General features: G+C 39.0%; 133 protein-coding genes and 4 tRNA genes (2 of these 137 cut by a window edge). 98 read left to right on the plus strand and 39 right to left on the minus strand.

Going from position 1 to position 112513, the window contains the following annotated elements; all coding sequences use genetic code 11:
* The 5 genes from M2419_RS06850 to panB all read right to left on the minus strand — a co-directional run.
* Positions 1-2785 carry the 5' portion of an efflux RND transporter permease subunit gene (locus M2419_RS06850; protein ID WP_120334078.1) on the minus strand. Its footprint begins 299 nt before the window's first position, so 2785 of the gene's 3084 nt are visible here — the first part of the coding sequence; its start codon is at positions 2783-2785; the stop codon falls past the left edge of the window.
* A 6-nt stretch (positions 2786-2791) separates the two neighbouring features.
* Positions 2792-3853 carry an efflux RND transporter periplasmic adaptor subunit gene (locus M2419_RS06855; RefSeq protein WP_153844720.1) on the minus strand — a complete coding sequence of 354 codons (1062 nt, stop codon included), beginning with the start codon at positions 3851-3853 and terminating at the stop codon, positions 2792-2794.
* Positions 3854-4040: 187 nt separating this feature from the next.
* The gene (locus M2419_RS06860; RefSeq protein WP_153844719.1) at positions 4041-4193 is read right to left on the minus strand and encodes a 30S ribosomal protein THX; all 153 of its coding nucleotides are present in this window, start codon (positions 4191-4193) and stop codon (positions 4041-4043) included.
* A gap of 83 nt (positions 4194-4276) precedes the next feature.
* Entirely contained in the window at positions 4277-4879 is a 603-nt protein-coding gene (locus M2419_RS06865; RefSeq protein WP_145326891.1) for a hypothetical protein, read from the minus strand.
* Positions 4880-4888: 9 nt separating this feature from the next.
* Positions 4889-5704 carry a 3-methyl-2-oxobutanoate hydroxymethyltransferase gene (panB, locus tag M2419_RS06870; RefSeq protein ID WP_088161770.1) on the minus strand — a complete coding sequence of 272 codons (816 nt, stop codon included), beginning with the start codon at positions 5702-5704 and terminating at the stop codon, positions 4889-4891.
* An 83-nt stretch (positions 5705-5787) separates the two neighbouring features.
* On the opposite strand from panB, the gene M2419_RS06875 reads away from it, so the two are divergent.
* From M2419_RS06875 to M2419_RS06900, 6 genes are read left to right on the plus strand one after another with little or no spacing between them, the layout of a single operon-like run.
* Positions 5788-6531 (plus strand): RluA family pseudouridine synthase, encoded by a 744-nt coding sequence (locus M2419_RS06875; protein ID WP_159726405.1) that lies wholly within the window; start codon positions 5788-5790, stop codon positions 6529-6531.
* 14 nt (positions 6532-6545) lie between these two features.
* Positions 6546-7139 (plus strand): TlpA disulfide reductase family protein, encoded by a 594-nt coding sequence (locus M2419_RS06880; RefSeq protein WP_159726407.1) that lies wholly within the window; start codon positions 6546-6548, stop codon positions 7137-7139.
* 23 nt (positions 7140-7162) lie between these two features.
* On the plus strand, positions 7163-7999 hold the full coding sequence (gene pyrF / locus M2419_RS06885; RefSeq protein WP_153844715.1) for an orotidine-5'-phosphate decarboxylase: 837 nt from the start codon (positions 7163-7165) through the stop codon (positions 7997-7999).
* Between the two features lie 42 nt (positions 8000-8041).
* Positions 8042-9592, plus strand: a complete 1551-nt coding sequence (gene guaA, locus M2419_RS06890) for a glutamine-hydrolyzing GMP synthase (RefSeq protein ID WP_159726411.1) — start codon at positions 8042-8044, stop codon at positions 9590-9592.
* Positions 9549-10832 carry an ABC transporter substrate-binding protein gene (locus tag M2419_RS06895; RefSeq protein ID WP_159726413.1) on the plus strand — a complete coding sequence of 428 codons (1284 nt, stop codon included), beginning with the start codon at positions 9549-9551 and terminating at the stop codon, positions 10830-10832. Before guaA ends, M2419_RS06895 begins: the two co-directional genes overlap by 44 nt.
* A gap of 7 nt (positions 10833-10839) precedes the next feature.
* Entirely contained in the window at positions 10840-12015 is a 1176-nt protein-coding gene (locus tag M2419_RS06900) for an RsmB/NOP family class I SAM-dependent RNA methyltransferase (protein ID WP_259254602.1), read from the plus strand.
* A gap of 81 nt (positions 12016-12096) precedes the next feature.
* Here M2419_RS06900 and M2419_RS06905 read toward each other — a convergent pair whose 3' ends face one another.
* Positions 12097-12570, minus strand: coding sequence for a universal stress protein (locus tag M2419_RS06905; RefSeq protein WP_120334088.1), 474 nt, complete (start codon positions 12568-12570; stop codon positions 12097-12099).
* A gap of 73 nt (positions 12571-12643) precedes the next feature.
* On the opposite strand from M2419_RS06905, the gene M2419_RS06910 reads away from it, so the two are divergent.
* Positions 12644-13417, plus strand: coding sequence for a C40 family peptidase (locus tag M2419_RS06910; RefSeq protein ID WP_259254603.1), 774 nt, complete (start codon positions 12644-12646; stop codon positions 13415-13417).
* A 73-nt stretch (positions 13418-13490) separates the two neighbouring features.
* Here M2419_RS06910 and M2419_RS06915 read toward each other — a convergent pair whose 3' ends face one another.
* From M2419_RS06915 to M2419_RS06940, 6 genes are all read right to left on the minus strand, one after another.
* Complete coding sequence (locus M2419_RS06915) at positions 13491-14078, minus strand: outer membrane beta-barrel protein (RefSeq protein WP_153844710.1); 588 nt, start codon at positions 14076-14078, stop codon at positions 13491-13493.
* A gap of 311 nt (positions 14079-14389) precedes the next feature.
* Positions 14390-15544, minus strand: a complete 1155-nt coding sequence (dnaJ, locus tag M2419_RS06920) for a molecular chaperone DnaJ (protein WP_046672894.1) — start codon at positions 15542-15544, stop codon at positions 14390-14392.
* Positions 15545-15554: 10 nt separating this feature from the next.
* Positions 15555-16106, minus strand: a complete 552-nt coding sequence (locus tag M2419_RS06925; protein WP_046672893.1) for a nucleotide exchange factor GrpE — start codon at positions 16104-16106, stop codon at positions 15555-15557.
* A 152-nt stretch (positions 16107-16258) separates the two neighbouring features.
* Positions 16259-16939 (minus strand): cell division ATP-binding protein FtsE, encoded by a 681-nt coding sequence (locus M2419_RS06930; RefSeq protein WP_046672892.1) that lies wholly within the window; start codon positions 16937-16939, stop codon positions 16259-16261.
* 5 nt (positions 16940-16944) lie between these two features.
* Positions 16945-17148 carry a fructose-6-phosphate aldolase gene (locus M2419_RS06935; RefSeq protein WP_070561119.1) on the minus strand — a complete coding sequence of 68 codons (204 nt, stop codon included), beginning with the start codon at positions 17146-17148 and terminating at the stop codon, positions 16945-16947.
* Positions 17149-17203: 55 nt separating this feature from the next.
* Positions 17204-18217 carry an acyl-CoA reductase gene (locus M2419_RS06940; RefSeq protein ID WP_259254604.1) on the minus strand — a complete coding sequence of 338 codons (1014 nt, stop codon included), beginning with the start codon at positions 18215-18217 and terminating at the stop codon, positions 17204-17206.
* A 156-nt stretch (positions 18218-18373) separates the two neighbouring features.
* On the opposite strand from M2419_RS06940, the gene M2419_RS06945 reads away from it, so the two are divergent.
* From M2419_RS06945 to M2419_RS06960, 4 genes are all read left to right on the plus strand, one after another.
* Entirely contained in the window at positions 18374-18724 is a 351-nt protein-coding gene (locus tag M2419_RS06945; protein WP_046672889.1) for a 4Fe-4S dicluster domain-containing protein, read from the plus strand.
* A 175-nt stretch (positions 18725-18899) separates the two neighbouring features.
* Complete coding sequence (locus tag M2419_RS06950) at positions 18900-20336, plus strand: dicarboxylate/amino acid:cation symporter (protein WP_075992868.1); 1437 nt, start codon at positions 18900-18902, stop codon at positions 20334-20336.
* A gap of 209 nt (positions 20337-20545) precedes the next feature.
* Complete coding sequence (locus tag M2419_RS06955; protein WP_182331852.1) at positions 20546-20704, plus strand: hypothetical protein; 159 nt, start codon at positions 20546-20548, stop codon at positions 20702-20704.
* Between the two features lie 51 nt (positions 20705-20755).
* Positions 20756-21184 (plus strand): alpha/beta fold hydrolase, encoded by a 429-nt coding sequence (locus M2419_RS06960; RefSeq protein WP_182331854.1) that lies wholly within the window; start codon positions 20756-20758, stop codon positions 21182-21184.
* Positions 21185-21373: 189 nt separating this feature from the next.
* Here the strand turns inward: M2419_RS06960 and M2419_RS06965 are convergent, their stop codons facing one another.
* The 9 genes from M2419_RS06965 to M2419_RS07005 form a co-directional block, all read right to left on the minus strand.
* Positions 21374-21793 carry a YchJ family protein gene (locus M2419_RS06965; RefSeq protein ID WP_259254605.1) on the minus strand — a complete coding sequence of 140 codons (420 nt, stop codon included), beginning with the start codon at positions 21791-21793 and terminating at the stop codon, positions 21374-21376.
* Positions 21771-22583 (minus strand): methionine ABC transporter substrate-binding lipoprotein MetQ, encoded by an 813-nt coding sequence (metQ, locus tag M2419_RS06970; protein ID WP_088161762.1) that lies wholly within the window; start codon positions 22581-22583, stop codon positions 21771-21773. Before metQ ends, M2419_RS06965 begins: the two co-directional genes overlap by 23 nt.
* Before the next feature lie 15 nt (positions 22584-22598).
* The gene (metI, locus tag M2419_RS06975; protein ID WP_159726428.1) at positions 22599-23252 is read right to left on the minus strand and encodes a methionine ABC transporter permease MetI; all 654 of its coding nucleotides are present in this window, start codon (positions 23250-23252) and stop codon (positions 22599-22601) included.
* Entirely contained in the window at positions 23245-24264 is a 1020-nt protein-coding gene (locus M2419_RS06980; protein WP_259254606.1) for a methionine ABC transporter ATP-binding protein, read from the minus strand. Before M2419_RS06980 ends, metI begins: the two co-directional genes overlap by 8 nt.
* Before the next feature lie 149 nt (positions 24265-24413).
* Positions 24414-25274 (minus strand): fumarylacetoacetate hydrolase family protein, encoded by an 861-nt coding sequence (locus M2419_RS06985; protein WP_075992861.1) that lies wholly within the window; start codon positions 25272-25274, stop codon positions 24414-24416.
* A gap of 58 nt (positions 25275-25332) precedes the next feature.
* Entirely contained in the window at positions 25333-26265 is a 933-nt protein-coding gene (locus M2419_RS06990; protein ID WP_182331858.1) for a TIGR01777 family oxidoreductase, read from the minus strand.
* A 177-nt stretch (positions 26266-26442) separates the two neighbouring features.
* On the minus strand, positions 26443-27276 hold the full coding sequence (locus tag M2419_RS06995; RefSeq protein ID WP_182331859.1) for a DUF3347 domain-containing protein: 834 nt from the start codon (positions 27274-27276) through the stop codon (positions 26443-26445).
* Positions 27277-27873: 597 nt separating this feature from the next.
* Entirely contained in the window at positions 27874-30252 is a 2379-nt protein-coding gene (locus M2419_RS07000; RefSeq protein ID WP_182331863.1) for a hypothetical protein, read from the minus strand.
* Positions 30253-30299: 47 nt separating this feature from the next.
* A complete protein-coding gene (locus M2419_RS07005; RefSeq protein WP_259254607.1) occupies positions 30300-31160 on the minus strand; it encodes an SH3 domain-containing protein in 861 nt (286 codons plus the stop codon).
* Positions 31161-31441: 281 nt separating this feature from the next.
* Here M2419_RS07005 and M2419_RS07010 point away from each other — a divergent pair, with 281 nt between their 5' ends.
* The 4 genes from M2419_RS07010 (at position 31442) to M2419_RS07025 (ending at position 35439) form a co-directional block, all read left to right on the plus strand.
* Positions 31442-32254, plus strand: coding sequence for an AraC family transcriptional regulator (locus tag M2419_RS07010; protein WP_227550082.1), 813 nt, complete (start codon positions 31442-31444; stop codon positions 32252-32254).
* Between the two features lie 110 nt (positions 32255-32364).
* The gene (locus M2419_RS07015; protein WP_159726442.1) at positions 32365-34149 is read left to right on the plus strand and encodes a DUF885 family protein; all 1785 of its coding nucleotides are present in this window, start codon (positions 32365-32367) and stop codon (positions 34147-34149) included.
* 422 nt (positions 34150-34571) lie between these two features.
* A complete protein-coding gene (locus M2419_RS07020; protein WP_182331868.1) occupies positions 34572-34769 on the plus strand; it encodes a hypothetical protein in 198 nt (65 codons plus the stop codon).
* 238 nt (positions 34770-35007) lie between these two features.
* Positions 35008-35439 (plus strand): helix-turn-helix domain-containing protein, encoded by a 432-nt coding sequence (locus M2419_RS07025; RefSeq protein WP_159726446.1) that lies wholly within the window; start codon positions 35008-35010, stop codon positions 35437-35439.
* A gap of 143 nt (positions 35440-35582) precedes the next feature.
* Here M2419_RS07025 and M2419_RS07030 read toward each other — a convergent pair whose 3' ends face one another.
* Positions 35583-36470 carry an MBL fold metallo-hydrolase gene (locus tag M2419_RS07030; RefSeq protein ID WP_259254609.1) on the minus strand — a complete coding sequence of 296 codons (888 nt, stop codon included), beginning with the start codon at positions 36468-36470 and terminating at the stop codon, positions 35583-35585.
* A gap of 685 nt (positions 36471-37155) precedes the next feature.
* Between M2419_RS07030 and M2419_RS07035 the strand changes: the two genes are divergently transcribed.
* Both M2419_RS07035 and M2419_RS07040 read left to right on the plus strand, forming a co-directional pair.
* The gene (locus M2419_RS07035) at positions 37156-37734 is read left to right on the plus strand and encodes a Crp/Fnr family transcriptional regulator (RefSeq protein ID WP_159726450.1); all 579 of its coding nucleotides are present in this window, start codon (positions 37156-37158) and stop codon (positions 37732-37734) included.
* A 63-nt stretch (positions 37735-37797) separates the two neighbouring features.
* Positions 37798-38772 carry a zinc-binding dehydrogenase gene (locus M2419_RS07040; protein WP_259254611.1) on the plus strand — a complete coding sequence of 325 codons (975 nt, stop codon included), beginning with the start codon at positions 37798-37800 and terminating at the stop codon, positions 38770-38772.
* A gap of 151 nt (positions 38773-38923) precedes the next feature.
* Here M2419_RS07040 and M2419_RS07045 read toward each other — a convergent pair whose 3' ends face one another.
* Positions 38924-40411, minus strand: coding sequence for a RagB/SusD family nutrient uptake outer membrane protein (locus M2419_RS07045; protein WP_259254612.1), 1488 nt, complete (start codon positions 40409-40411; stop codon positions 38924-38926).
* 12 nt (positions 40412-40423) lie between these two features.
* Between M2419_RS07045 and M2419_RS07050 the strand changes: the two genes are divergently transcribed.
* Entirely contained in the window at positions 40424-40732 is a 309-nt protein-coding gene (locus tag M2419_RS07050; RefSeq protein WP_182331875.1) for a hypothetical protein, read from the plus strand.
* 583 nt (positions 40733-41315) lie between these two features.
* Here M2419_RS07050 and M2419_RS07055 read toward each other — a convergent pair.
* Positions 41316-41684 (minus strand): helix-turn-helix domain-containing protein, encoded by a 369-nt coding sequence (locus M2419_RS07055; protein WP_201638587.1) that lies wholly within the window; start codon positions 41682-41684, stop codon positions 41316-41318.
* A gap of 145 nt (positions 41685-41829) precedes the next feature.
* Positions 41830-42618, minus strand: a complete 789-nt coding sequence (locus M2419_RS07060) for an XRE family transcriptional regulator (RefSeq protein ID WP_259254616.1) — start codon at positions 42616-42618, stop codon at positions 41830-41832.
* Between the two features lie 109 nt (positions 42619-42727).
* On the opposite strand from M2419_RS07060, the gene M2419_RS07065 reads away from it, so the two are divergent.
* From M2419_RS07065 to M2419_RS07200, 28 genes are all read left to right on the plus strand, one after another.
* Positions 42728-42943: a hypothetical protein gene (locus M2419_RS07065; RefSeq protein ID WP_259254617.1), complete on the plus strand. Its 216-nt coding sequence runs from the start codon at positions 42728-42730 to the stop codon at positions 42941-42943.
* 52 nt (positions 42944-42995) lie between these two features.
* Positions 42996-43298: a hypothetical protein gene (locus M2419_RS07070; RefSeq protein ID WP_259254618.1), complete on the plus strand. Its 303-nt coding sequence runs from the start codon at positions 42996-42998 to the stop codon at positions 43296-43298.
* Positions 43295-43447 (plus strand): hypothetical protein, encoded by a 153-nt coding sequence (locus tag M2419_RS07075; protein ID WP_259254619.1) that lies wholly within the window; start codon positions 43295-43297, stop codon positions 43445-43447. The genes M2419_RS07070 and M2419_RS07075 overlap by 4 nt, the downstream gene beginning before the upstream one ends.
* Complete coding sequence (locus tag M2419_RS07080; RefSeq protein WP_259254620.1) at positions 43434-43703, plus strand: hypothetical protein; 270 nt, start codon at positions 43434-43436, stop codon at positions 43701-43703. Before M2419_RS07075 ends, M2419_RS07080 begins: the two co-directional genes overlap by 14 nt.
* Positions 43704-43714: 11 nt before the next feature.
* Positions 43715-44731: a recombinase RecT gene (locus tag M2419_RS07085; protein ID WP_259254621.1), complete on the plus strand. Its 1017-nt coding sequence runs from the start codon at positions 43715-43717 to the stop codon at positions 44729-44731.
* Between the two features lie 72 nt (positions 44732-44803).
* Complete coding sequence (locus M2419_RS07090; protein ID WP_259254623.1) at positions 44804-45076, plus strand: hypothetical protein; 273 nt, start codon at positions 44804-44806, stop codon at positions 45074-45076.
* The gene (locus M2419_RS07095; protein ID WP_259254624.1) at positions 45076-46290 is read left to right on the plus strand and encodes a hypothetical protein; all 1215 of its coding nucleotides are present in this window, start codon (positions 45076-45078) and stop codon (positions 46288-46290) included. The genes M2419_RS07090 and M2419_RS07095 overlap by 1 nt, the downstream gene beginning before the upstream one ends.
* 31 nt (positions 46291-46321) lie before the next feature.
* Positions 46322-46558 (plus strand): hypothetical protein, encoded by a 237-nt coding sequence (locus M2419_RS07100; protein ID WP_201638597.1) that lies wholly within the window; start codon positions 46322-46324, stop codon positions 46556-46558.
* 3 nt (positions 46559-46561) lie between these two features.
* Positions 46562-47032 carry an RNase H family protein gene (locus M2419_RS07105; RefSeq protein WP_259254625.1) on the plus strand — a complete coding sequence of 157 codons (471 nt, stop codon included), beginning with the start codon at positions 46562-46564 and terminating at the stop codon, positions 47030-47032.
* Positions 47029-47697 (plus strand): hypothetical protein, encoded by a 669-nt coding sequence (locus tag M2419_RS07110; RefSeq protein WP_259254626.1) that lies wholly within the window; start codon positions 47029-47031, stop codon positions 47695-47697. The genes M2419_RS07105 and M2419_RS07110 overlap by 4 nt, the downstream gene beginning before the upstream one ends.
* Positions 47698-47778: 81 nt before the next feature.
* Positions 47779-47913 (plus strand): hypothetical protein, encoded by a 135-nt coding sequence (locus tag M2419_RS07115; protein ID WP_259254627.1) that lies wholly within the window; start codon positions 47779-47781, stop codon positions 47911-47913.
* 19 nt (positions 47914-47932) lie between these two features.
* Complete coding sequence (locus tag M2419_RS07120) at positions 47933-48544, plus strand: hypothetical protein (RefSeq protein WP_259254628.1); 612 nt, start codon at positions 47933-47935, stop codon at positions 48542-48544.
* A 461-nt stretch (positions 48545-49005) separates the two neighbouring features.
* A complete protein-coding gene (locus M2419_RS07125; protein ID WP_259254629.1) occupies positions 49006-49293 on the plus strand; it encodes a hypothetical protein in 288 nt (95 codons plus the stop codon).
* A 17-nt stretch (positions 49294-49310) separates the two neighbouring features.
* The gene (locus tag M2419_RS07130) at positions 49311-49553 is read left to right on the plus strand and encodes a hypothetical protein (RefSeq protein WP_259254630.1); all 243 of its coding nucleotides are present in this window, start codon (positions 49311-49313) and stop codon (positions 49551-49553) included.
* Positions 49554-49575: 22 nt separating this feature from the next.
* A complete protein-coding gene (locus M2419_RS07135; protein ID WP_259254631.1) occupies positions 49576-49887 on the plus strand; it encodes a KTSC domain-containing protein in 312 nt (103 codons plus the stop codon).
* 253 nt (positions 49888-50140) lie between these two features.
* The gene (locus M2419_RS07140; RefSeq protein ID WP_259254632.1) at positions 50141-50557 is read left to right on the plus strand and encodes a hypothetical protein; all 417 of its coding nucleotides are present in this window, start codon (positions 50141-50143) and stop codon (positions 50555-50557) included.
* A complete protein-coding gene (locus M2419_RS07145) occupies positions 50557-52263 on the plus strand; it encodes a DEAD/DEAH box helicase (RefSeq protein WP_259254633.1) in 1707 nt (568 codons plus the stop codon). The genes M2419_RS07140 and M2419_RS07145 overlap by 1 nt, the downstream gene beginning before the upstream one ends.
* Before the next feature lie 35 nt (positions 52264-52298).
* On the plus strand, positions 52299-52892 hold the full coding sequence (locus M2419_RS07150) for a hypothetical protein (RefSeq protein ID WP_259254634.1): 594 nt from the start codon (positions 52299-52301) through the stop codon (positions 52890-52892).
* Position 52893: 1 nt separating this feature from the next.
* Positions 52894-53136: a hypothetical protein gene (locus M2419_RS07155; protein WP_259254635.1), complete on the plus strand. Its 243-nt coding sequence runs from the start codon at positions 52894-52896 to the stop codon at positions 53134-53136.
* 10 nt (positions 53137-53146) lie between these two features.
* The gene (locus tag M2419_RS07160) at positions 53147-53572 is read left to right on the plus strand and encodes a hypothetical protein (protein ID WP_259254636.1); all 426 of its coding nucleotides are present in this window, start codon (positions 53147-53149) and stop codon (positions 53570-53572) included.
* Complete coding sequence (locus M2419_RS07165; protein WP_259254637.1) at positions 53573-54148, plus strand: hypothetical protein; 576 nt, start codon at positions 53573-53575, stop codon at positions 54146-54148.
* Positions 54141-54677: a DUF1643 domain-containing protein gene (locus M2419_RS07170; protein ID WP_259254638.1), complete on the plus strand. Its 537-nt coding sequence runs from the start codon at positions 54141-54143 to the stop codon at positions 54675-54677. The genes M2419_RS07165 and M2419_RS07170 overlap by 8 nt, the downstream gene beginning before the upstream one ends.
* Positions 54674-54955: a hypothetical protein gene (locus tag M2419_RS07175; protein ID WP_259254639.1), complete on the plus strand. Its 282-nt coding sequence runs from the start codon at positions 54674-54676 to the stop codon at positions 54953-54955. Before M2419_RS07170 ends, M2419_RS07175 begins: the two co-directional genes overlap by 4 nt.
* Positions 54945-57764 carry a DNA methyltransferase gene (locus M2419_RS07180; RefSeq protein ID WP_259254640.1) on the plus strand — a complete coding sequence of 940 codons (2820 nt, stop codon included), beginning with the start codon at positions 54945-54947 and terminating at the stop codon, positions 57762-57764. Before M2419_RS07175 ends, M2419_RS07180 begins: the two co-directional genes overlap by 11 nt.
* Before the next feature lie 50 nt (positions 57765-57814).
* A complete protein-coding gene (locus M2419_RS07185; protein WP_259254641.1) occupies positions 57815-58018 on the plus strand; it encodes a hypothetical protein in 204 nt (67 codons plus the stop codon).
* Positions 58019-58020: 2 nt separating this feature from the next.
* Positions 58021-58878, plus strand: a complete 858-nt coding sequence (locus tag M2419_RS07190; protein ID WP_259254642.1) for a DUF4373 domain-containing protein — start codon at positions 58021-58023, stop codon at positions 58876-58878.
* Positions 58802-59626, plus strand: coding sequence for a EutP/PduV family microcompartment system protein (locus M2419_RS07195; RefSeq protein WP_259254643.1), 825 nt, complete (start codon positions 58802-58804; stop codon positions 59624-59626). Before M2419_RS07190 ends, M2419_RS07195 begins: the two co-directional genes overlap by 77 nt.
* Before the next feature lie 30 nt (positions 59627-59656).
* Complete coding sequence (locus M2419_RS07200; protein WP_259254644.1) at positions 59657-60220, plus strand: hypothetical protein; 564 nt, start codon at positions 59657-59659, stop codon at positions 60218-60220.
* Here M2419_RS07200 and M2419_RS07205 read toward each other — a convergent pair.
* Complete coding sequence (locus tag M2419_RS07205; protein ID WP_259254645.1) at positions 60217-60447, minus strand: hypothetical protein; 231 nt, start codon at positions 60445-60447, stop codon at positions 60217-60219. The genes M2419_RS07200 and M2419_RS07205 overlap by 4 nt on opposite strands.
* Before the next feature lie 22 nt (positions 60448-60469).
* On the opposite strand from M2419_RS07205, the gene M2419_RS07210 reads away from it, so the two are divergent.
* From M2419_RS07210 to M2419_RS07220, 3 genes are read left to right on the plus strand one after another with little or no spacing between them, the layout of a single operon-like run.
* A complete protein-coding gene (locus M2419_RS07210; RefSeq protein WP_259254646.1) occupies positions 60470-61012 on the plus strand; it encodes a hypothetical protein in 543 nt (180 codons plus the stop codon).
* 40 nt (positions 61013-61052) lie between these two features.
* Positions 61053-61538, plus strand: a complete 486-nt coding sequence (locus M2419_RS07215) for a hypothetical protein (protein WP_259254647.1) — start codon at positions 61053-61055, stop codon at positions 61536-61538.
* Positions 61498-61689: a hypothetical protein gene (locus tag M2419_RS07220; protein WP_259254648.1), complete on the plus strand. Its 192-nt coding sequence runs from the start codon at positions 61498-61500 to the stop codon at positions 61687-61689. Before M2419_RS07215 ends, M2419_RS07220 begins: the two co-directional genes overlap by 41 nt.
* On the opposite strand, the gene M2419_RS07225 is transcribed toward M2419_RS07220, so the two are convergent.
* Positions 61686-61901: a hypothetical protein gene (locus M2419_RS07225; RefSeq protein ID WP_259254649.1), complete on the minus strand. Its 216-nt coding sequence runs from the start codon at positions 61899-61901 to the stop codon at positions 61686-61688. The genes M2419_RS07220 and M2419_RS07225 overlap by 4 nt on opposite strands.
* Before the next feature lie 108 nt (positions 61902-62009).
* On the opposite strand from M2419_RS07225, the gene M2419_RS07230 reads away from it, so the two are divergent.
* The 21 genes from M2419_RS07230 to M2419_RS07330 all read left to right on the plus strand — a co-directional run bounded on the left by M2419_RS07230 (position 62010) and on the right by M2419_RS07330 (position 72294).
* Complete coding sequence (locus M2419_RS07230) at positions 62010-62273, plus strand: hypothetical protein (protein WP_259254650.1); 264 nt, start codon at positions 62010-62012, stop codon at positions 62271-62273.
* Between the two features lies 1 nt (position 62274).
* Entirely contained in the window at positions 62275-62454 is a 180-nt protein-coding gene (locus M2419_RS07235) for a hypothetical protein (protein ID WP_259254651.1), read from the plus strand.
* A 21-nt stretch (positions 62455-62475) separates the two neighbouring features.
* Entirely contained in the window at positions 62476-63165 is a 690-nt protein-coding gene (locus tag M2419_RS07240; protein WP_259254652.1) for a hypothetical protein, read from the plus strand.
* Positions 63152-63577 (plus strand): hypothetical protein, encoded by a 426-nt coding sequence (locus M2419_RS07245; RefSeq protein WP_259254653.1) that lies wholly within the window; start codon positions 63152-63154, stop codon positions 63575-63577. The genes M2419_RS07240 and M2419_RS07245 overlap by 14 nt, the downstream gene beginning before the upstream one ends.
* 3 nt (positions 63578-63580) lie before the next feature.
* Positions 63581-63862 carry a hypothetical protein gene (locus M2419_RS07250; protein WP_259254654.1) on the plus strand — a complete coding sequence of 94 codons (282 nt, stop codon included), beginning with the start codon at positions 63581-63583 and terminating at the stop codon, positions 63860-63862.
* Complete coding sequence (locus M2419_RS07255; RefSeq protein WP_259254655.1) at positions 63859-64083, plus strand: hypothetical protein; 225 nt, start codon at positions 63859-63861, stop codon at positions 64081-64083. Before M2419_RS07250 ends, M2419_RS07255 begins: the two co-directional genes overlap by 4 nt.
* Positions 64084-64348: 265 nt before the next feature.
* Positions 64349-64813: a hypothetical protein gene (locus M2419_RS07260; RefSeq protein WP_259254656.1), complete on the plus strand. Its 465-nt coding sequence runs from the start codon at positions 64349-64351 to the stop codon at positions 64811-64813.
* Positions 64788-66419, plus strand: coding sequence for a hypothetical protein (locus M2419_RS07265; protein WP_259254657.1), 1632 nt, complete (start codon positions 64788-64790; stop codon positions 66417-66419). Before M2419_RS07260 ends, M2419_RS07265 begins: the two co-directional genes overlap by 26 nt.
* 10 nt (positions 66420-66429) lie before the next feature.
* The gene (locus M2419_RS07270; protein ID WP_259254658.1) at positions 66430-67785 is read left to right on the plus strand and encodes a phage portal protein; all 1356 of its coding nucleotides are present in this window, start codon (positions 66430-66432) and stop codon (positions 67783-67785) included.
* 173 nt (positions 67786-67958) lie between these two features.
* Positions 67959-68017 (plus strand) — tRNA-OTHER (locus M2419_RS07275).
* A 95-nt stretch (positions 68018-68112) separates the two neighbouring features.
* A tRNA-Asp gene (locus M2419_RS07280) sits at positions 68113-68184 on the plus strand.
* A 50-nt stretch (positions 68185-68234) separates the two neighbouring features.
* The gene (locus M2419_RS07285; protein ID WP_259254659.1) at positions 68235-68507 is read left to right on the plus strand and encodes a hypothetical protein; all 273 of its coding nucleotides are present in this window, start codon (positions 68235-68237) and stop codon (positions 68505-68507) included.
* 60 nt (positions 68508-68567) lie between these two features.
* Positions 68568-68662 (plus strand) — tRNA-OTHER (locus M2419_RS07290).
* A 115-nt stretch (positions 68663-68777) separates the two neighbouring features.
* The gene (locus tag M2419_RS07295) at positions 68778-69014 is read left to right on the plus strand and encodes a hypothetical protein (RefSeq protein ID WP_259254660.1); all 237 of its coding nucleotides are present in this window, start codon (positions 68778-68780) and stop codon (positions 69012-69014) included.
* Positions 69015-69016: 2 nt separating this feature from the next.
* Positions 69017-69313: a hypothetical protein gene (locus tag M2419_RS07300; protein ID WP_259254662.1), complete on the plus strand. Its 297-nt coding sequence runs from the start codon at positions 69017-69019 to the stop codon at positions 69311-69313.
* Entirely contained in the window at positions 69285-69740 is a 456-nt protein-coding gene (locus M2419_RS07305) for a hypothetical protein (RefSeq protein WP_259254664.1), read from the plus strand. The genes M2419_RS07300 and M2419_RS07305 overlap by 29 nt, the downstream gene beginning before the upstream one ends.
* Before the next feature lie 2 nt (positions 69741-69742).
* A complete protein-coding gene (locus tag M2419_RS07310) occupies positions 69743-69955 on the plus strand; it encodes a hypothetical protein (protein WP_259254665.1) in 213 nt (70 codons plus the stop codon).
* 30 nt (positions 69956-69985) lie between these two features.
* Positions 69986-70237, plus strand: coding sequence for a hypothetical protein (locus tag M2419_RS07315; RefSeq protein WP_259254666.1), 252 nt, complete (start codon positions 69986-69988; stop codon positions 70235-70237).
* Positions 70238-70248: 11 nt separating this feature from the next.
* Positions 70249-70638, plus strand: coding sequence for a hypothetical protein (locus M2419_RS07320; protein WP_259254668.1), 390 nt, complete (start codon positions 70249-70251; stop codon positions 70636-70638).
* 7 nt (positions 70639-70645) lie between these two features.
* The gene (locus M2419_RS07325) at positions 70646-71251 is read left to right on the plus strand and encodes a hypothetical protein (RefSeq protein WP_259254669.1); all 606 of its coding nucleotides are present in this window, start codon (positions 70646-70648) and stop codon (positions 71249-71251) included.
* Positions 71251-72294 (plus strand): hypothetical protein, encoded by a 1044-nt coding sequence (locus M2419_RS07330; protein ID WP_259254670.1) that lies wholly within the window; start codon positions 71251-71253, stop codon positions 72292-72294. The genes M2419_RS07325 and M2419_RS07330 overlap by 1 nt, the downstream gene beginning before the upstream one ends.
* 3 nt (positions 72295-72297) lie before the next feature.
* Here M2419_RS07330 and M2419_RS07335 read toward each other — a convergent pair whose 3' ends face one another.
* From M2419_RS07335 to M2419_RS07350, 4 genes are all read right to left on the minus strand, one after another.
* The gene (locus tag M2419_RS07335) at positions 72298-72909 is read right to left on the minus strand and encodes a hypothetical protein (protein ID WP_259254672.1); all 612 of its coding nucleotides are present in this window, start codon (positions 72907-72909) and stop codon (positions 72298-72300) included.
* 68 nt (positions 72910-72977) lie between these two features.
* The gene (locus M2419_RS07340; RefSeq protein ID WP_259254675.1) at positions 72978-73211 is read right to left on the minus strand and encodes a hypothetical protein; all 234 of its coding nucleotides are present in this window, start codon (positions 73209-73211) and stop codon (positions 72978-72980) included.
* A 237-nt stretch (positions 73212-73448) separates the two neighbouring features.
* A complete protein-coding gene (locus tag M2419_RS07345) occupies positions 73449-73694 on the minus strand; it encodes a hypothetical protein (RefSeq protein WP_201638637.1) in 246 nt (81 codons plus the stop codon).
* 87 nt (positions 73695-73781) lie between these two features.
* A complete protein-coding gene (locus tag M2419_RS07350; protein ID WP_259254677.1) occupies positions 73782-74183 on the minus strand; it encodes a hypothetical protein in 402 nt (133 codons plus the stop codon).
* Between the two features lie 215 nt (positions 74184-74398).
* On the opposite strand from M2419_RS07350, the gene M2419_RS07355 reads away from it, so the two are divergent.
* The 18 genes from M2419_RS07355 (at position 74399) to M2419_RS07440 (ending at position 91310) form a co-directional block, all read left to right on the plus strand.
* Complete coding sequence (locus M2419_RS07355; RefSeq protein WP_259254678.1) at positions 74399-75040, plus strand: hypothetical protein; 642 nt, start codon at positions 74399-74401, stop codon at positions 75038-75040.
* A gap of 22 nt (positions 75041-75062) precedes the next feature.
* Positions 75063-75650: a hypothetical protein gene (locus M2419_RS07360; RefSeq protein WP_201638640.1), complete on the plus strand. Its 588-nt coding sequence runs from the start codon at positions 75063-75065 to the stop codon at positions 75648-75650.
* 3 nt (positions 75651-75653) lie between these two features.
* Positions 75654-76769 carry a major capsid protein gene (locus M2419_RS07365; RefSeq protein WP_259254679.1) on the plus strand — a complete coding sequence of 372 codons (1116 nt, stop codon included), beginning with the start codon at positions 75654-75656 and terminating at the stop codon, positions 76767-76769.
* The gene (locus tag M2419_RS07370) at positions 76769-77266 is read left to right on the plus strand and encodes a hypothetical protein (RefSeq protein ID WP_259254680.1); all 498 of its coding nucleotides are present in this window, start codon (positions 76769-76771) and stop codon (positions 77264-77266) included. The genes M2419_RS07365 and M2419_RS07370 overlap by 1 nt, the downstream gene beginning before the upstream one ends.
* 2 nt (positions 77267-77268) lie before the next feature.
* Positions 77269-77592, plus strand: a complete 324-nt coding sequence (locus tag M2419_RS07375) for a DUF6706 family protein (protein ID WP_201638643.1) — start codon at positions 77269-77271, stop codon at positions 77590-77592.
* Positions 77589-77915 (plus strand): hypothetical protein, encoded by a 327-nt coding sequence (locus M2419_RS07380; RefSeq protein WP_259254681.1) that lies wholly within the window; start codon positions 77589-77591, stop codon positions 77913-77915. Before M2419_RS07375 ends, M2419_RS07380 begins: the two co-directional genes overlap by 4 nt.
* Positions 77906-78367 (plus strand): hypothetical protein, encoded by a 462-nt coding sequence (locus M2419_RS07385; protein ID WP_259254682.1) that lies wholly within the window; start codon positions 77906-77908, stop codon positions 78365-78367. The genes M2419_RS07380 and M2419_RS07385 overlap by 10 nt, the downstream gene beginning before the upstream one ends.
* Positions 78364-78810: a hypothetical protein gene (locus M2419_RS07390; RefSeq protein WP_259254683.1), complete on the plus strand. Its 447-nt coding sequence runs from the start codon at positions 78364-78366 to the stop codon at positions 78808-78810. The genes M2419_RS07385 and M2419_RS07390 overlap by 4 nt, the downstream gene beginning before the upstream one ends.
* A gap of 7 nt (positions 78811-78817) precedes the next feature.
* On the plus strand, positions 78818-79342 hold the full coding sequence (locus tag M2419_RS07395; RefSeq protein WP_259254684.1) for a hypothetical protein: 525 nt from the start codon (positions 78818-78820) through the stop codon (positions 79340-79342).
* A gap of 55 nt (positions 79343-79397) precedes the next feature.
* Complete coding sequence (locus tag M2419_RS07400; protein WP_259254685.1) at positions 79398-79922, plus strand: hypothetical protein; 525 nt, start codon at positions 79398-79400, stop codon at positions 79920-79922.
* Positions 79923-80094: 172 nt separating this feature from the next.
* Positions 80095-84243 carry a tape measure protein gene (locus M2419_RS07405; RefSeq protein ID WP_259254686.1) on the plus strand — a complete coding sequence of 1383 codons (4149 nt, stop codon included), beginning with the start codon at positions 80095-80097 and terminating at the stop codon, positions 84241-84243.
* The gene (locus tag M2419_RS07410; RefSeq protein WP_259254687.1) at positions 84244-84756 is read left to right on the plus strand and encodes a hypothetical protein; all 513 of its coding nucleotides are present in this window, start codon (positions 84244-84246) and stop codon (positions 84754-84756) included. It begins immediately after the preceding gene.
* The gene (locus tag M2419_RS07415; protein ID WP_259254688.1) at positions 84756-87530 is read left to right on the plus strand and encodes a phage tail protein; all 2775 of its coding nucleotides are present in this window, start codon (positions 84756-84758) and stop codon (positions 87528-87530) included. Before M2419_RS07410 ends, M2419_RS07415 begins: the two co-directional genes overlap by 1 nt.
* A gap of 27 nt (positions 87531-87557) precedes the next feature.
* The gene (locus M2419_RS07420) at positions 87558-89411 is read left to right on the plus strand and encodes a hypothetical protein (protein WP_259254689.1); all 1854 of its coding nucleotides are present in this window, start codon (positions 87558-87560) and stop codon (positions 89409-89411) included.
* Positions 89412-89544: 133 nt separating this feature from the next.
* On the plus strand, positions 89545-90207 hold the full coding sequence (locus M2419_RS07425; protein ID WP_259254690.1) for a hypothetical protein: 663 nt from the start codon (positions 89545-89547) through the stop codon (positions 90205-90207).
* Positions 90207-90539 carry a hypothetical protein gene (locus tag M2419_RS07430; protein WP_259254691.1) on the plus strand — a complete coding sequence of 111 codons (333 nt, stop codon included), beginning with the start codon at positions 90207-90209 and terminating at the stop codon, positions 90537-90539. Before M2419_RS07425 ends, M2419_RS07430 begins: the two co-directional genes overlap by 1 nt.
* A 5-nt stretch (positions 90540-90544) precedes the next feature.
* On the plus strand, positions 90545-90700 hold the full coding sequence (locus tag M2419_RS07435) for a hypothetical protein (protein ID WP_259254692.1): 156 nt from the start codon (positions 90545-90547) through the stop codon (positions 90698-90700).
* On the plus strand, positions 90684-91310 hold the full coding sequence (locus M2419_RS07440) for a hypothetical protein (protein WP_259254693.1): 627 nt from the start codon (positions 90684-90686) through the stop codon (positions 91308-91310). Before M2419_RS07435 ends, M2419_RS07440 begins: the two co-directional genes overlap by 17 nt.
* 214 nt (positions 91311-91524) lie before the next feature.
* Here M2419_RS07440 and M2419_RS07445 read toward each other — a convergent pair whose 3' ends face one another.
* Positions 91525-91998 (minus strand): hypothetical protein, encoded by a 474-nt coding sequence (locus tag M2419_RS07445; RefSeq protein WP_259254694.1) that lies wholly within the window; start codon positions 91996-91998, stop codon positions 91525-91527.
* A gap of 57 nt (positions 91999-92055) precedes the next feature.
* Here M2419_RS07445 and M2419_RS07450 point away from each other — a divergent pair, with 57 nt between their 5' ends.
* Positions 92056-92265, plus strand: coding sequence for a hypothetical protein (locus tag M2419_RS07450; protein ID WP_259254695.1), 210 nt, complete (start codon positions 92056-92058; stop codon positions 92263-92265).
* On the opposite strand, the gene M2419_RS07455 is transcribed toward M2419_RS07450, so the two are convergent.
* Positions 92234-92920, minus strand: coding sequence for an SOS response-associated peptidase (locus tag M2419_RS07455; protein ID WP_259254696.1), 687 nt, complete (start codon positions 92918-92920; stop codon positions 92234-92236). The two genes, M2419_RS07450 and M2419_RS07455, sit on opposite strands and share 32 nt — an antisense overlap.
* A gap of 34 nt (positions 92921-92954) precedes the next feature.
* Between M2419_RS07455 and M2419_RS07460 the strand changes: the two genes are divergently transcribed.
* The 3 genes from M2419_RS07460 (at position 92955) to M2419_RS07470 (ending at position 93954) form a co-directional block, all read left to right on the plus strand.
* A complete protein-coding gene (locus M2419_RS07460) occupies positions 92955-93224 on the plus strand; it encodes a hypothetical protein (RefSeq protein WP_259254697.1) in 270 nt (89 codons plus the stop codon).
* A 3-nt stretch (positions 93225-93227) separates the two neighbouring features.
* Complete coding sequence (locus tag M2419_RS07465) at positions 93228-93650, plus strand: hypothetical protein (protein WP_259254698.1); 423 nt, start codon at positions 93228-93230, stop codon at positions 93648-93650.
* A 118-nt stretch (positions 93651-93768) separates the two neighbouring features.
* Positions 93769-93954, plus strand: a complete 186-nt coding sequence (locus tag M2419_RS07470) for a hypothetical protein (protein ID WP_259254699.1) — start codon at positions 93769-93771, stop codon at positions 93952-93954.
* Positions 93955-93992: 38 nt separating this feature from the next.
* Here the strand turns inward: M2419_RS07470 and M2419_RS07475 are convergent, their stop codons facing one another.
* The 3 genes from M2419_RS07475 to M2419_RS07485 form a co-directional block, all read right to left on the minus strand.
* The gene (locus tag M2419_RS07475) at positions 93993-95135 is read right to left on the minus strand and encodes a site-specific integrase (RefSeq protein ID WP_259254700.1); all 1143 of its coding nucleotides are present in this window, start codon (positions 95133-95135) and stop codon (positions 93993-93995) included.
* 82 nt (positions 95136-95217) lie between these two features.
* Positions 95218-95304 (minus strand) — tRNA-Ser (locus M2419_RS07480).
* Positions 95305-95431: 127 nt separating this feature from the next.
* Entirely contained in the window at positions 95432-97549 is a 2118-nt protein-coding gene (locus M2419_RS07485) for an HD family phosphohydrolase (protein ID WP_153844683.1), read from the minus strand.
* Between the two features lie 149 nt (positions 97550-97698).
* On the opposite strand from M2419_RS07485, the gene rpe reads away from it, so the two are divergent.
* From rpe to M2419_RS07505, 4 genes are all read left to right on the plus strand, one after another.
* The gene (rpe, locus tag M2419_RS07490) at positions 97699-98379 is read left to right on the plus strand and encodes a ribulose-phosphate 3-epimerase (protein ID WP_153844682.1); all 681 of its coding nucleotides are present in this window, start codon (positions 97699-97701) and stop codon (positions 98377-98379) included.
* A gap of 361 nt (positions 98380-98740) precedes the next feature.
* Complete coding sequence (locus tag M2419_RS07495) at positions 98741-101503, plus strand: bifunctional aconitate hydratase 2/2-methylisocitrate dehydratase (protein ID WP_259254701.1); 2763 nt, start codon at positions 98741-98743, stop codon at positions 101501-101503.
* A gap of 50 nt (positions 101504-101553) precedes the next feature.
* On the plus strand, positions 101554-103818 hold the full coding sequence (locus M2419_RS07500) for an aconitate hydratase (protein ID WP_153844680.1): 2265 nt from the start codon (positions 101554-101556) through the stop codon (positions 103816-103818).
* Positions 103819-103992: 174 nt separating this feature from the next.
* Positions 103993-104865: a hypothetical protein gene (locus M2419_RS07505; RefSeq protein ID WP_153844679.1), complete on the plus strand. Its 873-nt coding sequence runs from the start codon at positions 103993-103995 to the stop codon at positions 104863-104865.
* A 95-nt stretch (positions 104866-104960) separates the two neighbouring features.
* Here the strand turns inward: M2419_RS07505 and M2419_RS07510 are convergent, their stop codons facing one another.
* A complete protein-coding gene (locus M2419_RS07510) occupies positions 104961-105797 on the minus strand; it encodes an MBL fold metallo-hydrolase (protein ID WP_153844678.1) in 837 nt (278 codons plus the stop codon).
* A gap of 473 nt (positions 105798-106270) precedes the next feature.
* On the opposite strand from M2419_RS07510, the gene pckA reads away from it, so the two are divergent.
* Complete coding sequence (pckA, locus tag M2419_RS07515; protein ID WP_153844677.1) at positions 106271-107890, plus strand: phosphoenolpyruvate carboxykinase (ATP); 1620 nt, start codon at positions 106271-106273, stop codon at positions 107888-107890.
* An 82-nt stretch (positions 107891-107972) separates the two neighbouring features.
* Here the strand turns inward: pckA and ppk2 are convergent, their stop codons facing one another.
* Positions 107973-108782 carry a polyphosphate kinase 2 gene (ppk2, locus tag M2419_RS07520; RefSeq protein ID WP_153844676.1) on the minus strand — a complete coding sequence of 270 codons (810 nt, stop codon included), beginning with the start codon at positions 108780-108782 and terminating at the stop codon, positions 107973-107975.
* 555 nt (positions 108783-109337) lie between these two features.
* On the opposite strand from ppk2, the gene M2419_RS07525 reads away from it, so the two are divergent.
* The gene (locus M2419_RS07525) at positions 109338-109508 is read left to right on the plus strand and encodes a hypothetical protein (protein WP_259254702.1); all 171 of its coding nucleotides are present in this window, start codon (positions 109338-109340) and stop codon (positions 109506-109508) included.
* A gap of 420 nt (positions 109509-109928) precedes the next feature.
* On the opposite strand, the gene smc is transcribed toward M2419_RS07525, so the two are convergent.
* On the minus strand, positions 109929-112513 hold the 3' portion of the coding sequence (gene smc, locus M2419_RS07530; protein WP_259254703.1) for a chromosome segregation protein SMC. It continues 958 nt past the right edge of the window; only the last 2585 of its 3543 coding nucleotides appear in the window; its start codon lies beyond the right edge, outside the window; the stop codon is at positions 109929-109931.

The following is a 112513-nucleotide window of genomic DNA, read 5'->3' on the forward strand; positions in this document are numbered from 1 at the left end:
CAACAATCAAGATACCATTTTTGGTCACGAGACCGATGAGCATAATCGTTCCAATTTGGCTGAATATATTCCAGGTTTGATCAAATAACCATAGACTTATCAGTGCACCGGCAACGGCCATGGGCACGGTAAGGATAATGATAAATGGGTCGAGGAAGCTCTCAAATTGGGCAGCTAAGATTAGGTAGATAAGCAACAAAGCAAGGCCAAAGGCAAATAAGGTATTGGAGCTACTTTCAACGAAGTCACGTGATTCGCCACTGAGGTCGGTGGTGAAGCTTTGATCAAGTACCTTTTCTTTAATACGATCCATTGCTGCAATGCCGTCGCTCATACTCATGCCCGGCGCCAAACCGGCTGAAACTGTAGCCGACATGTAACGGTTATTGTGGTAGAGTTGGGGTGGACTGCTCTCTTCCTTAACGCTTACAACGTTGTCTAACTGGATAAGCTGTCCGAGGTTATTACGCACGTAAATTGACGCAAGATCTGTTGGCGTGGCTCTACGGTCGTTTTCAACCTGGCCTATGACCTGATATTGTTTGCCATCACGCATAAAATAGGCGAAACGTTGACCGCTTAGCAATAATTGGAGGGACTGCGAAACGTCAAGTACGGAAACGCCCAGACTGAGTGCTTTCAGACGATCAATTTCGACATGCAGTTCGGGTTTGTTGAACTTCAGGTTGATGTCCGTTGTGGAGAATGCCGGATCGCTGTTGACCTCATTCATAAATTCGGGTATCTTTTCCTGAAGTTTTTCAAAATTTTGTGCCTGGATAATGTACTGAACAGGTAATCCACCTCTGCGATTCATGGATATCGTTGGCGTTTGCGAAACATTGACGCGGACACCATCGTATTTTTTTGTCCATTTGGTCAGTTCTTTTGCAATATCATCCTGAGACTTTTTACGTTCTTCAGGATCTACCAGTGTCATCCGTATACGTCCGGAGTTGACCGAACTCGCTCCGAAGCCAGGAGAGGTAATGTTTAAACTGATTTTGTTTTCGGGAATGGAGTCATAGACTAATTTATCCAGATCTTGCATGTATCGGTCCATGTATTCATAAGTGGCACCTTCAGGGCCCGTCACATTGACAGAGATGCTGCTTCTGTCATCATAAGGCGCCGTTTCTTTTTTAATGGAGGAGAAAAGGATGCCAATAATCACAAAACATAGGATCAGAATTGGAAAGCTTATCCATTTGAATTTCATGAATTTTTCCAGCGCATTGGCATAACCTTTATTCATTTTGACGAACATGGGTTCTGTCCAATCGTAAAATTTTGTCTTCTTGTGTCCACCGCCTTTGATCAGATAGGCGTTGAGCATCGGCGTGAGTGTGAGGGAAACAAATGCGGAAACCAATACGGCCGAGGCGATGACGACACCAAACTCCCGGAAAAGCCGTCCCACAAAGCCCTGAAGAAATATAACGGGTAAGAATACGGCTGCAAGTGTGATTGAAATGGAAATAACAGCGAAGAATATTTCCTTCGACCCTTTCAGGGCCGCCTCAATAGGCGACATTCCCTCTTCAACTTTCTTGAAGATATTTTCGGTAACAACGATACCGTCGTCGACGACAAGCCCCGTCGCGAGTACAATAGCGAGCAGCGTCAGTACATTGATGGAAAATCCGAAAATATACATAATAAAGAATGTCGCGATCAAGGATACGGGAATGTCTAATAGAGGACGTAGTGCGATACCCCAGTCGCGGAAGAAAAAATAGATAATCAGGGTGACCAGAATGATCGAAATAAGGAGTGTCTCGGCGACTTCCTCAACAGACTTTTTAATAAATGTTGTATTGTCAGAAGCGATGTTGAGTATAATATCTTGCGGCAGATCTTCTTTGATCTGATCGAGCATTTTATAGAAATTGTTGGCAATATCGAGGTAATTTGTTCCCGGCTGCGGAATAATGGCAATACCGACCAGCTGTTTACCGTTACTGACCATTTTTGTTTCGAGATTTTCAGCATCTATTTCTGCTCGGCCAATATCGATAAACTTGACGATACGGCTGCTATCGGCCTTTAAAATGATGTTATTGAATTGCTCGGGGGTAGACAGGTTGCCGACGGTTTTTACGGTGAGTTCGGTTGTGTTTCCGACAATTTTCCCCGAAGGTAACTCAACATTCTGGCTATTCAATGCCGTACGAATATCCGAAGCCGTGATACCATAGGCAGCCATACGGTCGGGGTTGAGCCATAGACGCATGGCGTAACGTTTTTGACCATAGATCTGTGTGCTGCTGACACCGGGGATGGTTTGCAACCTTTCGGAAATCACATTTTCGGCGTAGTCGCTTAGCGAAAGTTTATCGCGCGTCTCACTTTGCAATGTCAATGTAATAATAGGATCGGAGTCCGCATCGGCTTTGGATACCACCGGTGGGGCATCAATATCCTGTGGCAGGCTTCGCACGGCTTGGGATACTTTATCCCGGACATCATTTGCGGCTTCCTCAAGGTTCTTTTTTAAATCAAACTCAATGGTGATATTACTGGATCCCTGATTGCTCGAAGAAGAGATGTTGCGGATACCATCGATCGAGTTTATGGCCTTTTCTAGAGGCTCGGTAATCTGAGATTCAATGATATCTGGATTGGCACCGGCATAGTTTGTTCTGACGGAAACAATCGCTGGGTCAATAGAGGGGTATTCGCGTACGCCCAGAAAACTAAAACCAATATAGCCAAACAATATGATGGTAATATTGACGACAATAGTTAAAACAGGGCGTTTAATAAAAACTGCAGATAAATTCATGTACAACTAGTTAGCTAATGATACCTTAACTTTTGCTCCATCTTTTAACGACAGAACGCCCGTGGTTAAAACGGTGTCACCGGCACTGATGCCAGATAGAATGACGATGTCTTTGTCGGTACGCGCACCTGTTTCAACCTTCACTTCCTTGGCAAGGCCATGCTGTAATACAAAGACCTTTTTTCCGTCCTGTACTGGAACAATGGCTTCTGTTGGAATGGATATCGCATCGTTTTCCACTTCGATCGGCACAATCACATTGACAAAGGATCCGACTTTCAATTTGCCCTGATCGTTCGTTGCTCTGGCGCGGACGGTGAGTGTTCTGGTGTTAAGTGATACTTGTGGTTCAACGGCGTAAATGTTTGCTTTTATGACGGTTGGGTCGTTGGCTACGCTGAACTCAATGGGCATGTTTATTTTAATAATATTGCTGTATTTTTCGGGAACTGCAAAAGTAATTTTGACAAGATTGTCCTTCACTAAGTTCGTAATCAGGGTACTGGATGAGACAATGGCACCTACGGAAATATTCCGAAGTCCAATCATGCCACTAAAAGGGGCGCGGATGGTTGTTTTGGATATTTGTGCCTGAATCAACTGGATCTGTGCTAAGGAGGTTTTTAAGGCTGCACTGGCTATATCAAACTCTTCCTGACTGATTGCTCCTTTTTGCAGCAATAGTTTGGCCCGACGTTCATTTTCGGCATTCAGCTGGTTTGTTGTTTGTGCTTGTCTTAATTGTGCCTGAAGTTCAATATCATCAATCTTGATCAAGGGTTCGCCCTGTTTGATGCGCTGCCCTTCGGAGAAATAGATTTTGGTGATTCGACCACTTACTTCACTTCTGATTTCAACCTGCTCTTCTGCGTCAATGCTTCCCGAGAGATTAATGGATCTATCGGCGACGGAAGATTTGGCAATGATAGCCTGTGCGGGGACTGGCATATCTTTTTTCCCATTGGGCTTATCAGCTTCTTTTTTGTCTTTTTTAGCAGTTATCAGAAAGTATCCACCTCCAAACACAGCACAAGCCAAAAGGAGGTAAATGATCGATTTTTTATTCATACGGATATAGTCTCTTATGTACTTTTTACATTTAACGGGTAAATATAGGTTTATTATTATGAGGATATCAGTTGTCAAAAGGATTTTACAATACGACCAAAACTTTGCAAATGGACATCGAAATGGGCGTATTGGGAACGATTTGAAATAAAAAAAGCCAGAAATAAGTTTCTAGCTTTATTGATTACTATTTTTTTGATTTTGCTTTTTGTTCCAGTTCTTTTGAAGCCCCATTTTTTAATTTTGGCTTGATGGTAGCTTTCGATACATGTGGTCTTCTTTTTCCAAAAGAACCATTTGATATTTTTCCTCTTCTGGTCTTGATATCACCTTTTCCCATAGTGTAAAATATTTTGGTTTTAACAAATTATATTGATTACCTAAATATAACACTTTCTTTTCGGATGTTCAACCTGTTCATTTTTAAATAATTGGAAAAATACGTTTTTGAATAGCTACGTTGAAGTTTTGGTTAATCGTGTCGAAAAATAAATTATTAACGGGCCTGTTTTCAGCGACTAAATAGGGGATTTCCAATATTTTGTTCTTTAACTTGATACGGTAGTAGCCGTATAATAAACCTTTGGTTGTTTGAATTGATTCGATTTTCTGAACAGCTTCTATGTCCTTAAAAATGTTAAAAGCATAATTTTCTCCTTTTAGCTGTTCAATAAAAACCTCATTGGTTTTCGCATTGTACCATATTTGTTGGCTTTTGAGCTTACTAAAGTGGTTGTTGAACAGAAAGAGATAGCCCAACAAGAAAAAGGCAATCGGAAGCAGGAACAGGACAATTTTTATCTTCATGAACAGCAACACGGTGATCAAAATGAGGATAATCCCCATAACGGCATTGGAAACACTCTTCTTTAGATTTGCCTGGATGACTGGAGATGAAGCTTCAATCAACTGAAAACCTGATTTTAAATTTCTGGACATATCCTCGGTAAACCCAAATAGATTGAATTTTTTGCGTATCATCAGATAAGCAATAAGAACAATAAGCCCAATGATCAAAAATCGCATATTTTTCTTCTAGTATTGTTCGTCTTCGTTCGGGTATTGTACTGCTTTTACTTCGGCCACATAATTTGCTACTGCTGTTGTGATTTGTTCGTGCAAATTAGCGAAATGACGCATAAATTTTGGTTTGAAGTCGGCATTCATTCCAAGCATGTCGTTAATCACAAGGACTTGTCCATCGCAATCCGGCCCAGCCCCAATACCAACTGTTGGAATCGCTAGTTTTTCGGTTACTGTTTTAGCTAATTTTGCCGGTATCTTTTCCAGAACAATTGCAAAACAGCCCGCCTCCTGCAAAGCGAGTGCATCTTCTATTAATTTAGCGGCTTCTTGTTCTTCTTTTGCCCGCACACCAAAATTTCCAAATTTATTGATGGATTGGGGAGTCAAGCCCAAGTGTCCACATACAGGGATTCCTCCGGCAATGATTTTTTTGATGTTTTCGATGATTTCAAGTCCTCCCTCGAGTTTTAATGCGTGCGCACCTGATTCTTTCATCATGCGTACAGCTGCATTGTAAGCTTCATTGGCAGAGCCCTGATAAGATCCAAATGGCAAATCTGCTAATACCATGGCACGCTCGGTACCCCGAGCAACGGCAGCGGCATGGTAGATCATATTATCTAGGGTGATAGGCAAGGTAGTTTCGTAGCCAGCAAATACGTTGGCAGCGGAATCTCCAATCAAAATAACGTCAACACCAGCTTGATCTACCATTTTGGCCATGGAGTAATCATAGCTTGTAAGCATAGAAATCTTTTCCTGACGTTCTTTCATGGCTTGCAGCATTGCTGTGCTTACTCGTTTCATTTCTTTGTTTACAGACATCTTAACTTATATTGTGTGTTCAAAAGTAAGCTTTTTATCATACATTGACCAATATTCTGCCTTGTGTTTTGTATTTTTGCAAAATGATACAAAATGAGAATCGTCTATTTAAATTTCCCAAATTTTCAGAATTAATCATCCATGAGGATGAAAATTTGATTGTTATCAATAAACCGCCGTTTATCGCTTCTTTAGATGAACGTGAGGGTGGGGAGGTCAATATTCTTCGTTTGGCGAAGAAATATCATCCTGATGCACAGGTGTGCCACCGCCTGGATAAAGAGACCTCGGGTATTTTATTAATTGCAAAAAATCCAGAAACATACCGTACAATCTCCATTGCATTTGAAAAAAGAAAGGTGAATAAGATTTATCATGCAATCATAGGAGGTACACATACTTTTCAGGATTTGCTTGTCGATTTGCCCATCTTGAACCAAGGTAATAAAAATGTATCTATTGATCGTGCAAACGGCAAACCAGCAGAGACCATCTTCAATTCGATCAAATACTACAAGAACTATACCTTAGTGGAATGTAAACCCATTACAGGACGTATGCACCAAATCCGTATTCACCTAGCGACACAACATGCCGCTATTGTGGGGGATGACATGTATCGCGGTAAACCTGTGTATTTGTCCCAAATTAAGAAAAGAGGATATACATTGTCCAAAGATGAAGAGGAACAGCCTATTATGAAGCGTTTTGCACTACATTCAAAACATGTTGAGTTTGAATTGAACGGAGTTAAGATGGCTTTTGAGGCACCTTATCCAAAGGATTTCGCGACGTTGTTGAAACTATTGGATAAGTTTGATTCTTAATAGCGGGATTACCTATGAGTCCGAAGACAAAAAAGATAATCGGAAACGTTGTATTTGTACTGCTCATCGGTTTGTTGATTTGGCCAACAAGTAGAAGTTATTTCCAGCAATTTTTAATGAAAATAGGCTTTTTCAAGCCGAAGTTGGAGGTTCCGTCGACTTCTAAAGAGTTCGTTGTGACGACTCCGCCCGATGTATTCGCGCATGTGTCGTTTGTTAACCAGCTTGGGGACACCGTAAAAGTAGCGGATTTGAAGGGCAAAGTGGTTTTTATTAATTTTTGGGCAACGTGGTGTGCACCTTGTCGCGCAGAAATGCCTTCGATCAATGTGTTATATGATCGTTATAAAGATAATCCCAATATGGTGTTTTTGATTGTGGAGATTGAGGGCGACAAAGCAAAGGCCGAGACCTTCGTGAAAGGACAGCAGCTGACTTTGCCAATCAGTTTTCCAAACAGCGATATTCCAAAAGAATGGCTCTCGGGATCTATTCCTTCAACGGTGATATTGGACAAAGCAGGAAAGGTGGCCACACGGCATGAAGGTATGGCGGATTATTCGAGCCCTGATGTAGGTAAATTTATTCAAGATTTAATCAATAAATAATTTTTAAGATCTCTAAATATAGCATGACAAGAGCAGAACTTATTCATCAAATAAAAGCGAAACGCTCATTTTTATGTGTCGGATTAGACACAGACCTCACCAAAATCCCGGAGCATCTTTTAGATGATGAGGATCCCATCTATAGCTTCAATAAGGCTATCATAGATGCAACAGCTGATTTATGCGTTGCCTATAAGCCCAATATTGCGTTTTATGAATGTTATGGAATCAAAGGCTGGCAATCGCTTCAAAAAACCTGGGCTGCATTACCAAAGGATTGTTTCAGTATTGCTGACGCAAAAAGGGGGGATATTGGCAATACGTCGGGACGTTACGCAATGGCATTTTTTGATGAAAAGACGTCTGGTCTTGGATTTGACAGTATTACAATCGCACCTTACATGGGGAAGGACTCGGTGACACCATTTTTGGATTTTAACGATAAATGGGCAATCGTACTTGCTTTGACATCGAATGAGGGTAGCTTGGACTTTCAAAATTTTGAAAACAAAGAAGGGCTGCAATTGTTCGAACAGGTGATCGATAAAGTTAATACCTGGGGGACACCTGACAATTTGATGTATGTTGTCGGAGCAACACGCGGAGAGGGGTTTATCAAAATTAGGGAACATGCACCAGATCATTTTTTATTGGTGCCGGGAGTGGGGGCGCAAGGAGGTTCGCTTGAAGATGTTTGTAAATTTGGTATGAACAAAGATTGTGGACTTTTAGTAAACAGCACAAGGGGAATTATCTATGCTTCAAAAGGACGTGATTTCGCTGAAAGAGCGCGGGAGGAAGCCCTAATTCTACAGAAAGAAATGGAAGTAGAACTGTTAAAAGCAGGCATTATTTCCTGATTTGACATTTAATAATTCATTCGTAATACTTACCTTTGCAGCATGCCAGAAAAAATTATAATTCTAGACTTCGGGTCTCAATACACACAGTTGATCGCTAGACGTGTCAGAGAACTAAATGTGTATTGTGAGATACACCCGTTCAATAAATTGCCGGATTTTGATGACTCCGTAAAAGGTGTTATCCTTTCAGGAAGTCCTTATTCTGTTAGACAAGAAGATGCACCGCAAATTGATTTTGTCGCTATTCAGGATCGTTTCCCACTTTTAGGAGTTTGTTACGGAGCACAATACATTGCTCAAAAATCAGGTGGTGAAGTATTACCTTCTGAAATCCGTGAATATGGTCGTGCAAATCTGCAGTTTGTCAATAGTGAGAATGAATTATTGGCAGGAGTACCAACTCAATCGCAGGTATGGATGTCACATGGAGACACCATCAAAGAAGTTCCTGCAAATTTTGACATTATAGCAAGTACGGATAAAGTTCGTGTTGCTGCTTATCAAGTAAAAGGTACCCGCACCTATGGTATACAATTCCACCCGGAAGTAACACATAGTACTGATGGGGCTATCTTATTGAAAAACTTCGTTGTAAACATTTGTGGTTGTGCACAGGATTGGACACCAGACGCATTTGTTGAAACAACAGTATCCTCTTTGAAAGCGCAATTGGGTGACGATCACGTTATCATGGCTTTGTCAGGAGGAGTAGATTCAACAGTAGCAGCAGTATTGTTGCACCAAGCAATCGGAAAAAAATTACATTGTATTTTCGTAGATCATGGTCTGCTTCGTAAAGATGAATACGAGCAGGTGTTGGATTCTTACAAAAATATGGGGTTAAATATTAAAGGAATAAATGCCAAGGATTTATTTTATGGTAGATTAGCTGGGGTTTCTGAACCAGAAGAGAAACGCAAAATCATTGGTAATTCATTTATTGATGTTTTTGATGAAGCTGCAAAAGAAATCCAAAAGGAATTACCTGAAGGAATTGAAGCGAAATGGTTGGGACAAGGAACAATTTACCCAGATATTATCGAGTCGGTTTCAGTGAAAGGACCTTCAGCAACAATCAAATCACACCATAACGTTGGTGGTTTACCTGATTTCATGAAATTGAAAGTCGTAGAACCACTTAAAACGTTGTTTAAAGATGAAGTAAGAAGAGTAGGAAAAGCTTTAGAAGTGGATCAGGCAATTTTAGGCAGACATCCCTTCCCTGGACCAGGTTTGGCAATTCGTATTTTAGGTGATATTACACCTGAGCGTGTACGTATTGTACAAGAGGCTGATGCGATCTTTATCAATAATCTGAAGGAAGCTGGCTGGTACGATAAAGTATGGCAAGCTGGTACAATTTTCTTGCCAGTGCGTTCTGTAGGCGTAATGGGTGACGAGCGTACTTACGAGCATGTTGTTAGCTTACGTGCAGTTGGTTCTCTTGATGGAATGACTGCGGATTGGATACATTTACCATATGACCTGTTGGCAAAAATTTCAAATGAAATTATCAACCATGTGAAAGGAATAAACAGAGTTGTATATGATATCAGTTCAAAACCGCCCGCTACAATTGAGTGGGAATAAAATATGGGTTGCGGCACTTGTAGCATTATGTCTTGCAAGCTGCACAACCAAAAAAAGCACAGTATTGCGTTCGCCTTCCTCTGGTCAAGGCGAACAGCAAACTGCTGTGACTAAACCAGCAGTTGACAAAGATAAGACCATTGCCAAAGTGGGGGATATCCAGGATGTCAACGGCCATGCTGTGAAAAATAATCGCATCGCCTTGCTATTACCATTCGAGTTAAGTGGTATTGCCGGGACGATTACAAAAGAAGATGTGGAGCGATCTTCCTTGGCACTTGATTTTTATCAGGGATTTCAGTTGGGCCTTGACAAAATTGCCAAAGAGGGGGCTTTATTTGATCTACAAGTAATTGATTCTCGAGACAATGTTGCTTATAATGCGACCTTAGGGACTTCGGCGAATGTCAAAGATGCCGTACTTGTGGTTGGTCCGGTATATCCTCGTGAGATAAAAAGCTTTGGGCAAACATTTGCAAACAAGAATGTGTTACAAGTTTCTCCGTTGGCGGCGACTATGGCTTCTGAATTTAGCCTACCCAATTTGGTTTCCATCACACCTTCTATTCGTACACACGCAGAAACATTAGCAAAATATGTTGCTGACCAGTACTATACAGGTGATCAGATCGTCGTATATGATGCCGGTGACGATGAAAGTAAGCAGTTTCTAGTCAGTTTTGTTAGCGAAGTTTCAAAGGCTAATGCACAGGCAAAAGTAAAAACGGTTTATAATCTTGCCGAACTGGATAACAGTCTTGTATTGACCGGTTCAAATCATATTGTAAGTGGTACCGCCAATAAGAATCTTGTGAAAGCCCTATTGGATAATATGGACGAACGCTTTTTGAATCCTGGTAATCAATTTAAGTTATACGGACATCCAAATATGGCTAAGCTTTCGTTTGAGAATTTCGAAAATATGGATTTTTATGGACTTACTATTACCTCTTCCAACTTAGTGAATGAGAGTGATAGTGATACCCGAAAATTTATTGGAAATTATAAATCGGCTTATAAAGTGGATCCATCCGAGTTTTCTTATAAAGGTTATGATGCGGCATTGTATTTCGGTCGATTGATCCACAAATACGGCGTGGATTATGTTAGCCGAATGACGCAAGATAAGTTTTCGGGATTGAATAGCGATTACAAATTTGAGTTTTATCCAAAATGGGGCTATGCTAATAGAGCTTTGGGTATAATGGTTTATCACAACAAAAAATTTGAAAGAAAATAATCTTTGAATGGCTGAATTCAGTGAAAGACGTGTTCATCAACAAATACGTAATTTTGAGCGGGCAATGGATGGTTTTGAAGCTGACCAACCATTTTCGCGTTATTTGACTACTTTTTTTAAGTTGAACAAGCAAATGGGATCTTCCGACCGGAAGTCTACCTCCCGTTTATGTTATAATTATTTTCGTCTGGGAATGGCGGCTTCGCAGTTGTCACAACAGCGTAGATTGGTGCTTGCGGAATTTCTATGTGAACAGGAAAGTCCTTTGGTGGCCCTTTTTGAGCCTTCCTATAGTGATAAACTCCATCTGCCGCTGAAAGACAAAATCGCATTTCTAACGTCTGAAGGTGTTTTTAAACTGAATGATCTCTTTCCATTTGCGGATTATATTTCTGAAGAGGTTGACTTGGTGCAATTTTTAGAGAGCCAGTTGATCCAGCCCAACTTATATATTCGGGTGAAACGCGGGAAGACAAAGATCGTGTGGGCTATTTTGGATAACAATCAGATTCCTTATTCCATGATTGGCGATCAGACTATCGCTTTGAATAATGGAACATCCTTGCAACGATTTGACACATTGGAAGGGATGATAGAAGTGCAGGATCTTTCTTCGCAACGCACTTTGGATTATATGGAGCCCGCTGAAAGAGAATCATGGTGGGATGCATGTGCTGCTTCGGGTGGCAAATCGCTCTTATTGATGGATGCTTGTCCAACTGTTAATCTTTTAGTATCCGATGTTCGCATGAGTATTCTCCGAAATCTCGATGAACGTTTTGACCGTGCCGGAATAAAGCATTACCGAAAAAAAATACTCGATCTTACCAAGGATAGCTTCGCAATTCTTGGGAGCGAACGATTTGACGGGGTGTTATTGGATGCGCCTTGTACTGGATCAGGAACCTGGGGGCGTACACCAGAAATGGTTAGACAGTTTCGGGCCGCTAAGATTGCCGAATTCAATGCACTACAAAAGAATATTGCAAGTAATGTGGTGGGGCATGTTAAAGCGGGCAAGCCTTTGATTTATATAACCTGCTCTATTTTTAAAGCAGAAAACGAAGATGTTGTCAATTACATTGTAGATAATTTTGGTTTTGAAATAGAACGTATGGACTATTTGAAAGGTTATGAAGAGAAAGCGGATAGTATGTTTGTGGCGCGATTGATTAAAAAGTAATTTATATATATAATACAAGCAAAAAGGCTATTTTTTCATTGGAAAAAATAGCCTTTTTTTATAAATATGGATCGTTTAATATCAGTCACATTTACTTGGAACAACGAGCACAGGGCAGGTAGATTTACGAATGACTGATTCGGATACTGAGCCGGAAATAAAGTGATCAAAGCCCGTCCGTCCATTGGTCCCCATAATAATAAGATCTGCAGACCACTCATGGGACGCAGCCAGAATTTCTTCTTTAATGGATCCGATTCGATTAAAAAGATATACTTCGCCTGCACCTGTAAATTCGCGGCTTATTTTCTCAAGATATTTTTGTGCATTATCCTGTTCCATTTCCGATACTTCTGGAACGATGATGGGTTGCTGACCTAATAGCGGGTCCGCACCAAAGCTGGCCGGAGAAGTAGGGGGAACAACAGTGACAAGCGCTATGGAGGCTCCAAATACCGCGGCCATTTCTTTGGCATATAGTATAGCCTTTTCTGAGCATGGTTCGTCGTCAACAGCGACGAGTATCCTTTTGAATTTTGAATTTGTATTCTCCATTTCTACTATAATTAATTTATCTTCGTCATATAATATATAATCACATTTTTGACGATTTTGTTTTGTTTAGCACATGAAATATGGTATTTGTACACTAGCTCTCGTTCCGTTACGTTTAGAACAGGCACACCGTAGTGAGATGGTTTCTCAGGTATTGTTTGGTGAACATTTTGAGATCCTTGATGAACAGGCCGATTGGACATCAATACGTCTGTTGGAAACGGACTATTTAGGCTGGATTCAAAACGGGCAGTTTCAGGAACTAAACGACTTGGATATGCAACATTATCTGACCGGAACACCAATTATCGTTGGAAGGGAAGGGGGAATTCTGTTTACTGATACCGCACAATTTCAGCTCTGTCATGGAACCAAGCTTTACCTAGATGCAGAGAATACTGTCAATTTATCTCCATTGAGATTAACTTATCAAGGTAGTATCAATCCGTTTACTAGAAATCAATTTGAGACTGAGGTGTCGCGATTGGCTTTGAGTTATAAGGACACCCCTTATTTATGGGGCGGGCGTTCGCAATGGGGGATTGATTGTTCCGGTTTCTCCCAATTGATTTATAGTTGTTTTGATCTTTCCTTGCCTCGTGATGCTTATCAGCAAGCTGAAAAAGGGGAGACTGTAGATTTTATTTCAGAAATAAAAGTAGGCGATTTGGCCTTTTTTGACAATGCCGAAGGAAGGATTACCCATGTAGGGATTATGCTGGATCGCGATACGATTATCCATGCCTCAGCGAAAGTCCGTGTTGATCGGATGGATTCAGAGGGTATTTTTAATGCAGAACTCGGTCGTTATACACACAAACTCCGGATTGTTAAGCGTTATGTATGATGTATGGTTATTAGGGATATAAAAAAGGCTATAAGTAAATTATAGCCTTTTCTATTGATAAACTCCTTATCGACTAGAAGTGAAATTGTACACCTAAAGTTGGCGCTAGTGAGTTTACATTCAAACCAAATGTATTTACTGCAACGTCATGAGTTTTATCTTTATTATAGTTGTAGTATAAACCTCTAACTTTTAATTCGATGCCGATTTTGCTTGTTGGGAAGTAAGCTAAACCTGGAGCCAATTCAACACCATATGATTCGAATTTATTCTTTGACTCTACGTTACTTACTTCAGTGGTTGTTGTACCCCATGCCATCGGAACTGACAATTGAGCAAAGAATCTTACTGGGCCGTTTGCAGTGTATTTTCTGGCAAAAGGAGAAACTTGAAAAGCATCGTTTTTAACGCTATTATTTTTGTCTGATTCAGTTTTGCCCCAATTGTAACCGATTCCAGTACCAATTGCCAAGTTGTCACTTACAAAGTAACCAACTGTTGGGTTGATAGAGAATGAATTGTTTTTATAGTCTGTATCTTTCACTTTAGAAGTTTCGAATCCTATTTGACCACCAACCATAATTTTTCCTTGTTCAGTTTGAGCTTTTGCTGCTATTGTTAAACCTGCAATGGCAGTTAATGTTAGTAAAACTTTTTTCATGTCTTTTTATTTAATAGTTTGTTTTAATGCGCCAGTAATTACTTCCTGACTTTTTAAATTTGTTAGTCAAATATCGAAATCTTATTTTGATTTTTTGTCACTAGATTGTCTAGATGTTTTGTCATTATTGTAAATAATAGTGGTTCAATTAATTAAAATTTGATGTATTTTTATTTTTATCGTTTCTATTTAACAATAATGATATTAAGCTGACTTTTTGTTTTCAATTGTCAATTTCAAGTAAGAAGATAAAAAAAAGCCATTTGTCAACAGCGGACAAATGGCTTTTTTTTGTATTTGAAAGACCGATTTTAATCGAAATATTCTTTGATTCGCTCGAAGAATGATTTTTCACTTTTACCTGGTTGAGGTTTAAAGTTTGGCGATTCTTTCAGTTTGTTCAATAATTCTTTTTCTTCGTTAGATACGGCTTTTGGTGTCCAGATATTAACGTATACAAGTTGGTCCCCTTTGTGATAAGAGTTGACTTCAGGAATACCTTTTCCTTTTAACCGTAAAATTTTACCACCTTGTGTACCGGGCTCAATTTTGATTTTCGCTTTTCCATCTATTGTAGGAACTTCAACGCTTGTGCCTAAGGTCGCATCTACGAAATTAATGTATAGGTCATAGATCACATTTAGTCCGTCACGTTTTAAACTTTCGTGTGGTACTTCTTCTATCAGGATAATTAAATCTCCTGGAACACCACCACGCGGAGCAGCATTTCCTTTTCCACTCATGGAAAGTTGCATGCCTTCACTTACTCCTGCAGGGATATTGATTGCGATAGTTTCCTCACCGCGTTCGAGCCCTTCACCTCTACAAGTTGTACATTTTGCCGTAATTTCAACGCCTTCACCATTACAAGTAGGGCAAGTGCTTGTTGTTTGCATTTGTCCTAAGATGGTATTTGTTACTCTTCTAACAGATCCGGATCCCCCACAGGTTTTACAGGTATGGAAAGAAGATTTATCTTTAGCACCAGATCCGTCACAAGAATGACAGACCACTTGTTTGTTAACCTTTACCTTTTTCTCGACGCCTTTGGCAATTTCTTCGAGTGTTAATTTAACTTTTATGCGTAAGTTGCTTCCACGAGCTACCCGACGGCCACCACGCTGGCCACCTCCGCCGCCAAAGAAACTTTCAAATGGATGTCCTCCACCAAAGATATCACCAAATTGGCTGAATATGTCTTCCATATTCATACCGCCGCCACCGCCAAAGCCACCACTTGCCGAATTACCGGCATGGCCAAATTGGTCATAACGTTGACGTTTTTGTGGATTGCTCAAGATATCGTATGCCTCAGCAGCTTCCTTAAACTGTTCCTCAGCTTCATGATCACCAGGATTTTTATCCGGGTGGTATTTTATCGCCAATTTGCGATATGCTGATTTAATCTCCTTCTCGTCCGCTGATCGCGAGACACCAAGTATATCGTAATAATCTCTTTTTGACATCGTCTTAATATTATTGACCTATAACTACCTTTGCGTGACGGATCACTTTGTCACCTAAGTAGTACCCCTTTTCGATCACGTCCACTACTTTATTCTTTAATTCTGCTGTGGGTGCAGGAATTGCCGTGATAGCTTCTTGTAATTCAGGATCGAAGGCTTGGCCTGTAGCTTCCATTTCCTTTAACCCCAATTGCGACAACGTTTGTCTGAATTTGTTGTTAACAATATCCATTCCTGTTTTTACAGATTCAACATCTGTCGCTGTTTCCATGGCTGTTAATGCTCTGTCAAAATCATCTAGTGTAGGTAATAGCTTACTGATGACATCTTTTCCCGCTGATTGAATCAATTCAACACGTTCTTTGCTTGTACGTTTTCTATAATTGTCAAATTCAGCAGAAAGACGAATGTATTTATCCTTTGCCTCTGCCAATTCTGCAGCCAATTTCTCTTCAGTAGACAGTTCTTCTGCTATATTATCCGCAGGCTGTTCTTGTTGTTCAGAAGAATTTGTTTCTACTGGATCTTGACCTTCATCGTAATAATTATCTTGCTCATTCATATCTTCAATGCTAAAATTAGATTCAAAAATTTACTCTATGCTTCGTTTGTCAAAGTTTTTGCCAAACAATAAAATTCCGACAGCTTGTCAGATTTTATTAAAAAAGCCTAACAATTTGTCGGAATCTCATTTTTTATATGTCAGTTTTCCGTCTAGATACTGACATTGTCCTGTAATACCCCATCGGCGGTTTTGATGATGCGGGATGGCATATTACGGATAATAGTATAATCGTGGGTTGCCATTAAAATAGCTGTTCCCGAATTGGCAATGTCACGTAATAATAAGACGATTTCTTCTGATGTAGCAGGATCTAAGTTGCCGGTAGGCTCATCTGCCAGAATAATTTCGGGGTTATTTAGCAATGCGCGGGCAATTACAATACGCTGTTGTTCACCGCCAGAAAGTTCATGCGGCATTTTCTTAAGTTTGGAACGAAGTCCAACTTTTTCCAGTACATCCAATATACGGCTATCGATCATTTTCTTATCTTTCCAGCCTGTTGCTTTCAGTGCAAATTCGAGGTTTTTCTCGATGCTTCTATCGGATAAAAGATGAAAATCCTGGAATACAATACCCAATTTTCTACGCAGGTAGGGAACATCATTTTCGTGCAGCTTTTTAAGATCAAAGCCCGCAATCATTCCCTCACCATTGCCGATGTATAAATCGCCGTAAATGATTTTTAGTAAACTACTTTTTCCACTACCGGACTGACCGATAAGATAAATAAACTCTCCTTTACCAATGTTTAAATTGACATTGGACAATACCAAATGTTTTTGTTGGAAGATATCAACGTTTTTTAATGTAATTACTTTATTTTCAATCATGGAAGCTAAAATTCTAATTTTTTAATTTGCCCAAAAGGCATTTCTTTAACCAGTTGCATGATATATTCTGCCTTTTCTCCTAATCCAATCTTATCGAGTGATTTATCTGGGCGGTCGACTCTAAAATATGCCAGCAAGGTGAAGGCATCATCTCTTAATTGAACATAATCAGGGATTTTGGCGACACCTTTTACTTTAATGATATACATGATTTCAAAGTTAGTATTTTTAATGCAATTTATTTACTATGAATTTAAAGGAAGCTTATTGGTTTGCGAATAAAAAATCCAGTGTATTCACGCCATCAGCAAAATCATCTAAAGCAGGGCATTGGCTTTCTCCAAAATGAAATACCGGCGACGGCACATTTAATGCTATTTCTGAAACAATACATTGGATGTTTTCTTGCGCTAGTTTGAGCTTATTTTCAACTTCAGCCAGTGTTTCGTATGTTTCGTAATAAACCACAGCAAGGGGAGAAGCCGTGCGCTCATCTTCTTTGAGCAATAAAAATCCATTATCAAAATGCTTGTCGCCATTGATCAGGTAGATGGATTTGTTATAGTCGTAATTGTTATTGTATTTAAAATGCTCTGTTATGCTGTTAAAAGCAGCGATACCTTCAAAGAAGTGTGCTATTGGGTAATCTTTTGGAATAAATAGCTTTGATACAGAGCGACAGCCCAACCCAAAATAATCAAAGATGTCGTGTCCCAGTGATTCCAACTGGTTGGGAGATTCTTGGCCACCGATAACGGCAATACTATTTCTATTGCGACGAATAATATGTGGTTTGGTGCCAAAATAGTAATCAAAGTATCGGGAGCTATTGTTAGAGCCTGTTGCAATAACCAGATCGAAATCTTTTAGTATGTCAACAATTTCACAGGCATCATTAAAGTATGGGTCAATTTGTTTAAGAAGGTTGAGCACATAGCTTGTCAATCCTGCATCGTCCGATGAGACTTTGATTTTTGCGGTAAAGCCGCTGATCAGTACCGATAGGATATCATGGAAGCCAACCAATGGAATATTGCCGGCCAGAATTAAACCTACAATTTTCGTTGAATGAAGATCTGGATAAGGCGCCAACCAGTGATTCAGCTTTTCTATTGTCAAATTGGCAGCAATGGCTTGAATGGCGCGTTCAACATTTTGAGGGGTATACCAAGGGTTTTTATGTTGGGCGAATTGAATGATTTGAATCAAATCTTCAGGGCGCTTTTGCAGCTGTTCGCCTAATTTTACAAATGCATTTATTCGTTGTTGCTTTGTCAAAATATTAAAATTTTAAAAGATGAATACACAAATTTGTATTATATTTGTGCTGTTAACATTAATCAACGTGAATCAACTAGCCTTATTGTTCAATCAGACTTTGTTTCATATTGATAATGCAAAAATAGTTTATTTATCATAATTGTGAGGTTATAAATGGCGATTAAAATTACAGACGAATGCATTAACTGTGGTGCTTGCGAACCGGAATGCCCAAATAATGCAATATACGATGCTGGTGTAACTTGGAAATTCTCAGACGGGACGGCTTTGGATGGGGTTATCGATTTTGGCGATGGTGTTACACTAGATGCCAACGAGTCTCAAGAAGCAATCTCTAATGAAGTCTATTATATTGTTTCAGATAAATGTACAGAATGTGTAGGTTTCCACGATGAGCCTCAATGTGCAGCGGTTTGCCCTGTGGATTGTTGTGTGGATGACGAAGATGTACGTGAATCGAACGATGAGCTATTAGCGAAAAAAGCTTGGTTACACGCGGAATAAATTTAGTACTCCGTTAAAATATAAGGCAGGATAAGAAATTTTCCTGCCTTTTTTGTGTCTTTCTATTTTGGCGAAATCGATATTTTGTTGCGAAACTTGGCTATTTGGAATAATAATATTTGCAAAAGCATAGTATTTTTTTATTTTTGTTCTTTTGACCATTAAAATCTTTTAAATGTTAAAAACCAAAATAGGGTTGATTACCCTGATCACAGTTACATTAGCTTGTATCATTGCTGTATTATACGAATTTGATGTTGTAGGCTTTTCGCATGAATTTCTAATGGCTGTCCGTTGGATAGTTGCTACCGTTTTGGTTGTAAATGCGCTCTTTAAGAAAAATTTGACGACCTGGATTTTGACCTGTATGATTATGGGGATATTTGTCGGGTTGGATTTTCCAAATTTAGCGATTTCCCTGCAACCTTTGAGTAAAGGTTTTATCAAGTTAGTCAAGACGATTGTGGGACCGATTCTTTTTTCTACGCTTGTTTATGGAATTGCAGGCCATTCTGATTTGAAACAGGTGGGACGTATGGCATGGAAATCTATGCTTTATTTCTTTTGCGCAACGACATGTGCTATTTTTATTGGTTTAGGTGCTATAAATCTGACTCGGGCAGGAGTGGGCGTTGATGTTGCACATATGCCACATGAAGAACTCCCTGTAGCAAAGGAAAGTATGGATGAGCATATCCTCAAAACACTTCCGGACCATGTGCATCCTGTATATAAGTTCACTTCTTTTATACGCGACTTGTTTCCTGAAAATATCGTCAAATCTGTAGCCGATAATCAAGTTTTACAGATTGTTGTATTTTCAATTTTGTTTGGGATTGGATTGGCAATGGTAGATGAGAAAAAGCGTAAACCCTTGGTTGATTTTACCGAGAGTATGTCTGAAACGATGTTTAAGTTTACGAACATGATTATGTACTTTGCGCCTATTGGGGTTGGTGCCGCTATGGCCTACACGGTGGGGCATCTCGGTGTCGATATCCTAAAGAATCTTTTCATGCTTTTGGCGACGCTGTATTTTGCTTTAGTGTGCTTTTTATGTCTGGTTCTTCTTCCGGTAGCACTTTATCTAAAAATACCTGTGAAACGTTTTATTAATGCGATTAAGGAACCTGTTTCGATTGCATTTGCCACTACAAGCTCAGATGCGGCATTACCGAAAGCAATGAGCGCGATGGAGAAATTTGGTGTACCACGTAAGATTGTTTCGTTTGTAATTCCGACAGGATATAGTTTTAACTTGGATGGTACTTCACTTTATTTATCATTGGCTGCGATTTTTGTCGCTCAGGCGGCTGGTATCCATTTGTCGTTTGGACATCAATTAATGATTGCATTTACATTGATGATCACCTCTAAAGGTGTTGCTGCTGTCCCAAGGGCTTCATTAATTATTTTGATTGCAACAGCGGATCAGTTTGGCTTACCAACATTTGTCATTGCTGCAATTTTAGGTATCGATGAACTCATGGATATGGCGCGTACTTCTGTCAATGTAATCGGAAATTGTTTGGCAACCGTTGTTGTTGCTAAATGGGAGGGCGAGTTTGATGAAGAAGCTCCTTACCGCGAAGATACTGAAGAGGCAATCTAATAGAAATAACTGACGAATATTCGTTGAAGAAAAGCAGTCTTGACATCCCGTTGAGACTGCTTTTTTTATTGTCTTTAGCTCATGTTGATGATTTTGCTATGCCTATTTATTATATTTAGCGCAATAACTACCGTTCTTTAAACCAAATAGAAGTTTAAACCAAATCCGTACAGGGAAATGAGACAATCTATATTTTATTTTTTTGTGTAATGATTACGATCAATATGGCATTCGCTCAAACAAAGACGACTGCTGTCGATCGGGATTCATCTGCTTATATTGAAACCCAGGATGGGGTCAAGCTTTTTGCGAAGTCTGCTGGCAATGGTCCGGTCTGTATCTTCGTACATGGAGGGCCAAGAGCCTAGAGTAAGTCGTTTGAGGAGATGGGAGGTCGTGGTTTTGAAAAGTGGCTAAAGATGGTGTATTTGGACCAGCGAGGTTGTGGAAGGTCTGAGGTGTCGACTAGTGGAAATTATTCGTTAGAACGCATGGTAGAAGACATTGAAGCTATTCGTCATGCTCTAGGGGTTGAAAGAATCTATCTATTGGCGCATTCCTTTGGTGGGGTAATCGCTGTAAATTATGCGAAAAAATATCCAGATCATTTGTTTGGTTTAATATTGGCAAATTCGACTTTGGACCTCAATAGTTCATTGGAAGATCAGATAGGGCATGTTAACCAATTAATCCACAGCAACTTCAAGGTTGTGGCCAGGGATTCCATCTTGGCAACTTTTTCATTGGCAAGGCGAGCACTTTCAGCGAAGATTTTAGGCCAGAAGCAAAAGAGATTAAAGTGCCAGTTTTGGTCATTGTGGGTAAAAAGGATTATGCTATTGGGGTGAATCACTACCGAAAATTTCAATTTCCGCACCAAAGAAATGTGCTCATCGAAGGTGGGCATGTCTTGTATTACGAGCAAAAATAAAGCCTTTGTTGATGCTATATTTTTTTTATAAAATAAAAAGCTGCTTGCAAGCTGTTGTTGACGGCCTGGGATCCTTTACAATAGCTTGCAAGCGAAATATTTTATATCAACGTCCATCAACGTAGTACCATAAATCACCTTGTTTTTTGAAAGTAGACTTTTCATGATGAATTTGAACTTCCAGCTGTGGATCCAGGTAATGTGCTTCAAACTCGACAGTGTGGAATGTAGATTTAAGGATAGAGAGTTGCATCCATTTATTCTCCCGCGCCCATTGTCCGATTGCCTGTTTATTTTGGAACCGTCGTGTTGAGGGATGGAACGTATCGTATAGGAAATCGATCTGTTGTGTCACAAAGGCGCTATAACGTGCGCGCATCAATGCCTCTGCTGTGGTTGCTTTGGCATGGAAACGATGAATTTGCTGGCAGCATTCCCCATAGGTATTGCCAGAGCCACAAGGGCATAATTGACCTGATTCTATCACTTGAATGTTTAAAATTTTACCAGCCTTTAATAGCGCCATTTTTGAAGACTTTTTTTGCGGTCGCTTCGACTTCCGGTGACTGATACGCCTGAATAAACTGCTGCACCTTCTCATCGTTTTTATTATCTGAGCGGGCAACAATCAGATTAACATAAGGCGATTCCTTATCTTCTGTGAATAAGCCTTGTTTTTCGGGATCTAACCCAGCCTGAGAGGCGAAACTATTGTTGATGATGGCAATTGTAACCTGAGGATCATCAAGAACACGAGGTAGCTGAGGAGCCTCCATCTCTATGATCTTAACCTGTTTAGGATTGCTTACTATATCTGTTACTTTAGGTTGGATACCTACATTTTCTTTTAGACCGATAATTCCCTCGCGTTGGAGAAGTAAAAGAGAGCGTCCACCATTGGTAGGGTCATTAGGGATGGCAATAACGGCTCCCGGTTGTAACTCTGTAATTGTTTTTATTTTCTTTGAATAGGCAACAATGGGAAATACAAACGTATTTCCGACAATGGTTAATTTCGTGAAACCGCGTTGTTTGGATTGCTCTTGTAGATAGGGCTGATGCTGAAATACGTTTACATCGATATCACCCTGATTTAAGGCTTCATTAGGTACGACATAGTCGTTGAAAGCCACTAACTCAACATCAAGATTGAACTTTTCTTTTGCAACTTTCTTAGCCGTCTCCGCAAGCTCCTTTTCTGGGCCGGAAACAACACCGACTTTGAGGATATTCTCTTTCTTTTCTCTGTTATTGCATGCCACAATCGATACGAGACTGAAGGCTAAGATTGCAAATGCATAGTTCAATTTTTTCATATGATATAATTTATGTTAACGATGGTTTACTTTTTTTGAGATGTAATCTCCTGTATATTGTAGCAGGAATACTATTAAAATTAATAAAATTAGAACAGAATTCATGATAAAAGTATCATATCCGACATATCCATACTGATAGCCAATCTGTCCAAGTCCACCGGCACCTACAGCACCGCCCATCGCGGAGTAACCAACAAGTGTTATTAAGGTAATTGTCGCATTGTTTACTAGTGAGGGAAGAGCCTCCGGAAGCAAAACTTTGAAAATTACCTGTTGTGCATTTGCACCCATTGCTCTTGCGGCTTCAATCAGGCCATTTGGAATTTCCAGAAGACTATTTTCCACAAGTCTTGCTATAAATGGGGCCGCGCCTATACTCAGGGGAACCAATGCTGCGGCCATACCGATTGATGTTCCGACAACGTTGCGTGTAAACGGAATCATCCATACGATAAGTATGATAAAGGGGATAGACCTAAACACATTCACCAGCAATGAAACAAGTTGGTGCATGGCTTTGTTTTCGAGCAGTTGATGTTTTCGGGTCAAGAACAGGTATATCCCGAGTGGGAGACCTAGGACAAAACCAAAGAAGCCTGATAGGAAAGTCATGGTTAGGGTTTCTAAAGTACCCGATAGCAGAAGATTAAATACCTGATCAGACATAGCCTAATATTTTAGTTTGTGAATGCTTTTCTTTTAAGAAAGATAGACTACGCGTTACATTTTCTTTTTCACCCGATAGTTCGGCCAATATAACACCAAATTTCATTTCGCCGATATAATCTATTTGAGCGGTAATGATATTTGTCTTGACTTGATATTGTTGTTCCAAATGCTGTATAAATGGGATGGATTCTTCATTTGAAGTTAGATAGATCTCTACGAGTGGGTTTCCAGCGCTTTTTAAGCGTTCCTGAAAACTTAGTGGAATTTCAACTTCAAGTGAAGACTGAATAAAGTTTTTAGTTGTTGTTTCCTGAGGATTGGCGAATATTGATTCTACCGGGCCGGTTTCAATCAATTCTCCGTGGTCTAATACGGCAACCTGATCGCAAATACTTTTTATAACATCCATCTCATGAGTAATCAACAATATCGTGAGATCAAGCTGCTTATTGATTTTTTTTAGCAGTTTGAGGATGGATTTTGTAGTTGCGGGGTCTAAGGCACTTGTGGCCTCATCGCAAAGTAGAATGTAAGGATCATTGGCTAATGCACGCGCGATAGCAACACGTTGTTTTTGGCCTCCGGAGAGATTTGCAGGGTACACGTCGGCTTTGTCTTCCAACCCGACCAAACGCAATAGTTCCAACACTTTTTGGCTGATAAATTCTGTCGATTTACCTTCAAGTTCGAGCGGGAAGGATATATTTCCATACACTGTTCGTGATGATAGTAAGTTGAAGTGCTGGAAAATCATACCAATTTTTCTTCTTTTCAACATAAGACCAGTGGAAGATAGTGACATCAAGTCGTCATTTTCTATAATTACTTGACCACTGTCTGGTCTTTCCAAAAGGTTGACGCAACGGATCAAAGTACTTTTCCCGGCTCCGGAAGCGCCTATTACACCAAAAATTTCACCTTTTTCGATAGACAGTGAGATGTCTTTTAAGGCATCAATACGTGTCGCTTTTACCTCAAAAGATTTGGATATGTTGTTTAGTTGAATCATTGACCCTGTAGGGATTTAGCAATTTTAGTTGGACAAATGGATGATGTTGATATAAATGTACACAAATGCCAGGGATAAAATAAAATCAAGTGAAAGAAAATGGGTTCTTTCAGACCGAAAAAGAATGAAAGAACCCAGATATATGTTTTTTACAACGCTTGATAAGCTGAAATCACTTGTTTTGCAGATCCGAGTCCATCGATGCCATATTCGATGATATCGCCATCTTTCAGGAATCTTTGTGGGGATTTGCCCATGCCAGATCCTGCAGGTGATCCTGTGGAAATGATGTCGCCTGGAAGTAAGCTCATAAAATGGCTTAAATAAGAAATCAGTTTGGGCACACGATAGATAAAATCACTTGTATTGCCATCTTGCATAAGCTCACCATTGAGTTTAAGCCATATTTTTAAATTATCAATATCTGTGAATTCATCTTTGGTTGCTATAAATGGGCCAATAGGAGCGAAAGTGTCACATCCTTTACCTTTATCCCAAGTTCCGCCACGCTCGATCTGAAATTCACGCTCTGTAACGTCATTGTGTAGCACATAGCCAAACACATGGTCCAAAGCTTCTTCTTCAGTAACATAAGAAGCTTTTTTCCCAATTACAATGGCAAATTCGGTTTCCCAATCAGATTTTACAGAGAACTTCGGAAGGGTGATTCCATCAAAAGGGCCATTGAATGCAGATACAGATTTCATAAATACGATAGGCTCTGAAGCTTGTTGCAATTTGGTTTCTTTGACGTGATCATCGAAATTAAGCCCTACACAAAGTATTTTGGACGGAGCTTCCAATGGTGTACCGATACGCTCGTCGTCGGCTATCTCTTTAAGCGTGTCGCCTTTTTCATTTATATATGTTTGAAGTCTTTCCAAATTTGCAATATCCGCAAAGAAATCGCGGTTGTATTGAAAATTTCCCTCTGAAACATCATATTTCTTTTCGTTTAAAATGACTCCCGCTTTTTCGGAGCCCTTTGCGCCATATCTAAAAATCTTCATAAGCCGCAAATATACGGATTTTGTCCCAAAAAGGGCAGAAATTAACGCGAATTAACAATTAATCAATATGTAAATTATCTATACAATTATTGTCCAAAAGGGGATATTTAAAAGGGAATTTTTCATGTACTATCTTTTTGTTGCTTACCCAAGTGCCATTGAGCACCATTTCCTGTCCTTTTTTTCCAAGCATAAATTTGATCAAAAAAGAGGGGACGGGTAGGGGAATATAGAATGGACCGTATTTACGTTTGGCTATTCTTTTTGCAAACTCCGCGAGGGGAAGCGGTTCGGATGAACAGGCATTATAAATTCCGGCTATGGTATCATTTTGTATGCCAAAGAGCAGCATCCGACAGAGATCATCCATATGGATCCAACTGAGTATCTGTTTTCCAGAGCCTAATACCGGAATTGAACGAAAGGGTAGGAAACGGTTAATTTCTTTGAGTAAACCTTGATCCTTGCTGATAACTACTCCAAAACGGAAGACAATGAGTCTTTTTCCCAATGTTTCGATAGGTTTCACGCTTCCTTCCCAGAGGTTACATACCCAGGCGAGGAAATTTCCGCCTTGTGGATCACCTTCTTCAAAAGGTTTCTTTTGGTATTGATCGTCTGTTCCATACCAACCTATAGCGGAGGCCGATATGACTGCTTTTACTTGATTTGGTATTTGTTTTAGACTTTGATAGAGCAGTTGCCCACTTTCTACCCTGCTAGCAATAATTTCTTGTTGATATGATTTTGTCCAGCGTTTCGAATTGAGGTTTGCCCCCGCCAGGTTGATGATATAGTCGGCTTCCTGAATTGATTTGACATCAATCTCCTGTTTACTGGGATCCCAATGTACATATCGGATATTGTTTTGTATGGGATGAGACTTCGGATTTCTGGTAAAAATAATAACTTCATAGAAATTGGCAACCAATAGCTTTGTTAAATGAAGACCTATAGCTCCAGCACCACCTGTAATAATTACTTTTTCCATGAATTGAACCTTGTTTTATAATATACGCCTGTTGTTATTTAAGCAAACCAATTTCTGCTGATACTAAATATACTATTTTGGTTTATAAAAATCCACCATTGCGGCAGCAATTACAAAAAAAAGGTTTATCTCATGGGGAGATAAACCTTTTAAGAGTCGATTAAGCGACGTTATTCGTTAAAGCGCTTGAATTGTGCTGCCACATGTCAGCATCTGTGCACCGTAGTAGGGATTTTTGATTTCTTTATGACGGCTTAACCAAGTCGCACCTTTACCTTTGTTGAACATCGGACACTTTTGATAATAAACAGAAGAAGATGGTTTTGAGTTTTTGGACAAACTATAGATATCTTCTGACAATAGCGCGAAGGCTTCTCGTTGTTTACTGATATCCTTTGCCTGTTGTAGGCTCTTCACTGTCGCTTTGAGTGATGTTGTTTTGGTTTTCCAGATGTCCTGTTCCGCTTTCGTTAGATCAGCAGTTTGTATTTTAGCGATTGCATCGGTAAGATCGTTTGCTAGGCCTGCAGCTTGTTTACTATCCGCAGCTACAAGTGCATCTTTAAGCAGAAAGTATTGGTCATAGATCTTTTGAAAATTGCTTGCGTTGCTGATGTTATCTACTGAAGCTACCGGCTCAATGCTTTCGTCTTGTGGGCTATCTGAAGCTGGAGGAGCTAAATTTCTTTCGTATTGGCAGCAAGCATGTAGTTTAGCATAAGTATCTTCCGCGGCAAGGTATTTTTCATTGTCATAGCCTGCTCCTGCGATACTTTTCAATACAGCATCTAAGGAAGTTTTCTTTCCGTCATAGGCTATTGTCGCTGTTTGGTTGTCTTCGTTCCATTCAACTTTAGCCTGAGCGGAGGCTCCTGCATTTTCTATTGTTTTTTTACACATACCGCAGTTTCCAGCAATTTTAACATTGGTGTTCACGGTGTTGTTTTGTGCATAGTTTGTTAAAGAGGATAGTACAAAAGCCCCTGTTATGATATAATGTTTGATTTTCATATGATTGGATGAAAGAGTAAATAAAAATAAGTAATCAAAAATGATTGATAAATGATCAATGTATGGATTAACTTATTTTTGGCGGAACCCAAGGACAAAAATATCCCTCAGAAATAAATGTTGGCGCTATGGGTTTATAATTTTTTTTGATTGCTATACCGCAAAGTTCATGACCTTGTTCAAGGGGATTGGAAATTGCCAAAAATGTACCACTATACGTGCATTGACAATTGCAATTTTTACATGGTTTGTGATGTTTACAGAAAGCCTTTTTTTTGAAAGATTTAAATTTTGAACAACAATGGTTCTTTTTGTCAGTGGTAGTATTACCTTGTGTGTGACTACTGTGTGCATTCATTTTATGGCAGGCAAAAGCGTCGGGTGCACTTAAAAGGAAACCGAAGGTTAAAAATAGTAGTATAAGTTGCTTAAGTGCCATATCAGCTCAAATATAGTTGTTTTGGGTAGAATTTGCTTCCACTTTTAACTTTTTTTGGCATTATGGACTTTTTATACGCTCCATGTTATTTGAGTTTGGGAGGACCAGATAACATGGAGCGACGTTTGGAATTCTTTTTTCGGAAAGCAAAGAAATACTTAAAACTTAAAACCCGAAAAAAAGCCGGGCTTTTTCCAGGTACGTTTATATTCATCAGCTAAAGGAGAATGATCCGAATAGGCGAGCACTTCATCAAGCAAATTGTGTGCTTTTTTCAGATTCCCTGTTTTATAGTTTGCATATGCCTCTGCTAATTTAACCGATTCGACATCATCGTCGTAGCCCCAATCACATTGCTGATAAATACCGTTGAAAACATTGACGTATTTATTTACTTCATTTATATCTCCGTTTTCGGCGAAAAGTTCAATTCCAAATTTTAACCAAAGGACATAATCATTAGGCTCCATGACTGACTGTACCCAGTTTTCATACGTTTGGAATATTTCTATACCTGCGCTAAATTCCGTAAGATAGTAATGGCTTTTAACAATGAGATAGAGTGTCTTTGCTTTATCGAAATTATCGATGATAAATTCCGGTTTATTTTTAAGGTATTTCTGTGCAGCGAGGTTCATGGACTTGTAATTGCTCTTTTCATTATATAGTTGCATTAAGACATATTGAGGCTGCGCTTCGTGTGGGTATTGTTTAGCCATCTGTTCGTAATAGGAGATACGTTGTGCCAAATTATCGTGTTCGATCATCTGATAGATAATATGTTCGATCCCATTCTTTGATGCCTCAAAATCACGATACTGGTAGTCGTCTAAATTGGGATGATCAATATAGAATTTGTAAATAAACTCGAGGAGCTGTTGGGCCCGGGATTGAATATTTGTTGAACGCCCTAGCTGGTATTCAACATCGATTTGATGCATAAGCATGCGGTAACAGGGAGGAAATATAACAGACTCCGTATCTTCGGCTTCTTCATCTTCTTCGGAGGTAAATGCTTGCTGCTCCAGGGTGGCTTCCAGCGAGATCTGATAGGTGTCAAAGTATTGTTGAAGTACCTCCTCCAGACGTACGTAATCTTCCAATGCTGACAAGGCATCGGCTCGGGTGAAATGAAGTTCTTCAAAGTCGGAATAGCTTAACCCTTCGGTTGCGATAGCATAACAGATTTCCAGTTCTCCCGCTGCCTTATACGCTAAGGCTAGATTATTACAATTCATGGCTCTGTTGTGGGAGCCCCCAAAGTAGTCACTTTCATATTTATTCTGTTCAAAATACTCCTTGAAAGCGTCGTAGGCTTGACGATAAAGTTCGAGGACGAGCAATTGTAGTGCAGATTGATCAACTGTGGTTAAGTTGTCCTGAGAGTGAATAAAATCAGATAGCGCGACAGCTTCATTATAACATTCACGGGGAAGGTCATGGAAAGTAGGAACCTGATCGTAAACTGTTCCATTAGCTATAAAGGTGCATTCAACTAGGCGTCGCCAGGATGTTGCATTCCATTTTCGCTCACCTACCATTGTTAGATGCGGAATAGCCGCGGCATACTGTCCCTCGTCATAGAGATAGGCTGCCGCAAAATGGTAACCGACATAAGAATCAGGATAGGCATCGACCAATTTGAGTGCATGGAGATAATAATAGTCAAGCGGGATTCCGATTTCTTCTGAGTAATTGCGCTCAATGATAAGCTGATAGTAGAAGACCTCAGGGTGCTCATACCCCTCGGCAATCAATTCCTCAAAACGAGTATGCCATTTGACCAACTCCTGATGGATATGCACGGCTGAGTTTTCCCCTTTGATAAGCTTAAGTAAAATTTGCAGTGCTAGGTCGATTGCTTTATTTTCGTAAGCAATTTCAGCGAGATCCACATAATTCATTTCATTGCTGCTGATGAAATGCTTAAAATCAGCTTCCATTAAAGCTAAAATATTAGACTCATTGATCTGTTTGGTACGGTCAAGCAGGTATATTTTCTTTATCCAAAAGATGGAAAAATTATGATCCAAGGTTTCCCGTTCATTCTTGAATGTTTCTTTAACGAAATCAATGCTCGCCTCCAAAACTGGAAGCATCGCTGTATCGTCCTGGAGCCCTTCGTAGATATTGGTTAAATAGTTGTGCCCATATCCGGACATATTTGGGGAAGCGATTAGTTTTTTTGCGTATTCGATGAATAGACCTTTATTGCCTTCAGTAATATGAAATTTTGGACGACCAATTTGTGCTAATGTCGCTTGATTGTCCAAAACATAATTCAGTATATGATATAGGGTCGTTTCATTATCAGGTTCGATGGCCAATGCTTTTTGAAAATAGGGGATCATTTTTTCCTGAATAACATCGAAAATAGCTTCGTGGCCTTCATAGAATGCCTGATCATGATAGGCGATGGCTAGGTGTGTCCAAAGCGTAACATCTTGATCGTTTTGTCGCAGTTGGTTTTCTCCTTCAATGATAAATAAGTCTAGTTGTCCGCTGTAGAACAAATCATATATATTCTTTTCTTCCATTTATTAATTTTTATATGTATCCAGTATGTTAAAATCTGTGGAAAATACTATTTAGCCGTTGGAAGCTTTTCAAAGCTATTACCGTTCCATAGAAATTCTTCACTTTTTTTTGTGATCTTGAAATTCGGATTTTCTGCATCGTCGTCAATAGCTTCTCCCTCTTCGATGTATTTATAGATAAGCTGATTATTTTTTCCGTGTTCGGAAGGGAAAAGAATCTTTTCATCGTAATAGAACACACCAGCATCACTCACCGAATACCGGCTAGGAAGATCCACAAGTCGTTGTCCTGTCCAGGCCACATAGTTGTACTCAGAAGGTATACCACAGGCTTCACCCAGAAATTCGATGCGGATGATTTGTTTGACATTTTGCAGCCCCATTGCCGGCAGCAATTTACTCTGAGAGAAGGTTTGTTCTGAATAGGCGAAAGGGAAGGTGTGTTCAGCTAGAAAATTTCCGTTTGTGTCGAGAAGTTTTACCACTGTTGAAAAATGATCCTGTTCCTGTTCGTTGATACTTTTGGTAAAACGTTCAAAACCGTAAATATATTGCGAGCCGTCCGAAGCGGTTTGTTTTCCGAGCGCTAATAGTCCGAGCCAAATAAAACCATTTTTTTTACTGCTACCGTCGGAATAACTTATCTCATACCAAGGAGCATAAAAATTTTTCAGCGTATTTCCTTTGAAAGGCGCGCTGGTGATCGTAACGACATTTCCTACCGATAAAGAATCTACGATTGCTGCCTTAAGACTTGGTTGAGCACGCACATAAGCTTTTGTGGCAAAAACAGTTGCCGACTGACCCTTTTGTATGTTCCATAGGTTGAAATTATCGTCAAATTTTAAATTTTCCTGCGCCTTTGAACAAAATGGTCCGATGACCAAGATGATTAAATAGCATCCCATTAGTTTTCTCATTTTTCACTCTCCTTTCCTGCAAAAATAGACGAATTGGTCCATAACCCTTATCACTGGTTTCAGGTATTTTTTGTAGAATGTCCCCAAAAGAAGAAATAGCTCGGGAGGAAGTTGTAAAATAAAAAGGCTGGACTTTCGTTCGAGAGAAAGTATGTTGGGATCTTTAGATAAGTGATAGGGCTAATCGGGTCGATCATTTTAGAACATGAATTTTAATTATATTTATCATTTCGGAAATATGAAAGTACATTTAAAATAGGGGGAAAGCTGTGGAAAATGAAAACAATAAGCTGCTCGTATTAGAAGCTGGCAAGTATATTGGGAATGAAGTTAGCCAAAGTTCTTTTGCTGGTATCATTACTTCTGATATTTATTACGAGGCTGGTATTATCTCTGATTGGCATTGTCATCAGAATCCACATTTTTCACATATTTTGAATGGTGGAAGTGTTGAAATCAGGCAGAATGAGAAAAATCGGCAGCAACAGGGTACTTCTCTATATTATTATCCCGGTATTATCCACCAGAATATTGGTTATATAAAAGGGACAAGAATCTTCAATCTTGAATTTACCGAAGATTTTCTAACTAAATATGATTTAAATGTACCAGATGAATCTTGCATGTTCTCGCATGGTATTCAATGGGGCACAAGCGGTTTAGTAAGGATTATGGGGGAACATTATTTAGACGACCAACAAAGCATATTGGCAATGGAGCAACTTTCCATCCTGCTTTTGACATGTACCACTACCATCAAGTGTATGGGGCCAGCGTGGATTTTCCGGATCAAAGATTTTTTGTATGATCATTGGAATATTCCATTATCGTTAAGTTATATTTCTGAAGAGATGAATTTGCATCCCGTTACCATCTCTCGATATTTTCCTCAATATTTTGGTTGTACAATTGGAGATTATCTTCGGCGGATTAAAATTGAAAAGGCATTACCTATGATCAGATCGAAGAAGCAATCACTCACAGAAATCGCATTCAATTGTGGCTTTGCTGATCAAGCTCATTTTATTAAAACCTACAAAAGGTTTATGGGGATCACGCCGAGTCAGTATCAACGGATGTAGAAAAAAGGTTGAGGCTAATTGGGTACAATTTTGTCTAGCGTGTTGATTTTAACTTTGATCATAAGGAAAATGGTCCAGATGGATTATTTATGATTAAAGCTTTAATTCCAATGAAAAATAAAATTTTAACAACTGTATTGTTGCTCTCCTCTATCTTGTACTCGAGCAAATCTATGGGACAGCATTTAAGTGCTTTACATAGGCTATTTGAAAAATACTATGAAAAAGAATGCTATTTCAATCCGCTCCAAGCAACAGCGGATGGTATTCATGTCTACGATGACTTGCTTCAGAATGAGGGTTCTTTTGATTTTTTAGCCGCTAAGAAAAATTTCTATCAGTCATGTTTAAACGAATTACAGCAATTCGATAGGAAAAACTTGACAGAGGCAGATCGTATTTCCTATGATGTATTGGATTATACGTTAAAAACGGGATTAGAGGGGCTCTCTATGCATTTTGAATATATTCCTTTTAATCAGTTTATAGCTTCGGTTCCAACAGACCTTGCGCTATTTGGTTCGACCAATGGTCCCCAGCCATTTCATACCATTGAAGATTATACAAATTGGTCTAAAAGGATGATCTCTTTTAAGGCCTGGGCAGATACTGCTATCGCAAATTTCGAGAAAGGGAAGAAAGCGGGAGTCGTTCTACCAAGGTCTCTGGTTGGCCGCATGATTCCACAATTGATCGCGCTCGGTGAAAGAGATACTTTAAAAAGTGCTTTTTACAGGCCATTGCAACAATTTCCGGAAAACTTTTCCCATGAGGAAAGGAAAAAATTGACAATGCTATATAACGAAGTTATACCGAACTATGTCTTGAATTCCTATGCGAAGTTAGCAAGTTATTTACAATACGATTATATGCCTTTTGCATCTTTACAATCGGGCTTAAATAGTCTTCCTGACGGGGATAAAATGTACCAATACTACATCAAGTTATATACGACCAGCTCTACACTTAGTCCCGACCAGATTTATCAGATCGGGCTTAAAGAGGTGGACCGTATAACCCATGAAATGGAACAAAATATGGTTCTCAATGGTTTTAAGGGGTCTTTAAAAGATTATTTTAGATTTTTGCGCACAGATCAAAGGTTTAGACCATTTAAAACCCCAGAACAGGTGCTAGACGCCTATCAAAAAATATATAATAAGATTCAGCCTCATTTAAAAGATATGTTTTTAGTGGAGCCCAAAACGAAATTTGTTATAAAACGCGTAGATCCTTACCAAGAGGCGTCACAAGGAGGTCCTTATTATATTAAGGGAAACTTAAAAGAGAAGAGAGCTGGCACTTTTTTCGTTCCGATACCTGACCCGACTAAGATAAATACAGTTTTTTATGGCCTAGAATGCACATTTATACATGAGGCAATACCTGGGCATCACTATCAGATTGCATTACAGCAGGAGTATAGCGAACTTCCTACTTTCCAACAACAAAATGCCCTATATGCTTACATGGAAGGTTGGGCGCTGTATTGCGAATCCTTGGGTGAACAATTGGGATGCTATACAGATCCATATCAAAAGATGGGTGCGCTAAATAATGAGATCCACCGTGCAATACGTTTAGTAATTGATGTTGGTATTCATACCGGAAGGCTGACTGAACAACAGGCAATTGTATATATGATGGATCATGAATCAATAAGCGAAAATATCGCAAAGGCAGAAGTTGAAAGATATATGGCTTGGCCAGGACAAGCACTTTCTTATAAAATCGGGGAGCTAAAAATCAAAGAATTGATAAAAAAATGCCAAAACTTACAGGGCGAGAAATTTAGTTTTCAGGCTTTTCATGCCGCAGTGTTAAAATATGGTTGTTTGCCATTGGATGTTCTTGAAAATTTCCTGGATGACTGGAATACAAAAATTTCCAATTAAAATTTGGAATATTATCTGGTTTGATCTTCTCATTGGTCCACAAACAACATTTTATGACCTTAGGCATGTCGCTGTTATTAGGGATAAAAAGAGCTATTTGTTCAACAAGTATATCAGTGGGAAGAGTGCTGCATTACTAATCTATTTTTTGTGAATAGGGGCCTGTTTTAATGCAATCATTTCTTCTTGGTAGTAGGTGAAATGAAAAATCGTTTATAAAATTCATCTATATGCTTTATCAAATCATTCATTTTGCTGCTTACGTTTTGAGAATCGATAAATTCAATGTTATTTTAATTCGATATTATTTTCTGTTGAGGGAGAATTGATAAATTTTCTCACACATATGGGACAGATTCCCTAGAATCGTATGGATGGCGTCATTTGTTGCAAATAACGTCATTTGTTGCAAATAATTGGATATGATGAAAAACAAAAATTATGAAATAGAGCATTTTGAATATTTTCAGGAATTGAGGGGGACAAAAGAAGAGATTCTATATTTCAAGACTGAGCGGCAGATGTATAGAAAAGAGCCTATCGGACTTGATTTTTTTCGTTTTTGTTGTTTGAAAGAGGTGGTGGCACGCATACTATCGATGGGGTTGCTTATGAAATAAACTGTAAGCAGTTACACATAGTCTTTCCTGGCCAGCTTCATAATTGGGATATTTGGGCAGGAACGAAATCACATACCGTATTTGTTTCCGGGCGACTTTTTAAGGCATTTGAGAATTTCTTTATTTATCCGATTGAATATTGTAAAAAGAATCCTGTGATGAACCTTTCGACTCGGATTTTTCAAGAGATGTTGAGAGAGTTTAGGGGATTGATCGAGAGCTTGCGTTCAAGCAGGGGATGAAGGAGATTATTTTTTCAAAATTCAGGATTATAGCATTAATGTTCAACCGAGAAGTTTTGGGAAAACTGAAACCCAAGAAAAAAGGTAAACTTGAACCTCTTCTCAAACGTTTTTCGTTGTTACTTTTAGCATTCTGTCGAGAGCATCGTTCGGTAAAATATTATGCGGATAAATTGGGGGTTTCTGCAAATTACCTGAATGTTTTCTGCAGGAAGCACCTCGATATGAATGCCAATGCTTTTATCGCGAAAGAAGTTGTTAATGTCATTATGTCTGAATTGCTGAGTACAGACAAATCGATCAAGCAAGTTGCTGTAGATCTTAATTTCAATGATCTGGCGGGTTTTTCCAATTATTTTAAAAGGCATAATGGATTATCGCCACGTCAGTTTTTGGAGCATTCTGGAATGCAAGAGGTTGAAGAATAGCGGTTGAAGTAAAAAATATAGTATACATCTGCCAAAACGAGCTGGGGCTGAGCCTTACAGCTAATGGACTTTTAATTGCAAACGTGCATACTGCGCTATGTGAAGTAGCGCAATCTGCTGCGTGTTTTTTTGGAAAAGACATTTTAGTCAATGATGTTTTTAGGAATCCACTCCAATTCTTTACACTTGTTTTTTCGACCTATGAAGCCTATCCCTGGCCAAGGCATATGAGATGCGACCACAAGTGTTTGTTCTCGATAACAGCGATCAAGTATTTTTATCCGTGTATCCACAGCACAATTGAAATCAATATCCCATTGGGTTCCCCAATGAGGCTGGGAAACTAGGATAGGTGAATGTATTAGATCAACGAGATTTGTAATTGCGCTATTGTCGGATTTTATTGTATAGATGATATGTCCTGGGGTATGCCCAGCTGCTGATTCTGTATGAATGCAGGAAAAGAGTTGGTCGCCCGGTTCAAATAGCTGCAATTTGACCTCAATACCTAGAAGTGTTTTTCGTATTAAATCGATGTTAGATTGACCGATTTCAGGATTTTCGCTCTTCGAAAAATCAGGATGATCTGACATCCAAAATTCAAATTCGGGTTTAGCCATGTAGTATGTTGCGTTTGGATAATTGGGTGAACCATCGACATCTAATATACCACCGATATGGTCCCGATGTGCGTGCGTAATGAGAATATCTGTGATCTTATTGCGGTCAATATCTGCTAAAAGCAGACTTTCTTTTAAATTTCCGGCATTGTCAGTGTCATAATGTCCCTCACCAGTATCAATGAGTATATATCGATCCTGTTGTTTGATCAACATAACGATAATAGGCGCTTGATAGTCCTTTGTTGAAAGTGAAAGCCTTTGCAGTTCCATTTCGACTAGTTGAGAGGGTATTTTTGGGGCAAGGGTAGGCTGTAATGTTTCTAGTGTAAAATAACCATCTGTCAGGAGTACAAGTTCGAGCGTGCCGAAGGGAATTTGGACATGGCCTGTTCTTTTAAGCTGTTTCATATTGCCAAAGTTGGAAAAACGGCTTGTAACAAGCTAATAGAGTGATGAAAATCAAACACAATGTAATAAATCAATAAAATATTTGTGTCAAGAAGCTGTTGGCTCAGGATTAGCATTAAGCTGAATACTACTACTTTCATGAAAACTTAGTGTTAAATACGTTTTTGATTTTGGCCGGGCGTGATGTGGCCATTGTTGTGGAAAGTTAGGGAAGAAGTTGATCTGTCTACAAATAACTATTCCATGTTTTAGATTAGAGATGTTGTGAATGTTATAAAAAAAGAAAGTGATGGAATAATTATGTTAATAAAAGACAATTAACAAAGCTTTATTTTTGATTTGAGGGATAGGTTTTTTTCATACGGTTACCCAAATCCTAGTTTATCGAATATGCCCAATTTGGTTGTTGGGTAAATTTCGGAAAGTTTAAATGGCTATTGAACTTTACCTGTAGATAATTTGATGAAACAGGAAATTGGGTAGAAAAAATGTGATTAGTTTGGTTCGGCAATTTGTCGAACCATTTTTTTGTACCTAAATGATTGGATTGCTGCTATCAGTTGAGAGAAAAATAATATAGATTCATATTACTCCGCCCTTTTCTTTCACTACCGTAATTTTTTGTAAGTTAGTAGAAGTGAAAGAGAGCTATTTTATATATCGACAGTGCAAGTACGACAAGTAAATGTTTGAACAATTCAGAAATAAATTCCAACTTGATGACGATAAATGGAACGAATATATAGATTGCTTCCATCGCATTGAAGTTCCTGCCAAAACCATACTTTTGAACGAAGGCGAAGTTTCCAAAAAAATGTTTCTGATTGAAAAGGGGGGGATTCGTGCTTGGTTCAATAATGATAGTAAAGATATTACTTCCCAATTTTTTTTTGAAAATGAAACTGTTGGCTCCATTGAAAGCTTCCGGAAAAATATTCCAAGCCAGACCAATATAGAAACCATCGAACCAAGCGTTTTGTGGTGGGTACACAAAACCGACCTAAACAGGATAATCGAAGAAATTAAAGAAATTCCACAGTTACGGGATATGCTTATAGACAAAATTTTTGAACGGACATTCGATTATATGAATTATTTTTTCTCAATGGTCAAAAATACGCCGCAGGAACGCTATATTAATTTGCTAAAAGAAAGACCCGAAATTATAAAACGTGTTCCGCAACATTATATCGCTTCTTATCTCGGGATTTCTTCGGTCCATTTAAGTCGGATAAAAAGTATATTGGCAAAAAAGCGGATTTAATAACAAATGTTATCGCCTGCTGAAGTATCGGTTTTTAATTTTGCTGCATAAAATTTAGACAAAATGAAAGCAGCAGTAGTATTGAAAAAAGGCGAAATGCCAAAATATGTAGCAAACTTTGCCGAGCCAATAGTGCAAAATGAAAACGAATTATTGATTTCGGTGAAAGCATCTGCCGTGAAAAACCTTGACCGGATGCAGGCAAGTGGAAAACATTATTCTACACAAGACGAAGTGTTTGCAGCAAAAGTGGTCGGTGGAGATGGAGTTGGGGTACTAGCAGACGGTACACGTGTTTACGGAATTGGCGTTAGTGGAATGATCGCCGAAAAAGCCGTTGTTGAAAAAAAACGTACGGTAAGACTACCCGAAAATATTGACGATGCAACAGCAGCAGCTTTACCAAATGCAGTGATGGGCTCAGCTTTGGCATTACGTTTCAGAGCGGGGTTGCAAAAAGGTGAAACCGTACTTATTAACGGTGCGACAGGTGTTACCGGCAAAATTGCTGTGCAAATTGCCAAACATTACGGTGCAAAAAAGGTGATAGCGACAGGAAGAAACGAACAGTCTTTAAACGAATTATTATCATTAGGTGCAGATGAGATCATTTCGTTGAAACAAGACGATGAAGCGTTTATTACACGACTAAAAACCTTGCAGCAGCAAAATCCAATTGACGTGGTCATTGATTACTTGTGGGGAAAAAGTGCAGAGCTGATCTTATCGGCATTAAAAGGCAATGGCGGATTTTCGCACCATACGCGTTACGTTACTGTTGGCGGAATGATGAGCGATTCAATTACGTTGTCATCTTCCATTTTACGCAGTACAGATATTCAGCTTTCAGGCTCGGGTTTAGGTACCTGGAGACCGGAAGAAATAAAGTTATTGATTACCGAAATACTTCCCGAAATGTTTCAGCTTGCTGCTGACGGAAAATTAGAAATCGAAACGGTAAATATTCCACTTAAAAACATTGAAAACGCTTGGGAAATGAATATCGATGGAGGCAAACGCTTAGTTGTTTTAATCTGAAAAATGCAGTCGTTAACTATTGATTTTGGCCTTTGGGTGTTTAATTTTTTATGTTGTCTTTACCATCAAAGTTGACTGATAAGCTCCTTTGATGGTAAAGACAACAGTTGATTGAAATATATGGTAATATATCTCGGTTTTCTATAATTGTTTACTGCGTCGCTCCAATAACCACAGGCCATAAGGGGTTCTGAACGAGTAAACGGCCCTTGCTTTTATTGATTTCATCTTGGGGAACAGGATACCAATAATACTCTTTTACCCACCGCCGGTTTTCTATGGATGTCCGTTTGTAGAAAGAATCGGGGTCACCTAAAGGTTTTACTGTTGTGGTATTCTGACCGTAAGTTTGTTGCACATTGTCAAAACCGTTCATATTCATTCCGGTCATACGTGTCATATCACCATCAACTCCGCCTTTGTCTGGTTGATTTGCGCTTACAGGGTCACAGATCATCCATCGGCGCATGTCAAACCAGCGCTGTCCTTCGCCTAATAATTCAACATGTCTTTCTTGAACAATCGCTTTAAACTGTCCGGCTTTATTACCGATAACACCGGTTTTAATACCGCTTGCTTCCATTTCTGCATAGCCCGGTATCCCGGCGCGTTGCCTTACTTTGTCTATATATTCGATAATTTTTGGATCGTTGGGGTTAATTTCGTTGAGGACTTCTGCGTAATACAAGTAGAAATCGGCTAAACGGAACAAAATAGAAGGTCGTGCCCAGGAAGTGTAAACGGTGAATGGAGTACCTGGTGCACCGGCGACGTTAATGGAACTAATTCCTTGTGCGATACGTCTGTTTTTAAATTTATATAGTAAATACCCTGCTCTTGGCCAATTCTCGCCACCGGCGATTCCCGAAGGTTTGCCGCGACCGCCCCATTGATAGTATATACCATTTGGATTATTATGCTCATTTGCATGAATATGCCAACTTTTTCCATTGTAGCCCACTGTAGCATAAAACCGCGGCTCCCGGTTGGCATACATATTGAAAATGTTTTGATCCGCATGATTATTGACATGGGTAGGGTTATTGACTGTCGTGAATCCATTTTCTTTGTAATTCGATCCGGCATCATAAATCGTCTTTCCATTGCTCATAAAAAATGCGTCTACAGACTCCTGTGAGATGCCTACGTTAGCAAAATTAGTGGGGCTTGCGTAGAGATCTACAGGATTAGAGCGGCGCTCCTGATTATTGGGATTGCTATAATCGTTGTATCCCGTTGCCCAAATAATTTCATCATTGTACTTTTGAAATAGTTGATAAATAGATTCATTGCGATTGATCTCCTGCACGCCGGGGTTAGCAGGATCGGCCGGATAATACTCGATATGTAATTTGTGCCCGAGACCATGCGCATAGTCCAAAAATTCTTCTAAACGTTGTTTTGCGGTTTGTATCTTTTGTGGATTATAGTCTGGAAATAAACGACTCCCATCGGGATTGACAATGGCTAAACTTTCTGTAAATCCACCGTTAAAAAGCTTGGAAGAAGCGTATACCCAGAGCTTAGCACGCAATGCACGTGCTGCGACAAGTGTAGGGCGTACCATACTGCCCGTATCATATTGATTTGCACTGACATTGCTTTTGATGGTGGCAGGTAGATTCCCTGTATTGATCAAATCTGCCTAAAAGTGAACGATGAACGCCTCAGACTCACGTCGCCCAATCAACTTGGTTATGCATTAGTTACCTATAAAACGGCACTTGCACAGCTGGTCAAAGCAGTCAATATATACAATTATTTTAGACCACATATGTCCTGCAATATGATGTCGCCCCAACAGGCACATCTGGAATGGCAGAACCAGAAAACTCCCAAAGTGTTTCAAAGACGTAACGCTGAGTTAAAAAAGTCCCGCAGTAAAACCAGGGAAACTGTGGGCAGGGAACGGACAACGGATAATAGTAAGAAAACAGACAATGACAACTATATCCAGTAGAAAAAAATAGAATGTAATCTATATAGTAATCTGTTCGGTATAAGTAAACCTATTTCATTATAAGACAACTCGTTATAAACGGACATAATCTGCATGTCTGCTTCGTACCTGCTTCGTGCCTTATTCGGAGACGGACAGTCGGGATGCGAATGTTGACTAAGTATGGAACAGGCTTTTCCTGGTCAGAGACTGGTCAACATCTGTACAGCATTTGTACAATATCTGTTGATGATCCGAAGCAGGTACGAAGCAGGTACGAATAAAAAGGTTTCTTGTGTAGTAATCTCCTGGCAAAGGTAATTTATGTCGTCCCTGACGAGCCGCGCGTTCTTGAACTGCCTTGTCCTCATGAACCGCTTTCTGTAGAAATTTATACTTGGTGCAGCTAGTGCTCCAAAAACAAAAAAAAGGCTTTCTGAGAAATCAGAAAGCCTTTTTGTCTTGGCGGAAGAGGCGGGATTCGAACCCGCGGTACGATTCCTTCTCGCTTTTACCATTATTGATAATCAGGTGTTTAATGTTTTGGTAAGGGTCAATTTTTGCCGAATTTTTACTCATTTTGTCCGTAAATTGTCAGGGAAATCTATTTAGTTTTATCGTAAAAATCACGTACCAGTTTCTTTATCACGCGATCTTGCTCGGCTACCTTTTGGACCAAGAGATCAATTTTGTTTCGAAGATCCATAGTGAATTCGAAAGTATTCAGATCCTCTTTGGTAAAAAGCCTTTTTCCTTTTCCATGGTAAAACCACTCATAAGACATGGCTTTCTTTTCATGGAGCATTTTAACGTCCTTCAACTGAACACCAGTAACACCCTTTTCAATTTTGTTAATATGGGATTTGGTTTTCCCTAGTAATGCCCCGAACTCTTCCTGGGTCAAATTTTCGGCTTCTCGAAAAGCCTTGAAGCGTCTTGCTTCTTCAGTTATTTGATTCTCTTCCTTTGTCATTTTTAACATTAATCTTATTACCTACTTCTTTTATCAAATCTTTGGTTAAATCTTCTTGCGTTATTTCCTTTTTAATCTTAAAGGATATCACTGATATTCCGCTACTGGCGAAATCGGACTTTTTCTTTTTGCCTGACATTAAGTTTTATCTTTTTCGCTTTTGGCTGACTTCCACTATGGAAAATATTTGGTAAACGTCATCCAGCTTTACGTGAAAGTCTGGGTACATCTGCTTATTTTCATTTAAGGAATGCAGAGTAAGGATGCCCTTTTCTACGTCATGGTGTATCACCCTCTTTATTAGAATCCCATCCTTATGTACTATAACATAATCAAGGAAAGTATGGGTGTGTAAACGTGATTGCCAATGCACTCGGATTATTTCACGGCCAGTTACAATATTGCCGTGATAGATATTATATTCAACTAGATTCGGATCTAAACTTGTCATGCTGTCCCCAACAGCCTGGAACGATTGGTAATTTCCTTTATGGTACTTATTCACAAAAATTGGATGCGTCGGTAATTCTTCTATATATTCTCTGTCACGATATCCGGCTAAATATCCCGCATATGCGTATTCCTCAACAAGAGGAGTTAACATTAACATTGTTCCGTCACCAATTTCAATGTATTTATTGTGTGATATTTCTTCATCAACTCGGAAGATGTCACTTATTGCTTTTCCATTATTCTCCTTTTCAGGGTTAAAAATGGGTAATTCGCCAGTGAGCAGCCAATCCATTCTAATGTTGTACTTATCACAAAGTGATATTAAAAATCGCTCGGTTATATTCTTTGTGCCTTTCTCTATCTCGGAAATAATCGATTGACCGTACCCCATCTGAGCAGCAAAAGTCTTTTGATTTAGCTTTAAAAGCTTCCTAGCTTCTTTTATTCTATCACTAATTTTATTGTCTTGATTTTCAATCATTTAAAGGTTTTTGATAAAAATGCGATAAAAAATATCTCTAAATATTTTGAAATATCGCAAAGTGATATTAATTTTGTTATCATATTTGAGAGCAAAAATAACAATAAATATGCCACAAAGAGGAATAAAACTGCGTGAAAGTGTTCTTGAAGCGATAAAAAGTGATAATGTTCTAAAAAATAAAATCGCTATTGCGCTAGAAAAGAGTTATCCTACCGTTCAGCGATATCTCAATTCTAATAGCCGAAATTTAACGCTAGAATGCACATTAGTAGTGCTTAGGAAAGAATTAAAGCTAACAAACGAGGAGTTGTTAGAAGTTTAAATAAAAAAGCCCAGTGCTCGAACACCAGGCCAAAAATTGATTTTTAAAAGTTATGACAAATTTAGAAAATTCTATCAGATTACAAAATCTGACGTTCTCGGACATTGTCCAAAATTTAAGTCATGTATCATTTGGTGACTATTATTTACCGAACTCAAGCGATCAGTGTACAACTGTTAACAATGAGGCTGCATTTGAGAATTGGAAAAGCAAAACACTGTTGCGATATCCTAATGCAGAAGTACAATTTGATCCAAAAGCAATTTGGTCCAAACGGGTACAGGTAATTGATAAGTCGTTTCAGTATGACAAGTCAATTTTTACGCAGCGAAAACAGTCAAATGTCAGTCTATGAAAGTAGCCTACGTAAATGGTGCTGAAGTGGTAAAACCTATCAATTCAGCAGCCGAAAAAAAACGAATGGATATTGAGGCTTTTAAAGCGGAATTTATCCAAAATCACAATTTGAAATTTAAAACCAAAAGAAGAAATGTTGCAATTTAATATGCCAGTACTTGCAATGCTCATAGTTGATATGATCGTCTTTTTGTCTCTTTTAAAAACTGTTTATAGGCAAATTGTACGTCGTATGCCGAAGCCAAAACGTGAACAGTCCAGTGTTCGAAAAAAGTTTAAGACTGTACAAGAGACGGCCAAGTTTTACGCCTGGCGGGCTTATATAAAAAATACATTGATCGAGATCGAAGAGCAAAAGATCATCGACGATGACCAAGATCAAAAAATATATTATTCAATTTAAAATACTAGAAAATGTCAAATCAATCTTTAGAACTAACAGCGAAATACATTAAAGCATTATCGCCTGTAGCCGTAGCTACTGATAAAGTGATTGGAGAACATTTTGTTCAAAAATTCAAATCAATGTACCGGGTTTCGGATGAACAAGCTGTAGCTTTTTACGAGCGCGAAAAAGACAACTTTGCTAAGCGTATCTCTGAAAACGATGATCTAAAAGCCTGTACACCTTTATCTCTCTTTACAGCTCTAATGCAATGTGGAGGCTGGAAATTATCCCTCGATGGAGGCGCACAAGCTGATGTCTATCTTATTCCTGGCAACCGTAAAGTGCAAGTAGAAGGCCGTGATGTATGGATCAAAGAATGTGTTGCGCAACCGTCCCCGTATGGTGAGAAAAAGATCCGTGTAGAGACTGGACAAGTTAAGCATGTGGGAAATCCGACAGTTGTTTACGATTGTGATACCTATCGCGAATTTGATCACAAAGAAACTGGCCGTAGATGGGTTGAGTGGGAGAGAGGTCAACGTAATGAAAATTCACTAATTACAAATGGTTTTATTCTCCTAGAATACCCCGACGGTACCAAAGAATACAAAACTTACGATCACACCGATATCGAATCGTGGGGAAAAGCGTCTGCTAAAAAGAATAAAGGTCATGCTAATACCTTGTACGGCTATACCGTTTCATACAAAGGTCAAGGTGCTAACAAGGAAAAGGTATCAACTAAATCAGGACAGATCGATAAGAAGTTCTTTGAAGGGAAGATCCTTAAACATGCCTTCAAATTGCTTCCAAGAGTTATATCCGATCAGAAACTGCCTGAAAACTTTGTCCCAGAGGGTGAGATCGCTGTTCGTCAAGGTTTCGACGTGTCTGAATTTACAGAGGATATCGATCACGTAGAAGTACCAGGTGCAGACGATCAGGACGAATTTACTCAAGCACTATCAAATGAAGCACAGGCCACAGAAGTTGTTGAAACTACAATTATAGCCGACGACGACGATCCTGATTTCAGTTTTTAACAATTCAGTTGAATATATAGCGACTTTTTCAACTTAAAATTTATCTATTCACAATCTTAAATTATAAACAAAATGAAGAAATTAGATTTAAAACCAATAAACCACGATTCTGAAAAGCTAATAGATGCTTTAGGGGTTGCGCAGGAACGAGCGGAAGAATTAATTCTTGAAGTCAAGAAACATGTCAAAGAAGATAGTATTTCGAAGGTATATGAATCGTTTCTTTCTGTGTCTGAAACTGCAAACGAATTTGCTTTCATGGTGCATGCTATGCAGAAGATGCAAGATATATTGCAAAATAACCCACTAGCGATGCTAGCTCAATTGATGGGGGGGCGTGTATAATGCAAACAGCTGAAAACAATGGTTTAATAAAGTTCGAGGAGGTATCTTCGACTTTGATGCAAGCAGGTGATATCCTCGCTCAAAACACGAAACTTTCACAATCCGCACAAAAAGCCGCACAGTTCCTCTTAGATACCGTAGAGGCAGAGGGGATGACTGATGAACTGGATTCAAAAATTAATGAATGGCAAGTAAAGGCAAAGCAAGCTTTAGTAAAAAATAACGAACGTAGAACGCCAATTACGCAGCTATTGACGCGTATATCTCGCGAGTTTACTGATCTTGAAAATCCTTTAGATTCTTCGAAACCTGACAGTCTATTTTCCCAGCTTCAAAAGCATAGAAATATCTTTGCAGCACAAAAAGAGAAAGAGCGTAAAGCAAAAGAAGCGGAGATTTTGCGTAAACAAAATGTTGAAAAAGAGCGTATTCAGATCACTGCTGATGTTGAGAATCAAATACGCTCTATCTACAGCGAAAAATTACTTCAATTTCGTACAGGTGTTGCGAAGATTCTTTCTTCAATGACCCTAGAAAACTTTGCTGAGAAATCCGAGAAGATCAAAGGTATAGCTGTTGATTATCCGCGCGATAAATTCAATGAGATCACTCCAAATGTATTTCCAGCTTACTTAGATAGCGTTGAACTCGAGCGTATTATTATAGCTACACGCGTTAAACTTTATGACGAGCTTTCTGCTAATTTCCGTGAAAATATGGAGGTCGATAAGCAAGCTGCTATTGACGAACTACCAAGCAAAAAGAAAGAGCTTGAGCGCCTGGCAAAAGCGAGTGCCGCAGAAGCTGAACAAATCAAGGCTCAACAAGCTGAACGCGAACGCCTGGCAAAGGCTAAATTAAAGCTTGAGCAAGAAGAGGCTGAAAAGCAGGCTAAAGCTAAAATTGAAGCTGAAAAAGCTATGAATAATGCTCAAACTCTTTTCGATACAACCGCTCAAATTGCCGAGATCAATGATACCGCAAAAGTTAAAAAAAGCTACGTTATTGAGGTCGCAGATGTCGCAGGGTGGGGATATGTTTTCATGCTATACTACGAAAAGATTGGGATCAATATGAACATCGAAGATCTTGGTAAGAAGTCTCTGAACCAAATGAAAAAAGAGATTGAGAAGATTGCTAACAAGAATGGTGAAATGCTTGATCATCCGTCGATTCGATATGTCGAAGATATTAAGGCTGTAGTAACGAAATAAGGGGGTTAATTCCCCCTCTAAAACTAATCAAATGAAAACATTAAATAATACAGCCGTTGCAGTTTACTTTCAGACAACAATTGCAATTGTTAAGAGCATTTTGCAAAGCCGTAATTACTTTATAACCCTAGAAAAAGAGATATCTGGAGGTTGGCAAATCCGTACTGGTACTGGTACCATTATCAATGTTATGAAGTCTGGAAAGATCATTTTACAAGGCAAGAATGATACCTATATCCAAGAATTGTTAGGCTTTCTAAGAGATTGATTTATGTTCAGGAATATTACGATAACAACCGATATAAGCTATTGTTATCAAACTAAGAGAGCCGCCTATGCCTTTTGGATTTCTACAGAAATTGGACCAATAAAGAAAAGCGGTATGCTCAAAGGCAACTTGAACGGATCAACTACCGCAGAGGTGTTATGTATTGCTAATGCCGTTCACTTCTTAGTAAAGAATTCATTTAAATGTCGACGTCTTATTGTGAATACGGATAGTGTGCAGGGGGCAAATTTGATTAGAACATTTCGCAAGCATAGAAATAAGCACATCGAAAAAGCAATTGCACTTATTAATACAACATTGTTCGGGAAGTTTGATGAAGTAATATATCGGCATGTCAAAGCTCACAACGGCACTCGTGATAAACGTAGCTATGTTAATGACTGGTGTGATAGGGAGGCTAAGCGAGTGATGAAAGAATTCAAGTACTCTATTAATAATTTGAATAAGAAATGATTGATCCATACTACAACCGTAAAGAAGTCAGCAATTCCGATTTGTCAAGCCTTAAAGAATTGCTTTATCCAAAGCCAACGTTTGGGGATAAACAGTATGCTTATGCTTTCGGTACCTTGCTTGACTGCATGATCACTGAACCGGAGAAAGTAGATTATTATTCGCTTACAGTTGATGGACAATATAAGGACTACCGATTTACCGCAGCAGATTTCGAATTGGCTAAGGAAATGAAAAAGTCTTACATGAAAGACAGCTTTTGCAAGATGATGAACGAGCAAGCGGATTTTCAAAGCATTTCAGTAAGCCACGATTTTCCAATCGTCCACAATGAATTTGAATTTCAGCTATCTGCAGGTGTACGTTGTAAATGGGATCTTCTTGTTCGTAAATGGAATATGGGCGGAGATATTAAAAGCACAATGGCCAAGACTCAAAAGGAATTCGAGCAAGCATGTGATCATTTTGATTATTTCCGATCTCGCGCCTGGTACATGGATATCGAGGGAACAGATCGTGACATGCTTATTGGAATCAGCAAAGTAAATCAACAATTATTCAAGATACCAATCACTCGAGGTGATAAGCTTTATAACTACGGTAAAGCACAATATCAAGAGCTTGGATTTAAATACTGGCTCTACGTAGACAATTTTGCAGCATAATGGCTAATACAACAATAATAATCATTTCGCTACTGGTGGTAATCTATGTCGATTACCTAAGCGACAAAAAGAAAAAGAAAAATGGAGGCAATAATCAAGGCACTTAAAAAATATCCAAATAAGGATGTGTATAAAATCGCTCGTCTATTAAAAGTTGACACGATGGATGTATCGCATGCACAGCATGAATATCTAAAGCGATTCAGGAAAGATTAATAACTTAAAATCGTTGATAATGAGATTAACAAAGACAATTGAAAACGCTAAGGTGAACGTTTCACGAAAAGTGACCAAAGCAAAGCTTAAAAAGGATAAAACACTTGATGTCTCTTTTGAGGAAACTGTTACTATCATCGAAATCATAGATGGTGAAGAAGTATCTAAAACAGTCCAGGCCGAATATACTAGGATAGGAAAGAATATTGTTCACGAGGACATGGAGTCCGCTCTTGAATATTTGCGGCCACATTTGGCAATCCTTTGTGACCAGGTTGAAGCTCAAGACAAAGAGTATTACGAATTAGATAGTGATTTAGAATCGCTTGATAGATACAAGGTCAATTCGTATGCAATCGGAGGGTCTGGAATTAGCGAGGGTGTTACACTTACTGGCACACGTTATGGCAAATATGGTCCTCAAAATCTTAATTCGCAATTCACTAAATATGAAGGTGGCGAGAATGAAGAGACCTATGAGCATGCTTTTGAGCTTCGTGGAATGATAAACCATTGCAATGAGGAAGCCTTATTGTATGTCGAGGGGAAAATGGCTCCAACTGCTCAACTGGATATGTTCGAACAGGAAGAAAAGGAGCGATCGGAGAATGAAGGTGAAGAGTTCGAATAATGGCAACCTACTTCATAAAAGAGCATAAAAGCAAATCGGGAGGTTCGCATTGCTCAATCTTAAAAAGCTTCTGCTTTGGCTTATTCAACAAGAAGGCAGCACACAGTAATAATTTAGGCGAAGCCCTTGAATTAGTCTTTAATCAACAAGACTGCAAAAATATTTACATCATTTAATTAACAGATTTTTTAACGGTCTGGACACGTTCTTACAAGCGATTATCAGGGTAAAAATTAAACGCTAAAGTTAAAAGGTTGGAGAAGTTGGGAAATGGTTTCTGTTTGCCGACTGCGTACGAGCGGCATACGATGCGACAGTAAATTTGCACTAGGGATTACCTGCATATTTGAAAGGAATGTATATCATTTCCGACAAAGTATGTGATGCTATTCAATAGCCAAAGATGACGGCATTCTCGGTTCGAATCCGATGTTCTCCGCAAACATTTAAATTTTTAAAATATGACCAAAGAAGAGTTTTTCGAAAAAAACGACGCAAAATTTTTGCCGTTGTTTGATAAGGATTATGAAGATCCCATGTTTCCTTATTTTAAGTATTTAGTTGATGACGAAAAAGTGATCGAATTAAATGAAGAAGGGGAAGACATTCCCACTCTATTGTATGGAAGTACTGGGATAAACTCAGGTTTCTGTATCTATACAGGACAACACTTTGTTTGGTTCAATGCTGAAACCCCGGGGGAAGCCTTTGAATTTGCCAGTAAAATAACAGCCTTCGAAGAAGTTTAATATTAAAAATTATAATTATGTCAAATCAAATTTATGATGGCCTATTGGCGCATCCGGATTACGAATTCAAACATTTGGATAAGGTAACCTATGATTACTCCGATGAGGGAGGAGAAGTAAATACACAGTACTGTGAAGTTGTTTTTGCTCCTGAGGTATCTGCATTCCTACTCGTCAACTACACAGATGAAACATTCACAACAGTGATTGAAGGTAAAGAATCTGATTTTCTGTACGAAGTTGGAATAGAGTTATTATAACCTTTTATTGAAGACTAAAAATATGAAAAAACTAACATTTTACGACGTTGACTACAAGGTAGACGAACGTTACGAGGACTATGCTGTCTTTAAATTACCATCGAGTAATGTTGACTTTTGCGGTCATAAGCCCGAAGAGCGAAAAGATACCCACCTGTTTTTTGTCCAATACAAAAACGGTGGTACCTATTTGTATCGTGATATTCCTACGGATGTTGTTAGAAATGCTTCATTGGCCGAAAGTATTGGAAAGTATGTTCGCGAAAAAGTGTCAGGCAATACCCCGGGAACAAAACTTGGATTTCCAATTTTAACACCTGTAGAGTTGAAATAATGGCGACTAATTCAACTAAAAAACGATCTGACTTATCCAAGTTTACAAAGCTTTTTGGACACGGTGAGCCTCTAATTTCTTCTGGGCGAATTGATTTCAGAGTTTCTGACTTGGATAGATCCTATCAAGTAGCGCAACGCATAATTGAAGCTAATAACCTCAATATCGAGATAGTGGGTAAAAACGCTCAACTGCGCTCATTTGAAGTAAAAGTAATTGAAAACTAAGGGTAATTACCCGCTAAGATTTTATTATGAAAAAAAAAGAATTATTAAAACGAATCGAAGCCATTGAGGATAAACTAGGAATTAAGAACCCTGTGGACAAATTTTCTGATCTGAAAGAGGCTTTTAATAATGGCGCTACTATTCAGCGAGCAACGACACATACCTGGGTTGTGGATTTAAAACCTACGTGGGAAACTTGTCACGAATATCGTATTCATCCAAAAGATCTTAATCAACCTAAGGTCGGAGATGTCTGCAAATTTTGGGATTACGATGTAAATTCATTTGTGATTGCTTTGTATGCAACAAAAAGGGATGATGATTATTTTAAAGAATTTATCCATGGAGTTTATTTAAGTAAATCTTCTACAAGATTTTTCAAAAATGCCCAGGTTTTGACCAAAGAAGAATCAATTGAGCTTTTGTTTGGAAAGGAGAAATAATGAACGGAAGTGCTGTACCAGTAGGAAGTATTTTTAAAATTGACTTCCGATATCACCCAAAAATTGTTCAGGCAGTCAAAGAATTGCCTGAACGTAAATTTGATCACAACGATAAGACTTGGAGTGTCCCAGCTAAATATCGTGAAGAAGTAGAGCGTTTTTGCAAAGTGCATAAACTGCAGTTTGGTCATAAGGTAGTGCAGGAAAGAAAGTTTGATTTTGTCATTCCCCCACTTCCAGAACTGACAATCCAAATTCCATTGAAGCGAGTACCTCGGCCTTATCAGGAAACCGGTATTGCCTATGCAATATCTCGTCAACGTACTTTCTTTGGTGACGATATGGGGCTTGGGAAAACGTTCCAGGCTATTGCATCAATTGAAGCATTGCATCAACAAGGCAAGGCTGCTTATCCGTGTTTGATTGTATGCCCTTCGGCTGTAAAGGAAAATTGGAAGAAAGAGATCGAGCAGACTATAAATCGTAAAGCTGTGGTGCTTTCTGATGGTATGAAAAAGACTTATCAGGAATTTTTCAGAACGGGATTAGCGCAATTCTACATCGTAAACTACGAGAGCATGAAGAAATTCTTTGTAGAGCGTATTGACGATCCTGGAATCGATCCAAAGACTTTAAAAAAGAGAAAGCCGACATTGAAGCACTATCATTTCAATTCAAAGGCAATCGGATTTTACAACTCAATCATTTTCGATGAAAGTCACAGATTGAAAGCTGTTTCTACACAAGCGGCCAAAATCGCTAAAGGTGTATCAGCTAATAAGGAAACTATTTTTCTATTGACTGGTACTCCATTGATCAACAAACCGAGCGATCTTATTGCACAGCTGGGCATCATGAATAGACTTGTCGAGCTTGGTGGTTACAAACACTTCATCGAACATTATTGTGACGGACCAAACGGAGCCTCCAATCTGAAGGAACTAAACTACAATTTGAATAAGGTTTGTTTCTTTCGTCGGAACAAAACGGATCCTGAAGTCAAAAAGTATCTTCCGGATAAATCTCGTCAGGTTATTTTGTGTGATCTGAACAAGGAATCTCGTAAAGAATACAATCACGCTTTGGCTGATCTTGAAAGCTACATGAAAAGCTACAAAAATGCTGATGACGAAAAGATCAAGCAATCCATGAAAGGCGAAGTCATGGTACGTATAGGCATTCTCAAAAACATATCTGCACGTGGTAAATTGAAAGATGCTTTTGAATTTATTCAGGAGCTTATCAACGCTGGGGAAAAGGTAGTCGTTTTCGTTAACCTTATTGAGATTGTCAAAGCTGTACAGGAAGCCTTCCCACGGTCAGTTCGTTTGACTGGTGCCGAAAATGCCGTTCAAAAGCAGAATTCAGTTGATGCTTTTAGAACGAATAAAAACGTCGATGTGATAGTTTTAAATTTAAAAGCCGGGGGCGTTGGTGTGGATGGTCTTCAGGAAGTCTCAACAAACATTTGTTTCATCGAATTTGGTTGGCATGCTGCCATTATGGACCAGGCGGAAGACAGGCTTTATAGGATGGGGCAACACAACAACGTTATGTGTACATACTTCCTTGGTCGTGATACGATTGACGAATGGAACTATGATTTGATTCAAAAAAAGCGACTTATCGCAAACACTGTTACAGGAAATGAAGATATGACCGAGGTTAGTATCGTGGACAGTTTTGCGGATTTATTTACTAAATAAGTTGAAAAATATTCAACTTCTTCAATTTGAATGTTATGATAAAAAAACAAAGAACAAGAAAAGAGGTCGATGCTATAAAGCACCTACAGCAATCAATGGTAGATGCTCTTAGGGTTGTCATCTATGCAGTTGGTTCTTTGCGGTATGCTGCTTTCGAGAGCCTTCAACCATTAATTTATGAGTTAAAGAAAATCGATCCAACGCTAAGCTCTCCGCAGATTTTGGACTTTAAAAAGGATATTGAAAAAATCATTGAAAGTACCGAAAAGCTTAACCAAAAATGTAAAATGAGGTTCGTGTCTTCAAAGGATCACGAAGCTTTTGAAGATAGGGCATATGCTACTTATCAGTGTGATGCTGCACTAAGCTATATGTCAGATAGCGACGTATTCCAGGAAGCGATGCGTTTATCAAAAAATGACAAGAACTATGCAAAGCTATCGGAGCAGGTCAAATTCATGGATAAGGTACTTGATAAAGCTCGATCGAGCAATCACGATGCTATCCGCATGATTCAGGAAAGGCGCGATGTTTTAGAATCGATAGCTGCTGAACCCTACCTTATAAAAGATGGAGAAGTTAAAATCTATGATATTGCCCCAGAGAGAGATGATGTTTTAGAATCATAAAATGCTTAAAGTAATGACCTACGAACAGTTATTAAACAGAAACGGGAAACATATATTCCTGTACCTCGATCCATTTGATAAATGGGTTAAAATGAAAGTTGAGGTGATGATATCAGTAGTACCTGATGAACAATGTCAATTACATGATGGCAAGAAAGTAGTAACGCTGGAAAGTGATAAATTCTTGATAGACATCGACAGCCCTGATGATTTAGCATCATACCAAATTAAGGACAAATTGTAAAAATAAAACTATGTTTAAAAACTTTTTTAAATCAGAAAAACCGCAAGTTCAGGAACAACCTGCAGTTGACAAATCATTTAAGATAAATGATTATTACGGTCGCTTTACACTTGAAGAAATTGACACAGAAGTAGATCTTATCAAGCTTAGAAAACTTCAAGAAGAAGTGCGTTTGGATTACAAGAACAACCAAGCAACTTTTGAGCAAAACGGCAATATCAAAACTCGGAAACACATGAATTTTTGCCGGTTTATGCTTTCTCGAATTGAACAACGTATGTTGGAAATAGTTAAGATTAAAAGACTATCCCAAGACGTAATCAAGTACAAACGCGCTTCTCCTGATAAGTGGAAGCTAATGGTTTCGATCATCATCGAGCGATATCCTGGTGTAGACTTGCAGCATATAGAGGAAATCATAGAAAAGGGGGAGTAAATGGAAAAGGCGAAAGTAACAAGAAAAGATCTTGAGATCAAAAAGGGCACTATTGAGGTTGATTTTATTATTGTTGACGGTAAAACCGTAAATTTAACACCAGTCAATTATCAATCTATCGAAAAATATATTACACATGAAGAATGCATCGATTGTGGTACCGAGTTCGCAAAACGCTTTTCATATGATAGAAAATGCTCTGTTTGCCAATCTTTGGATGAAATTGTAAAATACAATGAATTACCATTGGTTGAATGGGATGGTGAAAGCGCATTAGCCCTGTACAATGATGATTTATACTTTTTTGATTATGAGAGTATAGAGCAATATTGCGAAGAACATGAAACCGAAATTTCCTCATTGCTTTTAGTCGTCTGCGAAAGATCATATTTCGGACATATCGATTATGAGCATTTTGCAGACAATGTTCACGAAGACTGGGAACCATCAACAGAGATGAAAGCTAAGCTTGAAGAATTCAATAAGTTTTTAGACTCTCAATCAACTGAAACTTGGTTTCCAAGCAAAAAAAGAGTTGATCTAACTGAGTTTGCAAAGGAGGTTTATAATGGATAATCTTTTTAATGATATTGAGAAAGGTGCTGAAATTTCTGAATGTGGCAAATATCGTTATCGTCTTTGGCGTGTATGGGATAGAAGCAAGCCGTTTGTAATGTTTCTAATGCTTAATCCCTCTACCGCTGATGCAAATGCAGACGATCCGACAATAAGAAGGTGTATTGGATTTGCTAAATCTTGGGGATATGGTGGCATTGTAGTGTGCAATTTATTTGCATACCGGTCCACTAGTCCAAAAGAATTGTTGAAAGTGTGCGACCCTGTCGGACCTAAGAATATTTCCCATATCCAGGAAGTAATTGAAGAAAGTGATTTGGTAATATATGCATGGGGTAATGGTGGAATAGTTCGAGAATTATTTTACAGGCACCGATCTTTTGAAAAACTAAAGTTTGGAGATTGTTTAGAAAATCACAAAGGTCATTACCTAAAACTTTCTAAAGATGGCACACCTTGCCACCCGCTTTACTTAAAAAGTGATTTGAGGCCTATTAATTATTTAACCAAAAAAGTCTGGCAAAAATGAAAAAGAAAGTTCTAACAGTTATTTATAACATGTCTTCAGGCAATTTCTCAACCACTAGAACGGAGATTTTAACCTGTTTTCCTTGCAATGAACATAAGGTTGTCCACGAAGCAATTGAGGATTTAAAAAAAGATGATATTGTACTTGCTATCCCGATGCGTAATTGCCTAGGTCATTTTCAAGGTGTTCAGCATTATATCAACTGGGACAAATTTACCGACGATATGATCGACCAAAGTTTGATCACAGAGGATAAGGAGGTTGATCGTGAAGTATGACGATTTTCTAAAATCAAAGATTCGTCTTGCACAGCCTGACGGTGTAGAGTGCGATATCAGCGAGATTAATCCAGCATTGAAACCACACAACAAACTAATGGTGAAATGGCTTGTTGAGGGTGGGCGTAGAGCTTGTTTTGCTTCCTTTGGATTACACAAGACCGTAACACAACTGGAGACGATTCGGATTATGATTAATAAAGTCGGTGGCCGTGGATTGATCATTGCACCGCTTGGCGTACGAGCTGAATTCAATAAAGATGCAGTCAATATTCTTAGTTGGGAAACTGGACCAAAATTCGTTCGATCGATCGGCGAATGTGAATCTGCAGGCATCTATATTACGAACTACGAAACGGTACGTGATGGTAAACTAGATCCTCGATTGTTTTCAGCTGTAAGTCTCGACGAAGCGTCGATTCTCCGGGGGCTTGGAGGTTCTAAAACATTCCGGGAATTTATGAGATTATTTACCGGCGATGAAGGTGTCGGAGGGAACAGGCGCGGTGAAAGCATGGTTAAGTATCGTTTTGTAGCGACCGCAACACCATCGCCAAATGATTATATAGAACTTCTCGCTTATGCTGACTTTTTGGGTATAATGGACGTTTCACAGGCTAAAACGCGATTCTTCAAAAGAGATAGTACGAAAGCAGATAAATTGACACTGTACAAGCATAAGGAAGAAGAGTTTTGGCTTTGGGTTGCTTCATGGGCTTTGTTTGTTTCAAAACCGTCAGATCTTACAGGAAATGAAAGTGATGATATCGGCTATAATTTACCACCTTTAGATGTTCGGTGGCATGAAATTCCCACCGATCACACAACGGCTGGCACCGAAAAGAATGGACAGTATAAAGCTTTCCAAGAAAGCGCGATCGGGCTTGAGGGATCTGCAAAAGAGAAACGTAATAGTCTGGTTAAGCGAATTCAAAAAATGCGGTCTTTATACAATAGGGATATCTATATTATCCCTAAGTTTGAATCAATTAATGATCTTGTTATTGATAGTGCACTTAAACATGTTGCAGGTTATTGGGTATTGGAGAACTTGCTAAATGGCGAACCGTGGCCAAAAGCTTTTGGTGGAGAAGGTGGTTCGTCTCATCCAACAACCTGGATGAGTAATACAAAAGGCCTTAGCTTTCAATACGACGGAAAAACGGTTCAAGTATCAGCCAAAGAAATAAAAGCTCGAGCCTTGAAGTACAAAAAATCGCACCTTATTCTTTGGCATGATCTTGAAGACGAGCGAAGAGCGATAGAAAAGCTTTTTCCTGAATCGAAGTCTGTTTATGGCAGCCAGCCGCTTGAAATTAGGGAAGATATTGTAATGCAGTTTTCCTGTGGCGAACTTGCTCAAATTGCAGCAAAACCCTCGATGCTTGGCTCTGGCACCAATTTACAAAAACATTGTAGTTGGGCGATCTATTCCGGTATAGGCTTCAAGTTCAATGACTTTATTCAGTCAATACATAGGCTTTTAAGATTCGGGCAAACCGGTACCGTGCGAATTGATCTGATTTATACAGAAGCCGAACGCCAAATTCGTAAACAACTAGAAAGAAAATGGCATCAACACAATGTAATGGTAGAAAAAATGATAGAAATTGTAAAGAAATATGGATTGTCGCGCGCGGCCATGGCTCAAATGCTGACGCGTAAAATGGGAGTAGACCGTATCGAGGTTAAAGGCAAGGATTATTCCTTTATCAACAACGATAACGTAAAAGAGTTGCCAAATATCAAAGGTGATAGCGTTGGCCTTATTTTGACTTCTATTCCGTTTGAAATGCAATACGAATACTCGCCAAATTACGCCGATTATGGACACTGCGAGAGTAGTGAAGAATTCTGGAAACAAATGGATTATTCAACACCTGAAGCTTTCCGCGTTCTAATGCCGGGGCGTATCTGTGCAATCCATGTCAAAGATAGAATAGTACCAGGAGGTATAAATGGCTTGGGCTTTCAGACTGTAAGTCCTGTACATATGCGTTGCATCGATCATTTTACAAAACATGGATTCGCCTATATCGGAATGAAAACCATTGTTACAGATGTTGTACGTGAGAATAGCCAAACGTATCGTCTAGGATGGTCAGAACAGTGCAAGGATGGTTCAAAAATGGGTGTCGGAATGCCTGAATACCTTCTATTGTTCCGCAAGCCACCATCCGATACAAGCAATGCGTATGCTGACATTCCAGTATTAAAGCAAAAGCGCGAGTTTAACAAGCAGGATAAATCTTGGAGCAAAGGTTACAGTAGGGCACGTTGGCAAATGGATGCTCACGGATTTACACGTAGTTGCGGTAATCGTCTGCTCGATCCGGATGAAGTTGCAAAACTCGAATCTGATGCAATTTTTAAGTTATTCAAGACTTATTCTTTAGAAGAGGTTTGGGATTTTGAACAAGTCGTACAAATTGCCGAAAACGTAGAAGCTCAAGGAAAACTGCCACCAGGATTTATGCTACTGCAGCCGCAAAGTTGGACAGAAGAGGTGTGGACGGATATCACGCGAATGCGCACACTCAACGGCTCTCAATGGAGTAATGGACGTGAAATGCACGTCTGTCCGTTTCAGATCGATATCGTTGAACGCGTTATTGATCAGATGTCGAACCCCGGCGATATCGTACTTGATTATTTTGCTGGGCTGGGTACCGTTCCACTTGTAGCAATACAAAAGGGACGTAAGGGGTTAGGTATTGAGCTCAATCCTCTTTATTGGAGTGACGGTGCGAATTACCTTAAGGCAGAGGAAATGAAGCAAAGCATTCCCACGCTTTTTGATTTAGTATAAAAGTTGAATATTTTTCAACCTTTTCAATTTTTAGAAATAACTTTGATATTATGGAGCAGTATGAACACTTTTGTTTAGTATCTCGTTTCCTGTATACCGAATTAGAACAGGCCGCAGCCATGGTGCATATGTTGAAGGATCAAGGCTTAGAATACGAATTTTGGCAGTTCAGAAAGCAAGAGCTACTCCATAGAATCAAGGTTCATTACCATGACTTTGAACGAGTTTTATTTTATAAAGAAAAAGGATTTTAATTATGGCTAGGCCACAAAAGAATACTGTTGATTACTTTCCCCACCTGATTGGCTCGGGTAAGAAAATGCAATACATTGAAATGAAATATGGGAACGACGGCTATGCTACTTGGTTCAAACTTTTAGAAACCTTAGCCATAACCGAACACCATTTTCTGAATATGAATGAAGACATTGAAGTGATGTTTCTGTCTGCAAAATGTAGGGTTTCTGTAGACATATTGCTTGCAATAATAGAGGATCTTGTTACTCTAAAAGTGTTCGACAAAACACTGTGGGAAAAGCGTGTTTTATGGTCTCAAATGTTCATAAATCACATTCAAGACGCTTACAAACGTCGTGAAAATAAATGTTTACAATTTGAGGGTTTATGTAAACATTTACAGAGTTTAGGTGTACATATTGCAAACAATAATACTCTCAACTCTGACAGTAATACACAAAGTAAAGTAAAGGAAATAAAAGTAAAGGAAATCAAATATATTCCGACCCAGTCGGAAGAAAAAAATGAGCCTGAAAAACCTGAAAAAAAACCAGCTTGGGAGCAGTATTCTTCGACAGATTTTGAAACACCAAAGCAGGATCTCGTAGATGATCAAGAATTTATTTCAAGACTAGCATCTGACAACGCGATATCAGTAGACAAAGCAAAAGACTGGATTGAAAATTTCTTTCAAAACATATCATTCACCGGAGAATCAAAAACAAGTTTACAGGGATATCGTAAGCACTGTAAAAACTGGATCAGTTTAAAAATTCAAAACCAATCAAAAAATTATAACAATGGAAAAAAAGCAACACACCAAGCAGGTCAACGAACTAGTGGCTCCGCACCAGCAGGGGGATATTCAGGACTATAACCATATTGAGTTGAATAGTGAAGAAATCGAAGAAATCACAAGCGCAGCACTTAGAGAGGCTCGCAAACGTAGACACTTTCAAATTCAAAATAAAAAGTACTTGGAGAAATTAAGTAAGCCGCCAGAATATCCAAAATTTGATGCAGCAACGACACAGAATTTCTTTTTGAAAACTGTAAAGAACATCAATCCGAATTTTATGATCAACGAGCACAATGAAAAAATTATCAATCTGCTCTCGCTCTACTTCTCCGGTGATGATCGCTTCGAAGCTGAGGGTTATTCACTCAAAAAAGGAATTATGCTTGTTGGACCAGTAGGATGCGGTAAGACTACAATCATGAAATCGTTTCAAATCAATTCGAATAATCCATACGCTGTAACAACAGCACGCAAGATATCTGATAGTTATCTTTCACGCGAAAATGGTGGTGAATATGTGATCAATCGTTATTCGAATCTTATCGCTGCCCATCCGCAACAGAACTTTGGTTTCTCGCAAATTGGTCTCTGTATTGATGATTTGGGTGTAGAAACTGTCAAAAAGAACTTTGGTAACGAGGTTGACGTCGTCGGCGATATCATCATGAATAGATACGAGCATGAATTGTTCAACACAACGCACTTTACTGCCAACATCGGAGGTAATGAAATTGAACAAGCATACGGACCGAGGATCAAATCCAGGTTAAGACAAATGTGCAACTTTATTGCGTTTGATCACAATGCACCTGATTTTAGGAAATAAAATAGACTTTCAAACTTTACACAACACATTATGACTTTAGGGTTTATGCAGAATTGGCCGAAGAGCATGGCCATGCAAGACGACAAAACGTATTTCATTGCAAAGATTCGATTAGGGTTAATCCAAAATAAGCTATTGGATTTTCCACATGCTGTTATTTTCATGTATAAATATCATGATAAATTTGGCAAAGCGATCGATCGTTTAGGTAATGAAAAGCCTAAGATCCACACAATCCGTCACGACGAAAGCGAACGTTGGAAACCTGGTATGGATATCCATTTCGTAATCAACAGCCGCACAAAGGATCGATTCCAGTTTGCGCCTGTCGTGAAATGTACGAGTGTTCAGACTATCGAAATTATAGACGCATCCCATTTGCCTCGAGTCGATGGAATTGTTTTAGAGTTTCCTCATGGAATAGAAATATTCTACTTGGCTTACGAGGTCAAGATTGATGGCCGGTTTTTAAATGAGCAGGAAATTAGAGAGCTTGCCATAAATGATGGTTTTGAATCTGAGTACGAATTTTTCAAGTATTTCAACAAAGATTTCAAAGGAAGGCTAATCCATTGGACTAACCTTCGTTACTAGCGATTAGCTTTTTTAATAACATCTTCTGCTATAGTTTCGTAGTAAGCGGGACCATCTTCATCGAACCAAAGATACTCCTGTTTGCTAAGATCGTAGATGAAGATAGGGTATTCGTCTCTTTGCTCGCTGTTTTTCTTTTCATCAAATGCTTCCGTAGAAGTTTGAAAGGATTGGACGGACGTGTATCCCTCACTAATTTCAATCGCCATTAAAAAATTTTTATCCATTTTTTCTTTTAAAAATACTAAAATGAAACCAAACTGGGGAACAGCTTTCGTTAAAAATCTAAAACAAAATGGTTGGATAGAGATCAACGGGTCGATGAAGCCTAAAAATAAGCTCACAGAGAAAGAAAAACAGCAAATATGTATAAAGTCATCAAAAAAGAAATACAATCACTCTAAGGGCTTAAAAACGGGATGGATTGATGACTATAGAAATTTGAGAAACAAAGAACATCAGATAGATTTTTTCATCAAGTTGGTATTGCTCGAATTAAATCTAATCGTTTGGCCTGAATTTTACTTTTCAACCGAACGTCAGTACCGCATCGATTACGCGATTCCTGTTGATCAAGACGGCAATGATTTGAAGATTGCTATTGAAGTTGAGGGCGGCATTTGGATGAAAGGAAATAGCGGTCACAGCTCTGGTACTGGAATCAAACGAGATATGGAAAAAAATAATTTGCTTCATTCACATGGATGGAAGTTGATTCGTGTTCAGCCGTACCAAATTAACAAAGAACCGTTGCAGGTCATGGATTTGATTCGATCAATTTTGAAAAGTTGAAAATAATGCTACTTATTCAACTTTTTGTATATTTGCTCATATGGTTAGATATCCGGCACAAATGGTGGCAAAGGTACTGTACCAGGAGTTTCCCGATTTGGCTCTCAAAGTAGATGCTAAGATTCGCGAGAAAGTTCCTGATACGGTGCTTACTGATTTTTCAATAATAGACGAAATTGTTGTACAGTTTTGTGCATTGGAAGATTTTCAGATAGATGATCTGCACGACTGTTCGAAAAGTCGGAGCCATTCAAATGCTCGTAGGATCCTGTTTGCTGTGATCTTGAATTTATTCAACCCAGAGCTTTTGCATAATCTTATCGAAGGGTCTTTCAGTCCCAAAGGCAGAAAGTCAATCGAAAAGGCTTTGGGTTTATCCAAGCGAACGGTAAATTACGATATGTGCAAAGCCAGGAACTACTACAAGATTTACCGCGATTTCAGGACTAAAGTTGATTTAATAACCTCTAAAATAATCGAAAGCTATGGCAGCAAAGAAAACAGCAGCACCGGCACGCCAATATGAAAGTCAGGCCGGGAAGGAAAACAGAATTAAAACCGATATCCACATCACGCAGCCTAAAACTGTTATCACCATTGAAGGGAAACTGGACGATGCGGTAAATCTTGAATTACGCTATTTGGTGGATGGTTTTTTGAAAGGCAAAGGACTTTAGTCATTCACCTTTAGGCTCTGGAAAAAGTATGTTTTGCCGTTGAATTCTCGTGTAAAACGATCTCGCTCTTTGAAAGCACGATACAAGGTTATATAGCTAATTTGATCAATATCTTTCGAAAATTGTTCGTGCAGATCCTTTATAGTCGATTCCACGTAAAGCACCTGGTTATCGGCAATAATGAAAAATAGGCTCTTTATAACTTTGTTCATAGAAACAAATGTAAAAAATAAAATGTTAAAATATAAATAAATATTTGCATATGTTAATATTTGTACATATATTTACATCATCAATTAGAACATTTAATTTTTACAGACATGACACATGAACAACGTGAGCTATTGCGCGAGCATAAAATGCATTCGCTGCTGACGCTCAAGCAAGCCAAGACCTTAGCTAGTCAATTAGAATTTGATTTTGAGCGCAGAGATCTTGATATAAGTGATACCTATTATCCTAAGTATGATGAGTGTATTATTTTAAAGCAAGATGATCAAGAAGTCATCGTCCTGGGTGGAAGGGACGTAAGCTATTTTGGAAGCTATAGAAGATTGTTTGAAATTATCGAAAAACATATTTAAAATGAGTACTTTTAGTCAAACAGTAAACTTTGAGATCGCATTAAATGAGACCGAAGAAATTAAGATCGATGCGAAAATCGTTTTCACTTCGAAAAATGATGATGTAACCGACAATCAAAAAAAATCTCTCAAAGAGCTTAAGAGAAGTATTGAGCAATTTTTGATCGATTATTTTGATTGATTATTCTAATCCAAATTCATAATGGAAACCTCTGAACAACTTTGCGAGCGTATCGCAGAAAAAGCAAATGGTGTCGCTGTAGTCTCTTTTTCCATGGGAAAAGATTCGATAGCCTCATACATTCAAATGAAGAAGTATTTTGACAAGATCCATCCAGTGTTTTACTACATGGTGCCAGATCTTGAATTTCAAAATAAAAGCCTCGAGTACTATGAGAATGAAGTTTTCAAAGAACGTATATTGCGTTTTCCTTCTCCAGCTCTGTACCGCCAATTAGCGTACTTCATGTATCAGCATCCGAGCGCTGTAGACTTCATCCATGAGAAAGATATCTATATCCCTCACTATGATGAAGTATTTGCTGTAGCCAAAGAAGATTTGGGTTTAGACCTGGACACATACACCGGTGTCGGTGTACGAATGAATGATAGTTTGAACCGTCGTTTCAGTATCAAAAAGTATGGTGCAGTAAATGAGAAGCGAAAGCAGTTCTATCCAGTATTCGACTGGTCCAATGACAGGTTGATCACTGAAATTCGAGCCTCTGGCATCAAGCTGCCAATTGACTATCGAATATGGGGCCGATCCTTCGACGGTTTTCACTATAAGTTTTTGAAACCGCTAAAAGATCACTTCCCAAACGATTACGAAAAATGCAAATCACTTTATCCATTCCTTGACCTTGAACTTATAAGACATGAGCAAATCTAAAAAACAACCTTCAAACGATTTTGACCCATTTGCGTCATCGTTTAATAGCTTTCCATCATTTGCTGACTTTAGCGACGAACCGCAACAAGACACGAGCAATTATGAAAGCTTTGAAGAAGAAGCGAAAGCTGAAGTAACCGACTATCAATTAGCGATCCGACAAGCCAGTGCGAACACCCGTAAGAGCCTCGAAGATCAGTGGAATACTGACTATTACTTTTGTGCGTTTTTCGCCAATCAAGCGCAACGTGATCAATTCTTGCAAAAAGCTGGTGCCCTTGGTCTGATCAAAGACAATTTCATCAATGGTCAGAAGCTTGCTGAACTATTAGGTATCGACATTGAACCGCAACAGATCGTAACGCCAAAGTTATTCGCACCGAAAAAGGATTGGTTTGACATCACAATGTAGAGTATGAACGTAGAAAGAGTATCTGCCAATGAAGTGTTGAGCCGTTTGCATCAAATGATAGATGTGAAATTAAGCAGAAAAAAACGAAGTGAGAAAGTATGCAGTATACGCGTAAAATATGCTTTAACGCTATTTGCTATTTCCAATGAGTTTTTAACATACGACCCTGAGCAGATCATGATTATTTTGAAACAGTTGGTTAAAGAGGGTCGAATAGTTACAAATATTGATGAGCAGAACGTAAATCCGTTCGATGCTTATTTTATCCCAAAATCAGAGATATGACAAAAGAAGAATTTAAAGAAGCTAGAGAGCTTCTAAAGAAAATAGATCTGGCAAAGTCAAAGATCGACCAGTTGACCAAAGGATCGTGTGCATTAGTAGATTTTAGAGATAACACCATTCTTTCATTCCAAGAATTGAATGACTTGGGCGTGATTGCAACTGCACAATCAGTTTTAGAACTTGAGATTTCGAAAATAGAATCAGAGTTTGAAAAATTATAATTGAAAAGTTGAATGAATTTCAACTTTTTCACCCGATATTTGAGTTTAGTTAACAGAGGTTTTATTTTAATTGATTAGCGATGTTTAGACGTGTTGCGAATGCTATCCAATCTAGAGTTGGTAGATTCTTCAATCGTGGCGGTAGCCGCGGTAATCAAAACACTGGCCGTGCTGCTGGTGGTTCAGCTTAATTGAATTAAGCATTTATTGATTTTAATGTTAGCCTGCATAGTCCGAAAGACTATGTGGGCTTAATTGTTTTACTATGACACCAGAGCAAAAGAAGCGAATGCTTCAAGCAGCTAAAGATGATCCTGATTTAAAAGCGTTTCCAGTTAAAAAGAAGTGGGTTTTATTCTGTTTAAAGCTGACTAAAGGAATTGTTTCTAGTGCTTGCCAAAATGCAGGGATATCCAGGAGAGCTTTTTACGATTGGTATGGAGAAAATAGATCCGGAAAGCCTAATCCTGATTTTGATCCCAAATTCAAAGAGGCGGCCGATGATATTAGATTGATCACGCATGAGTGGGTCGAATCGAAGCTATTGGAGAATATTGATAATAACGACGAAAAAGCCATTGAATTCTATTTGAGTAATAATTATCGTGAGAAGTATACCAGCAGCAATGCGAAGCTTGATGTAACGACAAAAGGACAAAGTTTGAACAAATCTTTCTACGACTTCCTTCGTGAAGTTTCAGTAGATGAAGACGAGAAAACAGATGAGTAACGAGGTAGCAGCGAAAAATAAGATATCAGAATGGGTCAAAGATCCTGACGGCTGGGTTAAGTTTGCAACCGAAGCATTAGGCTGTTACCTTGATGATGAGCAAAAAGCAATATTGCGATCCGTACAGTACAACCGTATGACAACAGTTGCCAGTGGTACCGCCCGGGGAAAAGATTTTATTTCTGCAGTCGCTTGTATGTGCTTCATGTACCTTACACCACGTTGGAATAAAGAGGGTGAACTTACTAAAAATACCAAAATCGCAATGACTGCTCCAACAGGTCGCCAGGTTGTGAATATCATGGTACCGGAGATATCTAGGTTATTCAACAAAGCGAGAGCCAAGGGCATCGATCTTCCTGGCCGATTGGTGGGCAATGATATCCGTACAGATTTTGAAGAATGGTTTTTGACAGGCTTCAAAGCCGATGACCATAACCATGAGGCTTGGACCGGTTTCCACGCTGTCAATACGATGTTCGTAGTTACCGAAGCCTCTGGTATTCCTGAAGGAACCTTTGCAGCGATCGAGGGTAACTTGCAGGGTAATTCACGTATTCTGATCGTGTTCAACCCTAATACCAATGTTGGATATGCTGCACGTAGCCATAAATCACCGCGTTGGAATAAATTTCAGCTGAATAGCCTAAACGCCCCAAATGTAGTTTTGAAAAAAGATATTATCCCTGGACAGGTGGATTATGTTTGGGTGAAAGATAAGGTTGAAGCTTGGTGCCAGCTGATCCCAAAAGAAGATTTTAAAGAGAGTGAAGATGACTTTGTTTGGGAAGGTAATTGCTATCGGCCGAATGATCTTTTCCGCATGAAAGTGCTCGGGAAATTTCCGAAAGTGTCTACGGATACTCTTATCCCGTTGTCCTGGATTCAGGCGGCAAATGAAAGATGGAAAGAATTTCATAAAACTCCGAGTTCCGAAAGGGTTTATAGCTCTGACGTAAAAATAGGAATTGACGTCGCCGGTATGGGGCGTGATGATTCTGTAATTTGTCCACGACACGATAACATTGTCAAAGAATTTCAAAGCTTCAACAGTGCAGGCGTGGCTGATCATATGAAAGTTGCTGGTATTACAGTCAATTTGCTAAAAGCGTCTCTTTATGCCGTTGCTATGATCGATACAATCGGAGAGGGGGCGGGCGTTTATAGTCGTCTTGCAGAATTGAAATATGCAGGCAGGGAATCGATTACAAAGTACGGGTATGAGAAAGCGGTAAGTGCTAAAAACAGCAATAGCGCGAAAGACGATAAAGGTAATGATCTAAAAGATGTGACAGGAGAATATACATTCGCCAATATGCGCGCCTATTTACATTGGGCTGTTCGTGATTGGCTTAATCCTGATAATCATTTTAACGCTATGCTTCCTCCGGATGATGATTTTGCCCAAGAAGCGACGGAAATTAAATACAGTTTCCGATCCAATGGCGATATCATCATAGAACCAAAGGAAGATATCAAAGAAAGGCTGAAAAAATCACCTGACAAATGGGATTCACTGACATTGACCTTTTGGCCTGTCAAGATTAAGAAGAACCATGTGGAGAATAAGGCACCAACAACAAAAGCAAGTTTAGGATTTTATTAACATAACGATTATGGACGAAAAAGATTTTGATACGTTACTCGAACAAGGAGACGTTGATAGGCTGAAAGGCCAAATGACTAACAATGCTGTTAGGGTCAAAGAAGCATTATCATTCTACAATGCTAGTGAACATAAAATTGCCAAAGAGCCTAAAGAAAAGATGGTAGGTACCGAACCGGTAAATAATTGGCCGTTGACTTTACCAATTCAAAAGAAGATCGTGCAGAGTACTGTCGCTTTTCTAGTGGGTAAACCTGTTCGCTTGGTCCAGGAGAGCGATGGCACAGATGAAGCGTTTAGCGAGGTACAGAAAGTTTGGAAAGAAATGCGCATGAATAGCAAATTGCTAGATCTGATGACGAAGTTCTACAGTGAGACGGAAACGGTCATCATGTTTAGGCCTTATCGTGATTCCTCTGCTGATCCTAATGATTTGACGCAACTAAACACTGTTAGATGTAAGGTAGTTGCAAAATCCGAAGGATACGATATCTTTTACCGATTTGACGAATTTGGAACACTGAATGCCTGGGGACTTGGATATTTAGTAAAAACAGGTAACGGTGTTCAAGTTGAACATTTCGACATTGAAACACCTAACTTTTTTTACAATTATACTAAAGTTGATGGTAAGTGGCAGCTAGAAAAGAAAACGAATTTAGCAGGTAAGATATCCATGGTTTTATTCACTCAAGATGTATGGGATTCTTTCGACGTTGATCCGTTGATTGAACGTAGAGAGACATTAACATCGGGAAAAGCCAAAAACAATGATGCTATGGGTTCACCTATTCTTAAGCTTACGGGCGAGATAAAGAACATGCCAGAGGTAAAAAAAGCCGTTAAGGTAGTGGAAATGGAACAGGGTGCTGAGGCTGACTATCTCTATCCGCAAATGTCAGTTGACTTGATCAAAGAAGAACGTGAGGATCTTAAAGAGTTGATCAATTACTTTACAGACACGCCAGACTTCTCCATGGACAGCATGAAAGCGATCGGTACCACATCTGGAAAAGCTATCGAGCTTATGTTTTTCCCTGCTATACTGAAATCTATACGAAACCGCATCACCGTAGAAGAATTGTTTGATCGTATGATGGAGGTGATCAAGAATCTATTGGCTAAACTGAATCCAAGTAAGACAACTTTGATCGAACAGCTGAAGAGGTTAGTTACTAAATTCGAGTTTACCAGTCCACTTCCTGAAAACGAAGCTGATTTGATTGATATGCTTTCTACCGCAACAGGCGGCAAGCCGTCACTTAACCAGGAAGATGCTGCTAACTTAAATCCATTTGCAAAAGACGGAAAAGACAATTGGAAAAAGTTACAAGCAGAAGCACTTAGCTCTAATTTGGATGAGTAAAGTTGAATAAAATTAAACTTTTTCAACTTTTTTCAGAAAAGTCTTGCATTGTTAATATTTGTGCATATATTTGTTATACCCATTGCGGGTTGTCGATTTTTTAAAAGTCTTGGTTTATAATTTAGGGTAATTTTGATTAGTTTCTTTATGTGGTCGTGAGATAACTTAAAGGTGGGAGAGTAGCTCAGTAGGTTAGAGCCTAGGGTCGCTGGTTCGAGTCCAGCCTTTTCCACAATTATTAGAAGCAAGGGAACGTCCTTGAGGCGTTGAATAGAGGTAGCGCTGGCATACCGCAATGATGTTCGTGAGGTTTAAAGTATGCCAAATAGTTCGTTAGTTCAGTGGTAGAATCGCCGATTGTCTGTCGGAAGGTCACGGGTTCGAGTCCCGTACGAACTGCTACAGCTGGAAAGACAGCAATGTTCATTGTTTTACTAAACCATTTAAGAATGAAAAGATTTATTGCAATTGCATTGATCGGGATGTTCTCTTTTTTAATGGTTGGCACTGTGTACGCTTCATTCGATAAGAATAAGCCCATTGAGTTAAAGAAAGGTTTAGATAGTCCGCAATTAGTGGCTATCCTTGACGGTGTAACACCTTCCGTTGAACCTCAATACGGCAAAATGGTAACTGTATTATCAGAAGACGAGACACTATCGGGATATCAGTCAGATATTTCCCCGAATGCCAACGGACCGCCTACAATTAGAATGTTATAGGTGAATAGGTAAAGAGAAAAATAAAAAGCCAATTTTACGGAATTGGCTTTTTTGAAAAAAGGGGCGGTCGTATAGAGGCTGGTATATGTGATGTTAATAAGTAGGGGACGAACATTTTTATTCACAAGGCGTAGGTTCGAGTCCTACCTGCTCCACAAATACTTTTCATAATTTAGGTTTATAATTGGTTAGCCGTGGGGATTCTCTCCGCTTCTCCACGGTTTTTATTCCTGGTTGTGAAAATTGAATAGAGTTTTATAAATCAATTATATGAAAGCATCAGAAGCAAGGAAAGTAGCCTTATCACAGAACGATAGCAAATTAAATCAAGAATTAGAAGCAGTTTACAAAAGAATAAATACAGCTGTCAAATGTGGAGAATTGGAATGCTCATTATTTATGACACTTTCTGAATGGGCAATTAATGCATTAGAAAAAGACGGTTACGATGTGGATGCTGTTTATGATGGACAGTCTCAGATGTACAGTTACATAATAAAATGGTAACCATGAGAAAGGTAATAATTATCGGTGCTGGACTCGGTTTGACAGGTTGCCAGCTGATTCGATTTATAGAAATAAGTATTTCTTCACACTTAGAGTTTTCAGAACTAATAGAAGCCGCCAGAGAATTTAAAATAAAGGCTCAGCAATATTTACCTGTCAGTAAAGAATTGAAGTCATTGATCGATAGATCTAAAGAGATTTTAAGTATTGAACCGACTGAAATGCCTTTGAAGGAAAAAAAACCTAAATACATTCGTCAACAACATAAACTTGCCCAAAGGCATTATAGGAGGAAATAAAATGCATCCACTGAAATCAATACAAATAAAAAAAACGAATGATCCTACGTATGGTGTTTGGTCCGTTTCAACTGAAGCAGATAGCGAAGGCCGAACAGATTGTAACCTTGGATTATGGGAAGGACATATTGACGAAATTGCACTGCATCTTGCAAACAAAGCTATGTACGGTTTACGGTTTAAACATTTTGAACCTGTAATAGAAAAGCCAGGAGATCCAACAAAAGCTAATGTTCATATTAGTATTGAGTCAAAAGAACTTTTGGATATTGGAGTTGTAAGTGTAATGTTCTCGGATCGACCGGTAACCGTTTGTTCAAGTTGCTACTACAAAAGTTTTGAAATCATTGGCGATCAAGAAAATATTAAACGCAAAATTGCGCTCTCAAAGCTTACTGATGAAGAGAGAAAAATACTAGGATTGTAATTATGGATTCTGCTCAAAAAATAGAATTGATTGTTGAAAATTTGACCGATGAACAGGTATTAAAGGAGTTTGTTAAACGCTTCAAAGTTGACGGAGCCATACTACTTTACAAAGACGGTGATCAATCTTTTGGTTTTACAAGATGGAGAAATAAAGAGGGTAGGATCTGGGCAAATTCGATCATGTCAGTCATGGGATGGAAACGGAATAAATAAAAAATATGAGACCAATACACTTTTTGAAATATGGAACAACCGATTATAGATCCTTTTCATAATATCAACTTTACAGATTCATTAAAGGAGTCGGTAAAGAAGAATGCGGGATTGATTTATCTGATTCTTAAAGAAATCAATGAGATGAATAGAAGATATCAAATGTCTATTCAGGAACAAATTTTAGAGCCTGATTATGAAATTAGACTTACTGAGATACAGACTGATCCTGAATATGGCGTAATATGTAGGATCGTTTTTGATGGTATTGAATATAAATAGATTTTTAAAATATGGAAAGGACTATCAAAGCACTTTATGAAATGCGTAATTATGAACTAAATGAGGAGCATTTAGATCATGCACATTTTGTTTGCCTTCGTGAAATTGTAAAGTGCTATAAAAAAGAGTTTTCTTCAAATGCTAATTATGATTTAGATTCATTTTTGCCATATGTGAAGCTAAATACGGTATTTACAGTATTTGATACGACTACTGCAAAATGTAGCCTTACCGATGTAATGGATATCGAAAAATGGCTATTGCTAAAGGAACAAGGCTTATCCCAAGTGTGCGCATCTTGTACTTTAAAAGATGGATCTTGGAATAAGCCTGTGGTCTTCGAAGCTGAACCATTGTTATCGCTCAATGATTTGCATTTAATTTTCAAAGGAAATAAATAGAGAACTTATGATTGAAAAGGTCTATTCCGCTGCACGATCATTTATCGGGAACCACGATTATAAGCTCAATAACGTTTTTATTTTCGATTGGGAAAGTGATTTGTTTTGTATTACAAAGTCCGGCTATTCGATTGAGGTTGAAGTTAAAGTTTCTCGTTCGGATTTCTTGGCTGATTTTAAGAAGCCTAAACATGATCTGTTGATCGCTGCATTTGAGAAAAAAAAGTATGTCATGCACGACAAAAGGGTGATGGATCATTACAGTCATCCCGTATGCTATTTTAAATATTCGATTACTTCAGAGATAACGCCAAATAGATTTTATTTTGCAGTACCTGAAAATCTCATTTTGGAGCATGAAGTTCCCGATTATTCAGGGTTGATTTACGTTAATGAGCACGGAGGTTATACCGTCATAAAAAACGCCCCTCTTCTACATAAGAATAAAATAGATTTCCAAAAAAGACTTTTGTCGAAATTCTACCACCGTAGGAATTCCGCTTTGAACGAGGCTTCAATCGCTCTGTCTAACATAAAGAATGCACATGATGATAGCAATGTTAAGGGGATCGCGACCTATAGTCTTGGACTGATTAAACGAATACTTCAATAATGAAAAACACCAACCGCATCAATAGGGAATATGAGCAAAAGCATCTTTTGAATATTCGAAAGAATCAAAGGAGAATAAATAGAGCCTATCAAAACGCTATTAATAAAATTTATGGCGGGTTGTCCCTGCCCAAAACGAAAGATACCTTTGATATAACTAAAGTACCGCAGCTTAACAAAGTGGTCAATGAAGCATTAGGTACCTGGGAGCAAGAGATTTCAACAATTATGATCAACGGTATTAATGAAGCTTGGAATCTGTCGGATGCCAAAATGGATGAAATATTGAAGCAATATACATTAGGCAAAGAGTTGGCCCCATTGATAAAAGAAGCTTTGTTTTCGCGTAATCAGGCAGCCATGGAAGCTTTTATAAATAGGACTTCGGGAAAAAATGGTCTCGACCTTTCACAAAGAATCTGGAATTATTCTGATCAATTTAGATATGAGATTGAGAATAATTTGGCTATTGGGATAAGTGAAGGAAAGCCAGCTGCAGCGATTGCCCGAGACCAAAAAAAATACCTTGTTGAACCTGATCGACTGTTTCGACGTATTCGGGATTTTGAGGGCAAATTGGTTCTAAGTGCAGCTGCTAAAGCATATAAGCCTGGACAGGGCATTTACAGATCTTCTTATAAAAATGCGTTGCGGTTGACCCGTACTGAAACCAATATAGCATACAGAACAGCCGACAATGATCGTTATTCACGATCTCAGATCGTTTTGGGCTATGAGGTACAGTTGTCCGCCAGACATCCAAAATTTGATATCTGTGATCATTTAACTGGCCGATATCCGAAAGACTTTAAATTCGTAGGTTGGCACCCTCAATGCTTATGCTTTACTGTGCCAGTACTTCCGACTATGGAAGAATACGAAAAGTTTGAGGACGCTGTTTTATCCGGAGGATCCTATTTGATGAAAGGCCAAATAAAAAACGTACCAAGCAATCTAACTAAGTACGTTTCCGATAATAAAGATATGTTAAAACGGCTTAAAAACGTGCCGTATTGGATTAAGGATAATAAGATTAAGGTTTAACAACTACCAATTAGCACTACCACTTTGATCAGCAATTATTTTGATCAAATCTGATAGATCCTTTTCAAGCTTTTCTTTCGTGCTCTTTTCGATCAATTTGTCTTTTTCATCGTATAAGAACATCTTTTTTTCCTTGCTGTTCCAAACATCTCTCTTCCCCTTTATTTCCATAGTTACGGGAAATTGAACACCTTTATTGAAAGTGACCGCATCACTCTCATATTTTTGATTGGCACTGATATTTATTAGAGGGACATTTATTCTGAACATATTGTCCTTCACATCAATACTGATTTTATATGTAAGGTCTAGCAAATACGAGCTCCCTGCAGTTTTGTCGGATTTCGTATATCCAGGTTTATAATCGGTCAAAGTTATCGCGTCATCAGTGACATCAAATTTTAGATGCTTGGATAAATGTTTCGAGTTTAAATTCTTCTCAATAAGTTTAATCTGATCGTTTTTAGATATGTCGTTTTCAATAACGATGTATTTTTCACTGTTATTGAAATTTATTCCATTTGGAGTAACGACAACTTGATACCTTGCATTCTCCTGACCAATCAGATTAGCAGAAAATCCGATCAACACTAAAAACAATAAAATTTTTTTCATAATTCCTATTTAAAGCTAAAGCCCAAATATAGGAATTATGAAATATTTTTAATTACGGTATTTCTCAGTCACAATAATTCTACTTCTGTTCGCAACACAAGTTTACCGTAATCGTCACTATCCGGGTGCCGAATCAATCCAACTGTCACATCATTTTTGTAACACCATCCGACAACCAAATGCTGTTCGCCTTTATAAAGTACCCAATTGTAAGACTCTTCGAATTTATCTAAATAATAAGTTCGTCCCATAAAGACCATCCAATCCTTATAGCCAAAATGTTTAATCTTTGACCACCTCATAGCTTAGTTTTGAATTGCTATGATGAAACAATTGACCTCAAGGCCTAAACATGTCGACCATTCCCTTACACTTTGCACAATAATAGATTGTACAATAACACCTTTATGTTCGAATTTCAGAAAATAACTACCTGGATTTTGAGAGGGTACTAGCATATATTCAGGAGATTCGACTATCTGCATATTTTGAGACTTCAATTCACTATTGAAGTAATCAATCTCTTTTTCTGACATCATCTAATTGTAACAGATAGCAGAAATTAAACTGATTTTAGATGCTATGTCTTTTTGCAAGCGCATAAGATTTAAGAAAGTCTTTGAGATGATCTTATCATCTTCTTGAGAGAGATCAGATCTTGAAAATAAGTGTGCATGTTCCTCGATCTGAGCGTCAACGCGTCTTTTGCGTTCGAATAGTCCTTGTGTATTGAAATCATCGCCAAGATGATCTACTAAGTCAAAATGTTCTAATGTCTTTTTCATTTTTATAAGATTAAATTTTCTGTGCTTTTATTTTTTGATAAACTAAGTTGAATAAAATGCTACTTATTCAACTTAGTGTACATGTTTTTATGCGTACCAAGATCTGTGATACGATTTCCCAGATTCATGCAGTACCAAACAGCCACATGCAATACCTTTCAAATATTTAGAGCCCTCTTTGAAACGCTTTGTGTACGTTTTATCATCTAAGAACCCATTTTTAAGAGGTTCAACAGTATCGCTTGCCCATCCAGTGAATTCTAATGTTTTATAGCTTATTTTCCTTAAGACAACTGATGCAGCATTAAGCTTTACAACTTGATAGAAATCCACGTTATTCTGCTCATAACCCCATGATTCGACGAATATATCGCCTAATTGAAACTGTGCTTTTTTCTCTTGTATCGTAGTGATCTTTTCTTCATTTACAAATAATGAGTTGATAATGCTTTGCGCTTTGCGAACGATGTTTTCAAATGTAATATTCATATCTATAAAATTTTCTTGTATTATTTTCTATTGCAAATATATGTTCAAATATTAACATTCCAAAATATAAATGAAAAAATATGTATAAATATTAACATTTGTATTTATTTCGTTCCCGTTGCTTCAAGTGGGAATAGTCCAAACCATCAAAACGGAGAATACCGTAAACAACCTGCCTAATTTTATAGCACTTAAGAATTCTAAAGGACATAATTATGTGGGAAAAAATTTTTGCACAACTGGTTGCCAAACATCCAGGGGTGTCAAAGGCAGTTCTAACGCTTTTGGCAAAGAAATTAGCTGATAAAGTGACAGAAGAAAGCCAAATCGAGGGAGCTATCACGGACTTTGAAGCTAACTCAGTTCTATCGGTAAAAGATTATGCAGATTTCGTTCAGCAACAGGGTGATTCAAGGGTGACAGAAGCAAAGAAGAAATGGGACGTAGAGAGTAAAAAGCCTGATCCGAATAAACCTGATCCTGAAACGAAAGATGACAATCCTAACGACATGCCCGCATGGGCAAAAGCATTGCAGCAATCAGTAACAACCTTGGGACAACAATTCGCTGCTAAAAAAACAGAATCAACATTAGAGGATCTTGTTGCGAAAGCAAAAGCCAAAGGTATTCCTGAAGCGTATGCTCGCAAGACGGTAATCGGTGAAGATTTCGATTTAGATAGCTCTCTATCAGCATTAGAATCTGAATGGACAGCGATCAAACAAGCTGACCTAAACACGCAGGTTGCGGGTGAAAAAGTGGTCACAGGGGTGAAAGCAACTGGAAAAGAGGTGTCGAGTGCGATTGCAAATTTTGCGAAAGCCAACGTAGATGCCGCAGCAGCAACCAACAAATAATTTTTTAACAAAAATCTTAACCATGGGAGTAGGATATAAAAGAACAGACAGTACTGGTGACATTCCGGTATTTCAAGGTTCTGGTAAAGATCTTCAAAATGCTCAAGGTGGATTCTTCTTCGAAAAAGGTGGTTTGCCTGATGGAACAATTGTGAAAGCAGGAACCCCTATGATCTTTGATGAATCGACAAGAAAGGCAAAGTTTCTTGCTACTGGAAAAGTGATAGAAGCCGCTGCCGCTGATGCTACCACATACAAAGTAGCCAAAGAGCATACATTGAAAGTCGGGGATAATTTTGCAGCCGTTCCGAACGGAAAAGCTTATGCCATTACCGGAATCAACAAAACAAATCCCGATTATGATTTGATCACAGTCGGTACAACAATTGGAGCGGTTGCGGCCGATTCTCTTGTTTTTGCTTCAAGCACAACTGGAGCTAATAACTCAAGTTTTGGAGGTGTTAATGGTTTGCTATATCGCGATCAAAAAATCGAAGATGGTGCAAGCTGCAGTGTGGTAATCCGCGGTACAGTATATGCACGCCGAGTTCCTTACTCTAAGGAATTAGAAGCTGCTTTACCTCGTATCATTTATTCTCAATCTTTTTAATCAATGGCAGTAGTTGCTTCATTATTTGGAGATTTGGCCCAGGGTCAAAATATCCAAGCATTAATTGACAATCAGCTTCAACTGTTGTACGGTCAAACAAAATGGCGTCGTTATTTAGATTGGGGTATTCCGCAAATCGAATTGACATTTGCTACAGCAATCGGACGTTCTCGTATCGAGGCTGCTGCAAGTATCGTAGATCCTGATGCGCCAGCGCCATTGCGTGCAACCGGCAAACTTGAAAAATTGGAAGGTGGTATTCCGACCATGAAAGAAAAGTTTGCTTTGAAGCAAGAGGATTATCGTAAGCTCCGCGCCTTGCAGTCTCTTCCAATTTCGGATGAGCAAAAGCTTAATTTACTAATCCGTACACTCTGGAATGCTGTTGAAAATGCAGCTACATCAACGGATCGTCGATTAGATATCATGTTCTTTCAAGGTATTTCAAACTTTGAAATTGATATCACAGTCTTGAACAATCCTGACGGTGTTGATTTTGGTAAACTACCTTTATTGGCAAAGGATTATCAAAAACTTCCTGTTGCGCAATTGTGGTATAATGTCGACGGTACACCGAATTTAAATGCTGATCCATTTAAGGATATCGAGAATGTTATCACTTATGCTGGTAAAACTTTCGGTAGACGTTTTGCAGAAATTTGGATTGAACAAGAGAAGTGGTTTCAATTGAAAAACCACCCGACCGTTAAAGCCAATATATCAGGTTATCAAAACCCTGGATCGAACGCAAAATTTGTCGTAACCGAGGAGTCTATTAACGAGTACATGCGTGCTAATAAAATGCCCCCTTTGGTGATCATTAATGAGCGTATAGGTGTTGAGAAAGATGGTAAAATCACGACGATCAATCCATTCAACGAAAACAACTTGGTTTTCGTGCCTGCTGGAAAGTTGGGTACCGTTCATAATGCTTTGGCTATTGAAACGATGGAACCTGTTCAAGGTATCAATTACGCATCCTACGATAGAACTTTAGTTTCTCAATGGCGCGATAATGAACCATGGACGGAATTTACAAAGGCAGAATTAAATGCGTTCCCTGCTCTTGAGCAGATCGACGGTATCTACATTTTGCAAACTAACGTACCAAAAGTGTAATGGCTGAAAATACAGGAAAAGAAAACAAGGATAAAGGTGCAGTACAAGGTACTGGCACCCATCCTGAAAATAGTCCTCAGCAACAAACGCAATCTGGACCGCTTGAAATGGAATTCGATGTTCCAAATCCTTTACAGGAAGTGATCGATTTGAATAATGCTGTTTTGGAATCTAACCAAGCCGTTATCGATTCGAATAATGCTGTTTTGGAAGCGATTGCTCAATTCAACGAAAATGCTGAAAAGGTTGTCAAAGACATCATTTCCGAAGCAAAGGCTGTCGGCAATCCTGCAAAAGAGCAAACCGCAACAACTACACCTGCTGTTGAAGTTAAAATCAACAAAAAAGCAAAGTATGTTGTAGCGAAAGGCAGGGCTTTCCATTCAAGCGTTTCAGGAGGTCAGGTTGGCGAAGGTGTCGACGTTTCAGGTTTAGAGCCTGATCGCTTAAAAGCACTTATTGCACAAGGTATCGCTGTAGAAGATACGGAGGACTAATTATGCTAAAAAAGGAAGCCTTTTTAAGAGTTGTTCAGGTAGGATCATTGGAGGATGAAGATGCGGAGATGTTTTTACTTTCTGCCGGAATCGTCTTTGATGATCAGTTTACAGGCGATATCGAAGAGCTTGAAAAAGCCGCAATCCCCTGTTTACAAAGTTTACTTTCCGTTAGTTCAGAAAGTGAAGGATCCTGGTCACAGAGCAGGTCGGCTACCGGCCTAAAACAAAGGCTTCTTTTGTTAGCAGAAAAATTCGGACGTGATGATATCATCAATTCATTAAAAGAGACACCGCGCATTAAAAAATACGATTGGGGATTATGATCAGAAAGCGTGTACATAAGTTGCGATATTTTGAGGTTGTTCCAGGTCAACCATATCAAGATGGTACTGGAGATTGGCATCAAGGAGAATCTGTAAAAACTGAGGTTGTGTTGAATTGTCGAGCTGATATTAACAACGGCCAGACGATTAAGAATAATCAAGGTGAAGACTTTGTATATAGCTTCGCAATTTTTCTTAATTCAATTCCGGATACCCTGAAAAGGAATACTGAAGTTGAAATCTTAAAAAACGGTGTTGTAGTCGGACAGGGGAAAGTAATTATGCCCTGGGGATTTCAAGCAACAAATAAGTTATGGGTTTAAGACCATTGTTTACACGAGCTGATGTTAGCCGAGCTATTGAAGCGAGAAAATTAGCCTTCAAACAAGCTGTCCTTAATCGTCTCGAAATGGTTGGTTGGGAGTTTGTTAGAAGTGCCAGGTTAAAGAATGCCAGCCAAGGTGGTTTCAATGACGTGACAGGTAATTTAAGATCGTCAATATTTTTTGCTGTGGTTGATCATGGTCGTATTGCAAAAGAAAACTATGAAGCTTCAAGTAAGGGAACCGATAAACAAACAGGTATTAACGAAGCAAAGGATTTAGCCAAAACTTTGAAATCTGATTACATGGAAGGATATGCTTTGATTGTTGGTGCAGGAATGGGATATGCTGCTGCTGTTGAGAGTCGCGGGAAAGATGTAATTACAGGTTCAAGTTTAGAAGCTGAAGAAATGCTTAGAGCTGCCATTGAAAGATTAAAAAGCCGGGTATGATAACTACACTTGAAGTCATAGATGAATTGTATCTGCTGTTGAAAAATTCACGGCTATTTTCAGATGCAAAAAAGCCTAGCGGAGCTCTTTTAAAAGGTGATCGTCCCGAAGGTTCTAAACTTGAAGATGTCGTGATAGATGGAATCGGCGGTATTTCCAAGGCACCTGTAAAAAAAGCTGTTTTACTGGTTAATGCCTATGTAAATAATCTTGATCCAACGCTTATACCAACTATTGGAAAGGGTAGAAACATGCGAGACTCATCAAGGCTTAAATACCTTGCAGGCTTAATTCAGGAGGTTTTTGGGGGCGATGGGTCAGAGGAAGGCGATCTATGGATTGGCGATACATGTTTTGAAGTTTCCAGTGACGAAGTTTTTGAAGATGAAGGAAATGATCAGCATTACGTGAGTTTTAGAATTAATTGTTACACAATAAAATAATAAAGATATGGCTAGACCAAAGAACTTCTTAGGTTTAAGTGTCGTTAAGATTGGACCTATTGCTGCCGACGGTGGTATGGGAACTACTTTAACGGAGATCCTAGGAGCAACTGTAAAAGGATCGGCTTCTCTTGTTTTGAACGAAGGTACGTATGAAGACCTTGAGATTGAAGAGGAGGACACCGCGTATGATGAAATTGAAACTGCCGCGGCAAAATGGGCGTTTCAGTTAGAATCTTACAATGTCAGCGCAAAGGCCTTAAGTGAATTGGGCGCAGGTGAATTGACAGAAGGAGCTTCAGGCGCACCAGATTCCATCGGAATGGATGTTCCGTTTTCTATTGAACGCTCAGTCGAATGTTTAACGCGTAATGGTGCAAAGTTGGAAATTGCCCGTATGAAAATTCGGGTTAGACCGCAATTTGATGCACAAAAAGGGGTATATGCTAAGGTTATCGTAACTGGTAAGCCGATGAAACCAGAAAAGGCAGGTTTAAAAACGGTGATCAAAACTGATGCACCAGCTTCTTAAAGTTGAATTATAGGCTACTTTTTCAACTAAAAAGTAGCCTATCAAATTTCGATATATGGACGAAATATCAATTAAAAAAAGTGCGATAAAAACGTTTTTAGACGAGCATGAAACTATTCAAATCCCTGTTCTTCCTAAAAATAGATTTGATGCTTTTCTTCAAAGGGTAGGCATCAAAAAGAAATTGCTTAAATACAATCTTCGTAAGCTAAGAGTAGGTAATAGGGAGCGAATTGCAGTAAGATTGTTTGATTTTCCTGATCAAATAATGAATAATACTGTCCTTATAAAGAGAGTTTTTGAACTCACTAAAGAAAGACACCAAGATATGATCTATTGTGCTGCGGTTGCTCTGCAAAATGATAGGAACGAACCGTCCAAAGAATTAATTGATGCAATCAATTGGGTCTCAGAAGAGACCTTTCAATATATTTTTGAAAAGGCTCTTGGACAATTAGATATTGAAAATTTCTTAAAATCTATCGTAATGTTGACGGGGACAGCCAGCCTAATAAAAGCGGAAAATCAGCAAGCGAGCCTAAGCGATTCAGGGGGGATAATAGCCCCTGGTACAGAATAACAAATTACAGGAAATATTTTAGAGAAACACGCGAATATGTGCTTTGGGAATTGAGTTGGCACAACCTGTATATGGAACTATTAACAATCCCAGACCCGTCAGAAGATGACGAAAACAGTGATGAAGTACAAACTAAGGACGAAGAAGACGAATTTCTAGACAAAATTCTATAATGAGTACGATAAACAGATTAGAGTGGGATGCATATATAAGGGATAGCGAGTTAATGGCCGCCTTAAATCGTATTGAGCAACGAGTTAATCGCATGGCTAATAATGTCAATAACCGTGGTCGTGATTTAGAAGAGATGTTTAGTCGCCTGGCCAAAGTCGCTGGAGGTTTTCTATCCCTAAATGCTGCTGAAAACTTTATTCAAAAGCTTATTCAGGTTCGTTCAGAATTTCAACAACTGGAAATTGCCTTTACTACAATGTTGGGTAGTAAAGAACGTGCTGATAAGCTGACACAAGATCTGATCGAGTTTGCTGGTACGACTCCTTTTGGGATGAAAGATACCGCGAACGCTGCAAAGCAATTGCTAGCTTATGGTTCAACGGCCGAAAATGTCAAGAACGAGCTTCGAATGCTTGGTGATGTTGCTGCTGGTACTTCTCAACCAATCGGGGACTTAGTTTACTTATATGGAACTCTACGCACTCAAGGCCGTGCTTATTTAATGGATATTCGTCAGTTCGCTGGCCGAGGTATTCCAATTTATGAGGAACTTGCTAAGGTTCTAAAAATCAATAAAAGCGAAGTGAATGACTTCGTTTCCGCTGGGAAAGTTGGTTTCGCGGAAGTCCAACAAGCATTTCAAAACATGACCGCAGCGGGTTCAATGTTTGGTGGTCTTATGGAGGCGCAATCAAGAACTATTCAAGGGGAATTGGAAAGATTGGGTGATGCCTTTGATCAGATGCTCAATAAAATGGGGAAAGATTCAGAGGGTGTTATTTCTGGAGCTATCCAAGCAGCTTCTGTATTAGTCGAGAATTACGAAACCGTGTTAAACTTGCTTACAGGGTTAATTTCAGTTTATGGAGCTTATCAAGCTGCATTAATCGCAACTGCAGCACTTCAACAATTGGTTGCCGCGAGAGCTGTTGGAATGACTGTCGCAGAAATGCTTCATTATGGGGCTATCGTATTAAAAACAAAAGCTATGGCAGCTTTAAATGCTGTTATGGCGGCCAATCCAGTGATATTGATGACTGCTGCAATCATCACACTATCATCCGCGATTTATGCGCTTTCTCAGGTTACCGATGCTACTAGCGCTGCACAGGAAAAGCTTGCCAACGCTCACGCTGCGGGAGTCGATAGAGCCGATCAGGAAAAAAGAAGTGTGCAGCAACTTATTGGTGTTATTAAAGATAATACCGCATCCGTAGAAGAACGAAAAGCTGCGTATGACAAATTGCAAGCACAAACTAAAGGTGTTTTAGCTTCTTTCTCACAAGAAGAAATTGCAATCGGAAAAGCTACTAAAGCTTTGGACAATTACATTGTCAGTATCGGTCGGGCCGCTTCCGCAAGAAAAGCATTTGACGAATTCAATGCTTTGGCCGAGCAACTTGATGTGATCAATAGAAAAGGTATTGATGGTGTAGGGGTTTGGGAAAGGACCGGTAGAGCTTTACAAAATGCATTTGGGGTTAATGGTGGAGACGCTGCAAAATCTTTTTGGGGATTTGGCGATAAAAGGGGCGATGCTTTCATCGTCGATCAGCAAAAAGACGTCATTAAGAAGCAAATGAATGCGTTGCAGAAGGAATTTGACAAAGAGTTCAAAACATTTATAACCGGTGTTGATAATACAGTAAAAGAAAATGGTGTTGTCGATGTTTTCGCCAATAGCTTGAAAGATCCATTGAATAACTTTAATTCTCTTCTTAAATCCGCTACCAATAAAGCGGATTTGGATAAGATTAAAAAGGCTTTAACAGAGAAAATGGAAGCACTTGCTCCTGGTAATTCCGATATAGCAAAATATAAAGCCAAATTGGAACAATTGGCTAAAGTAGAAAAGCAATATTCTATTGGTGGAAATGAGAAAGCTGCAAACCAGGAATATCAGGAAGCGGAAAGATATCTTTCGATTCTTTCAGATATTTCAAAAGCGCGACAAGGCTATTTAAACAGTCAGTTGACCAGAGATCAACAGGAAATTCAATCGGTAAAAGATAAGTATAAGACACTAATTGATGAAATAGACAAGTTTAACCGGAATCCGAAGAATACTACAAAAATTACCACTAAACAGATTCAAAGCATCACTAATGTAAGGGATCAAGAGGTGAACGATACAATTTATAAGCTTCAGACGGACAAGAAACTTGTGGCGTATCAAATTGATTTTGATAATTACGTCAAATACGAGAATTTAAAAAATGAATATGGCATTGCTGTCGCTGAAAAGCAACTAGGACAATATAAAAATTCCTTCGAAAAGATATCAGGAGAATATGCTGGTCTATTGACGAAACAAAAGACAGTTGGATTGAATGCAGGTGAAAAAGACCGTTTAGATAAACTATTCAATATCATAAAAGCTAATGGTAAACGCCTGGCTGAATATGATACGAGTCGCTACACTGATGCATTAAAAGCGGCTCAAACGTTAAATGATAAACTTTTTGAAATAGACAAAGAGCATGCTCAAAAAACTAAAGAACTAAGGGATAAAAACGAGTTAACACCTGATAGGGAAAAAATCCTTAATAAGGAACGCGATATAAAAGCCAGCAAGGCTGCGGTCGATGAATTAACAGGCACATTGGAATGGGAAAAATTATTTTCCGGAATGGACCAGATGGGTTCAAAGCAAATAGAGAGTTTACTCAAAGTAATTGAAACAAGATTTGAAGAGCTTAAAGGAAAATTCGACCCGATAGATCTTGAAAACTTAAAAAAGCAACTACGCGAGGCGCAGGGAATTTTAATTGAGAAAAATCCTTTTTCACAATTTGCTGTAGCCATAAAAGAAATCATGGCCAATGCTGGTGATGATTCAGAAGAAGCAGCCGAGAAAACTAAAACTGCTTGGGTGAACTTGACCAAAGCAACAAAAAACAGTTTCGAATTTATTTCTGATGCTGTTAATTCTGCAAGTGTATTAAAAGATGCAATTGGTGAAGTTGGCGCTACAGCCTTAGCATCCCTAACAGCTCTTTCAGTTGCCGCTGTTGCAGTTTCTTCAGCTGTCAAGCAAGCAGAAAGAGCGTCTGTTATTTTGGCAATAATACAGGCAGCTTTAATAGTAGTTCAATCTCTATTTTCTATCATTGATGGTGGTTCAAAAAAGCGAAATGAACAGCTAAAGAAGGAACAGGAGTATTACAATACCTTGTCAGAAACATTCGATATACTTATTGGCAAGCAAAAGGAGCTGTTCGAGCAAAAGTCTGGTAAAGATTCTTTGGATGCCTATAAAGAGGCATTAGAACTTGTAAACTCGAAACTTATTGCTAATAGAAAAAGCCTCGAAGCATGGTTTTCCCAGGGGGCGAGCCTATTCAAGCACTCAAACTGGTACAATTACGATAAGGAGCTTGGGGATGTTTTGAGTCGGCAACAGCTGTTGAACATGAATACCCAGGAATGGGAAAACCTTTTGCTTAAACAGCCGGAACTTTGGGCCAAATTACCGGAAGAAGTACGTAAATACGGACAAAGTGTAATCGATGCTAAAGGAGAAACCGAAGAATTAAAAACGGCTCTACAAGAAGCTTTATCGGGTATTTCTTTAGATGATATAAAAGGTGAATTTGAAAGTCTATTCACTGAAGCGGATCTAACTTTTGGAGACATATCAGATTCCTTTTATAAGCACATGCAGAAAGCTGTCTTAAGGTTGGTTCAAGATGGAAAGATGACCCAAAGTATTCAAGATTGGTATGATAAAGTTATGGATTCAATGCAAGATGGAGACCTAACTAAGACTGAATCTGACGCTTTAAAGGCAGAATACAAAGCTATTGCTGAAGCTGGTAATAAACGCTACCAGGATCTAATGAAACTTATCGGATATGATGGTGAACTTTCCTCTTCCGGATTAAAAAGTTCAGTTCAAAGAGATCTAACCGAGGGAACAGCAAGCGAATTAACAGGTCTTTTTAGATCAGAGTTTGAAATAGAGAAAAAGTCTTTTGACGAAAGCAAAAGTCAGGGAATAAATATTGCTAGACAGCTTCAAATAGCCAATAGCAGCCTTACAGCTTTGAATGCAATTCAATTCAATACTGGTGAAACGGTAAAGAGATTGGATAGCGCTGTTAGCGAATTACAGTCATTAAATAAAAATTTGGGGGCTAGATATTAGATGGGATTTTCGATAAATGATATGGATGCTTTGACTCAGTTTAAATTGCTTTTTAGACGTGGTACTTTCAGCGAGCTATTGAAATTGCCTGTACCTAAAGAAAGAGCATTTCATGATTGGTCGGACGAACATGGGAAAGATTATGACGATGTTTCAGCAACAGTATTTCAAGCTTTACAATACAGTATAAAATGTTATTTGAAATCTTCATCATTGAATGATCTTCAAAATCAAAGGGAATCTTTATTGAAAGTTTTATCAGATCCTAAAGGTTTCAATCTTCGTGTTGATGCACTGGGTCGCTCTTATGCTTTGAGATATGTTAGCTCTCCTGATTTTAATATCCTCAATCCAAGGGAGCATAAAGGGTTTATTTATTCAGCTTTCACGCTTGTATTGGAGAACAACTTCGCACCTGTAGGAGTCGATTTTTATTTGGCAGATGTCAACGGATTAATCTTGTCTTATCCGGATAAGCCGATCCAGTTCGAACAACAAAAACAATTATTCTGATGGAAGTCCAAGTAAAGAGAAACGGTGTAGATACGATTAAGCTTCCTTTGAATGCTGCCAAATACAGCAATAAGGTAATGGCTGAGCATGGGCTATCATTTAGTTATGGTAATGTTGCTTCATTGGGCTTGCGTGTGGGCGATACATTTACCTACAAAGGCGAGGAATACACATTGAACCAGGTTGAAGACTTCAAGAAGATGAGCCGATTTGTATCGTCGTTTGATTTTGTTTTTGAAGGATCGCGCCACACATTGACCAACCTCTTTTTGGACCATATTGGATCCCGTAAGTTTTCATTTTCCGGTACGGCCGAAGAATGGCTTCATTTATTCGTCGATTGCGCCAACTCCAAAACAAGCGGATGGTCGGTCGGTGAATTTGAAGATCTTGGCCGCGTTACTGTTGAGTTTGATAGCACGTATATCCTCGATGCTCTAACCATGGTTGCCCAGGCTATGAAAGCAGAATGGGGAATCAAAGGAAAGGTGATATCATTGAAGAAAACTGTGGGCACTCCGCGCGCTTTGACTTTTGAATATGGCAAGGGAAAAGGATTGTACAGTCTCACCCGAAAAAGCTTGCAGGATAAAAAGATCGTCACCCGGGCTTATGCTCGCGGAGGTGATAAGAACTTGCCACAGGGCATGTTCAACTATTTTAGTATTCCTGGTTCCGTTGAGAAAAACACAGATATATACAGGATACGTGAAGGCGAATTTATTGATGAAGAAATTTATCCGCGTCGCACGGGTACTGTAACGGCCGTTGCGCAAATCGATAAAAAGCTTTTTTCCATATCAGATAGTTCAATTGATTTTGATCTTAATGGACAGCGTATAGATGGCGAGACCGCATACATTGTTTTCAAATCTGGTTATTTGGAAGGTAATCAATTCGAGATAACAAGCTACAACGCTTCTACCAAAACCATCCGATTTAAAGCGAACGACGAGGGTAACGATAATTGGTTCCCCACAGAGACCGTACATGCGGATGTTGGGGATAAATATACTTTGATCGGCATTCGCATGCCACAAAGCTATATCGATGCTGCAGCAGCTGAATTGACCACCAAAAGACAGGAATATTTGGATAGTAACTCCATTCCGCGTGTCGTGTATGAACTTGAAGTGGATTTTATCCATTTGGCTAGGCTTAACACCAACCTAGATGCAGGCGATATCATTCGTTTGAAAGATGCTGAAAAAGGGATCGATGCAGAGATACGTATCACTGAGATAAGCTATCCGGCCGTTTATCCTGATGTTATAGAAAATGGAATGTCCTTCGATGCCGTCATCGGCAATGAAGTCACATATACTTTCCTTGAGAAGATGCAAAATGATATCAAGGAGCAAAAAGAGGTAGTTACGCAATATAACCGCCAGTCGTGGGAACGGGATCGTCGGAACGTCCAAGCATTAACCGAATTCCGTTCAAAGGTATTCGATCCTGACGGGAACCTTGAGAACGCCATGCAACAAGCAATCGCCGGTTGGTTCGGTACCGAATCCATGTACTATGATTTGGATGGTGTGGCCATGACGGTAAATGCAGGTGGTGACCTGAACAGCTTCGCTATGACAGCTGGCCGTTTGATCCATAAGGTATTCAAAATTGAAGGATTGGGGAATATTTGGAATTTAACGGCATTCTCACAATCGGGTCTCACGCCGACACAGGGTTATTACCTAGCTGCCAAATGTAGCAAAACAGCGCTTACAGGTGAATGGGTTTTGTCAACTGAGCAGATTCCTACCGACGGTGCGCCTGGCTATTGGCATTTTAATTTTGGATATCTCTCCAGCGTGATCGACGGAGAAAGATCTTTCCATCCTACCAAGGGTTTTACCCTTATTTCAGGTGGGCAAATTGAAACCGATGTTCTATCAGCGTACATCATAAATGCAAATCGTCTGTTTGCCCAAGTGGTGAACGTTGGTGTCGATGGATTCAATAATGCAGGAATTAGCGGCCTTGCTGATGGTAAAATTTATGATGACAATTGGAATGTGATCGGTGATGATCCTAACAAATCTGTTCGTTTTTGGGCAGGCTCCAATGAAGAGGATAAATACAAAGCTCCTTTCAATGTCTTAAATGATGGATCTATTCGCGCGATCAGCGGAGAGATTGGAGGATTCGAATTAACATCAACGAGCTTTCGATCCAAAGTCCTTGATTCCGGTGGTAGTCCAACCGGTAAATCGAGCGGAATCATTTTAAGCGATTGGGGAGTTTTGTCACGAAATAGCGGAATGTCTTTCCTTCCAAGTTCTACAGGTTTAGATTTTTCCGCTTCATTGGTTGGTGAAACATCTGAAGATTTGCCCACTGGACCAATTTTAACCGCTGATGTTCGTGCAGGTATTTTCGGAATAAGAAGACAGGAGTTAACATCTGATGCATTCAATCAGCTATTGGGTGCCTGGGGAAGGTATGGTGCTATGATCACTTCGTTAAAGCTTCTCGGCGCTAAATACGAGCCTATCAAAATCATAACTGACCCTAATGACTACACGATGACTGCTAATGATTATGCTATTACAAAATCGGGTAATGGAAAAGTGTTTTTGCCGATAGATAATCTGGAAATAGGTCGTGTTGTTGAAATAAGGAATACTAACGGAACCAGTTTCGAGATAATTGTGAATGGCAACGGAACTCAGATTTATACACTTGGAAATACCGCTTCAATGGAAGTTGGTATAGCAAAAAACTATTCAAGACGATATAGATACAGTGGTATTCAATGGATTGAATTTAACTAGAATAATGAGCAACTAAACAATATAGAGATGGCAGAAGAAGAAGGAAAAGTTATCCAATGGCCGAGCGGAGCAGATGAAGCTACCGACTTTGATTTCCTTATGGTTGGGAAAGATGATAAGCCCATAATGAAAATCCCTAAGGAGAAACTTAACGAGGTTATAGTTATCAATGGGGAAGGCGTAAAAGCTGTTGCTGGCGGAGCTACCTCAGCAACTCCAACAATACTTCGTCCAGGGCCAAATGGGCAAAATCGTAAAATGGAAGATGTTCAAGGGTGGTTTGTAAATGGAACATCTGCTGAACCCCCTGTTGCAACGGGAACGGCATGGGAAGCACCTGCAGGAAAGAAAAATACAAACTGGTGGGACGGTACTACCTGGACCTTAGGAAGCAGTGTGCCTTTGCCGCAGCCAAGTGGAGTGCCTGTTCTTAATCCAGGTGGTAGCCTTGTACCAAATGAGAAAGCAGTATCAGACTACGTTGCCCCTTTATTTTCTTTGACCACAGATATTGAATATGGAACTGCGCAAGAAAGTGATAAGAGTAAAAATAGAAGAGGTATAATAAATTCAAATGGTAACTATTCAAGCAATTCAGATAATTGGTGTTGTACAGGATTAGAGCCATGTAAAGGAAATACAACTTATACTAGTAGCGGTCATTCTGATTTTTCGACAAGTAATGCTGTAGTTTGTTTTTATGATGAAAATCAGGCTGTAATACCTGGTAGTATCGTATTTGGTAGTGGTCAAAAAAAGTATACATATACATCTCCTGTTAACGCTAAGTTCAGAGCACACACCATAGCTAATGCGTCCGGAATTGGTATTGTTAATCCTCCTATTAATAACCCTATAGACAATGCTTTTGCCAATTCCTTTATGGTTAATGAGGGATCAGAAGCTTTACCGTTGGCTCCGTATACTGGAGGAATGAGCATTGTTAAGAGAATTGACGGAACTAAGATTGAAAATGCTCCATATGTTGCACCTAAGACTTTATTCTATAAGTTCGATTTATCAGCAAAAAAATTCATTGTTTATTCAAAGTTGCCTAAATCCATAAATGAGTTTATAGGTATTGAAATTACAAGAGAGACAGATATGTCTGAATTGGTTTACAAAGATTTGTGGCGCATAACAAATGCCTATATGTACCGTTATGAGAATGATATCATGACGCAACTTCAAGTTCGAGCAATGACTTCCGGAGAATCTGAATTTGTGTATAGAACTAATGGAAAGGTAGATTTTACAGGTGGATTTCACGGCGATGAGAAGATCATTGATTTTTCATTTTTTGCTGATGGAATATTGGTTCCAGCTACAGCTAGCATCCCTCTGACAGAATGTAAATCATTTAGATATGTGCAAAATACTAATATGCACCAAACTGCTGCAAGTCCTTCCCCGGGCACTGTCGATCCAAATCATACTGTAGAATGCGAGCACCTTAAAGAGACGTTAATATCTAATGGAGGCTACATAACTCACAATACGCTGAAGTGGAAACAAAACCTCTTAATTCCAACTGCATATCATGCTATTTCCTGTATAGGCAAAGATATGGGTCAGTTGATATATAACGAGAAAGGCGAATCTGTTTTAGTTAATGGTAATGATCAATATAAATTAGAGGTTATTGGGAACCGTGAATATATATCAAAACACCTGGGGAAAAGATATTCTGTTAACGCAAATTCCTTTATTTCGACTCCCATAGGGTACGATGCGGAGGCAGTTATGTTTATATGGGATAGACCTTTCCCGCCAAACCCGTCAGATGCAGATAATAAGTACTATCGTAGGGTTAGTAATAAGAATGTAATTGTAGACGATATTTGGGATTTTACAATGAGTGTAATGTTTGACAAGTTATAAGGCATGACAAAGAAAGAAAGCATACAATATATCCAAAGAGTCGTCGGGGCATTCCCTGACGGCATCCTTGGTAAAAGAAAGGGTAAGAAATGCAAGTAAAAAACAATCTTTTATACAATAACTATGGTACGATATGACAGCAAAAGATAGAATAAAGGAATTACAGAAATCCGTCGGTGCGAGTGCCGATGGTATTATAGGAAAGGAAACGTTATCAAAGTTCGCAGCAAAGTTCGGTCGCACGCGAGTGCAGACAATACACTTCTTCGCAAATATTCACCACGAAAGTGGGGAATTTACGATTGTCCGGGAGAATATGAATTACACAGCTCCTCGGATTATGCAAATTTTCGGTGTAGGTAAACACTCGGCAAATGTTACTGTGGCAGAAGCTGGGCGTTTGGCTGGTAACCCTTGGGATTTGGCAGAACGCGTTTACGGTTTAGGCAACCCGAAAAAGGCGGCAGAACTCGGAAATACTAAACTAGGTGACGGATGGAAATATCGTGGAGGTGGCGCATTGCAATGTACTGGTGGCTTTGATTACAAACGGTATGGTGGTCAGGAATTATACGACAATCCAGATTTGATAGGAGAATCTGCATATTACTTCACAACGGCATTAAAGGAATTTGATGCTAAGAATATTTGGAGATATGCTAAGGATTTACCAGAAGAAAGCATCTTAAATGTTGCACGGATTATTAATGTTGGTCGAGTCGATACAAAGGTGATTCCAAATGGCCTTGACGACCGTCGGGCTAAAATTAATTATTATGCTAGTTTGTGGAAATAATGGCAGAGGAAAAAGACGATTTCATAGGTAAAAGGGTAAATGATGTCCGTAAGATTTTCGGTATGGCAGAGCGTGATTTTATGGCTTTGATGCTGATCATTTCCGTACTAGGAAATATCGCACTCATTTATCTATTGTTAGGGCAAAGTAGAGACCTGAACAATGAAATAAAAGCCGAGATACGCAGGCAGGTTGATCCTGCTGTCGAATCAAAAGTTTCAACTGAATTGCCTAAACAGCTTAATGAAGCCGTGCAGCCAATGAAGGAAGGAGTTGAACAGGGTATGCAAAAGCTGGATACCGTATTGAATAAAGTGATAAACAAAGAATAGTCGATATGAAAAGACTTATTATGATATTGCTGTTGTTATTCGGTGTAATAGCATCAAGCTACAACCAGGGGAGAAAGAAGGCTCCTCAACCTGAGTTCCTGATCAAGTGGAACAATCATTTGGATAGTGTAAACGCTGTATTGGATGGGAAGGTTAAGTAATGTTTTGGCAATGGCGGTCATAGTGACCTCCGTTGCTTCCTGTGGACTATTTCGAAAGTCAACAAAGCACGTTGAAAAACATTCTTTGGAAGTGGTCAATAAACGTGATAGCTCATTGACCGAGAAAACTCAAATAGACAGCCTACAGCGCACTGTTAAGGTTGACAAGGGAACAGTAGTCACCGAAACAGAAACTACGGTAACGACCGAAAAAAAAGGTGGGAAAGTCAGTGGTTCGGTTGGCATTGATAAGGTTGTATCGGGGGCCAATATATTGCTCAAAGATTCTGCAGGGTTTAAGATATTAGTTCAGCTAGATACGCTTAAGCAGACACTTACTGTAAAGTCTGAATCGCCTGGTGATAAGATTACGCAGCATACCAAACAAACAGTTACTGAGCATAAGGACTACAAAGAAGAAAGCGAAAAGAGAGGATCTGAACAGGTCCAAAAACAAGTTGCTGTCAATCATGAACAGCGGCAAAAAGAATCGACTAAAATTGAGGATATACAAAAGGAGCCCAAAGGTACAAGTTTCATTTACTTTTGGGTAGCTATAGCACTGGCGATATGTTTGATTTTTTGGTGGGTAAAGAAGGTGGTCAAATGATCACCTTTCTTATAACGTAGGAATTTCCCCTGACTCAATCAATTCTATCATTATATCCGCTTCATCCTTTGTCAGCCAAGAGTTGTTATTAAAATGTACACGCCAACCCTCGGTGGTGTAGGATATACTTGTTACGAAATACCTGTTGATATAAACGTGAAAATATCCGCCCATAAGTGGGGAAATATCTACAACTTGGGGAACGCCATCTACTTCAAATCCTTGGAATATCATCCTTTATCCACTTAAGTTCGCCCCGTTGGATCATGCCTATGTACTTTTGAACGTGATTGTCAGTTAATAGGCTATTATCTTCAATATGATAATCGAAAGCCTTTGAAAATTTATCATAATCGATACTGCCGACGTAGCCGTTATTCAGGTAAATATGCCAAAGGCTATATTTCTTCGCGCGAACTTCGACTACCTGGCGTTTACCATGGTGATAGAATAGCTCGGGCACATCGGTATCGAAACGTATGATCAGCGCGTCGATACAAGCCTCCTTTATATCGTCAGCAAGTTCACCATACGCTAGTTCCCAAAACCCTTGAGACTTGCGGAATACATAAAAAGCTAGGCCATTTTTGTTGTAAAGATGATAATCTTTCATGCCCATAGTCTTATCGTGTATGCTCATTTGAACATACATAACACGATTTCGGCAAAAGACTTCAAGAGGTTTCATTTTGTAAAATTACTAACATTATTAGCAAAATATCAAGATATATTTTAAATTTGAATTATGGAATTAAGCAAACAACCACCTGAAGGATATGTCGAACATGTGAAAAAGTCGGCTTTATTGGCCGCTCAAAACGTCGGAATTGAGACTGGTGCAAAGATACTTGAAGAAGGATTAAAAGCGTGGCCAGACGAACTGGAAGCCGCGATAAAATGGGTGGTGAAAGAGCGGAGGAATACTAAATCGCGTCCTGAATGTCTGGGCGGTTAGTGTCACCTTTGGCTCCTGTAACGCGGAAAACTTTATGCGCTCCAAGTTCACCCTCATAAGGAATCATTAGTTGCTGTATATCGTCTTTACTGCTAGCGTTTAGCCATGTATCACGGCGATCGGGAGGAATGATCAATGGCATACGTTTCTTTTCATTGTGGATCTCCTCGAGTAAAGGATTGGCGGCAGTTGTGATAATAGAAAAAGTAGGATATACGTTATTAGTCTCGTAGTCTTTGAAATTAGCATAGACAATGCCCAAAGTGAAAATTTCCTTGGATGGAGTATAGATGTAGTAATTCTCAGTGTCCTTTTGCCCAGCTACTTTGTGGGGTTCATAGAAACCATTGACGTAAAGCAGGCCCCGAGTTTTGAGTATCGAATTTTTATAGGATGCCTTTTCAAAAATAGATTCTGATTCCGCGTTCAAAGTGTTAGCATATTTGGCAGCATCATCTTCCGTTTTTACCCAAAAAGGGATAAGCTTCCATCGAGCCGGAACCACGCTGTCCTGGTCCTCGTTTAAAGTAACAGGAAGGTATGGCCGAGTAAATCCACTCACATGAAAGATTTCCTCATTTTGGTAATGCACTTGTAGGTTTTTAAACTCTTTAACCAACTGGGCCGTGCTTGGAGTGGAAGTATGGTAACACATAATTTTGTATATTTAATTAAAAGTAACAAATAAAATGCGATTTGAAAAGGTTACTCACTCAGTCTTGAAAGAGCTTCAGCGCAAGGGATATAATGTCCTAATTGCTCCATCCGACTGTGAGGACAGCGAAAATGTAACGTGGAAAGCTATTACGGTACCGAATGTTTTTGAATGGCTGGTTGCTTTAGATTGTGAGGGAATTACGGCAGTACCATTTAAGGAGCCTAATATTTTGGTAATTCAAGATGCATTGAACAACATTCGTGAAGAGGACCTAAAAGGAAGCGTATTTATAGAACGATAAATTATGAAAACATTGCAACAATACTATAACGAAGTTGGAGAATACGGCCGCAAGCTTTATTTGAGAAATGAAGCAATCCGAACTGGGAAATGGGATATGTACGAAGCATTTTTAAATGTTGAATTTCCCGACGTTGCCAGTGATGAACTACAAGCTGCACGCGATCTTGCAGGCAGAGTTAAGAAGGTGTTCAAGGAAGAGTTTCGCGAGTGGATTACTAAGAACCGGGTCAATATGATAACTTCGGATCTATATGTGTTGGATGAGGGTACAATATTGCGAGGTTCCATTGTGCCTTCTGGAGATTTGGCGGTAATACTTGGGGACGGATTGGAGGATATTATCGAATGTAATGTTTCGCCTATGGAGGTGCTGAATTTGACCGACCATGAGATTTATTGGATTGATCCAATTGTAAAAGCCTAGATTTTTTCAAACTAAATTTTACATTGATCGACAACCGCTATTTTTATTTTAGGGTTTATAAAATTTCTTTTAGTTCCTATATTGGTAATAGAGCTGACAATAAACAGCTAATTATATTATGGAAATATTATCATATGCTATTTTGAATGCAAGCGAAGTCACTATGGAATTTCGCAAAGAAGATGGAAATATAGTAAATTTAAGAATTACTATAAAGAATGGAGATTTCAAAACTAATTTTGTATTATCACAAAATGAGAGACAACATATTAGAAATCTTTTACAATCTGAAAAATTACTTTAATGTATAAAAAGCCTAGACCATGGTCTAGGCTTTTTATGTTATATACTTCGGCTTTTAAATTTCACCTCATCACCTAAAATTACCCCCATGTCCTTTAGGTAGTCCATTAGTTCTACTAGGGTTCTATGCCTAGTAATTTTAATTATATTGTGAAGTTTTTCGCCATCTTCTACTAGATGAATACATCGTGTATGTTTAAAGGAATACATTGTTACCAAATCCTCAATAAAAACATGCTTATGTACTTTATTAAACCGCTTACGGAAATATCTTTCACATACAGGCTTTTCTGCAGGGGCATCTTTTAATCCGAATACAAAATAATTGGGATTAAATCTCTCTAACCGCATCGACTTAATTACTTCGTAAAATTCATCATCTATTGGGATATATTGAGTGATTTTACTCTTTGAGTTATTGCAGGGAACCATAATTTTACGGCCTTGTAGATCGATGTGCATTATCTGCAGTAATCTAAGCTCCGCCTCTGGACGCATGCAACTGTAGTATATAAAACGGCAGAAGTTGTACAAATATGGATCATTGTCCTTTAACCATTCTAGTGTTTTTTTGAAACTGGCATTTGAGAAAGGGCGATTACCCTTTTTAAAGACTTGGAGCTTTTTTACCTTTCCACAAACATTATTCTCCAGGTAGCCCTCGTAATTGTCAATATAATATTGTAAAAAGGTATGGATAGCTTGCAAATAATGATTGTAAGTTTTATTACTCCAGGATTTTTCTGTTTGGAAATATTTTACAAAATCAAAAATATCCTGCTTGGTTAGATCCGATATATCTATATTACCCAATCCAACATTTTGTAAATAGTTTTTGAAAAAATTCAACCTCCCTTTATAAAGTTTATATGTTTTTGGTTTTAATTCTCCTTCAACATTTTTCAAATATTCCTCAATGCACTCGCATATATTGAATTTAGATAGCTTATGCTGTTGGAATTTGGCGAAGGGGGAGAAACCTTCCTCTAATAGTTCCGATAAAGCCTGATACACTATTTTGAGCTGTGAACGGCGTTCTCGGAGGGATTTAATAGAGTTGATTGAATCAAAAATTTTAAATCTTTGATATTGGGGTTCATTAGCTTTCTGAAGTTCAATTGGCTTCAAAAAGTAATATGATACAAACCAATCTTTTGAGAGATCAGAATTTGCATCATACATTCTTAAATTCTTGTAGTTTACCAATGCTGTCCGTTTTCTGTCAGGTACGGTATTACCAGCTTGATTATCAGGGAGTATTTTGCGGAAGGGGCGGGATTCGAACCCGCGGTACCGTTTCCAGTACGACAGTTTAGCAAACTGTTCCTTTCGGCCACTCAGGCACCCTTCCTCGTTTTGACATTGCAAACATAAGGCAATTATTTGATTCTGCAAAGTCTAAATACTAAAAAAAATGCAAAAAAAATGTAACGTTGCAATAAGCGTTTGAAATTCAATTTGTTGTTTGACAATTAAAATTACATTGTTTTTTTGCTTAAATCGTAATCTACCCGAACATGGTAGATACTTTTGAGCATTGCCTTGAAAATAACGGCAGATTCGGTGATATCTTTTAGCGTGATGTTACTATTATTGAACTGCCCCCGCATCAATTTATGTTCAATAATCTTATCGACAAGATTATTGATAGACTCTTCAGATGGTTCTTTTAACGCACGGGATGCGGCTTCGACCGAATCCGCCATCATGAGTACAGCTGTTTCCTTGGAAAAAGGAATAGGGCCGGGATAAGTAAATAAAGACTCGTCAACCAGTTTGTCTGGGTTGTTCTTGACAAAAACGTTATAAAAATAGTCAACACGTGTCGTTCCGTGGTGTGTGCGGATAAAATCAAGGATCACGTCAGGCAATTGATGTTTTTTGGCAATATCAACGCCTTTGATGACATGTGATATAATAATTTGTGCACTTTGTTCTGGTGAAAGCTCGTCATGCGGATTTTTTTCTGTCCTCTGATTCTCGATGAAAAACTGGGGGTTTGTCAATTTTCCGATATCGTGATACAGGGCTCCGGCGCGGACCAACAGCGGATTCCCGCCAATTTTATAGATAGCGGCTTCGGCTAGATTAGCCACCTGTAAGGAGTGCTGAAATGTTCCCGGAGCTTTAAAAGAGAGCTCCCGCAATAACTTGGAGTTACTATTGGTAAGCTCCATGAGTGTTAGATCTGATACAATACCAAATAACTTTTCGAATGCATAGATCATTGGATAAGCTAATAAGGTAATCATCACGCTTACGAAAAAAGGAAGAAGGTCAGACCAGTAAATGGTGTCTATAGATCCATTTCTCGTGACGACCAAGCCAATGTAAGCAATCCAATAGGTACCGAGGATAATAGCAGAGGAAATGAACAGCTGCTCTCGTTTAACCAATGTTTTAATACTATAGATCGCAACTATCCCCGCCATAAATTGCAAAAAGACGAACTCAAAACTATTCGGTACAAAAAGACCTGCCAGCAGAACCATCAACAGATGTATATTGAGTGCAACACGCGTATCAAAAAGAATACGAATAATAATGGGGACGGCGCAAAACGGGATGTAATAGAGATTGGGGATTTTGATTTTGATGGCCCAAGATAGGACAGCGAGCATACCAATGATCACAATCATGATAATGACCAGCAACCTATTGTTAAAATAGATGTCCTTACGGAAAAGAAAAAGGAATACCATCAAAATAGAAAGGGCGAGCGAGATAATCAGAAATTGCCCCAGGGTCACATAGTTTTGATTTCCGCTGATCTTGCCTTCATCTTCATATACCTTACGAAGCGACTCGAGTTTCTGGTACGTCTCATTGGATATGATTTTCTCCTTTTCAGCGATCAGTTCTCCTTTTTGGACCACACCGCGCGTAGCCGATATGTTTGCAATGGCATTTTGTTCTAAAGCTTCTGTTTGTTGATCGTTGTAGATGTAGTTAATGGTAATGTAATTTTTTAAAGTTTCCTCCAGCCAGCTCTTTTGTTTTATCTTGGTCAATTTGGGCATGATCTCATCCATATAACCATAAGAGCTTTCGATGGTGTAACAGTCGGCCGTGTTTTTTTGGCTGGCAACTTTGTCCTGGATCAATGTGAAGTTGTAATGCTTGGAAGCCGGAGATTTGTCATTGCTGCGGTTCTGAAACCGATTGTTCAATGACAAAATGCCTTTGCCATAGAGATGGCTTAAGATGGCATTGCCGGCATTTCTATAATCTACTATATTTTCATGCGTTGTATCCAACTTGCTGCTTTGCCACTTTTCGGCCAGATCCGTGTTGAACTGATCAATTTGCTCCTTGCTGGTCGTTGTATTAGCATTATATATAGGTTGAATCGTGTTTAAGATACTTTTCTTATCCGCATTCAGTTCCTCTTGTGTTTTTAATATCGCAAAATTATAAGGTGATATCAGATTCTCATGATTCCATACTTTTCCCTTTTGGAATTCATAGCGAAAACGAGGCTGTTTGGGAAGGAAAATACAGATCAGAATAATGGTGATAAGTATTAATCCAATTTTTCGGACGAGGTTCTCCGTTGTATTTAATTCTCTTCTGTATTTTATTTTTAGTCTTCCCACGGTGAGCTGTATTTTATTATCATGTTAATATACAAATGTAATTATAATTATTTTCTGCAGCTTCTGCCAATTGTCGTTTATAGGTATTAAATAGGAGGAATGCTGTGATGGACAAAAAATACTTGTTATCTTTGCAGAAAAAATACAACATGTCAACAAAATCACATCTAATTGCACCATCCGTTCTTGCTGCAGACTTTGCAAAATTATACGATGATATCATCATGGTAAACAACAGTGAGGCAGATTGGTTTCATATTGATATTATGGACGGTGTTTTCGTGCCAAATATCTCTTTTGGATTTCCAGTTATGCAGGCTATTGCAAAACATGCCGCTAAACCTTTGGATGTACATTTGATGATTGTTGATCCAGACCGTTATCTGCAGGTATGTAAAGACTCAGGTGCAGCAATCATTACCGTTCATTATGAAGCCTGTACACATTTGCATCGGACTCTGGCTGCTATTAAAGAATTGGGCTGTAAAGCAGGCGTTGCATTGAATCCACATACGCCAGTAGCACTTTTAAAAGATGTTCTTGCGGATCTGGACTTGGTTTGTATCATGTCGGTTAACCCAGGTTTCGGTGGTCAGAAATTTATTCCAAATACCTATGCCAAAGTACAGGAACTAAGGGCCATGGCACAGGGAGTGAATGATGGTCTGCTGATTGAAATCGATGGGGGAGTAACGAGTGCGAATGCAGCGCAGTTATTGAAAGCCGGAGCAGATGTGCTGGTGGCAGGTTCATTTGTCTTCAACGCGACAGATCCTCTGGAAACTGTGAAAGCATTAAAAGACATTGATATAACTGTAGAAAGTATATAAAACGAAAAGGTGATTTAATAATATAAATCACCTTTTTTTTTGAAAGAAATAAATGCGATATAGCGGATTTCAAAAAAAGATGGCAGGATTGCATAAGTGCTGTTTAGAACAATTCCAAATTGATTTAAATAAATGGAATGCATGCGTTTAAAGTTGGATTTTCACTATTTTTGTAATTAGTCATATAAGTTGATTTACGACAAATAGATCAGCTTCAAAACATGAAGTGGAAGGGCTAATTTGTGATTTGTCAGGGGGGGACCCGATAGATGGCGTATTAGCTTAATTATATTACAGACATGGTGGTGTAGAAAGACATAGGTGTTTTTATGCTGCCCATAAAATAGAAAGATAGATATCTATGAGTATTTACAACGATTACGTACAAGAGGTTGTAGAACGGGAAGGCCAAGGATTACATCCTAAGCCTATTGACGGAGCAGAATTACTAAGTGAGGTAATTGCTCAGATTAAAGATTTAAACAATGAAAATAGAGCTGAATCTTTAAGATTGTTTATTTACAACACGTTGCCGGGTACTACACCTGCAGCAGGTGTTAAAGCACAATTCCTGAAGGAAATTGTTTTGGGTGAATCAGTTGTTGCTGAAATTACACCTGATTTCGCTTTTGAGTTGTTGTCACATATGAAAGGTGGTCCTTCAATCACGGTTTTATTGGACCTGGCCTTGGGTGCAGACCTAGCTATTGCAAAACAGGCGGCTGAGGTTCTTAAAACACAAGTTTTCTTATATGATGCGGATACCGCTCGTTTGAAAGAAGCTTTTGAACAAGGCAATGAGGTCGCAAAAGATATTTTAGAAAGCTACGCAAAAGCAGAGTTTTTTACAAAACTGCCTGAGGTTGCTGAGGAAATTCAGGTGATTACTTTTATCGCTGGTGAAGGTGATATCTCGACAGATTTATTGTCGCCAGGTAACCAGGCGCACTCGCGTTCAGATCGTGAATTACATGGAAAATGTATGATCACACCTGAAGCACAGCAACAGATCGTTGAGTTACAGGCGCAACACCCTGGTAAAAGTGTCATGTTAATTGCTGAGAAAGGAACAATGGGTGTGGGGTCATCTCGTATGTCGGGTGTCAACAACGTTGCATTATGGACAGGTAAACAAGCGAGTCCTTATGTTCCTTTTGTGAACATCGCACCAATTGTAGGTGGTACAAATGGTATCTCACCTATTTTCTTGACCACAGTGGATGTGACCGGAGGTATCGGTATAGACCTTAAAAACTGGGTGAAGAAAGTGGATGAAAATGGCAACGTAATCCGTAACGAGAAAAATGAGCCAATTCTTGAAGAAGCTTATTCTGTCGCTACAGGTACTGTCTTAACGATCAATACTAAGACTAAAAAATTATATAATGGCGAGCAGGAGCTGATCGATATTTCCAAAGCTTTGACTCCACAAAAAATGGAATTTATCAAAGCGGGTGGTTCTTATGCGATCGTTTTCGGTAAAAAGATCCAAACTTTTGCTGCTGCTGCTCTGGGAATTCAGGCGCCTATAGTGTTTGCTCCTTCAAAAGAAATCACGATTGAAGGACAAGGTTTGACTGCTGTAGAGAAAATCTTTAATAAAAATGCGGTTGGTGTAGCTCCGGGTAAAGTATTACATGCCGGTTCTGACGTTCGCGTTAAAGTAAATATTGTTGGTTCTCAGGATACAACAGGTTTGATGACTGCGCAGGAGCTCGAAGCAATGGCCGCGACTGTAATTGCACCTACCGTAGACGGCGCTTATCAATCAGGCTGTCATACGGCATCGGTTTGGGATAAAAAAGCACAAGCGAATATTCCAAAACTGATGAAATTTATGAATGACTTTGGATTAATCACAGCACGTGACCCTCAAGGTGTATATCATTCGATGACAGACGTTATTCATAAGGTATTAAATGATATTACAATTGATGAGTGGGCGATCATTATCGGAGGTGATTCACATACCCGTATGTCTAAAGGTGTTGCTTTTGGTGCTGACTCTGGTACGGTGGCGCTAGCTTTAGCGACAGGTGAGGCTTCTATGCCAATCCCAGAATCTGTAAAAGTTACGTTTAAAGGCAGTATGAAAGAACACATGGATTTCCGTGATGTGGTTCATGCTACACAAGCGCAGATGCTGCAGCAATTTGCTGGCGAGAACGTTTTCCAAGGCAGAATTATTGAAGTTCATATCGGAACGCTTTTAGCCGATCAGGCATTTACTTTTACTGACTGGACTGCAGAAATGAAGGCGAAAGCTTCTATTTGTATTTCACAGGATAATACCTTGATCGAATCATTGGAGATCGCTAAAAACCGTATCCAGATTATGATCGATAAAGGCATGGAAAACAAAAATAATGTTTTGCAGGGCTTAATTGACAAGGCGAATAAACGTATTGAGGAAATTAAATCTGGTGCTAAGCCTGCTTTAACTCCAGATACCAATGCGAAATATTATGCTGAGGTTGTTATTGATCTGGATATCATCGAAGAACCGATGATTGCGGACCCGGATGTGAATAATGCGGATGTTTCCAAACGTTATACACACGATACAATTCGCGACCTTTCTTACTACGGTGGAAATAAAAAGGTAGACTTAGGTTTCGTTGGTTCTTGTATGGTTCACAAAGACGATTTGAAAATCGTATCGAAGATGTTGAAAAATATTGAACAGCAAAAAGGTGTCGTTACATTTGAAGCTCCTTTGGTCGTTGCAGCTCCAACGTACAATATCATTGATGAGCTGAAAGCGGAAGGCGATTGGGAATTCTTACAAAAGTACTCTGGATTTGAATTTAGCGATGCTTTACCAAAAAGTTCTGCGCGTACTGAATACGAGAATATTATGTACTTGGAGCGCCCTGGTTGTAACCTTTGCATGGGTAATCAGGAAAAAGCAGCTAAAGGTGACACGGTAATGGCTACTTCAACGCGCTTATTCCAAGGACGTGTTGTTGAAGACAGAGATGGTAAAAAAGGGGAGTCTTTATTAGCATCAACTCCAGTTGTTGTTCTTTCAGCGATCTTGGGCCGTATTCCGAATATCGAAGAATATAAAGCTGCTGTGGAAGGCATTAACTTAACAAAGTTTGCGCCTATTCCAACAAAATAATGAGTGATTAGGGTTTAGTAACTTAATTAAACAACATAAATTAGAGAGATATGGCTTTTGATATAGATATGATTAAAAAGGTCTATAGCCAATATGACGAGCGCATTGCTGCGGCTCGTCAAGTGGTTAACAAACCTTTGACTTTATCTGAGAAAATTTTGTATGCCCACCTTTGGGATGGCAATGCTACTGAAGATTACAAACGCGGCGTTTCTTACGTTGACTTTGCTCCAGACCGCGTTGCTATGCAGGATGCAACTGCACAGATGGCATTATTGCAATTTATGCAAGCTGGGCGTCCAAAGGCAGCAGTTCCTTCTACCGTACACTGTGATCACCTGATTCAGGCGAAAGAAGGAGCAGACAAAGATTTAGCGCGAGCTAAAAACGAAAGCTCTGAAGTATTTAACTTTTTGAGTTCTGTGTCCAATAAATATGGTATCGGTTTCTGGAAACCCGGAGCAGGTATTATTCACCAGGTTGTTTTGGAAAACTATGCTTTTCCAGGCGGTATGATGATTGGTACGGACTCGCATACGGTGAACGCCGGCGGTTTAGGTATGGTTGCAATCGGTGTGGGTGGTGCTGATGCTTGTGATGTCATGGCAGGTTTGCCTTGGGAGCTTAAATTCCCTAAGCTGATCGGTGTAAAATTGACAGGTAAGCTCAGCGGATGGGCTGCAGCAAAAGACGTGATCTTGAAAGTTGCAGGTATCTTGACTGTAAAAGGTGGAACAGGTGCTATCGTTGAATATTTTGGCGAAGGTGCGGAGTCTTTATCTTGTACAGGAAAAGGAACAATCTGTAACATGGGCGCTGAAATTGGCGCGACAACCTCAACTTTTGGGTACGATGAATCCATGGAGCGTTATTTACGTGCTACTGGTCGTGCCGAAGTGGCGGATGCGGCAAATGTAATTAAAGACCACCTGACAGCAGATGCAGAAGTTTATGCTAATCCTGAGCAGTATTTTGATCAGTTAATAGAAATCAATCTATCTGAATTGGAACCTTCTCTAAATGGTCCTTTTACGCCAGATTTATATACCCCAGTTTCACGCATGCGCGAAGAGGCTGAAAAGAATGGCTGGCCATTGCAAGTGGAATGGGGATTGATCGGTTCGTGTACAAATTCTTCTTATGAAGATTTATCCCGTGCTGCCTCCATTGCAAAACAAGCAGTTGATAAAGGGCTTATCACAAAAGCTGAATTCGGTATTAATCCCGGGTCAGAGCAAGTGCGTTTTACGGCTGATCGCGATGGTTTGCTGAAAACTTTTGAAGACCTCAATGCGACAATTTTTACCAATGCATGTGGTCCATGTATCGGTATGTGGGATCGTGTAGGAGCCGATAAACAAGAGAAAAATACAATCGTTCATTCTTTCAATCGTAACTTTGCAAAACGTGCAGATGGCAATCCAAATACTTATGCATTTGTTGCATCACCAGAATTAGTAGCTGCGATTGCGATCTCTGGTGATTTGGGTTTCAATCCGGTAACTGATACCTTGACAAACAATAAAGGTGAACAAGTGAAGCTGGATCCTCCTGTAGGGGATGAGTTGCCAACGAAAGGCTTTGCGGTAGATGATCCCGGTTATCAGGCACCTGCAGCTGATGGTAGTTCGGTGGTGGTTGATGTAGCTCCTACTTCTGATCGTCTTCAACTGTTGGAGCCTTTTGCTCCATGGGAAGGTACCGATTTGAAAGGGTTGAAATTATTGATTAAGGCGAAAGGTAAATGTACTACTGACCATATTTCTATGGCTGGTCCTTGGTTGAAATACCGTGGCCATTTGGACAATATCTCAAATAACATGTTGATTGGTGCTTTGAATTTCTTCAATGAGAAGACTGATAGCGTTAAAAATCAACTCACAGGCGAATATGGTCCTGTTCCTGCTACACAGCGGGACTATAAAGCACACGGTATTGGTTCAATTGTAGTCGGTGATGAAAACTACGGTGAAGGTTCTTCCCGCGAGCATGCAGCGATGGAACCTCGTCATTTGGGTGTTCGTGCTGTTTTAGTTAAGTCTTTCGCGCGTATTCACGAAACGAACTTGAAAAAACAAGGTATGTTGGGATTAACTTTTGCAAACAAAGACGATTATAACAAGATTCAGGAAAATGATACCATTGATATTATCGGCTTGACAACATTTGCACCAGGTAAACCTTTAACACTTGTATTACATCACGCAGACGGAACGCAAGAAGAGATTTTGGCGAACCATACCTACAATGCGCAACAAATTGAGTGGTTTAAAGCTGGTGGGGCTTTGAATATTATTCGTAAAAATCAAGGGTAACAATTCCTTGGAAATATAATAACTGAAAAGCTGCTTTCCTGGAAGGCAGCTTTTTTTGTTTCCAGCGTGGAATGACATTTCTGTGATCTTCGTCATATTTTTCCAATTTCCATTGATTTTATTTGCTTATAAAATAGAATGCGGGTACTTTTGCCCAACGTTTTTAGCACCGATATGAGAAAAATATTTTTAACGATTGGAGCACTTGCATTAAGTGTTTCTGCCTTATTTGCCCAAGAAAATCCTGAGATAGGAAAAAGCATTTTCAAACCGAAAAATTTGAGAACAGAAAGTAACAAGGGCAAATTCTTCTTCTTTTGGGGGTACAACTTCTCTTCTTACGCGAAATCAGATATTCATTTTACGGGTCCTAATTATGACTTTATACTCCATGATGTAAAAGCGGGTGATAGGCCAACTAAATTTGGTTCGACGTATTTTGATCCAAGCCGATTAACTATTCCACAATTTAATCTGCACTTTGGTTATTATATCAAGGATAATTACTCAATTTCATTGGGATGGGACCATATGAAATATGTGGTCGATATTCCGCAGCAAATCAAAATTTCAGGTTATATTGGGGATGAAATCTCAAAACCCGGTATACCTACGGGAGATAAAGCAGGACAGTATGATGGTAAAGTTATTACTGTAGACTCTGCCATGCTGACATTTGAGCATACAGATGGTTATAACTTTGCCTCAGTAGGTCTGGAGCGTTATGATGACATCATCAATAATCGCAAAGGTCAACAGGTGCTGACAATGGAATCTGGTGTGGATGTAGGTCTATTGATTCCTCGTTCCGACGTGCATCTTTTTGGCGAAGGAGCCAACCACTTTTGGAACATTGCGGGTTATGGTGCTTCGGCAAAAGTTGGTTTGCACTACCGTTTTTATAAAGGACTCTATCTTCAGGGGAACTTCAAAACGGGCTGGACTGATTTAACAAACATTCGTACAACTGGAAGAAGAGGGGTAGATAAAGCATCCCAACAAATATGGTTTTTCGAAAATTACTGGGCTTTGGGCTTTAGATTCTAAACATATTCATGAAACAAAAAAGGCTACTTTCAAAGTAGCCCTTTTTTTTGTTTATCCTTTTTCATATCCTATTTGATCTCCTTTGATTAGACTTGCTAAATCTCGCCCAATTTGAAAATGTCCTTTACCCGGATACCTTTTTCAGTACGTTGAAGTGTACAGCATTCATGTATGGGATCGTGTTCGAAAAATAAGATGTATTCATTATCGACGATCTCATTCCAATAGCTGCTACGTTCCTCCATGGTCACGAGGGGTCTGACATCATAACCCATAACATAAGGAATGGGAATATGTCCCACCGAAGGTAATAGATCCGCCATATAGAGGATTGTTTTGCCTTTATACTGTATCTGTGGCAACATCATAGCTTCTGTATGGCCGTGTGCATAACGGATAGCGATATTGTTTCCAAAAGGATTCTGATGATCTTCAACAAATTTTAATTGTCCGCTCTCCTGTATCGGTAGAATGTTCTCTTTTAAGAAAGAAGCTTTTTCGCGCGGGTTAGGATCGGTAGCCCAAGACCAATGGTCACTATTGCTCCAAAAATGAGCATTTTTAAAAGCCGGAACCAGCTGTTCACCTTCACGGGCTATAGCCCCGCCACAATGGTCGAAGTGCAGGTGTGTAAGGATGACATCGGTGATATCGCTTCTGTCAAATCCAATATTTTTTAATGATTTATCCAGCGTTGCATCTCCGTGAAGATAATAATAGCTGAAGAATTTTTCATTTTGTTTGTCTCCCAGTCCTGTATCGACCAGCATTAATCGATTACTGTCCTCGATGAGGAGCAAGCGGTTTCCCCAGGTACACATATTGTTTGAGTCGGCCGGGTTTGTTTTGTTCCAGATACTCTTTGGGACAACGCCAAACATTGCACCGCCATCGAGTTTAAAAAATCCCGTTTCTATAGCATGTAATTTCATTCGCAGATTATGTGTCTTTTAATGGTTATATAGCATATCCAGTTTATTTTAAGCACAAGCAATTATTTGTCAGATGGCATGAAAGTCACCCCGTGCTCTTCCGTGTTCGTGCTACAATTGTAGCTATTTCATCTCTTTATCTTTACATATGTTAGTCCGTCCGCCTGGACATTGTTGCCGCTTTCAACGATCAATAGCTGGTGGACGTTACACTGTCTGTTTTTTTACCTTATTAATATTTGTAAAGGTTGGAACAATTTACGAAAAATATGTGATATTTTTTGATAGTGATAAATTGATGTGCTAAAAAAATATGCTAAAAAGTTTATTTTTTTTTATCTGTATAAGTTATTGTTAATGAGTGGTTTGTTTTTGTGTTTTTTGTACAATAAGCTTGATTTTTAGATAATTAAGTTTTGTTTTTAGCGAAAAATGCCTTTAAATTTGGGCACATTTTAAAACAAACAAAAAATATGAAAAAGGGTAACATTGGAAACGCGCCTGATTTGAAATATTTAAAAATTGATAGTACAAAAAATGTATTTTATCAATTACCTGTTTCTGAATTGGTCGAACATGCCTTAGCAAATCACGAAGGTCGACTTTCTGATACGGGAGCACTCGCTGCTGATACGGGAAAATTTACTGGAAGATCGCCAAAAGATCGGTTTCTGGTCGAAGATTCTTTAACAAAAGATAGCGTTTGGTGGGGAGAAATCAATCAACGGATGTCTCCGGCTAATTTTGAAACACTATTTTCTAAAGTAGCTGATCACTTAAGTGATAAAATCATCTATGTAAGAGATTGTGCCGCAGGGGCTGATCCAGCTTATCAAATAGATTTGCGTGTTGTTACGGAGACAGCTTATCAAAGTATATTTGCCAATAACCTGTTTCTGCGGCCGGAACCAAATTTGGATGCTCAGCCTGCTTGGTCGATTTTAGCTGCCCCGACGCTGCTTATCGAAGAGCCGCATCAATATGGCATTATCAACGAAAATTTTGTCGCGATTGATTTTACAAAAAAGATAGTACTGATTGCGGGGACCGGTTATACAGGGGAGATTAAAAAGAGCATTTTCTCAATATTGAACTTTATTTTGCCATTCCAGCATAATGTGCTTTCTATGCACTGTTCGGCGAATACTTCGAAAGAAGGGGAGACAGCTTTGTTTTTTGGACTTTCGGGTACAGGGAAGACGACCTTATCAGCTGATAGAAACAGAAAGTTGATCGGTGATGATGAGCATGGATGGAGCGAAAGGGGAATATTCAATTTCGAAGGCGGCTGCTATGCCAAATGTGTAGGTTTGTCGGAAGACAAAGAGCCTGAGATCTTCCACGCAATTCGTTTTGGGTCTCTGCTTGAAAATGTTGTTTTGGATGAATTTGATCGACCTGATTACAACGATATTAGCAAGACGGAAAATACCCGCGTATCCTATCCAATAGATTTCATGGAAAATGCCGAAATGAGCGGTATTGGTCGTGAACCTGAAAATATTTTTTTCCTGACGGCAGATGCTTTTGGTGTACTTCCTCCCATTTCATTGTTGACCATAGATCAGGCGGTATATCATTTCGTTAGTGGTTATACAGCAAAGGTTGCGGGTACAGAGGTAGGGGTAAAGGAGCCTACAGCAGCATTTTCAACCTGTTTTGGACAGGCATTTTTGCCGCTTCATCCTTCAAAATATGCGGCTTTGCTGCGTTCAAAACTAGAACAAAATCGCAACATCAAAGTTTGGTTAGTGAATACGGGCTGGATTGCTGGTCCTTACGGAATAGGCAGACGTATTAAGCTAAATTATACGCGATCGTTAATCCGAGCAGCAATGGATGGCTCACTGCTGGAGTCTCACTTCAACAAGCACAATATTTTTGGACTGGAGTATCCGACGAGCTGTGGGGAGCATGTTCCTGCGCAAATTTTAGATGCGCGAGGCTTATGGAACAATGACGAGGCTTATGACATGCAGGCAAAACGCTTGGCGAAGCTGTTTATTTCGAATTTTGAAAAATTCAATAATGAGATGCCACCCTCGGTGCATGCAGCAGGACCCAAAATAGAAACTTCGGTTCTTTTGTACTAATTCGTTCTGACATTATAAAAAACAGGAGGAAATACTTTTCCTCCTGTTTTTTATAATTGTACCCTACCTAATCGACAGACCTTTAATCGTGTTTTGTAACGAAAGAATCTATTTTTTCCTGTTCACTTCCAACAAGAGCATTGATAATCAGTTTGAAGGACGCCAGGCGAGCCTTTTTCTTGTTATCTTTCGTGATTTCTAGCCAAGGCGATTTTTTGGTGCTTGTCTTTTTAAATAAATCCTCAATATAGCCCGTATATACATCCCATTTCTCCTGCGCCTGCTGGTCTAGCACACCAATTTTCCATTGTTTTAGGATATCCTCTTTTCGCTCTTTTAACCTTTCGGCTTGCTCTTCTTTGCTGACGTTCAGGAATAATTTGATGAGGATGATGCCATCGTCGATTAACTGCTTCTCAAATTCAGGGACCTGGTTCATAAACAGCTCATGCTGCTCCTTGGAGCAAAATCCAAATACAGGTTCAACAACAGCTCTGTTATACCAGCTACGGTCAAAAATCACAATTTCCCCAGCATTAGGGAGCTGTTTGATATATCGTTGAAAATACCATTGTCCGGCTTCCTCTTCGGTTGGTTTGGGCAATGCAACAACGCGTACCTTTTTGGGATTTAGATATTGGGTTACACGGCCTATTGTACCACCTTTACCCGCAGCGTCTCTACCTTCAAAAATAATAAGGACCCGTTTTCCTTTTTCAATGATTTCATATTGAAGCTTTAAGAGTTTGACTTGGAGCTCGTAAAGTTCTTTCTCATAATCGTAAACATCATTGAATTTTTTTATTTCCAGAATGCCATGTTGTTCCAGATAATTTAAAACATCTTTGTTTTCGTGGATCTTCTGAAGTTCATTTAAATCGTATTCTGCCATATGATATTTATTTATATGTTCGTTTTCCTAAAGTTACTTATTGAATTGTTAAAAAATGTCAAATTTCATATAAATCCGCAAGAGCTGTGTAATAATAAGCTCATGGCTTACGTTTAATATTCAAAACAGCGAAAGAGGCTGTTTGCATAAATTAGACTTTTCATAAATTTAGGTTAATAATTGGTTAGGTTAGCTCGGAGTTCCCCACTTCGAGCTTTTTTGTGGACAGGATCGGAGGATGCCTAACACGAACACGAAAAATTACGGTTTTGGCTAGGCTCAAATAGAGTGTATCATTAATTTTTTCTAAATGTTAAAAAACGTTAAATACCTTTTATTGTTATAATGAATTCAAAAATGTAGCGTTTTCATTACAAATACTTTTCATAAAATAGGTTAATATATGGCTAACGAAAGCTCAGAGTTCCCCACTCTGGGCTTTTTATTTTTCAGCTTCCTTTTTTGACTTGCAGACTCTTTTTTTGACTTGAGTCAATGTTTAGCTTTTTGATCCGCGGCATATTTGCACTCTAAATATATTTAAACAAAAAATTTATGAGTGTAATTTTAGAAAAAGGACAAACAATTGGCTTCTACAAAGCCATAATTCCCATTATTGTATCGGTATTTGGAGTCTATTTGACTATTGGAATTGCTTTGGGGCTATTATTGTCAATAATGAGCTGGCATGCCACGGTAAAACTACCAGCGGTAGCCATTGATTAAGATCATATCCGTAAACCATTTTATAAGGTAATATGGGCGATTTTTGGACAAGGGTTGAGCCTGGCGTTTTCTTCCATGGCATTTGGCTGTATTGCGTCCATCATTGTCTTGTTCTTCAAGGGAATGAATTGGAGGGAGTCTTCACTGGCGTTTATGGTCTCTGCGACTGGAAGGACCACTGGCGGGAATGATCGCGGGCTCGTTTGGTTATCAGTCGGTCTATTTATTTGAGGGAATCGGCTGTCTGCTGTCCATCCTTATATTGATCTGCAACAGGAAATAAGCTTAGGGCAATTCACAGCATGTTGCAGCAAAGAATCTCATTAAAGGCGAGAGGAATTAAATTGATCTGTATAAATAAGACGGACCGGGTGTACATCCCCTGAGTCCGTCTTGTTTATTATATATTTTTGCTGCACACTAGGCAACTTCTCTTAGATCTACTGCAACTACACGGGATACACCTTGTTCAACCATGGTTACTCCATAGATGATGTCCGTACTCGCTATCGTTTTTTTATTGTGTGAGACCACGATAAATTGTGAATTCTTGGAAAAATCCCGGATAATATTATTGAATTTATCAATATTAGTATCATCCAACGGAGCGTCCACCTCATCGAATATACAAAAAGGTGCCGGTTTAGAAAGATAGAGTGAGAACAACAAGGCTGTTGAAGTCAAGGTCTTTTCACCACCCGAAAGCTGATTGATAGACAGCGGTCTTTTCCCTTTTGGCCTTGCAATAATGTCGATGTCTGAATCCAGCGGATTGCTCGGATCTGTGAGCACCAGGTCGCAGCTGTCTTCTTCGTTAAATAGCGAACGGAATACCTTGACGAAGTTATTCCTTACGGCATCGAATGTAAACATGAATTGAACTTGAGCGGTATCGTCAATTTCTTTTATTGTTGCCATCAATGAGCCTTTTGCTTCGATTAAATCAGCTTTCTCTTTGTTAATGAAATCATAGCGTTCGTTCATCTCGTCGAAAGCCTCTTTTGCCATCAGATTGATCGTTCCAAATTCATCAAGCTGTTTCTTGAGTTTGCTGCATTTCGTAGCCAATGTAACTTGATCTTCTGTGATCTCAGGCACATCTTCACGGTCAATCAGGTCTTTCAGTTCAATGTTGAATTCAACAGAAAGACGTTCTTTCAAGGAATTGAGGTCGATCTGAAGGCCCGTTTTTTTGTCTTTGATCTCTGAAACAAGAAAGTCACTCTGTTCTTTTGAACGACGTTGCTGTGTCAGGGAATCTTCGAGGTTATTGATCTTCTGCTTATCTGCATAGTAGCCGTCTTCCAATTCTTTGAGACCATCTTCCAGGGCAATCTTCTGCTCATACATGGCAATAAGATCCTGATCTTCTTCATCTTCAAATGGAATGGTTGTTCTTAAAGCTTCTAGCACTTCAACTAATTCTGCACTGTTTCGCTCCACACGGATTTCGTGGTCATCTTTCTGCGTCTCTCTAAATTCGAGATCTTTTGTGATATTGGAAACTTTGTTTAACTGTTGATGGTAAGTGATATTCTCTTGATTGTATGCAGTCGATTTTTCGTTAAGTACTTCAGATATTTCATGGAACTGATCTTGTAAAGTCGATAGTTCGGCGATACTCTGTTCTTTTTCCAGGCGCAACTCCTGAAGCTGTGGCTCCGCAATTTTTAAATCCGATTCTATACCTTCAATTTTCTCCTGAATATCTTTTTTACGGGCCTGGGAGTTATTAATGAAGGCTTGATATTGCTCTTGCTTTGTTTTGACGGTAATTAATTCATTATTCAGTCTATTGAGCTGAAAGCGCAGCTCATCGATTAACTCTTTCTGTGAATTGCCACGCAGTGCATCCAGGCGAGCTGTTTCGGCCGTTATTTTATCTTCAAGTTTTGCTATTTCCTGATTTAAGGTTTTGATCTCTTGGGATAGCACTTCGAGGTTTTTCGCTCTTCCGATACGTTTTCCCTCAAATAATCCCACAGAACCACCAGAAAGGCCCAAATGATGTTTCGAATAACGTCCATTTTTTTGTAGAATCACCTGTCCCAGAGCAGGGAGCTTTTCATCCAGCTCCTTTTCATTTTCATGTTTAAGGATGAAGACCTGCTGGAGCAGCATCGTACATAAAGCCCTGTACTTTTCGTCTACGGTAATCACATCCAATGCAGACATCAAATTGTCATTTGGTGCAGGGGCAACGCTTGGGGAATCCGCTATGGCATCTAAAACAAAGAAATTAGCTCTTCCTTTTGCGGCATCGCTCAATAGCTGAATCGCCTGAACAGCATCTTGTTGTGTTTCGACAACATAATGGTTCATAATAGGCTCTAGGTAGTTCTCAATAGCCACACGGTAATCTTCCTGACAGAAAAGGACATCTGATAGGAGCGGAGGCTGCTTTTTCCATCCTGCATTTTTCTTGAGGAATCGAATGGAATCAGGGAAACCTTCTAAATTATCAACAAGGGATTTTGTGAGGTTGTATTCGTTTTGTTTGGCATCTACAAGACGGAGATCTTTGGCCAGCTGGGCCTTAAATTCCTCTAGGTTTGCCTGGCACTGATTAATCTGTCCTTGGAGCTCTTCTTCCTGCTGGTTTGCTGAATCGTACTGTAGCTGCTGTGCTTCCACACGGCCCTCCAATTCCATAACAGAGGAATTGAACTGCCGCAATTCGGCTTCTTTTGCTTCTGTATCTACACTATTGCGAACAGATTCTTGCAGAAGAGCTTCTTTCTGAATTGTGAATACTGCAAGATCTTTTTCTAATTTGTAGATTTTGGCCTGTAATTCAGCATTACTCTTATTAAAAATATCAAGTTTTCCCTTTGCAGACTGTTGCTGTCCTCTCAGTTCGTCGACTTCGGATTTATCCGATTCAAGATTCGTTTTTAACGAATCGAGTTTATTTTGCTCATCAAACAATTCTTCATTCAGTCGTTTGATGGTGTAGAGTACGTGATTAAGCTGTTGTTTATCGCTGTTGATATCGAGGTTCAGCC

The organism is Sphingobacterium sp. BIGb0116, from assembly GCF_024808035.1.
Taxonomy (GTDB): domain Bacteria; phylum Bacteroidota; class Bacteroidia; order Sphingobacteriales; family Sphingobacteriaceae; genus Sphingobacterium; species Sphingobacterium paramultivorum.

Excerpts from the sequence above, each read along its gene's own strand:
- M2419_RS06855 (WP_153844720.1), bottom strand. The coding sequence starts at position 3,853 with ATGAATAAAAAATCGATCATTTACCTCCTTTTGGCTTGTGCTGTGTTT.
- M2419_RS06860 (WP_153844719.1), bottom strand. The coding sequence starts at position 4,193 with ATGGGAAAAGGTGATATCAAGACCAGAAGAGGAAAAATATCAAATGGT.
- M2419_RS06865 (WP_145326891.1), bottom strand. The coding sequence starts at position 4,879 with ATGCGATTTTTGATCATTGGGCTTATTGTTCTTATTGCTTATCTGATG.
- panB (WP_088161770.1), bottom strand. The coding sequence starts at position 5,704 with ATGTCTGTAAACAAAGAAATGAAACGAGTAAGCACAGCAATGCTGCAA.
- M2419_RS06875 (WP_159726405.1), top strand. The coding sequence starts at position 5,788 with ATGATACAAAATGAGAATCGTCTATTTAAATTTCCCAAATTTTCAGAA.
- M2419_RS06880 (WP_159726407.1), top strand. The coding sequence starts at position 6,546 with ATGAGTCCGAAGACAAAAAAGATAATCGGAAACGTTGTATTTGTACTG.
- pyrF (WP_153844715.1), top strand. The coding sequence starts at position 7,163 with ATGACAAGAGCAGAACTTATTCATCAAATAAAAGCGAAACGCTCATTT.
- guaA (WP_159726411.1), top strand. The coding sequence starts at position 8,042 with ATGCCAGAAAAAATTATAATTCTAGACTTCGGGTCTCAATACACACAG.
- M2419_RS06895 (WP_159726413.1), top strand. The coding sequence starts at position 9,549 with ATGATATCAGTTCAAAACCGCCCGCTACAATTGAGTGGGAATAAAATA.
- M2419_RS06900 (WP_259254602.1), top strand. The coding sequence starts at position 10,840 with ATGGCTGAATTCAGTGAAAGACGTGTTCATCAACAAATACGTAATTTT.
- M2419_RS06905 (WP_120334088.1), bottom strand. The coding sequence starts at position 12,570 with ATGGAGAATACAAATTCAAAATTCAAAAGGATACTCGTCGCTGTTGAC.
- M2419_RS06910 (WP_259254603.1), top strand. The coding sequence starts at position 12,644 with ATGAAATATGGTATTTGTACACTAGCTCTCGTTCCGTTACGTTTAGAA.
- M2419_RS06915 (WP_153844710.1), bottom strand. The coding sequence starts at position 14,078 with ATGAAAAAAGTTTTACTAACATTAACTGCCATTGCAGGTTTAACAATA.
- dnaJ (WP_046672894.1), bottom strand. The coding sequence starts at position 15,544 with ATGTCAAAAAGAGATTATTACGATATACTTGGTGTCTCGCGATCAGCG.
- M2419_RS06925 (WP_046672893.1), bottom strand. The coding sequence starts at position 16,106 with ATGAATGAGCAAGATAATTATTACGATGAAGGTCAAGATCCAGTAGAA.
- M2419_RS06930 (WP_046672892.1), bottom strand. The coding sequence starts at position 16,939 with ATGATTGAAAATAAAGTAATTACATTAAAAAACGTTGATATCTTCCAA.
- M2419_RS06935 (WP_070561119.1), bottom strand. The coding sequence starts at position 17,148 with ATGTATATCATTAAAGTAAAAGGTGTCGCCAAAATCCCTGATTATGTT.
- M2419_RS06945 (WP_046672889.1), top strand. The coding sequence starts at position 18,374 with ATGGCGATTAAAATTACAGACGAATGCATTAACTGTGGTGCTTGCGAA.
- M2419_RS06950 (WP_075992868.1), top strand. The coding sequence starts at position 18,900 with ATGTTAAAAACCAAAATAGGGTTGATTACCCTGATCACAGTTACATTA.
- M2419_RS06955 (WP_182331852.1), top strand. The coding sequence starts at position 20,546 with ATGATTACGATCAATATGGCATTCGCTCAAACAAAGACGACTGCTGTC.
- M2419_RS06960 (WP_182331854.1), top strand. The coding sequence starts at position 20,756 with ATGGTGTATTTGGACCAGCGAGGTTGTGGAAGGTCTGAGGTGTCGACT.
- M2419_RS06965 (WP_259254605.1), bottom strand. The coding sequence starts at position 21,793 with ATGGCGCTATTAAAGGCTGGTAAAATTTTAAACATTCAAGTGATAGAA.
- metQ (WP_088161762.1), bottom strand. The coding sequence starts at position 22,583 with ATGAAAAAATTGAACTATGCATTTGCAATCTTAGCCTTCAGTCTCGTA.
- metI (WP_159726428.1), bottom strand. The coding sequence starts at position 23,252 with ATGTCTGATCAGGTATTTAATCTTCTGCTATCGGGTACTTTAGAAACC.
- M2419_RS06980 (WP_259254606.1), bottom strand. The coding sequence starts at position 24,264 with ATGATTCAACTAAACAACATATCCAAATCTTTTGAGGTAAAAGCGACA.
- M2419_RS06985 (WP_075992861.1), bottom strand. The coding sequence starts at position 25,274 with ATGAAGATTTTTAGATATGGCGCAAAGGGCTCCGAAAAAGCGGGAGTC.
- M2419_RS06990 (WP_182331858.1), bottom strand. The coding sequence starts at position 26,265 with ATGGAAAAAGTAATTATTACAGGTGGTGCTGGAGCTATAGGTCTTCAT.
- M2419_RS06995 (WP_182331859.1), bottom strand. The coding sequence starts at position 27,276 with ATGAAAATCAAACATTATATCATAACAGGGGCTTTTGTACTATCCTCT.
- M2419_RS07000 (WP_182331863.1), bottom strand. The coding sequence starts at position 30,252 with ATGGAAGAAAAGAATATATATGATTTGTTCTACAGCGGACAACTAGAC.
- M2419_RS07005 (WP_259254607.1), bottom strand. The coding sequence starts at position 31,160 with ATGGGATGCTATTTAATCATCTTGGTCATCGGACCATTTTGTTCAAAG.
- M2419_RS07015 (WP_159726442.1), top strand. The coding sequence starts at position 32,365 with ATGAAAAATAAAATTTTAACAACTGTATTGTTGCTCTCCTCTATCTTG.
- M2419_RS07020 (WP_182331868.1), top strand. The coding sequence starts at position 34,572 with ATGATGAAAAACAAAAATTATGAAATAGAGCATTTTGAATATTTTCAG.
- M2419_RS07025 (WP_159726446.1), top strand. The coding sequence starts at position 35,008 with ATGAAGGAGATTATTTTTTCAAAATTCAGGATTATAGCATTAATGTTC.
- M2419_RS07030 (WP_259254609.1), bottom strand. The coding sequence starts at position 36,470 with ATGAAACAGCTTAAAAGAACAGGCCATGTCCAAATTCCCTTCGGCACG.
- M2419_RS07035 (WP_159726450.1), top strand. The coding sequence starts at position 37,156 with ATGTTTGAACAATTCAGAAATAAATTCCAACTTGATGACGATAAATGG.
- M2419_RS07040 (WP_259254611.1), top strand. The coding sequence starts at position 37,798 with ATGAAAGCAGCAGTAGTATTGAAAAAAGGCGAAATGCCAAAATATGTA.
- M2419_RS07055 (WP_201638587.1), bottom strand. The coding sequence starts at position 41,684 with ATGACAAAGGAAGAGAATCAAATAACTGAAGAAGCAAGACGCTTCAAG.
- M2419_RS07060 (WP_259254616.1), bottom strand. The coding sequence starts at position 42,618 with ATGATTGAAAATCAAGACAATAAAATTAGTGATAGAATAAAAGAAGCT.
- M2419_RS07065 (WP_259254617.1), top strand. The coding sequence starts at position 42,728 with ATGCCACAAAGAGGAATAAAACTGCGTGAAAGTGTTCTTGAAGCGATA.
- M2419_RS07070 (WP_259254618.1), top strand. The coding sequence starts at position 42,996 with ATGACAAATTTAGAAAATTCTATCAGATTACAAAATCTGACGTTCTCG.
- M2419_RS07075 (WP_259254619.1), top strand. The coding sequence starts at position 43,295 with ATGAAAGTAGCCTACGTAAATGGTGCTGAAGTGGTAAAACCTATCAAT.
- M2419_RS07080 (WP_259254620.1), top strand. The coding sequence starts at position 43,434 with ATGTTGCAATTTAATATGCCAGTACTTGCAATGCTCATAGTTGATATG.
- M2419_RS07085 (WP_259254621.1), top strand. The coding sequence starts at position 43,715 with ATGTCAAATCAATCTTTAGAACTAACAGCGAAATACATTAAAGCATTA.
- M2419_RS07090 (WP_259254623.1), top strand. The coding sequence starts at position 44,804 with ATGAAGAAATTAGATTTAAAACCAATAAACCACGATTCTGAAAAGCTA.
- M2419_RS07095 (WP_259254624.1), top strand. The coding sequence starts at position 45,076 with ATGCAAACAGCTGAAAACAATGGTTTAATAAAGTTCGAGGAGGTATCT.
- M2419_RS07100 (WP_201638597.1), top strand. The coding sequence starts at position 46,322 with ATGAAAACATTAAATAATACAGCCGTTGCAGTTTACTTTCAGACAACA.
- M2419_RS07105 (WP_259254625.1), top strand. The coding sequence starts at position 46,562 with ATGTTCAGGAATATTACGATAACAACCGATATAAGCTATTGTTATCAA.
- M2419_RS07110 (WP_259254626.1), top strand. The coding sequence starts at position 47,029 with ATGATTGATCCATACTACAACCGTAAAGAAGTCAGCAATTCCGATTTG.
- M2419_RS07115 (WP_259254627.1), top strand. The coding sequence starts at position 47,779 with ATGGAGGCAATAATCAAGGCACTTAAAAAATATCCAAATAAGGATGTG.
- M2419_RS07120 (WP_259254628.1), top strand. The coding sequence starts at position 47,933 with ATGAGATTAACAAAGACAATTGAAAACGCTAAGGTGAACGTTTCACGA.
- M2419_RS07125 (WP_259254629.1), top strand. The coding sequence starts at position 49,006 with ATGACCAAAGAAGAGTTTTTCGAAAAAAACGACGCAAAATTTTTGCCG.
- M2419_RS07130 (WP_259254630.1), top strand. The coding sequence starts at position 49,311 with ATGTCAAATCAAATTTATGATGGCCTATTGGCGCATCCGGATTACGAA.
- M2419_RS07135 (WP_259254631.1), top strand. The coding sequence starts at position 49,576 with ATGAAAAAACTAACATTTTACGACGTTGACTACAAGGTAGACGAACGT.
- M2419_RS07140 (WP_259254632.1), top strand. The coding sequence starts at position 50,141 with ATGAAAAAAAAAGAATTATTAAAACGAATCGAAGCCATTGAGGATAAA.
- M2419_RS07145 (WP_259254633.1), top strand. The coding sequence starts at position 50,557 with ATGAACGGAAGTGCTGTACCAGTAGGAAGTATTTTTAAAATTGACTTC.
- M2419_RS07150 (WP_259254634.1), top strand. The coding sequence starts at position 52,299 with ATGATAAAAAAACAAAGAACAAGAAAAGAGGTCGATGCTATAAAGCAC.
- M2419_RS07155 (WP_259254635.1), top strand. The coding sequence starts at position 52,894 with ATGCTTAAAGTAATGACCTACGAACAGTTATTAAACAGAAACGGGAAA.
- M2419_RS07160 (WP_259254636.1), top strand. The coding sequence starts at position 53,147 with ATGTTTAAAAACTTTTTTAAATCAGAAAAACCGCAAGTTCAGGAACAA.
- M2419_RS07165 (WP_259254637.1), top strand. The coding sequence starts at position 53,573 with ATGGAAAAGGCGAAAGTAACAAGAAAAGATCTTGAGATCAAAAAGGGC.
- M2419_RS07170 (WP_259254638.1), top strand. The coding sequence starts at position 54,141 with ATGGATAATCTTTTTAATGATATTGAGAAAGGTGCTGAAATTTCTGAA.
- M2419_RS07175 (WP_259254639.1), top strand. The coding sequence starts at position 54,674 with ATGAAAAAGAAAGTTCTAACAGTTATTTATAACATGTCTTCAGGCAAT.
- M2419_RS07185 (WP_259254641.1), top strand. The coding sequence starts at position 57,815 with ATGGAGCAGTATGAACACTTTTGTTTAGTATCTCGTTTCCTGTATACC.
- M2419_RS07190 (WP_259254642.1), top strand. The coding sequence starts at position 58,021 with ATGGCTAGGCCACAAAAGAATACTGTTGATTACTTTCCCCACCTGATT.
- M2419_RS07195 (WP_259254643.1), top strand. The coding sequence starts at position 58,802 with ATGGAAAAAAAGCAACACACCAAGCAGGTCAACGAACTAGTGGCTCCG.
- M2419_RS07200 (WP_259254644.1), top strand. The coding sequence starts at position 59,657 with ATGACTTTAGGGTTTATGCAGAATTGGCCGAAGAGCATGGCCATGCAA.
- M2419_RS07205 (WP_259254645.1), bottom strand. The coding sequence starts at position 60,447 with ATGGATAAAAATTTTTTAATGGCGATTGAAATTAGTGAGGGATACACG.
- M2419_RS07210 (WP_259254646.1), top strand. The coding sequence starts at position 60,470 with ATGAAACCAAACTGGGGAACAGCTTTCGTTAAAAATCTAAAACAAAAT.
- M2419_RS07215 (WP_259254647.1), top strand. The coding sequence starts at position 61,053 with ATGGTTAGATATCCGGCACAAATGGTGGCAAAGGTACTGTACCAGGAG.
- M2419_RS07220 (WP_259254648.1), top strand. The coding sequence starts at position 61,498 with ATGGCAGCAAAGAAAACAGCAGCACCGGCACGCCAATATGAAAGTCAG.
- M2419_RS07225 (WP_259254649.1), bottom strand. The coding sequence starts at position 61,901 with ATGAACAAAGTTATAAAGAGCCTATTTTTCATTATTGCCGATAACCAG.
- M2419_RS07230 (WP_259254650.1), top strand. The coding sequence starts at position 62,010 with ATGACACATGAACAACGTGAGCTATTGCGCGAGCATAAAATGCATTCG.
- M2419_RS07235 (WP_259254651.1), top strand. The coding sequence starts at position 62,275 with ATGAGTACTTTTAGTCAAACAGTAAACTTTGAGATCGCATTAAATGAG.
- M2419_RS07240 (WP_259254652.1), top strand. The coding sequence starts at position 62,476 with ATGGAAACCTCTGAACAACTTTGCGAGCGTATCGCAGAAAAAGCAAAT.
- M2419_RS07245 (WP_259254653.1), top strand. The coding sequence starts at position 63,152 with ATGAGCAAATCTAAAAAACAACCTTCAAACGATTTTGACCCATTTGCG.
- M2419_RS07250 (WP_259254654.1), top strand. The coding sequence starts at position 63,581 with ATGAACGTAGAAAGAGTATCTGCCAATGAAGTGTTGAGCCGTTTGCAT.
- M2419_RS07255 (WP_259254655.1), top strand. The coding sequence starts at position 63,859 with ATGACAAAAGAAGAATTTAAAGAAGCTAGAGAGCTTCTAAAGAAAATA.
- M2419_RS07260 (WP_259254656.1), top strand. The coding sequence starts at position 64,349 with ATGACACCAGAGCAAAAGAAGCGAATGCTTCAAGCAGCTAAAGATGAT.
- M2419_RS07265 (WP_259254657.1), top strand. The coding sequence starts at position 64,788 with ATGAAGACGAGAAAACAGATGAGTAACGAGGTAGCAGCGAAAAATAAG.
- M2419_RS07270 (WP_259254658.1), top strand. The coding sequence starts at position 66,430 with ATGGACGAAAAAGATTTTGATACGTTACTCGAACAAGGAGACGTTGAT.
- M2419_RS07285 (WP_259254659.1), top strand. The coding sequence starts at position 68,235 with ATGAAAAGATTTATTGCAATTGCATTGATCGGGATGTTCTCTTTTTTA.
- M2419_RS07295 (WP_259254660.1), top strand. The coding sequence starts at position 68,778 with ATGAAAGCATCAGAAGCAAGGAAAGTAGCCTTATCACAGAACGATAGC.
- M2419_RS07300 (WP_259254662.1), top strand. The coding sequence starts at position 69,017 with ATGAGAAAGGTAATAATTATCGGTGCTGGACTCGGTTTGACAGGTTGC.
- M2419_RS07310 (WP_259254665.1), top strand. The coding sequence starts at position 69,743 with ATGGATTCTGCTCAAAAAATAGAATTGATTGTTGAAAATTTGACCGAT.
- M2419_RS07315 (WP_259254666.1), top strand. The coding sequence starts at position 69,986 with ATGGAACAACCGATTATAGATCCTTTTCATAATATCAACTTTACAGAT.
- M2419_RS07320 (WP_259254668.1), top strand. The coding sequence starts at position 70,249 with ATGGAAAGGACTATCAAAGCACTTTATGAAATGCGTAATTATGAACTA.
- M2419_RS07325 (WP_259254669.1), top strand. The coding sequence starts at position 70,646 with ATGATTGAAAAGGTCTATTCCGCTGCACGATCATTTATCGGGAACCAC.
- M2419_RS07330 (WP_259254670.1), top strand. The coding sequence starts at position 71,251 with ATGAAAAACACCAACCGCATCAATAGGGAATATGAGCAAAAGCATCTT.
- M2419_RS07335 (WP_259254672.1), bottom strand. The coding sequence starts at position 72,909 with ATGAAAAAAATTTTATTGTTTTTAGTGTTGATCGGATTTTCTGCTAAT.
- M2419_RS07340 (WP_259254675.1), bottom strand. The coding sequence starts at position 73,211 with ATGAGGTGGTCAAAGATTAAACATTTTGGCTATAAGGATTGGATGGTC.
- M2419_RS07345 (WP_201638637.1), bottom strand. The coding sequence starts at position 73,694 with ATGAAAAAGACATTAGAACATTTTGACTTAGTAGATCATCTTGGCGAT.
- M2419_RS07350 (WP_259254677.1), bottom strand. The coding sequence starts at position 74,183 with ATGAATATTACATTTGAAAACATCGTTCGCAAAGCGCAAAGCATTATC.
- M2419_RS07355 (WP_259254678.1), top strand. The coding sequence starts at position 74,399 with ATGTGGGAAAAAATTTTTGCACAACTGGTTGCCAAACATCCAGGGGTG.
- M2419_RS07360 (WP_201638640.1), top strand. The coding sequence starts at position 75,063 with ATGGGAGTAGGATATAAAAGAACAGACAGTACTGGTGACATTCCGGTA.
- M2419_RS07365 (WP_259254679.1), top strand. The coding sequence starts at position 75,654 with ATGGCAGTAGTTGCTTCATTATTTGGAGATTTGGCCCAGGGTCAAAAT.
- M2419_RS07370 (WP_259254680.1), top strand. The coding sequence starts at position 76,769 with ATGGCTGAAAATACAGGAAAAGAAAACAAGGATAAAGGTGCAGTACAA.
- M2419_RS07375 (WP_201638643.1), top strand. The coding sequence starts at position 77,269 with ATGCTAAAAAAGGAAGCCTTTTTAAGAGTTGTTCAGGTAGGATCATTG.
- M2419_RS07380 (WP_259254681.1), top strand. The coding sequence starts at position 77,589 with ATGATCAGAAAGCGTGTACATAAGTTGCGATATTTTGAGGTTGTTCCA.
- M2419_RS07385 (WP_259254682.1), top strand. The coding sequence starts at position 77,906 with ATGGGTTTAAGACCATTGTTTACACGAGCTGATGTTAGCCGAGCTATT.
- M2419_RS07390 (WP_259254683.1), top strand. The coding sequence starts at position 78,364 with ATGATAACTACACTTGAAGTCATAGATGAATTGTATCTGCTGTTGAAA.
- M2419_RS07395 (WP_259254684.1), top strand. The coding sequence starts at position 78,818 with ATGGCTAGACCAAAGAACTTCTTAGGTTTAAGTGTCGTTAAGATTGGA.
- M2419_RS07400 (WP_259254685.1), top strand. The coding sequence starts at position 79,398 with ATGGACGAAATATCAATTAAAAAAAGTGCGATAAAAACGTTTTTAGAC.
- M2419_RS07405 (WP_259254686.1), top strand. The coding sequence starts at position 80,095 with ATGAGTACGATAAACAGATTAGAGTGGGATGCATATATAAGGGATAGC.
- M2419_RS07410 (WP_259254687.1), top strand. The coding sequence starts at position 84,244 with ATGGGATTTTCGATAAATGATATGGATGCTTTGACTCAGTTTAAATTG.
- M2419_RS07415 (WP_259254688.1), top strand. The coding sequence starts at position 84,756 with ATGGAAGTCCAAGTAAAGAGAAACGGTGTAGATACGATTAAGCTTCCT.
- M2419_RS07420 (WP_259254689.1), top strand. The coding sequence starts at position 87,558 with ATGGCAGAAGAAGAAGGAAAAGTTATCCAATGGCCGAGCGGAGCAGAT.
- M2419_RS07425 (WP_259254690.1), top strand. The coding sequence starts at position 89,545 with ATGACAGCAAAAGATAGAATAAAGGAATTACAGAAATCCGTCGGTGCG.
- M2419_RS07430 (WP_259254691.1), top strand. The coding sequence starts at position 90,207 with ATGGCAGAGGAAAAAGACGATTTCATAGGTAAAAGGGTAAATGATGTC.
- M2419_RS07435 (WP_259254692.1), top strand. The coding sequence starts at position 90,545 with ATGAAAAGACTTATTATGATATTGCTGTTGTTATTCGGTGTAATAGCA.
- M2419_RS07440 (WP_259254693.1), top strand. The coding sequence starts at position 90,684 with ATGGGAAGGTTAAGTAATGTTTTGGCAATGGCGGTCATAGTGACCTCC.
- M2419_RS07445 (WP_259254694.1), bottom strand. The coding sequence starts at position 91,998 with ATGAAACCTCTTGAAGTCTTTTGCCGAAATCGTGTTATGTATGTTCAA.
- M2419_RS07450 (WP_259254695.1), top strand. The coding sequence starts at position 92,056 with ATGGAATTAAGCAAACAACCACCTGAAGGATATGTCGAACATGTGAAA.
- M2419_RS07455 (WP_259254696.1), bottom strand. The coding sequence starts at position 92,920 with ATGTGTTACCATACTTCCACTCCAAGCACGGCCCAGTTGGTTAAAGAG.
- M2419_RS07460 (WP_259254697.1), top strand. The coding sequence starts at position 92,955 with ATGCGATTTGAAAAGGTTACTCACTCAGTCTTGAAAGAGCTTCAGCGC.
- M2419_RS07465 (WP_259254698.1), top strand. The coding sequence starts at position 93,228 with ATGAAAACATTGCAACAATACTATAACGAAGTTGGAGAATACGGCCGC.
- M2419_RS07470 (WP_259254699.1), top strand. The coding sequence starts at position 93,769 with ATGGAAATATTATCATATGCTATTTTGAATGCAAGCGAAGTCACTATG.
- M2419_RS07475 (WP_259254700.1), bottom strand. The coding sequence starts at position 95,135 with ATGTATGATGCAAATTCTGATCTCTCAAAAGATTGGTTTGTATCATAT.
- rpe (WP_153844682.1), top strand. The coding sequence starts at position 97,699 with ATGTCAACAAAATCACATCTAATTGCACCATCCGTTCTTGCTGCAGAC.
- M2419_RS07495 (WP_259254701.1), top strand. The coding sequence starts at position 98,741 with ATGAGTATTTACAACGATTACGTACAAGAGGTTGTAGAACGGGAAGGC.
- M2419_RS07500 (WP_153844680.1), top strand. The coding sequence starts at position 101,554 with ATGGCTTTTGATATAGATATGATTAAAAAGGTCTATAGCCAATATGAC.
- M2419_RS07505 (WP_153844679.1), top strand. The coding sequence starts at position 103,993 with ATGAGAAAAATATTTTTAACGATTGGAGCACTTGCATTAAGTGTTTCT.
- M2419_RS07510 (WP_153844678.1), bottom strand. The coding sequence starts at position 105,797 with ATGAAATTACATGCTATAGAAACGGGATTTTTTAAACTCGATGGCGGT.
- pckA (WP_153844677.1), top strand. The coding sequence starts at position 106,271 with ATGAAAAAGGGTAACATTGGAAACGCGCCTGATTTGAAATATTTAAAA.
- ppk2 (WP_153844676.1), bottom strand. The coding sequence starts at position 108,782 with ATGGCAGAATACGATTTAAATGAACTTCAGAAGATCCACGAAAACAAA.
- M2419_RS07525 (WP_259254702.1), top strand. The coding sequence starts at position 109,338 with ATGAGTGTAATTTTAGAAAAAGGACAAACAATTGGCTTCTACAAAGCC.